Below are 115,343 nucleotides of genomic sequence, written 5' to 3'. Positions count from 1 at the left end.
TCTTTTTCCAGTACTTCAGCATATCCTTCTATCAAATGATCTACCCGGTAGCGCTTGTTGCTGTCCTTGTTGTCGATCATGGGATCGCTGAAATTGTCTACGTGGCCGCTGGCTTTCCAGGTAGTGGGGTGCATGAAGATGGCGGCATCAATACCTACAATGTTCTCATGCATCTGGGTCATGCTCTTCCACCAGTAGTCGCGGATATTTTTCTTTAATTCACTGCCCCATTGGCCGTAATCATATACTGCGCTCAATCCGTCATAGATCTCACTGGACTGGAAAATAAAGCCGTACTCTTTGCAATGCGAAATGATCGCCTGAAACTTATTGGTATCTGCTGCCATAGCGGGCAAAGATAAGGAGGGGCTATATTATCTGCCCCAGGGATTTAAAAAAATAGTGTACCTGCAATTTTTGCCCGTCCGGGCAGGGGATATGCCAGCAAATAGCTGATTTACAAAGCCTCCAAATTAAAAATATTCATCTATTGCCTAAACTGCGGCTGTCTATTATATTTATTGCCTAAATCCACCCCATGACAAACAATGAAACGCTCCGTCTCGAAATAGACAAACAAATAGCTGCAGGATTCACAGCCGACGAGATCAAGAAGAACCTGCTTTCCCAGCAATATACGTCCGACGAAATAATGGCGGCCATGAAGCAAACGAATGTGGCATCCCGGGCCAAATCGTCTTCAGGTATTGGCATTGCCTCAGTGCTGGTCTCCATCTATTTTATCTTCAGCGGTATTATGAAGCTGACCAAATACCCTTCCGGCTCTTTCGGGAATACCTTTGGTATTATTATGCTGGTAGCCGGTGTTGGCGGTCTTATCTTTAAATTAGTGGATATGTCCCGGCGCTAAGGGTCTCTCTTATTTCAGTTTATCGTTGTTGATATGCCGGTTGGCATCCCGGATATTCTTTTTCTCGAAGTTCTTTTGCAGGGCTTCGGTGAGGTTGACGCCGGTTTGATTGGCCAAGCAGATGAGCACCCATAGTACATCGGCCATTTCATCGGCCAGGTTTTTATTTTTATCACTTTCCTTAAAGGATTGTTCGCCATAGATGCGCACCATCAGGCGGCTCAACTCGCCCACCTCCTCTACGAGGATGCCCAGGTTGGTGAGCTCATTGAAATAGCGTACGCCAACAGTTTTGATCCATTGGTCTACCTGTTGCTGGGCTTCATTGAGTGTAAGTTCCATACAAGATGTTTTATTCTTTGTTCTTAGTATCTATGACAATGGTTACCGGGCCATCATTCAGCAGGGCCACTTTCATATCGGCCCCAAACTCGCCGGTACCAATGGATTTGCCCAGGTCCTTTTCCAGTTGGGCGATCATCTTTTCATAGAGAGGAATGGCCACCTCGGGTTTGCTGGCGCGGATATAGGAAGGACGGTTGCCTTTTTTCGTAGCGGCATGCAGGGTGAACTGACTTATGAGCAATATATCGCCGCCATTTTCTTTGACAGATATATTCATGACACCATTTGCATCGTTAAAAATACGCAGGTTTACGATCTTGCCGCTAAGCCATTCAATGTCTTCGGGGGTATCGGCATCTTCAATTCCTACCAATACCAACAAACCATTTCCGATGGCAGAACGTATTATATGTTGAATGGTGACACTGGCCTGGCTGACGCGCTGTATAACTGCCCGCATAATTATAGGTTAGTGTGTAAATTTATAGGAAGATCGGGCAACCGGCAAAATGCGTGTATATTATGAATAAGGTAGATATAACCAGGGAAATATTGTTTAAAACCGCCCGCAGCGGCGGTAAAGGCGGACAGAACGTGAATAAGGTAGAGACGATGGTGGAAGGATATTTTGATATTAATAATTCGTTGATACTGAGTGAAGAGCAAAAAGGAATACTGGTTAAAAAGTTAGGGTCAAAAATAAATTCGGAAGGGTTTTTGCAAGTAAAGAGCCAGGTTCACCGGTCGCAACTGGAGAACAAGCAGGAGGTAGTAAAAAAGATGCATGCTTTGATAGAGCAGGCACTAAAAAAGGAAAAAAAACGTATAGCTACCAGGCCTCCTGCTGTTGTCCGGGAAAAGCGGCTGGATTCAAAAAAGAAACAGTCGAGCCAGAAGCAGAACCGTCAGAAAATCCGACCTATTGATCACTAACCTAAACACGTAACCATGCAAAGAAACCTGCGTTATATTACGAGGTACGCCAGCATCCTTATTCTGTTCCTGCTTTTCATAGCCGTTGTTGTTTCCTGCCAGAAAGAAATCAAGTTTGCCCCGGAAGAACAAGCCGATCACAATGTGGTGCTCCGTTTTAAACCGGTGGTGCAATATGATTCGGTAGAGATGAAGTTTGATACGGTTACTTATAAGAATTTCTTCAAAGAGCCTTTTACGGTAAGCGCCTTTAAGTTCTATATCCATGGCATTGAGCTGATCAATACCGATTCTAATAAAACGTACCCCGTAGGATTCAAAAAGTATTTCCTCATTGATTTTGCCGATACCAATTCCCTGAAGCTGAAGCTGACTGTATTGCCCTATAAATACAACCGTATTGCTTTCATGCTGGGCGTCGATAGTTCGGATAATGTAAGCGGTGCGCAAACAGGCGCCCTTGATCCGGCCAAAGGCATGTTCTGGGAGTGGAAAACCGGCTATGTTATGGCCAAGCTGGAAGGGAAATCCCCTGTCTCCTCAGGCCCTGCCAACGTGTTTCAGTACCATATTGGCGGATTTACCCAGGCCGAGAGCGTGATAAAAAGAATAACTTTGTTGTTCCCGTTTGGCGAAAGTGTGGACATGCAGCCGGGTAGTACCACGGAGATCAATATTACGGCCGACGCGTATGACTGGTTCAATAGCCCGCACGATATCCGCATCACCACGCATTCCGGCATCATGAGTACGGGTGCATTGGCGCAACAGGTGGCGGAGAATTATTCAAAAATGTTTACGGTGGTAGAGATCATTAATGACTAACTGTGACCATAAGATGGACTATACGGATTGTACTTTTTCTGATACTGGGTACAGTATGCGTGCATGCGTGTAAGAAATCTGATCATGGCGGCGGCGCTCCTACCCCCCTCAGCTTTGTGATACCATCGGGGTTCCCCGATCCTGCCTATACTTTCGCTACCAATCCATTAACGGAGCAGGGATTTCAACTGGGCCGTAAACTGTTTTATGATGGCCGCCTGTCCAGGGACGGTAATTTCCCCTGCGCTTCCTGTCACCAGCAGTTTGCTGCTTTCGCTACTTTTGATCATAATTTTAGTCACGGGTTCAATAACCAGTTCACTACCCGTAATGCGCCCCCTTTATTCAATGTAGTATGGCAAAAACAAACGCATTGGGATGGCGGTATTCTCAATCTCGAAGTACAGCCTCTGGCGCCACTCACGGCACCCAATGAAATGGCAGAGGATATTAATAATGTGATCAATAAACTGAGCCAGGATGCCGGCTATAAGCAATTGTTTAAAGCAGCGTATGGGGATGAAACGATTAACAGCCAGCGCATGCTGCTGGCGCTGACGCAGTTTGTAGGGTCGCTGGTATCGGCTGATTCAAAGTATGACCGGGTGAAGAAAGGCATGGCCAGCTTTGCCCAGGACGAGCAAATGGGGTATACCATTTTTCAATCCAAATGTACCGGCTGCCATGCAGAACCTTTGTTTACCGATAACAGCTTCCGCAATACGGGCCTGGCAGCAGACCCTACCATCAATGATAAGGGCCGGATGCGTATTACGAATAATAAAGCTGATTCCCTCAAGTTTAAAGTGCCCAGCCTGCGCAACCTGTATGTTACTTTCCCGTATGGCCATGATGGCCGTTTCTCTTCTGTAAACCAGGCGCTGGAACATTATAACAGCGGGGTGCAGGTGAGCACTACGGTTGATCCACTGGTTAAAAATGGCATTCCTCTAAGTACGAATGATAAGATTTACCTGCAGGCGTTTTTGCGTACGTTAACAGACTCCACGTTTATTAAAAATCCCCGGTTTGCAGCGCCGGAATAGTGAGTAGTCACTCTTTCCGTTCCATGCACAACTCCACCAGCACGCCATTGGTGCCTTTGGGGTGTAAAAAGCATACGAGCTTGTTATCAGCACCAGGTTTGGGTGTGTCATTGAGCAGGGTGAAGCCTTCTGCCTGCAATCTTTTCATTTCGGCTTCTATATCGGTCACCTCAAAAGCGATATGGTGAATACCCTCCCCTTTCTTTTCTATGAAGCGGGCAATAACACCCTGTGGGTCGGTGCTTTCCAGCAGTTCTATCTTGGTGTCACCCTGCCGGAAAAAAGCGGTCGTCACCTTTTCACTTTCTACCGCTTCTGTTTTGTAGCAGGGGGTATTCAGCAGCTTTTCAAACAAGGGCATGGACTGCGCCAGGTTGTTTACGGCAATGCCGATATGTTCTACTTTCAGCATAAATAAAGTTGAGGTAGGCCAAAGATACCCGCTAAGCCGGTAACAGCCATACAACTAATTGGGGTAAATTTGTGTTAGATAAGTGATATGCCCAACCTGCCCATATACCTCGATTATAATGCTACTACGCCCTGCGATCCGCAGGTAGTGGAAACGATGTTGCCTTATTTCATCACCCAATTTGGCAATGCGGCCAGCAGGCAGCATGCTTTGGGCTGGCAGGCAGAGGAAGCGGTAGACCATGCGCGAAAACAGGTAGCTGCTCTCATAGGCGCCGATCCGGCAGAGATCGTTTTTACTTCCGGCGCCACAGAAAGCAATAACCTGGCGCTAAAGGGAGCGGTGGAGATGTATGCCGGGAAAGGCAACCATATTATTACCTTCGTTACCGAACACAAGGCCGTACTGGATACCTGTAAGCACCTGGAAAAACAGGGCGCCCTGATCACCTACCTGCCCGTGGATGCAAAGGGCATGATCAACCTGCAGGAGCTGGAAGCAGCCATCACGCCAGCCACCATCCTGATCGCCATCATGTATGCCAATAATGAAACAGGCGTTATACAACCGATGCAGGCCATCAGCCGTATTGCCAAACAGCATGGTGTACTATTTTTCAGCGATGCCACACAGGCCGTGGGTAAAGTGCCGGTAAATGTGATCGCAGATGGTATTGACCTGATGAGTTTTTCGGCCCATAAGATGTATGGCCCCAAGGGCGTGGGCGCTTTGTATATACGCCGCAAGAATCCCCGTGTAAAGCTGGCCGCACAGATTGATGGCGGCGGACATGAACGGGGCGTGCGCAGCGGTACCCTGAATGTGCCCGGCATTGCAGGCTTTGGTAAGGCGGCGGAATTGTGCCGGCTGCAATTACAAGCTGAAGGGACACGCATGCGTACCCTTCGCAACAAACTGGAAAAGGCTTTATTGCAATTGGAAGGCGTACAGGTGAATGGCGATACGGAACATCGCCTGCCCCATGTATCCAACCTTGCGTTTGCCCATGTTGATGGCAATGCGCTGATGCTGGGCTTCAATAAAAATATTGCGGTAGCTACCGGCTCAGCCTGTACTTCTGCTTCCATGGAACCCAGCTTTGTGCTGAAAGCACTGGGACTGGAGGATGAACTGGCCCGCAGTTCCCTTCGCTTCAGCATAGGTCGCTTTACTACTGAAGAAGAGATTGATTATACCATTCAAAAAGTTACTGATACGGTTAATACCCTGCGTTCGTTAAGTCCATTGGGTCATATATAAGGAAGGACTTACTATCTCATACCGCTCATTATCCAATACTTTCTTGCTGCTATTGCATAGTTGTAGTACAAGTTCTACAAATGGTATCTCTATTGTTTTACACGCAAAGCCATGGAACTCATTTATTTTTAAAGTGAAGATTATGATGAGTAATCCTGATCATCCTTATGAAACAGCCTTAATCCGTGCCCTATTTTTTTACGAACACGTGAACGTAACAGCCCATTACTCTGCTGCGCGTATATAAGCCAGCATGGCATCAATGTCTTTGTTGCTCAGGTTGGGGAAAACATTCATGGGTGCTTTGTCCCAGTCGTTATATACTTTTAGCGCTGTTGAATCGCCTTTTCCTAATAATTCAGCGTTATTGCGGATAAACCGGTAGAGCCATTCCCTGGTTCTCCGGTTTTCAATGCCAGCCAGCGCGGGACCAGTCAAATCCTTCTCAATAGTATGACAGGCTGCGCAATTGGCCAGGAATAATTCCTTCCCGGTCCTGATAACCAAATTATTATTGGCGATCGTTGCTGCTGTTACAGCGGCATGCCTTTGCGTTGGGCCTACATGCGTAGTCTTTTTGCTGCAATAAACAGACACGAACCCCAGGCAGGGAATGACCAGCAGGTAAAATATTTTTAAGGGGCTTTTTGATCTTTCTGTAAAAAGCATTTTTATTCTTTGGGCAATGCCTGATGAGCTGTACCCATTGATCAGTGGAGAAGTATAGCTGTGGCTTTGAATTTTCAACAGCATGTGGGCATAGGCTTTCTTATCGGTGGCCAGTGCTGTTTCCCTGTCTACTTCAAATTCGTGCGCTTGCTGCAATAATTTTTTATAATGATACAGGGCTGGATGGAACCACAGTAATATTTTGAAACATTCCATTAACAGGATATCGAGGGTATGGTACCGGCGGGCATGAACATCTTCATGCATTATTACGGTGAATGCTTCTTCCTCGCTGAGTGAAGGTTGCAGAAAGATGTAACCGAAGAAAGAAGCATTCGTGATCACATGGCTGTTTTTAATAATGCGGTAGCCATGTGTGCGTTCATGCCTGTTGGGGTTATTGTGTATTATGCGGATGATGCGAAACAGACTTGCCGAGAGACTGACGGCGGTTATGCACACGCCACCGGCATACATGATCATCAATAGCTGTGGCCAGTTTATCGTTGCCGGGGCGTTGGCAGACGATACAGATGAGAGTACAGGGGTTGATGCCGGCTGTGGAATGAAGGGCAGATGCTGTACCGGCAGGTATTGGTGTGTGCCCAATTGGAAACTAACCAGCGGGATCAGCGCACTGATGACAAGGGAGCCAAGGATGTACCAGCGATTCCAGGTAAAGAAAGTGAGGCGCCGGAAGCAGAGCAGGTACAGGAGGTAAAAAGGCAGCATGCTGAAGGAAACATTCAGCAGGTATTGCAGAAGGCTGTTCATACATAAGGTTTATTGTTGATCAATGAATTTTTTCAATTGCTCCAGGTCGGCCGGACTCAGGTGCTCTTCTTCTATCATAAACGACAGTACTTTTTCGGGCCTGCCGCCAAAATACTCCCTGAACATGCGTTTAAAGCTGAACTTGCCAAAGTCTTCCCGCGTTACAAGCGGAAAGTATTCATGGGTTTTGCCGTATGCCTTGTGGCCGACAAATCCCTTGGTTTCAAGGATGCGCACTACCGAGGAAATGGTGGTGTAAGGTGGTTTGGGGTCGTCATCCAGCTTATCTATAATATCCTTCACAAAGCATTTCTCCAGTTGCCAGATGACCTGCATGATGCGCTCTTCTGTTTTGGTGAGATCTTCCATGATGAGGCGTTAAACGTATTTATTAGTTGTGTAACGTAAAAATAAGTTAATCTACTGAAAAAGTAGTTAGAGGATTGAGATTTATTTTTAGGGAGCAAAGTCAGCCACTTAAAATGATTGTTGCCAGTACCTGGCCGGTGATCAGGGAAATAGCTCTCAAACTCCTGTTAACATGCTTTTTTTCAGTCTTTTATATTTAATGGTAAAAGTAGCCAAGTGGTAGTCTGATTGCCTGAAACAGCCTGCATACTTGCACTGGAATGGACACAACCTTGCACCGGAATAGCACTCCCAGTGCGCTTCACCTATACAGTTTGGTGCTATACGTGTGCGGAATGTACGCAGTATCAATAGCATAGGAACCCTATTAGCCTGCAAGGCCTGGAACCCCAGTGCTATTATTAGCCCTATTTACAGAAAAAGTGGCGGGGGAACTGGCAACCGGTCAGGTGCCTGTCAGGTGGGAGGTCAGATGCCTTTTAAGTAGGTGGGGTCACCAGCAAGGTAGGGGCAGGTAGGGAATTGGTGAGGAGCAACCTGGGAGGAAGGTCTCGGTAAAGTCTCGAAAAGGTCTCGACAAGGTCCCGGTAAGGTCTCGATAAGGGTATGACCCTGTAAAAAGCAAAAACTCTCCGGGCGGAGAGCTTTTGGTGCAGTAGGTTATGGTTATCTGTGTAAAATATATGTATGGCTAAACCGTTTATTATCACGATTAGGTTGAACAAGAGGAAATGGATTTTGTGTGAAGGGAGAAAGCGAATTTAGGGAAATCCTCTATTCATACATCACTATCTTTAGCATTTCTTTTTATATAGGTATAATCTCTTATTTTCGTACGCATGTGGCCTGTTTGTAAAAAAGAGTTTCGTCAGTTCTTCAGTAGTCTTACCGGGTATATAGCCATCGTAGCCTTCCTTCTGTTGAATGGATTGTTCCTTTTTGTATTCCCGGATACCAATATCCTTGATTTTGGCTATGCTACACTTGATAAATTTTTTGAATTAGCCCCCTGGATCCTCTTATTGCTGATACCTGCCATTACCATGCGCAGCTTTGCCGACGAGTTTAAGGGCGGCACTTTTGAACTGCTGCAAACCAAACCGCTCAGCCGCTGGCAGGTGGTGGGGGGTAAATACCTCGGGTCCCTGCTGGTAGTACTGATTGCCCTGCTGCCTACGCTCATTTATACCTTCACTATCCTGCGCTTGTCGGAAACAGGCGGTATTGATACCGGGGCCATTACCGGCTCCTATGTCGGTCTTATTTTCCTCGTGGGGGTGTTTGTAGCCATCGGCATCTGCTGCAGCAGCTTTACCAATAATGCGGTCGTGGCTTTTATTGTCAGCGCTTTTGTTTGCTTTCTCCTGTACAGCGGCTTTAATGCCATCAGCCGCATTCCGGCGCTGGAAGCAGGGGCTGACTATTATGTGGAAATGGCCGGTATTGATTTTCATTACCGCAGCGTGAGCCGCGGTGTAGTGGACAGCCGGGATATTATTTATTTCCTGAGCGTGATCGGCTTCTTTTTGGTATTTACAGGGAGGAATTTGTTGAAACGATAAAACTGTCAGGGCTTTCCCAGGGTGAGCCACCTTTAGAAGGTGACCCACCCTGAGGAAAGCCGATCATTAACTATGAAAAAGCTACTTGCCTCAAAATATTGGTGGTTGTTCCTGTTGATCGTACTGGTGGGCATTAATTACCTCGCCGCGCAGTTCCATTACCGGCTCGACCTGACACAGGAAAAACGGTATACCCTTTCTGCCCCTACCCAAAAATTGTTGTCGTCACTGAATGACCAGGTAATCGTTACTGTATTCCTGGATGGCGAAATGCCGGCAGGATTTAGAAGATTGTCCAATAATGCCCGGGAATTATTGCAGGAATTCAAGGAGGCAGGAAAAGCCAATATCCAGTTCAGGTTCCAGCGGCCGGGCGCCAGCGAGGCCGATTCCACCGGCGCCTTTTCTATGGATTCCCTGATGCGGATGGGCTTAACCCCCACCAATGTGCGGGTAAAGGCAAAAGAAGGAGAGGGCGAGGAACAGCGTTATCTTTTTCCCGGGGCGCTGGTGAGCTACCATGACCGGGTGATCCCTGTTGACTTTTTGCAGGGCACCAAGGCGACCGACGGCGATCCTTTCAGCACCCTCAATAATGCGGAAGCCCTGCTGGAATATAAGTTTGCCCACGCCATACAAAAAATAACGGCCGAAACAGTGCCCGCGGTAGGTTATCTCCTCGGTAATGGAGAGCCTATGACTTATAATGTGTACGACCTGATCGAAGGGGCTTTAAAGCCCAATTATGGTTTTGGCTTTATACCTATTGATAGTGTGCCCGTGATTCCGCAGGAGTTCAATGCCATCGTGATCATGAAGCCTACGGTAAAGTTTACCGAAGCGCAAAAGCTGAAAATAGACCAGTATATTATGCATGGCGGAAAAGTGATCTGGCTCATAGACAGGCTCGACGCCAGCCTGGACAGCCTGTTCCGTAAAAAAAGTGATTTTGTGGCCTTCGATTTTGGACTGAACCTCGATGATCAGTTGTTCCGGTATGGTGTACGTATTAATGCCGACCTGGTACAGGACCTGCAGTGCGACAGCCTGCCACTGGTAGTAGGTAATATAGGCGACAAACCCCAAATGAACTTTCAGCCCTGGCCTTATTTCCCTTTGCTGTCCTCTCACGCAGGGCATCCGATAGCCAAAAATATAGACCTTGTATTGTCTATGTTCCCCAATTCCATTGATACGGTGAAAACGACAGGGATACATAAAACGGTGTTGTTGGCTACTTCCTCTAATGCACGCGTGCTGAATACACCTGCCATAGTATCCCTCAATAGCGTGAAAACAGAAGAAGACCTGAAAACTTTTAACAGGGCCAATATACCGGTAGCGGTGCTGCTGGAAGGCCGTTTCTCTTCGCTGTATACCCATCGTCTTTCCCAGACGATGATGGATACCCTGGCGGGTATTTATAAGCAGCCCTTCCGCGCTGCGTCTGCAGAAGAGAATAAGATGATCGTGATTGCCGATGGGGATATTGCCTCCAATGTGTTTAGACAAGGTAAGGGGCCTATGCCCATGGGATTTAACCAGTTTACCAATTATCAATACGCTAATAAGGATTTTATACTCAATAGCATTGAATACCTCGTGAACCCTTCCGGTATTTTGGAAACCAGGGCCAAAGATTATACCCTCCGCCTTCTGGACCCCGAAAAGGTAGAAAATGAGAAAACCCAATGGCAGTTGATTAATATCGGGGTACCTGTTTTGCTGGTAGTTTTATTCGGGTTTATTTACCAGGCGTTAAGGAAAAGGAAATACCAATAGTTTATGGTTGGTGGCTCCCTATCTTTGCTGCCATCAACGAATAAGCATGACACGGGATCAAATCACTTACCTGGTTTTTGGAATTGTATTGGTTTTGGCTATTGTCATTGACCTGGGCCTTTTCAGTAAACGTGCCACGCATATATCGCTCAAAAAAGCTTTCTGGGTGAGTGTGTTCTGGGTAGCGCTGGGATTGAGCTTTGGCGTTTTTATCTGGTTCGAGCTGGGCAAGGAAATGGCCCTTGAATACATAAGCGCTTACCTGATGGAGAAAAGCCTGAGTATTGATAATATTTTTGTTTTTATTCTCCTGTTCAATTTCTTCTATGTTAAAGAGGATTATTATGCCCGGGTATTGCTGATCGGGATATTGATGGCCATCGTGTTCAGGGTATTGTTCATCACAGTGGGTGTGGAGTTGGTGAACCGTTTCCATTGGGTATTGTATATTTTCGGGGCCTTCCTTATCTGGACGGGTTATAAAATGTTTACCCACGATAATAAGACCGATTTTAATCCGGCTGATAGTCCTGTATATAAATGGTTGCGCAGGTTTTTACCCATTACTATGGAAGACTTTGGGGGCCGGTATATTGTGCGGGTAGATGGCAAGCGGATGTACACATCCCTGTTTGTGGTGGTGATCATGCTGGCCACTACCGATATTGTATTTGCGGTAGATTCCATTCCCGCAGTAATGGGTATCTCCACCCATATCCTGGTCATTTATACCAGTAATATCTTTGCTATCCTGGGTCTTCGTTCCCTGTTCTTTTTGCTCAAGGGAGCGGTGGATAAATTCAGTCATCTTCAGCAGGGGATTGCCTTTGTGCTCATTTTCATTGGCCTTAAGATGCTGGTGGAGATCTTCCATATAAAAGTGCCGATCTATGTATCCCTGCTGGTGATCCTGGTAAGCATTGCGGCTTCGATGGTTTATTCAGTAGCTCTTGCCAACAGGGCAAAGAATAACGGGAATGATGCAGGCCATGACAGGGACCTACACTAATAACATGAAATACCACTTAGAAGATATTGTTGCCATTGTGAAGGGGAAGCTGTTGCAGCAGCACGGGAATGCGTTGATTGAACAGTTGCTTACCGACAGCAGGAAGCTGATCTTTCCGGATACTTCCCTGTTCTTTGCGATCAAAGGTCCCCGGCGCGACGGGCATAGTTTCCTGGAACCCCTGTATGAAAAGGGCGTACGGAATTTTGTAGTGAGTGAACCGGCGGATACTGCCCTGTTGCCCGAAGCGAATATTATACAGGTAAAAGATGTATTGCAGGCCTTGCAGTTACTGGCGGCGCACCACCGCAAACAGTTTTCCATACCGGTGATCGGTATTACGGGCAGTAACGGTAAGACGATCGTGAAGGAATGGCTGAACCAGTTGCTGGAAGAACAGTATACCATTATCCGCAGCCCGCGCAGCTATAATTCACAGATCGGTGTGCCCCTGAGCGTATGGCCCATGAATGATACGCATGAGCTGGGCATTTTTGAAGCGGGCATATCACAGAGTGGCGAAATGGACCGGCTGCAAAAGATCATTCAGCCAACCATCGGCATATTTACCAATATCGGCGAGGCACATAGTGAAGGGTTTTTAAACCTGCGGCAAAAGGTGAATGAAAAGCTATGGTTGTTTACCCATGTCAAAACGCTGATCTATTGTAAGGATGCGCCGGAGATCAATGAAGGCGTGGCCACGCTGTGGCAGCAGTTCAATAAAGGCGGCAAAGGGAGTTTTGAGATATTCAACTGGAGCACGGTAACAGAAGCCACCGTGCAGGTGCTTACTGTTTTTAAGGATAACGGCGCTACCCTCATCACGGCCTTGTATAAAGAGCAAACGATTTCCATTACGATACCCTTTACCGATGATGCGTCGGTAGAGAATGCCATCCATTGCTGGTGTGTGTTGTTACACCTGGAAGTGATGCCGGCTGTTATTGCGCAAAAGATGCTGCAACTGGGGCCGGTGGCCATGCGGCTGGAAATGAAAAAGGGCATTAATAATTGTTCTGTTATTAATGACAGCTATAGTGCCGACCTTAGCTCTTTTAATATTGCATTGGATTTCCTGTCGCAGCAGCGGCAGCATGCGCGGAAAACGGTGATCCTGTCGGACATTTTGCAGAGTGGCCGCAATGAAAAGGAGTTGTACAAGGAAGTAGCGCAGGCCCTGCAACAACGGGGCGTGACCCGGTTGATCGGTATCGGTGATAAGATGATGCAGCACCAGGCCATCTTCCGGCTGGCCACCATACCCGAACTGGCCTTTTATCCGACAGCAGATGCATTGCGACATGATTTTAGCCATATCCCTTTCCGGGATGAGACGATCCTGCTGAAAGGGGCCCGGGTATTTGAACTGGAGCAGATTGACCGCCTGTTGGAACAGAAGGTACACCAAACGGTACTGGAAATAGACCTGAATGCACTGGCGCATAACCTGAAGCAATACCAGCAGTTATTAAAGCCGTCTACCAGGCTCATGGCCATGGTGAAGGCATTTTCCTATGGCAGCGGCAGCTATGAGATTGCCAACGCCCTGCAATTCCATAAGGTAGATTACCTCGCCGTGGCTTATGCCGATGAAGGGGTGGAGCTGCGCAAAGGAGGCATTAACCTGCCCATTATGGTGATGAATGCCGATGAGTCGGGTTTTGATGTGCTGGTGCAATATAATCTTGAGCCCGACCTGTATTCGCCGGGTCTGCTGCAGGCATTTGAGACCTTCCTGAAAAGAGAAGGCATCCGCCGCTTTCCCGTGCATATTGAACTGGAAACAGGCATGAACCGGCTGGGCTTTTCACCGGCAGAGCTGCCGGTACTGCTGGAAGCGCTGAAAGGCGATACATTTACAGTGAAGAGTGTATTCAGTCACCTGGCGGCCAGTGAAGAGAAGCAGCACGATGCTTTTACACAGCAGCAGGCGGCCATGTTCCATTCCATGGTGGAAGCCATCCAGGAAGTTTTAAGTTATCCTTTTTTGCGACATATAGCCAATACAGCCGGCATTGCCCGGCACCCCGATCTGCAACTGGATATGGTAAGGCTGGGTATCGGGCTCTATGGTATAGACAGTGGCGATACGCATAAGCTGGAATTGAAAGAAGTGTCTACACTGATTGCCACCATTGCACAGATCAAGCAATTGAAAGAGGGGGAAACAGTGAGTTATGGCCGCAAGGGCGTAGTAAACCGGGATACCAGGGTGGCTACGGTGCGCATTGGATATGCCGACGGTTATCCCCGCAACCTCAGCAATGGCGCAGGCAAAATGTGGGTGAAAGGAATGCTGGCGCCGGTGATCGGAACAGTGTGTATGGATATGGTCATGATAGATATTACAGGTATTCCGCATGTGCAGGAAGGTGATGAGGTTGTCTTGTTTGGCCGGGAGCTGCCGGTAAGCCAGGTGGCGCATTGGGCGCAAACGATTCCGTATGAGATGCTTACAGGTATTTCCCAGCGGGTAAAACGGGTGTATTTTGAAGAGTAAAAACCCCTGTTTTTAGCGGTAAACTCAAGGGTGAATGCCTTATCTTTGAAAACTAAACTTTTTGTACGGTGAAGATCAGAACGGTCGCTTTAATCATTATTGGTATCATAGCAGTGGACCAGGTGTTGAAGATCTGGGTGAAGACCTCCATGAATTATGGGGAGCAAATACCTTTGATTGGTAAATGGTTCCGCCTTTTCTTCATTGAGAATGAAGGGATGGCCTGGGGCTGGAAATTTGGCGGGGAATGGGGTAAGCTGGCGCTCACCTTATTCAGGCTGGTAGCTGTGATCTTCGGTGTTTTCTATATCCGTAGCATCGTACGTAAAAAATACCACCGGGGGTTCATTATCTGTGTGGCTATGATCTTTGCCGGTGCATTAGGCAACCTGATAGACAGCATGTTCTATGGTCTCATTTTCTCTCCCAGTGATGATGGCCTGCCCCTGGCGAAGTTGTTCCCGGCAGGTGGCGGATATGCCAGTTTTTTACATGGCAAGGTGGTAGATATGATCTATGTGCCCATTATTGAAAACAAAGTGCTTCCTTCCTGGATACCGTTCTGGGGCGGAGAACGCTTTACTTTCTTTTCTCCCATTTTTAATATTGCCGATGCATCTATTTCAGTAGGTGTTATTGTCATATTGTTGTTTCAGCGACGTTTCTTTAAAAAACATCCGCACGAGGACCCACGTACTACAGTCGAAACCAACTCTCCTGTCAACGATACCGTACAAGTATTGTAAAGGACTCCGGCAGAGGGTGGTTGACCGACTCATTTTTATTCCGGTTCAACGGGTTTATGGGGTGTAGCCTTGATTTACCAGGGCAAAATCCATCGTCCTATGCCGACCTATTAAACCCGTGGATATGAAACAAATACAAAACCTTGTCGTACTATTGGCCATGCTGGCTGGTGTACTGATTTCCTCCTGCCAGAAAGAAAAAAGCCTTGAAAATGGTGGCGGCGGTCTGTTAGGCCCTGCAGCCTGGGAGTTTAAGGAAGGCAATGCCCAGTTCAAGGGCAATATGGATACGGCCTATACTACCAGCAACGGGGGTGTTACCACCCTTACCCTGGAGGGCAGTACTGTAGATCAGAAAGGCCTTTTTTACATGGAGATCATATCTCCAAACATTACTACTGCTACTTATTTAAACCCCGCGATAGTATTTGAATACTACGTAGATGGAGCGCTGTTGTACAGTAACGATCCACAGTCGGCCAATCAATTCACAGTTGTTATTACTGCCATTGATAATGCAGGGGTTACCGGCACGTTTAGCGGCGAAGTAGAAGATGCTGCCGGCAACGTGAAGACCATTACCAATGGAAAGTTCACGGGAAAGTTTGCTACCACGCCCCCTCCGGCTGGCAATGGGCAATTGATGTTATGGGCCCAATCGGGATGTGCTACTGAATTGATCGTACTGGTAAACGGGCAGAAAGATACGATTACGACCTACCATCCTGCTGCACCATCCTGTGGCGCAGCCGGTACAGCTTTCTATACCCTGCCTGCCGGCGCCTATACCTGGAAAGCCGTTTGTGCAGGTTCTACCGATACGGTTTCGGGTAATGTAACTGTTACTGCCGGTAGTTGTACAGCGCAGGAAGTGAATATGACCGTGAATCCCAATCCTACCACCTGTAAGATCAGTGACCTGGCCAGCTATGACCTGCCTACCGGTGATAAGATCGGCTCCATCACCAGTACTTTTAATGCGCAGAACCAGGTATCCAAAACACAGTTGATTGACAGTACGGTGCAGCCTGCCAATGTGGAAGCGGAGTTTATCTTTGGCTATGCGGCGTCGCGCATTGATGTAGGAGGCGGTCAATATTTCGACCTGGAACCAGGCGGACGTATTAGCTCATTCCATGGTTATTCGGACCCTACCGACAATACCTCGGGTGAAGTGATCATCACGTATACGTATGATGCCGCCGGCTATATGTCAAAAGCTTCGCTGGCGTTCAAAGCTTTTCCTGCGATACCCATATATGAATATACCTATACATGGAGTGGCGGCAATCTTACCAAGGCAGTTATAACCCCGATGATAACAGGAATAGGCGGAAAGATAGAGGTGGAATATCAATATAACCTGGCCACACAGGCAAAAGGATTCCTGGCCTTCCATCCCAGCCCGGAGATCACTTTGTTCCAGAACGCGATCAATTTTGGTAAGAATTCAGCGAACCTTCCGACGAAATCAACCTGGAAATATTTTAAAGAAGATGGCACGCCGGATGGCGCCGATGATGTTGCTGACTTCAAGAACTATACTTATGATGGCAACAGCTATATCAGGAGCTTTGAGATCACAGGAAGCGGATCAGTGTACGGAGGAGATATTAAGCACGTACTTTCTTATAAATGCTTTTAGAATAGCCTGAAGTCTGTAAAGACAGAAAGTCCGGAAGAAAGACAGCTTGCATTACAAGCGCTTTCTTCCGGACTTTCCGGTTTATGACCTTTCAAACCTTATTACTGTTGCTCTAATTTGAGCACCTGTTTATTGATGATCTTATCTTTTAACTGCACCCGCAGGGTATACATCCCTTTACTAAAGCCTTCCAGCCCGTGCAGGGTTACCGGGTTTACGCCGCTTATAAAAGATTCCCGGCTGTGTTTTACCAACCTGCCCAGGGCATCAGTCAGGGTAATCATGGCGGTCCCTTTTTCGGTGCTCACTATTTCGAAACTGATCTTATTGGTGAACGGGTTTACCAGTGAGCGGATGCCCGGTTCCGGTTTATTGCTCACCATCACCAGCCGGCTGTAGGTATGGCTGCTTCTTTCGATTGTCTTAAGGCGATAAAGGACTGTGCCGGATACTGCAGTGGGATCAGTGAAATTGTAAGTGGCTCCCATACCGGCAGCCCGGGCATTGACCGTGCCTATTTTATGGAAGTGGGTGCCATCATCACTGCGTTCAACATCAAAAACAGCCCCTGCCTCTTCATTTTCTGTAGTCCACCAGAGGGCGGTATAACCGTTCCGGAGCTGCCCGCTGAATGATAATAATTTAGTGTTTAATACATAGCAGGTGCTGAACCGCACTACCACGATAGTATTGTTGCTGAAAGAGCAATCAGGATTGGTAAGGTTGGCAAGAGAGGAGGCCACCTTTATGCGGTACAGGGTTCCGCTATCAGCGAGTGTTCCCACGAATGAAGGATAGGTGGCCGTATATTCATAGGCGCTGCCATTATATACAGGCGTGCCTGTGCCGGATGTGCCGGTGCTGCTCCAGGTAGTACCTCCATTGGTACTTCTTTCCCATACCCAGTTTACATAACTATTAAAGTAAGAGCTGACCTCAGAGAAAATATCTATCTGCTGGCCTACGCAGGCGGCTACGCTGGGGCCTGGCAACATATTGAGGTCGGGGTTACAGGTTACCAGGGCGATATCGTCAATGGCCCAGTCATTACCGCCACCACCGGAAGCATTGTTGCGGATGGAAATGGTAATGGAAGTTTGCGCCGGGCCTGTGGTGAACATAAATCCTTTTTTCATCCAGCCTACAGTGTCTATTTCCCCGGAAGAGTACCGGTCGAGCCCGTCAATAACGAATGTTAAATTGGGATTTACACCTGGTCTCCAGGTTTGCACCCTATTCGAGTCGATACCGCAATTGGTACACACGTTGCGTACCCACAGCGAAAACTCGTAAGAGGTATTGGGGCAAAGACCTGTTAGAAATTGCCGGTAAGCCTCACTGGTGGGATAAGCGGCATTGACCACCAGCATATAACCACCCCGGGTGCCGGGCGCCACAGGTGGATTACCGGCTGGTGTGGTACTGCCGGTATGATCACCGATGATGTCCCAGTGGCCCTGCCACATCCTGTTTTCGCAGGCTGCGGGCGCTAAAGGCGGTGTTGCTGCGGCGGCACAGAATGGTTTTTTCGTGGCATCCTGGAAAGTGCTGGCCGAAGGGCTCAGGTTATTCACCACGATGTAGTTACCATCGCCTGTATTATTGGCATAGGTAAGCGGCGAATAATTATAGTTGGGGATCGCGAAGGTAGGTGCATAAGAACGGTTTTGGGTAGTACCGCTGTCAAAAGTACCACCGGCTTCGGCTACGAAGTTCCTGCCCACTGCATTCGGGCAAATAGGAATGTTATCAGAGATCAGGATCTTGTATTGAATGGCCTGTATAATGCTATCCGGGTCGCCGCTCACATTCCTGGCTTTAAACCGCAACTGGCCGGCGCCCAGGGTAATGGTATCTCCTATATTACCGGTTACCCGTACCCTGAATGCCGTGGTAACCAGCATACCGCCGCCAACATACGGTTTATCTTGTCCCGATCCTCCGGTCCTCAGGTAGCTGGCGCCTGTAGAACTGGTGGCCGTATTATTGGCAGGGTTGGTAGCCGTACGGCCGATGTTGATCCGCACATTGTATTGTCCTGCAGGCGGTGTTGCCAGGTAAGTGCCGGGGTCCGTATCTGCAGCATTTGTCCATCGCTTATACGTTAATCCTTCATTGGTAATCAGCCGCAGCGAATCGCCAATATAGGTAGTGTTGGTAGGTATGTTGTCAACATACCGCACGAAGTACACAATATTGGAGTTATAGTTCTGCGGGAAAAAGAAGTTGGCGCGTATCTCCAATGTATCTCCGTTCTGTACGGTGCCACCTGCTGTTTTTTTAGAAATGTTCACATAACTGTTCCCGAATCTAACCTGCGCTTGCAGGGAGGTTGCTGTGAACAGTATGACCAGCAGGAACATAGTGATCCTGCTGAGAAAAGGCGTAAGGTTTGGGTACATAACAACTATAGGTTTTCTGAAGGTTTAGGATTTTTAGGGTTTTTATTTAGGGTCCGGATTTTATTAATCGTTTGGTAATAACCTGTTCCTGCTGCTGTACCTGCATGATGTATACACCAGCCGGTAACTTATCCAGCTTTGTCAGTTCCAGCACATTGAATCCTTTTTGTACCTGGATGTTCATTTGCTTCACGGGTCTTCCGTAAGTGTCCATCAGTACTATAGTAGCAGGCCCGTCGCCGGGTGTTATCAATTCAAAATTGATCCGTTCCCGGAAAGGGTTCACCAATGATTTAATAGCAAAATTCATATCCCCGTTACTGAGCATAATGATCTTGCTGTAGCCGAAAGTCTTTTCATTCCTTATCCGGATGCGGTAATACCGGTCGCGGGTAAGAGGGGCAGGGTCGGTAAAATGATACGTATTCACGCCGCTTAAATCACTCTGCATGGTACCCACTTTGGTGAAATGGGTCCTGTTGTCACTGCTTTCTATTTCAAAAATGGTTCCCGGAATTTCATTATTGGTAGTCCACTGCAGGTTGGCCAGCCCATTGACCTGCTTTCCCGAGAAAGCCTGGATATCAGTAAGCGGCAGTACAGCACAGTCCTGGCTGGTCAATTGTATATGTGTACCGGCTACGAAGGAACAACTGTTATTGTCCAGGTTGGCCACCGTAGAGGCAATGCGGATACGGTATCGCACATTGTCAATGCTACTGTCGGCGAGGAAAGTAGGGTACTCGGCCCGGTATTCATATTCGCCGGCATTCAGTTGGGGATTGCCTGTTCCGCTGACGCCTGTATTGCTCCAGGTAGCGCCGCCATCTGTACTTCTTTCCCAACGCCAGTGAATGTAATTGGGAAAATAACAGCGGATGTTGGCAAACATATCAACGGCCTGCCGCATACATACCTGCATGGAAGGTGATGGTTGCAGGTCAAGGTTCGGTGTACAGGTGGCCAGCGTTACATCATCAATGGCCCAGTCGTTACCACCACCGCCGGCTGCATTGTTGCGGATGGTGATGGTAAAAGAAGTTTGTGCGGGGCCGGTAAGGTATACAAATCCTTTCTTCACCCACTGGCCGGTATATTTCAGGTTACCACTGGTATAATAGTCTACCCCGTCAATGACAAACGTGAGGTTGGGGTTTACGCCCGATGAATCGGGACCATTAAAACTGGTATTGGGAATTCCGTTGTTATAGGAAGGGTCGCCGGTTGAATCGCAACCACAATATTCGCACACATTTTTAAACCAGGCCGAAAACTCATAATAAGTATTGGGGCATAAGCCGCCAATCGTTTGTTGTATCGCGTTGCTGTTGGCGTAAGCAGCGTTAATCGCTACGAAATAACCGCCATTGGCGCCCGGCGCTACCGGCAGGTTACCGGTCAAAGGATCGGTGGCCCCGGTATGATCCCCCATGATATCCCACACCGAATGCACGCGGTTGGTGCCATTGGGGATGGGTGAGTTGGGGTCGGTATTGCCCGAAGGGCTGAGGTTGTTCACAATACAGTAGTAACCATCATTGGGCTGGCCGGTGGCTACATTCTGACGAATGAAGCCGGGCACGATTGCAGAGACTGCCCTGTTTTGTGTGAACCCGCTTCCAAATGTGCCGCCATAATCAATGACTGCATTGGCGCCGATGGCATTGGGACATAAGCCCGCATTCGCTTTCAGGGCAGCCTGGTAGGGGCTGCAGGGACGCGATTGATTGACAGTACTGTTGTTGCGGAAATAAAATGATCCGCCCCGTATATTGATCAGGGTACCGTAAGCCAACCCGGTATTAACCTGTACCCTGAAGGAAGCCGATAGGATACAGGTGTTGCCAAAGAAAGAAGGTCTTCCCCGGTTGGATTGAATGGTGCCGCCGTCGGGCGCTGCCCAGGGTGTGGTATTGGTGCAATTGCCGCCGGGGTTAACAGCTCCGCCATTGTTGTAGGTGCTGCCAAGGTTGATGCGCAGGTAACCTGCGGGGTTAAAGTAAGCAGGGTCATCCCCGGATGCATCTGAATAGGATTTAAAACTCAATCCTTCATTGGTCAGGATCTTTAAGGATCCTGGAATGTAGGTGGTATTGGCGGGTATGGTATCTACGTAGTGCACGCGTGTAATATTTCCGGCGCTTACGGCGATGGTGGCCCGTATTTCAAGCGTGTCTCCGGGTTCGATGGTGCCACCGTTAAGGCCTTTGGTGATGTTTACATAGCTTTTGCCAGTTTGAACAGTTGCCTGTGCCTCTGCTTTCCTTAGTAACGCTAATAAACATATGCACAGCAGTAATGGTTGTACTGGTAAATATGTTTTCATAAGTATGGATTTGTGCTAATACAAGCACTATGGTTAAACGTAAATGTATAATAATAGTGTCAACGCTACAATCGTAGATATACTAAGCCCAGAGCGGGTTTCAGCTATTGTTTTACCCGGCGGAAATTGCAATATTCGTGTGGTAAAGATCATAATCGCTTGTACCTAAACCTAAACCTGATCTATGAAACCCCATATCCTAAGGTTATTCTTTCTTGTTATATTTTTTCCTCATATTGCAAACGCTCAGGGAGAACCTTTTACAAAAACTGTATTGAATACAAAGCCCGCTACGGCTTATTATCTCGCCCACCCTTTTGATATCGTGTACGGGCCAGACAATTACTTATATATTACAGAAAAAGTTGGGCGTATCGTCCGGGTGGATACAGGAACGGGTCTGCAGCAGATCATCCTTGATATACGGAGTAGTGTAACTCTTAATATCTCCAGGAACGGGAGTGGTGCTGCTACCGGTATCGGGCAGAATGGAATGCTGGGGCTGGCGCTGCATCCTGGATTTGGGAAAGGCACCAACCAGGATTCCATCTTTGTTGCCTATAGCTATAATGCCACCAGTATCAGGATTGTTCGCTACAAATACAATGGCGGCGCTTCGCCTTCCCTCACAAATCCACTGACGCTTATACAAGGCATTCCTGCTGGTGGTGACCACAGCACCGGCCGTTTGATCGTGGGCGCCGATAATAAACTATATTATTCCTGTGGCGACCTGGGCAATAACCAGTTTGCTAACCGGTGCACGCAAATACGTTCACAGATGCTGCCTACCCAGGCCAATATTGATGCAGCGACCTATACATTATATTCCGGTAAGATATTACGACTCAATTTCGATGGTTCTATTCCCGGTGATAATCCTTTATGGAATGGCGTACGCAGCCATATTTATACCATCGGTCACAGAAATCCGCAGGGACTGGTATGGGAAAAAAATCCTTCCGGTGGTTATACTTTCCCGGTATTAACGCCGGGTGGCAAGCTCTTCAGCTCAGAACACGGACCCAATACCGATGATGAGGTAAATAGCATTGAAAGTGGCAGGAATTATGGCTGGCCTTATATAGCAGGAGATACAGATGAAGTAAACTACCAATATGTAAACTGGTCTTCGGCTACGAACTGCAGTAGTTACAGCTTTGTGGAAAGCCCTTTTTATATTCCTGGCAACGCTACCGTGATGCAGGAAAAAAGCGCCCCGGCCAGTGTAAAGGCTAATTTCAAAAAACCTCTGGTAAAAGCCTATACGGTTTGTACGCCTTTGCCGGCTACTCAATGTGAAATAGCCAATGGATGGCTGAAATATCCCACCATTGCGCCTTCCAGTGTTGAGTATTATCACCTGAACAGTGGCAGGGGTATTCCCAACTGGTATCCTTCCTTATTGGTGGCTACCCTGCGCACAGGAACAATATTCCGGTACCGGCTCAATGCCACTAAAGACGCTATTATCGGTGATTCTATCCGGTACTTTAAGTCAGTCAACCGGTATCGTGATATCGCCCTCAGCCCCGATGGAAAAATATTTGTTATAACCGATAGCATTGGCTCTACTTCAGGCCCCAGTGGTAATGACCTGACAAACCTGGAGAATAAAGGCTCTATCCTGGTATTTCAATACCAGGGTATTACCCTGCCCATCCGGGAACGCCCTGTCGTTGACCGCCCCCAATATGTGACCAATGTATATCCCAATCCTGCTACTACCCAGATAGTGGTGGAGACAGAGCCTGCGGTGCAGAAGCCTATCCGCTGCCGTTTAGTGGATATTACCGGCAGGCTGGTGATGGATGAAAAAACAACCAAAAGTAATTTCAGTATTGACGTAGCGCATTTTAAAAGAGGGGTGTATATACTGAAATTGTATAATGGGTACGGCGCCGAAGTAAGAATGGATAAGATTATTTTACAATAGATAGAAGCGGTCATCTTCTCTTTATACCGGTCCGGGTGAATATTCACCCGGACCGGTTCAAACAGTTACACATATCGTAAAACGATTTCCTGATTCCGTAAACAGAATCACTCCCCAGCCTTTTCCTTTGCACCCGGAAATTTCCTTCTCCTATTTAAATATGTATGCGTTTCGTTTCACCTGCCTCCAGGCAGGTATTGCTTTCCAATGAAGTTACATGAGATATCCTCCTGGTTATAGTTTTAATAAACCGATAAAAATGAATATTAAGCGACTCTTTGTGACGGTATGTTGTGTATTCCTGTGTACAGGCTCCTGGTTATATGCACAGGAAAGCGGCTCCCTGCGTGGTAAGATTGTTACTTCCGATGGCAAGCCTGCTGCAGGGGTAACTGTTATGCTGTCGGGAAAAACACGGGCTACCGCCACCAATGAAATGGGTGAATACAAAATGAATGGTATTAAGCCGGGCGATTATGTGATCATGATATCCTCCGTTGAATTGAAGCCGGCAGAAAAGAATATTACCATCAGGCAAGGTGAAACAACTGACTGTGATTTTGTGCTGACAGAGAATGAGGCCTACCTGGAGGAAGTGGTGATTGCAGCAGGGAAAAATAAGTTCAACGCAAAAGGGAGTCCTACAGTGGCCAAGATGCCGCTATCCAGGTTGGAAAACCCACAAGTATATACTACCATCACGAGGGCATTGTTGAGAGAGCAACTGACCACCGATTTTGGCAATGCACTTAGGAATACACCCGGCCTGTACAAGATACAGGGCAACCGGGGTATCAATACAGATGGCGCCTCTTATTATTCGCTCAGGGGCTTCCGCACAGAGGTATCTATGGTGGATGGCGTGCCGGGACAAACAAACGGAGAATATGATCCTGCCTCCATTGAAAGGATTGAAGTACTGAAAGGACCCTCTGCCACTTTATTCGGCGGTGCGCTTACTTCCTTCGGTGGTTTGGTGAATATTATTACCAAAAGACCACTGGACACGCTCGGTGGGGAAATCGCCTACAGCACCGGCAGCTTTAATCTCAACCGGGTGACGGCTGATATTTATGGCCCGCTTAATAAAGACAAGAATGTATTGTTCCGGCTGAATGCAGCTTACCACCACCAGCTCAGTTTCCAGGATGCCGGTTTCAGGAAGACAATGTTTATTGCACCCTCCCTGGAGTTGCGCGCCAGCGAAAGGTTGCGGATTAACCTGAATGCCGATTTCTATAACGGGGAAGCTACCAGTCCCGCTGTTATCTTCCTTAACCGTACCCGGCAGTTTGTGGCCCACACACCGGCTGAGTTAAACTTCGACTGGAGCCGCTCTTATACCAGTAATGACCTTACTATCAAAACACCTACCGTGAATGTACGGGCGGTGGGAACGTACAGGATATCTGATAACTGGACCTCACAAACTATTATTTCCAACAATACCCGCAAGACCGATGGGTATTACCAGTACCAGTTTATCCGCAAGGCAACGGATGATTCCCTGGAGCGCAATGTAAGCTATCAGAACACGGTTAACACAGCGCTGGATGTGCAGCAGAACTTCACGCATGATATTAAAATGGGTCAATTCAGGAGCCGGCTCCTGGTGGGGCTTGATTACCTGCGGCTGAAAGTGAACAATGACAACTCTCCCTATATTGTTTTTGATTTTGTAAACGGCTTGTTGAAAAACGATCCCAACTATACCAAAATATCCCGTGCCGCAGTAGATCAGAAGATAGCTGCGAGTACAGCGGCTGCTACCCGCAACCACAGTACTACCCAGATCTATAGCGCTTATGCAGCCGATGTGCTGACGTTCATGGATCAATTGTCGTTGCTATTAAGCCTGCGGGTAGACCGCTTTGACAGCAAGGGTACCCTTAACCATGCCACCAATACAGTAATAGCCAACAGCGATTATCAGCAAACGGCTGTATCGCCCAAGGTAGGACTGGTGTATGAGATCGTCAAAGACCAGGTGGCTGTATTTGGCAATTATATGAATGGCTTTAGCAACGTAGCGCCTGTTACCCAGCCCTTGCCTGATATTTCCGGCACCTTTAAGCCACAGCAGGCCAACCAGTTTGAAGGAGGTGTAAAAGCAGCACTCTTTGGCAACAGGCTGAATGTTACCGCCAGCTATTATGATATCAAGGTGGATAATATTACCCGGGTGGATGTGATAGAGCGGGAAGGCGTGAATTATAATGTAACCGTACAGGATGGCACCCAAACCAGCAAGGGTTATGAACTGGAAGTGATTGCCAATCCTGTTTCCGGATTGAATATTATAGCAGGTTATGCACATAACGACAGCAAGCTCACCAAGACAACGGCTGCCTTACAGGGCAGACGGCCTGCCGCTGCAGGGCCTGCCGATCTGGCCAATTGCTGGATCAGCTATTCTTTATTCAAAGGGAAGTTAAGAGGGCTGGGTATTGGCGTAGGCGGTAATTATAACGGTAAGCATTTAACTGCCAACTCTGCCGCTACAGGCGTATTCACTTTCCCATCCTATACGCTGCTGAATGCAACAGCCTTCTATGAAACAAAATGGTACCGCCTGGGCATTAAGTTCGACAACCTTACAGATGAACAATATTTTATTGGCCAGGGCGTGATGAGTGTACAAATGCCTGCCAATGTCATTGCCAATATTGCGATCAAGTTGTAACAATAATTGTTACTGGTTACTGTGTAAAAAAATGGGGCTGATCAATTGATCAGCCCCATTTTTTATCATCCAATTCGTGCAATTCGTGTTATATCTTGCCCACCATCTTCGCCGGTACCACCCATTCATCAAACTGCTCGGGGGTTACATAACCCAACTTCACGGCCATCTCTTTCAGGGTAGTGCCTTCTTTGTGTGCTTTCTGTGCAATCTCAGCCGCCTTGTAATAGCCGATCTTCGTATTGAGGGAAGTTACCAGCATCAGGCTGTTGTCTACGTGCTTCTTAATATTTTCCTCAATCGGGGCCAGTCCTTCAGCGCATTTATCATTAAAGCTTATACAACCTTCACCGATGAGACGGGCGCTGTGCAGGAAGTTAAAAATCATCACCGGCTTGAATACATTCAGCTCAAAGTGGCCGGTAGCGCCGCCTATATTAATGGCTACATCATTACCCAGCACCTGTGCTGCGATCATGGTGAGCGCCTCACATTGGGTAGGGTTTACCTTGCCGGGCATAATGGAGGAACCGGGTTCATTATCCGGAATAAACAGTTCGCCAATGCCGCTGCGCGGGCCTGAGCTCAGCATGCGTATATCATTGGCAATCTTCATCAGGCTCACCGCTACTGTTTTCAGGGCGCCGTGGGCTTCCACGATGGCATCATGTGCTGCCAGTGCTTCAAACTTATTCTCGGCCGTTACAAAAGGCAGACCGGTTAATGCGGCAATATGTTTGGCCACATTCACATCATAGCTTTCCGGTGTATTGATACCGGTACCTACGGCTGTACCGCCCAGGGCCAGCTCACTCAGGTGGGCCAATGAATGTTTGATCGCTTTTAAGCCATGGTTCAGTTGGGATACATACCCGCTGAACTCCTGCCCTACGGTCAAAGGCGTGGCATCCATAAAGTGCGTACGGCCAATTTTCACCACGTTCATGTATTGTTTGCTCTTGGCAGCCAGTGTATCGCGCAGCTTTTCAATGCCGGGAATGGTTACATCCACCAGCATCTTGTAAGCAGCAATGTGCATGGCAGTGGGGAAAGTATCGTTGGAGGATTGTGATTTATTTACATCATCATTGGGATGCAGGAACTTGTCTTTATCAGTGAGCTTGCCACCTTTGATCACATGACCGCGGTAGGCTACTACTTCATTCACATTCATATTGGATTGCGTACCGGAACCGGTTTGCCATACTACCAGCGGAAAATAAGCATCCAGTTTTCCGGCCAGTATCTCATCACATACCTGTCCTATCAGGTCAGCTTTTTCTTTGGGTAATACCCCCGCTTCAAAATTGGTAATGGCGGCAGCTTTTTTCAGGTAGGCAAACGCACGGATAATTTCTTTCGGCATCTTATTCGTATCCTGTGCAATCTTGAAATTCTCAATGCTGCGTTGGGTCTGTGCACCGTATAAGGCATCGGCAGGCACCTGCACCTCACCCATGGTATCTTTTTCAATGCGATAATCCATAAACAAAAAAATTTGTGGGCAAAGGTAGGCGGATTACGCTTTAGTGCACGATTAATTCGCTTTTTAATACCACGTTCTCATAAGGGATGTCTTCCTGGTTGGTTTTGGTATTCAATAGTTTGAATAACAGTTCGGTAGCCCTGGCGCCCTGGTCGTAAGGGAACTGCTCTACCGAAGCAATGGGCGGGTAGTCCAGGTACCTGGTAAGCGATACATTGGCATAGCTTACAAAGCTGATGTCTTTATCAATGCGCAGCTTTTGCTGCCGGGCATAATAGATGGCATCCATGGCCACATAATCATTAAATACCAATACGGCTGTAGGCTTTTTCTTTTTGCTCAGCAGTTTGTCCAATGCCTCCTGGGTGCTGGCTGTAGAAAGGTCTGTGCTCACGATCAGCGATTCATCTGCCGGTATCTTGTGTTTTTTCAGCGCTTCATAATAACCCGCCAGCCTTTCATTTTTAATACCCAGGGTAGAAGGGCCCTGCATATAGCCAATGGTCTTATGTCCTTTTTTGATGAGGAACTCTACCGCCTCAATGGAACTGTGGTACAGGTTGCAGCTTACAGAATGGACATCCGGTACATCCGGCACCCGGTCAAAAAATACCACCGGGATATCATAGCTCTTCATCTGTTCAAAATGGTCTATCTGCGTGGTGTTTTTGGAAATAGAGGCCAGTATGCCGTCTACCCGGTGTTTCTTCATCGTTTCCAGTATCCGCTTTTCATTTTCTATATCATCGTGCGACTGGCCGATCAGTACAATGTAATTGTTCTGCTGGGCAATGGCTTCAATACCATTGATCGTGGAAGAAAAGAACTCCTCGCGCAGGTTGGGCAATATCACGCCGATCGTGAAAGTTTTGCGCTGCTTGAAAAAGATAGCTGTCTGATTGGGTTCATAGTTCAGTTCTGCCGCCATCTTTTTTACCTCCATCCGTGTACGCAGACCAATGCTGGGATGATCATGCAGCGCCCGGGATACGGTGGAAATGGAAATGCTGAGCCGTTGCGCTATTTCTTTAATGGTTGGAAGTTTTTTCTCCATGGCGACGAAGATAAATTAGTAATATATTAAAAAAACAAGCAAACGATTGCATGCCTTTTCGAATATGTCGTACATAATCCGGATAATCATTAACTTTAAGCAGTCAGCCAAACAGTTTATAAAATGATTGCTCCTGCTGTAAGAAAAGCGTTGCTGGTTATTGCCTTATTACTTGCCGCGGTACTGATATTTACTTTCAGTACCCGCAGCCGTACGGTTGATTTCAACACGGAAGTTAAACCCATTATCAATAAGAAATGTATTTCCTGCCACGGTGGTGTTAAAAGGCAGGGCGGCTTTAGTTTGCTGTTCCGTTCCGAAGCCCTGGCCAATACCGAATCGGGCAAGCCGGCCATCATTCCCGGCAAACCTGATAAAAGTGAAATGATCCTGCGTCTTACCCACAAAGACCCGGAAGAGCGCATGCCCTACCACGAGGAACCCTTAACAGAAGAAGAGATCAAGACGTTGAGCACCTGGATAAAGCAAGGCGCTGTCTGGGGCGATCACTGGGCCTATGTACCGGTAAAAGAAGTGGCTGTTCCTGCCACCGATCATCCCGGCGCCCGCAATGCCATTGATCATTTCATTTATGAAAAACTGGAGGAAGCTTCCTTACAGCCATCGCCCGAAGCCGACAAGGCTACTTTACTGCGGCGCGTTAGTCTTGACCTTACCGGTATGCCCGCAAAAGACAACCTGGCGCAATGGTATTTAAACAGCAAAGCGCCTAATGCTTATGAACAACTGGTAGACTCCCTGCTGGCCTCTCCCCATTTTGGGGAAAAGTGGACGGGTGTTTGGCTCGACCTGGCGCGCTATTCCGATACCAAAGGGTATGAGCGTGATGCCGGCCGCAATATCTGGCGTTACCGCGATTGGCTCATCAAGGCATTTAATGCAGATAAACCGTATGATGTATTCCTCACAGAACAGATAGCCGGTGACCTGCTGCCCAATCCTACCGACGAACAATATATAGCCACCGCTTTTCACCGCAATACGATGACCAATGATGAAGGCGGTACCGATAATGAAGAGTTCCGCACGTCAGCCGTGCTCGACCGGGTGAATACCACCTGGGAAGGCCTGATGGGCACCACCTTTGGCTGTGTACAATGCCATAGTCATCCTTATGATCCCTTTACACATGAGGAATATTACAACTTCATGGCCTTCTTTAATGATACCCGCGATGCAGATAGTTATGAGGATTATCCGCTACTGCGGCATTTTACCGATTCCATGGAACAGGAGTTGACAACCCTGGGTCATTGGATGGAAAAGTATACCACAAAAGAAGAGGTATTCCAGTGGCTGCGCTTTACCAAAACATGGGAGCCTTCCATTTATTCATTGACAGCCGATGCACTAGCCAACAGTACACTGCAAGATACCAAGTGGTTGACCTGCCGCAATAATGCCATTGCACGCTTAAAGCAGGTAAACCTGCAAAACAAAACCCAGTTACTCATCCGGTATTCCAGCGCATTAAAAGATGGCATACTAAGTCTGCGGCTGGATAGCGCTACTGGTCCTGTTATCACAAAAATTACCTTACCCGCTACTAAAGAGGGCCGGGAGATCCATCGTTTCAGCTTGCCGGCTACCAATGGTACGCATACTATTTATTTAACGTATAGCAGCAAAAGTCTTACAGACCCCCTGGCGAGTGGCGTAACCTTCGACTGGTTCCATTTTTCAGCAGCATTCCCTGGCAAAGGACAACCAGGTTATGCAGAAAATGAAGCGCGCTGGTGGGGCCTGCTCAATAAAGGAGTGCCTGCCACGCCGATTATGCTGGATAATCCTGCCGACATGCACCGCCCCACACAGGTATTTGAACGGGGCAACTGGCTGGTAAAAGGTAAAACCGTTACCCCCGGTGTACCGCATGCACTCAATCCTTTTCCTGCCAAAGCGCCACGCAACCGGTTGGGACTGGCTATGTGGCTTACACAAACTGATAATCCGCTTACTGCCCGCACCATGGTAAACCGGGTATGGGAACAATTCTTTGGCGCCGGCCTGGCCGAAACACTGGAAGACCTGGGCACCCAGGGCATACAGCCCACACACCGCGAGCTGATGGATTACCTCGCTTACCGGTTCATGCACCAGGACAAGTGGAGCATGAAAAAGCTGATGCGGGAAATTGTTGTATCAGCTACCTACCGGCAGGATTCAAAAGTGAGTAAAGAACTTCTGGCCAAAGACCCTTACAATAAATTATATGCAAGAGGCGCCCGGGTAAGGTTATCGGCCGAGCAGGTGCGCGACCAGGCTTTGTGCATCAGCGGCCTGATAAGCTCCACCATGTTTGGACCGGCGGTATTTCCTTATCAGCCGGATGGCATCTGGCTATCACCCTGGAATGGGGCGCAATGGAAAAATGCAACCGGGGAGGAAGCACACCGCCGGGCATTGTATACCTATTGGAAACGTACCGCTCCTTATCCATCCATGATCACGTTTGATGGCGCCTTGCGCGAAGTATGTACTGCCAGGCGCATACGTACCAATACACCCCTGCAGGCGCTGGTAACATTGAATGATGAAGCCTACCTGGAAACGGCCCGGTTCCTGGCCTACCGCATGCAGCAACTGGCCGGTAACAATGTTCAGCAACAGATCAGCAAAGGATATGAACTGGCCATGTATAAACCGATCACACCGGCCAGGTTACAGGTGTTGAATAAACTATATGATCAGGCTTTACAAACCTACCGGCAGGATAAAGATAAAACCTGTGCGATGGTGGGCGTGATGGATGAGCACAACAAACCCGAAACAGCCGCATTGATCGTCACCGCCAATGCAATGCTTAACCTGGATGAATTGATCACTAAAAATTAGTACAATCCGTTATCAGCATGACACAAAAAGAATTGCATAACCAACGCCTTATTGATGAAGCTAATACCAGGGCGCTGCATTATTTCACCCGGCGGCACTTCCTCAAGGAAAGCGCCATGGGACTGGGCGCATTGGCATTGGGTTCCCTGTTTGGTTGTGGTGCCGGAAAAGAGGAAGCGGTTTCCAATAATTTATTTGATGCGGCCAATCCGCTGGCGCCCAAACTGCCTTTATTCCCCGGCAAGGCAAAATCGGTGATCTACCTGCACATGGCCGGCGCTCCTTCCCAACTGGAATTATTCGATTATAAACCTGCTTTAATGAAGCTGGACGGACAGGACTGTCCGCCTTCCTTACTCGAAGGAAAACGTTTTGCCTTCATCCGCGGCGTTCCCAAAATGATGGGGCCGCAGGCGGTGTTTAAACAAAGAGGGCAAAGCGGCGCCTGGGTATCGGACCATATGCCACACTTTGCTACCGTGGCCGATGAAGTGAGTTTCTTAAAAGCGGTCACTACCGATCAGTTCAATCATGGCCCGGCGCAATTGCTCATGCACACAGGAGCGCCACGCCTGGGAAGGCCCAGTATCGGTTCCTGGGCTACCTATGGACTGGGAACAGAGAACCAGAACCTGCCCGGCTTTGTAGTGCTTACCTCCGGTGGTAAGTTTCCCGATGCAGGCAAAAGCGTATGGGGCAGCGGCTTTCTGCCCAGCGTATACCAGGGTGTGCAGTGCCGTAGTGAAGGCGACCCGGTATTGTTCATCAAAGATCCCGAAGGCATGGACCGTGACCTGCGCAAAGCTTCTATTGATGCCATCAATGAAGTGAACAGGCAGCAGTATGAAGAATTCCACGATCCCGAAACTTTATCGCGCATTGCCCAATATGAAATGGCTTACCGTATGCAGATCTCTGTGCCGGAAGTCATGAACATCAATGATGAGCCGGCCTATATTCATGAAATGTATGGTACACAACCGGGTAAATCCTGCTATGCCAACAATGTATTGCTGGCCCGCAAGCTGGTGGAAAAAGGCGTTCGCTTTGTACAGCTCTTTGATTGGGGCTGGGACAGTCATGGCACCGATTCCAACCTGGCCATTGATGTGGGCTTCATCAACAAATGCCGGCAGGTAGACAAAGCCACCACGGCCCTGCTGCTGGACCTTAAACAACGGGGCCTGCTGGAAGATACGCTGGTGGTATGGGGTGGTGAATTTGGCAGAACACCCATGATGGAGAACCGCGATGGTAAGCAAAATCCTTTCAAAGGCAGGGACCACCACGTAGAAGCATTTACCATCTGGATGGCCGGAGGCGGTATTAAAAAAGCAACCAGCTATGGCGAAACCGATGAGATAGGCTATAGCGCCATCAGCGGAAAAACCACCGCTTTTGATATACAGGCTACCCTACTCAACCAGTTAGGGTTTGATCACGAGAAATTCACCTACCAGTTCCAGGGCAGGCCATTCCGCCTGACCGATGTACATGGACGGGTAATTGAAGAGATCATAGCATAATACTTAGCTCTTCGGAGCTTGCAGCTCCGAAGCTTTATTTTGTTGCCTTTGGCAACGGTATTGCTGAAAGCAATGCAATAATAATGCGAGGCTGCAAGCCTCGCATAGCGTTAAAAACAAAACAACCGCAATCATGGCTTTAACCCGCAGAAAGTTTTTTGGATTGGGCGCCTCCGCCGGAGCCGCCTGGATGTTATCATCACTGGATGCACTGGCAATAGATAAACCTGCCTTTAGTGACAACCCCGCCTTCTCGCTGAAAATATTGGCTACCAACTGGGGATTCAGGGGAACGGTGGATGAGTTTTGCGCCAGGGCAAAAAAAGAAGGATATGATGGCATTGAAATGTGGTGGCCGCAGGAAGCATCCGCCCGCAATGAATTGTTTGCAGCATTGAAAAAGCATGGGCTGGAAATAGGTTTCCTGTGTGGTGGTTCATCGGCTAAATTCCAGGAGCACCTGCCACAGTTCACCAACGCCATTGATGCGGCAGCACACAATACGGTACAACGACCGCTGTACATCAATTGCCATTCGGGCCGTGATTATTTTACGTTTGAACAGAACCAGGCTTTTATTGATCATACTACCCGGCTGGCCAAAGAAACCGGTATTAAGATATGTCACGAAACACACCGCTCAAGGATATTGTTTGCAGCTTCGGTGGCCAGGCAGTACATGGAAAAGCTGCCCGACCTGCGGCTCACCTTCGATGTATCGCACTGGTGCAATGTGCATGAAAGCCTGCTGGGTGATCAGCCGGAAACCGTGAGTATGGCGTTGGAGCGTACCGATCATATCCATGCCCGCATCGGGCATCCGGAAGGGCCGCAGGTCAATGATCCGCGGGCGCCGGAATGGGAGCCTGCTGTAAAAGCGCATATTGGCTGGTGGGACACCGTTATCGAAAGGAAAAAGAAAGCCGGCGAAACCATGACCATCCTCACAGAGTTTGGTCCGCCGGATTACATGCCTACATTGCCCTATACCCGTCAGCCCCTGGCCGATCAGTGGGCCATCAATGTGCATATGATGCAATTACTAAGAAAACGATATTCTTAAATAAGCGGCGAGCCTTGAGCTACGAGCTTCGAGCTAAAACCTAATACGGCTCAAAGCGGTTCAAAGGGCTCGCGGCTCAAAGCTCGCAGCTCGTAGCTATGTTTCCACTCATTGGTCATTTCCACCCTGTATTCGTTCACCTGCCGATAGGCATGCTCATCCTGGCATTTATACTCCAGTTCATAGAGAAGAGAAAGCCGGGAACAAATTTTGAACAGGCCATCACCCTCTCCCTGCTCATGGGCATGATCAGTGCTGTTATCTCCTGTATTACCGGCTATTTCCTGTCGCGCAGTGATGATTATGATCCGCAACTGGTGAATCAGCACCAATGGCTGGGCATAGGGGTAGCGGTTGTGGCCATTGTATTGTACTTCCTGCGAAAAAAGCATACTGCACCACGCTGGCATTGGCCATTAATGATCGTATTGATCGTGCTGGTGGCAGCCACAGGCCATATAGGCGGCTCGCTTACACACGGGTCCGATTACCTTACAAAGCCTTTCAGTGGTATCACAAATCGTGATACTACCGTGTTGCAACAGGTGTCCATACCGGATGTACAGGAGGCCGCAGCTTATGCGCAAATAATTCAGCCATTGCTGCAAAACAAATGCTATAGCTGCCATAATAAGAACAAACAAAAAGGCGGATTGCGGATGGATGAACAGGCTTTGTTGATGAAGGGGGGTAAGAACGGCGTGATCGTATTACCTGGTAAGGCCGGCGAAAGCGAATTAATAAAACGGCTGTTATTGCCCCGCGAACATGATGACCATATGCCGCCCAAAGAAAAGCCGCAATTGACCGACCATGAAATAGCGCTCCTGCATTGGTGGATCACCTCCGGCGCTCCCTTTGATAAGAAGGTTAAAGACCTGGAACAGCCTGCTGCTGTAAAGCCCGCACTGCTGGCCCTGCAAAATGCACCGGCAGAAAAGAAAGCGCCTGCCACCATTCCCGCCGATCCGGTAAGTAAGGCCGATGACAGCGCCGTGAAAAGAATAAAAGACCTGGGTGTGGTGATCTTGCCGGTATCGCAAAGCAGCCATTACCTTTCGGTCAACTTTATAACGGCCGCTGGTATTCAGAATAAAGACCTGCAATTACTGCTGCCGGTGAAAAAACAATTGGTATGGATAAAGCTGGGCAACCCGGTGATCAATGATTCTGCTTTAACAGTGATTGCACAATGTCCTAATATCACCCGCCTGCAACTGGAACATACCAATATCACAGATGCCGGACTGAAACAGTTAACAGCCCTTAAGCAACTGCAATACCTGAACCTGGTGGGAACAAAAATAAGTGCGCAGGGATTGTTACAACTGAAGGGGCTCGATAAGCTGCAATCTATCTATTGTTACCGGTCGGCCATCCGGAAAGAAGACTGGCCGCAGCTACGGCAGGCTTTTCCCAAAGCCATCATAGACTCGGGTGGTTACCAGGTACCGGCACTGCCAACAGATACCATGGAAGTAAAACCGGCTGCCCGTTAAATATTATTTCCCTTTAAATGAAGGCTTTCTTTTCTCCAGGAAAGCAGTAGCGCCTTCCTGCATATCTTCTGTGGCGAAGCATTCGCCAAACTTTTGTATCTCCCGGTCATAGCCTTTCTGGGTATGATCAAAATGATTAATGCAGTCAATAATATTGGCAAGGGCGATGGGCGCCTTTGACTGTATCGTTTGTAATAGCTCTTTTACTTTGGGCAATAGGTCCCTGGGCGGCACCACCTCGTTCACCATACCATAGCCCTGGGCTTCCTGGGCAGTGATCATCCTGCCGCTCATTAACAATTCCATAGCCCGGCCTTTGCCTGCCACCTGTACCAGTCTTTGTGTACCTCCATAACCAGGGATCAGTCCCAGGTTCACTTCCGGCTGACCAAACTTTGCACTATCGGCAGCGATCATAAAATGACAGGCCAGGGCCAGCTCGCAACCACCTCCCAGTGCAAATCCATTAACAGCCGCTACAATAGGTTTGGGCGCTCTTTCTATTTTCAGGAAAATATCATGTCCTCTTTTGGCCAGCGCCATACCTTGTTCTTTCGTCAATCCCTGGAACTCGCTGATATCTGCACCGGCTACAAATGCCTTGTTGCCCGAGCCGGTAATAATCGCCGATTTAATAGCTTCATTGTTATATACCCCGTCAATCGCCTTGTCCAGTTCACCCATCACCGTTTTATTCAGGGCATTTAACTTGTCAGGGCGATTGATCGTAATCGTGCAAATGCCTTCTTCGATATCAACAAGCAATGTTTCGTACATAACATAGATTTTTTCAAATCTAAGGAATGTCTTCTATATAGGTAGTTAACCGGTTCTCTAATTTTCCTTTGCCGTATTTATCCCAGAAAGTCACCACAATATCATATTCCTGCTGCCAGTCCATCGGTTTGCCGGTATTGATCGTGCATTTCAGCTCCCCGGCCTTGTCTTTGTCCAACACATCATTGTCTTTAAAAAGATCGTCCACCGCCAGTATCTTCTTACCGCTGCTGTCGGTGATCGTGAGGGAGCATCCCACAGAAACTTTACCGTCCTTCACTACCAGTCCGCTCACACCCCGGTTGATCACTGCAAAACTTTCACCCAGTACAACCTGGTTATGGGATACCGTTTCATTATTCATCACCCGCAATACTTCCTGTGGCTCCAGGTTTGTCCAGGTAGTGGTAATGCCATTACCCATATCTTTTTTAATACCATAACTTAATCCTGCTTCGCAGCCAATCAGCGTGAGCATTAGGAAAATAGGGGCGATCAACCTGCTTCTTGTAGGCATAATAAGGGTTTTAATAATAGTACAAAGATCAGGTGCCTGGCCCAATGACGGAAGTTTTAACCAGCGAATGGCCTTTACCAGTTAGTAAAGCGGGTATAACAGGCTATAAAATGCCGGCGAATAAGAAAACCTGCCTGTTATTGATCAAAAACGCCTGACTACCTGATAGTGCATCGCCGGGGCAGTACAGGCCCGTACATTTGCGGGCTGTTCGTGAGTATTGATTACATCCTGTACTGATTTCAGCACACTTCAGTAAAGAAATACCGGCGTTTGGCAACGTAAAATTTCTGGCAGGGCGCCGGCCGCAACAACTTTGCGCCATCAATAGCACATCAGTTATCATTAATCATTAAACCTCTATTATGAAATGGTTGGTCGTGGCCGGCTTTGCCGTGCTGTCATTCACCGGGTATGTGGCTTGCAGGCATATGAAAGTGCAGCACGGAACGCCGGTGATCAGGAAGAACCTGGTAAAGTGGGAAAGTAAGGGCGATGCAACGGCTTCTGCTCAATTAACAAAAGATGAGCAGGGACGTATTACCGGTATCGAGAATGATACCGAAATAAACACCTTCCGGTATTGGTCCGATAGCCTTATGTTGCTGGAGCATGCCAAACCGGAAACCCGGGTGGTATATGAATTTAAAGGGAAGCTGGACAATATGGGCAGGTTGCTGAGCGGGGTGGCTATTGCTGCTTATGCAGACTATAACCCTGATACCGTGTACCACCGGTTTGAATACAATGCCACCGGTGGCCTTGTCAAAGAGTTCCGGGATTATGGTAAGGACGGTATCTACATCATCACGTATGAGTATAAAAACGGGGATGTGGTAAAGATCTGTACCTGGTACAACAATGAGTTGTACAATACAAAGGAACTGGAGTATTATGCGGACAAGAAAAACCTGACCGGGCTGGAAGATTTTAAGTTCAGAAAGAATATCAATAACCTGGTAGGCAATACCAGCAGGCATCTGGTAAAAAAGATCACTTCTGTAGCTCGTGGCGGTAAGATTAACTACTCTTTTAATTATGAATATGAAACAGATATGGAAGGCCTGCCGGTAAAACTGATTACCAAAAAAGGCAAGAAAGTAAGTACTGTAACTACTTACTTCTATGAAGCCAAAACATAGCAGGCATCCTGTTTACTCATTAAAAAACGAAACAAGTGAAAGCATGGTGGAAAATAGGGCAATACAGGCGCAGCCGTAAACAGGTGCACGGGCAGTTGCAGCAGCAGCGGATATTGTTGCAACAGGGGATAGCGGCGCAGGCGCGGATCATTGAAATTGAGGAAAAGGCCGAACTGATAAAAGGTTATGTGCGATTGCGGGTATGGGTAATGATACGCTTACAGGAAAAACTGCTGTACCAGCAGGTAAATACCATGGTAACTATTGAAAGAGTGCCGGTGGCAGGAGAGGTCGTACGGATCCGCATCCTGCCGGAAAATACGGCCTCTATATTGATTATGCCTTAAAACTCCCGGTGTTCTTTTACCCAGTTGGTAATATACCCGGCGATATCATGGGTGGAAGTGCCGGGAGCAAACAGTTTGCCTACGCCCATGGCATTTAATTGCAGCATATCATCTTCGGGTATAATGCCACCGCCGGTGAGCAGCACATCATCCATTCCCTTTTCCTTCATCAGCTCAATTACCTTGGGGAAAATGGTCATGTGCGCGCCGGAGAGAATGCTGATGCCAATGGCATCCACATCTTCCTGCAGGGCGGCATTCACTACCATCTCGGGCGTCTGGCGCAATCCGGTATAGATCACTTCCATACCGGCATCACGCAAAGCAGTGGCAATTACCTTGGCGCCGCGGTCATGGCCATCAAGCCCTACCTTGGCCACCAATACCCGTACAGGCCTGTTTAATTTTTCATTCATATAGCTTTTTTAAAGCTACGAGCTCCCGCTTTGGCGGGACAAGCTGTGAGTTGCGAGCTGGTAGCGATTCGTTTACTTTTTACAATTTCTACAGCTTATCCAAAGCTGCCTGAATCCTCTTCACGGTTTCTTCCTTGCCGATCAATTCCGCAATATCAAATACGCCCGGGCCAAACTTACCACCCACCAGCATAATGCGCAGCGGCAGTAATACCTCGCCGGGTTTAATATTCTTTTGGGTAGCCAGCGCTTTAAATGAAGCCTCTAACTCAGCAGCCTTCCAAACACCTGCAGCTTGCAGCCCGCTGATCACTGCCTCAAAAAAAGCTTTCTTGTCATCATTCCATTTAGGTTTTACCGCATCCAGATCCAGTTGCGCCGGTGTTTCAAAAAGGAACTTTGATTGCTCATAAAAATCTGCCAGCAAAGTACAGCGGTCTTTCACCAGGTGAATGACTTTTTGCAAATAGTCATCACCGGGAATGATAATTCCTTTCTCTTCCAGGAAGGGTTTAACCGTTGATTGCAGACTGTCAGGGGATATTCTCTTGATCCACTCATGATTGAACCATTTGGCTTTCTCAAAGTCAAACTTGGCGCCGCCTTTATGTACCCGTTCGAGGGAGAATTTTTCGATCAGTTCTTCCAATGTGAAGATCTCCTGCTCTGTACCATCGTTCCAGCCCAGCATGGCCAGCAGGTTAATGAATGCTTCCGGCAAAAAGCCCAGTTCACGGAAACCCTTTGTCAGCTCTTTGGTTTTGGGATCGGTCCAGTTCATGGCAAACACCGGGAAGCCCATGCGGTCGCCATCCCGTTTGCTCAGCTTGCCGTTGCCATCGGGCTTCAGGATCAGGGGCAGGTGTGCCCATTGCGGCATATCCTGTTCCCAGCCCAGGTATTTCCATAATAAGATATGTACGGGTGCGCTGGGCAGCCATTCTTCACCCCGGAATGCATGGGTGATCTTCATCAGGTAATCATCCACTACTACGGCCAGGTGATAGGTGGGCATGCCATCTGCTTTCAGCAGTACCTTATCATCTACCAGGCCGGTATTAAAGCTTACCTCTCCCCGTATCATATCGGTAAAAGTGACCGTTTCATGCTCTGGCATCCGCAGGCGGATCACATACGGCACGCCATCCTCCAGCAGGGTTTCTGTTTCTTCCAGGGTAAGGGAGCAGGAATTGCGCATTTCCAGGCGAATGGTGTGGTCATATTGCGGAGAAGGATTGGAAGCTGTTTTAAAACGCTCCCGCATCGTTTCCAGTTCCTCCGGCCTGTCAAAAGCGTAATAAGCGTGGCCATTTTTCACCAGTTGCTCGGCATATTGACGGTAAATAGACTTGCGTTCACTTTGGCGGTAAGGGCCATAAGGTCCGCCTGCATGCGGACCTTCATCCGCTTCCAGGCCACACCATTTCAGGCAATTAATAATATATTCTTCCGCACCTTCCACATAGCGGTTTTGGTCCGTGTCTTCAATACGCAGCACAAAATCGCCCCCGTTCCGGCGGGCAAACAGGTAATTGTATAAAACAGTGCGCACACCACCCAGGTGTAAGCCTCCCGTGGGACTGGGTGCAAAACGAACCCGTACTTTTTTTGCCATAGTGGGCAAAGATAAGGAGTAGAAGGCTATAGGCTTCCAGCCCGGCGGAAAGTACTATTTTGGGCAGCGAAACGTTATTATAATAATATGCGCGGCCGCCTCTTACTTCTGATCCTTTTTTTTACAGTAAAATACACACAGGCACAGCTTACCTACCAAACGCTGGAGGTAGATTATGACAGCACCTTCGAATACAAAAACCTCAAAATAATACCCATCCGTCCCAAAGGGGGTGGTAATGGCCTTCCGCTCAGTTTCCCTCAACAAAACGGCAAGCCCATCATCTCGCTCAGCCAGGCCCTCAAGCTAGGGTATGTAAAAGTGAGTGAGCGTGGCTCGGCATCAACAGAAAATGTACATTACCTGCGCATCAACAACCGTTCGGATACGGCCATATTCATTGCTTCCGGTGAGATCATTTCAGGGGGGCGGCAGGACCGTATGGTAACCAAAGACACGGTGCTGGCGCCCAATGGCAAGGACCAATACATTGATGTGATGTGCGTGGAAGAGGGGCGCTGGAGTGAAAAGGAAAAAAAACTTGAGTATTATGGCTATGCCAATCCCGCCCTGCGCAAAGTGCTGGACCAGTCCCGCAACCAGGTACTGGTATGGAAAGAGATCTTTGGCCAGCTCGACGGGAGTGGTGTAAAAGCGCCTACATTGGCTTATACCGCCCGCAAACAGGACAAAAAGTACGTGTTGCAGGAAGAAGAATATTTCCGTTTCTTCTATGATAAGATCATAAAAGATAGCAGTATAACGGGGTTTGTATGCGTAAGTGGGAATAAGGTCATTGGTATGGATGTTTTTTCGGGCAATAACCTGTTCCGGGAAGAGCTGGAACCTTTGCTCCGCGGCTATATAGAAGAAGCCATCATACGCGGCAGCATCCCTGTTGTGCAGGACCCGGCCGTAAAAAAATACCTCGATAAAATACTCTCCAGCGAAAAGGGGCAGGAGGAATACCTGAAAAAAAATGGTAAGATATTCCGGTACGAGAAGAAGGTCTATCATATAACCGGCTACGCAGAATAATTTCAGCTACTTTTGTAGCAGCATGTTCTACTTTGTTAAAACACCCTGGTTGCTGAAAAAGCTCTACTCCCGCTGCACCTGGCATATACCTTCCCGGGAAAAAACTATTTACCTCACTTTCGACGATGGCCCGCATCCCACCGTCACTCCCTATGTATTGGATGTATTGCAGCAATACAAGGCCAAGGCCACCTTCTTCTGTATTGGCAAAAATGTGGTGGAGCATCCGGCTATCTATCGCCGTATACTGGATGAAGGGCACCGTACAGGCAACCATACCCACAATCACCTCAACGGATGGAAAGTAAAGAATGACCAGTATATTAATAACATCATTGAAGCTGCGAAGCATATAGATTCCAACCTATTCCGTCCACCTTACGGCAGGATCACTCAATTCCAGGTCAAAATACTGTCTGGCATAGCTGCCTATAAAGGTTCCGGCCGAAACCTTCAAATCATTATGTGGGATGTGCTAAGCGGTGATTTTGATCAAAGTTTGTCGGCAGAAACCTGCACGGTAAACGTCATTAACAAAACCCGGCCGGGCAGCATAGTCGTTTTTCATGATAGTGAGAAAGCATTTCCGCGCATGAAGGATGCATTGCCTCGTATGTTGAAATATTTCAGTGGGAAAGGGTTCCGGTTTGAAGTCATTCAATTATAAAAAAACTTACTGTAAGACTGAAAATTTGTCGTGTAATGGATTCCCAAAATTGGAGAGGGGCCTAAAAAAATTTGGGCCTGGGTAGACACCCTGGCCCGTTTTTAATCCGTACCCTATGAAAACTGACTTAAAGGTATAAACTTTTTTGATTCAACCAAAGATATTTCCGGCGCATCCTCCGGAAAGGGTAAAGGGCTTTGCGTCACATTGTCCGGTTTCACCCCAAAGCCTTGGCGAAGGCGGGCCGGGGATTCTACAGAGCCCGGGGTCCTTTTTTCTGCTGGCATTGATTGCCAGGGGCCATCTTTGGTGCAGGCGGTAGGGTAATCAGGGATAGTGGGTATTTTTGCCCGTTTCAAAACGCGGCCAACCTTTAAATCTTCGTAATCCTGGTTCGAACATTAATCATCCTGGTTTACTTTTGCCCTCTTTGAAACGAATACAGAAATGCAAATAGTTGATACTCACTGCCATCTCTATAGTAATGTCTTTAAGGCCGATATTGATGCAGTCATAGACCGTGCTGTACAGGAGGGGGTGGAACGTTTTTACCTGCCTGCTATTGATAGTGAATCGCACCAGGCCATGCTGGAACTGGAAGCCCGTTTTCCGGGTAAGTGCATCGCCATGATGGGATTGCATCCTGTTTCTGTAAAGGAGAATTATGAGGAGGAACTGGCGTTGATAGCCGAATGGCTGGGCAAAAGGGAGTTTGTTGCAGTGGGGGAGATTGGCCTGGATTACTATTGGGACCGGGCTTACGACAAGCAACAGGTAGATGCTTTCCACCGGCAGATCGAATGGGCTTTGCACTATAAATTGCCTATCGTCATCCATTCACGAGAGTCTATGGACGACTGTATCCGCATTGTACAGGAGCACCAGCGGGGGGCATTGGGAGGTATCTTTCACTGCTTTACCGGAACAGCGGAGCAGGCCCGTCAGGTCATTGATGCCGGTTTTTACCTGGGAATAGGCGGGGTGCTAACTTACAAAAAAACGACCCTGCCGGAAGTACTCGCGGACATCCCGCTGGAGCACATTGTATTGGAAACGGATGCGCCTTACCTGCCGCCGGTACCCTTCCGGGGGAAAAGGAATGAAAGTAGTTACCTGAAATACGTATTGGAAAAGCTGGCCGAGGTAAAAGGGCTGCCGCAGGAGGAAGTAGCAAAAATTACTACGGCCAATGCCCAAAAAATATTCGGTAGGTAGGCCGCGAAACTGTATTTTTGCCACCCATTTTTTAAGGAGACGTGTCCGAGTGGTTGAAGGAGTCCCGATGCATATCGGGAGAAAGTGTGATACCGAAAGGGCATCGTGAGTTTGAAAGTAGTTTTTAAAATAATGGAGACGTGTCCGAGTGGTTGAAGGAGCACGCCTGGAAAGTGTGTATACTCGAAAGGGTATCGCGAGTTCGAATCTCGCCGTCTCCGCAAAATTTCAGTTGTGTATGGAACACAATGGAAAATTTTATGTCTACGTCCTTCAGTCCTTGAAGGACTTTTCTTTTTATAACAGGGCAATGTCAAGACCTGTTTACCCTATCACCTGCATTTGCCTTTCATACCACCGGTCGAAGAATACTGTCATTTTGTAGTAGCTTTAAAGGTAAAGTGTAAGGGGGTGTGAAAAAGATTGGGTTCATATTCATTTTTCTTCTCTTTGCTTTTGTATCAAAAGCGCAGCCTGGTAACTGTACGTTTAAGTCACCCCAATTCACCATAAACTTCGGTACAGGTAATATACGTGAGATAAATACCGCAACTCTTTCTGATTACCGGCGGGTTTTCAGTTCATGCCCTACTGATGGACATTATTCTTTTGCCTCTTATACCAGTGGATGCTTTAGGGATGATTGGCATACGCTTTCCTCGGACCATACGGACGGCGATACCGGTGGCAATATGTTACTGGTTAATGCTGCACCGGTCGGAGGAATGTTTCTAAGCATACCAATTAGTGGATTGAAGAGTAATACCATGTATGAACTTGGCTTGTGGGTGATCAATTTATGCAAGCCCACCAAGAAATGCCCACTCTTATTACTGCCCAGTCTCCATATTCGATTGGAAACACCGGAAGGCAAGATAGTCGCAAATATAGTCACAAGGTATTTGCCAAGAGTCCAGGAGCCTCGTTGGAGTCAGCATCGGGCTTATTTTACAACACCTGCTTCAATATCAACATTACAGTTGATTATGTCCGACAATGCGCCGGGTGGTTGTGGAAACGATTTTGCATTAGATGATATCACATTCCGTGAATGTGTGAAGCAAAACCCGCAGCCAACGGTGACTCAAAAAACACAGCTAACGAAAAAACGAGTGGCTGATTCAAAACCGGGTACAAAAAAAAATACCACTACCGTACAAAGGAAAACTCCGGAACCTCAGACAATAAAACCGAAACCTGATACTACTTCAAAAGCAACTCCAGTTGTAAAACAGCCTCCCCAAATAATTCTTTCAACTCCATTGGTTTTAAAAACCAGGGAAAATGCGCTGGTCCGGAAAATTGATACCGAAGCTGGTGAAATCAAAGTTGATCTTTATGATAATGGTGAAATAGACGACGACACAGTTAGTATTTACCACAACAATAAATTAGTTAAATCGCATATGCGCCTTTCTCAAAAACCAATATCCATCACCATCACTGTAAATGCGTCTCAACCGCACCACGAACTGATTATGGTGGCTGAAAATTTAGGTTCAATTCCACCGAATACTTCGGTCATGATCATTACCACACCAGGCAAACGTTATGAAGTTTTTATTTCCTCCAGTGAGCAAAAGAATGCAAAAGTTACATTTGATTTAAAGTAAGGAATGGAATAAGCGATCAATAGCCTGTGAGAATTATGCTGTTATGATGCAGTTGGACAAAATACCTGCTCAGATGGTTGGTTGCAAATGCCTTCCACAAGCGGCCATCCGTAATTACGTCCCTTTTCAAGAATGTTGAGCCAGATGGTAAAAATTTCAGACCTTTACATAGATTAAGCCGCAGCACTTTTCAAAAACTCTCTCTATTAAGCCATCATAAAGTTTCAGGTTAAGATTTTGTCCTTAATAACTTAAAGTAGTTTTTATGGCTGAAATAAACTTAACTGGTACCCGCCACAGATTTGGCCATACCTACCGGAAGGATACCTGGTGGGTCCGCCCCATGATTATCTTTGTTTGTCTCACCACTTTTGTTGTTTACGTAACCTGGGCAGCATTCCAGGGCAGGTATTATACATTCGGTCCCTATCTCTCGCCGCTTTATTCGCCGGAACTTTTTGGTAATTCACCCCATAGCTGGTTTGGTGCTAAACCCGGTTGGTGGCCGGCAATAATACCCTGGTCCCCTGCACTCCTGGTATTATGGGCGCCGGGATTGTTTCGTTTAACCTGTTATTATTATCGTGGAACCTATTATAGATCATTTTGGGCAGATCCCCCTTCCTGTACAGTTACCGAACCACGTAAAAAGTATCGTGGTGAAAATTCTTTTCCATTGATCATACAAAATATACATCGTTACTTTCTTTATATCGCCTTGTTCTTTTTGCTTTTTCTTTCTTATGATGTTTGGAAGGCACTGTGGTTTATCCCGCCCGTGGGCGGGACTGATGCAGGTGAGGAATCATTTGGTATTGGTGTAGGCACAATTGTATTGGCCATCAATGTAGTGTTACTGGGCGGATACACTTTCGGTTGTCATTCATTGCGCCACCTGGTTGGCGGATTACGGGATCGACTTTCCGGAGCACCGATTCGTCGCAGAGCATACCAGTGCGTAAGCTGTTTCAACAGGAAACATATGTTGTGGGCATGGATGAGCTTATTTTGGGTGATGTTTTCAGATATCTATATCCGTTTATGTGCTATGGGCGTGTGGAATGATTGGAGAATAATATAATTTTTTCATGGCCACTTTCGATCAATACGATTACGATGTGCTTGTTATTGGCGCAGGCGGTGCGGGGCTTCGTGTTGCCATAGAAGCCGCTGCTCATGGCGTTTCTGTTGGTTTGATCTGCAAATCCTTACTGGGCAAGGCGCACACGGTAATGGCAGAAGGAGGTATTGCCGCCGCCTTATCAAACGTTGATGAGCGGGATAACTGGAAGGTACATTTTGCGGATACCATGCGGGGAGGACAATACCTGAACGATTGGCATATGGCGGAGTTGCATGCCAAAGAAGCTCCTGATCGTGTGCGGGAATTGGAAGCATGGGGCGCATTATTTGACAGAACAAAAGATGGCCGCATCTTACAGCGGAATTTCGGGGGGCACAAATATCCGCGCCTGGCGCATGTTGGCGACCGTACAGGGTTGGAAATGATCCGCACCTTACAGGATTATAGCATCCATCAGGGTATTGAAGTGCACATGGAATGCACCATTATATCCCTGCTGAAAAATGGTGAGCAGGTGGCAGGCGCTTTTGGATACGAACGTGAAAAAGGCCGGTTTAAATTATTTGGAGCCAAAGCAATTGTAATAGCTACAGGCGGCATTGGCAGAGCTTATAAAATTACCAGCAACAGTTGGGAGTACACCGGCGATGGCCATTCCCTGGCATACCATGCGGGGGCAGAACTCATGGATATGGAATTTGTTCAGTTTCACCCAACCGGTATGGTCTGGCCGCCGAGCGTTCGCGGCATTTTGGTGACTGAAGGAGTCCGTGGTGAAGGAGGTATTTTGCTGAACAGGGAGCATAAACGGTTCATGTTTGATGAAATCCCCGAATTGTATCGTCATCAAACTGCAGATAACGAAGAAGAAGGATGGAAATATACACAAGGCGACCGGTCTGCAAAACGGCCCCCGGAATTGCTCACCCGTGATCACGTGGCGCGTTGTATTGTTCGTGAAATCAAAGAAGGGAGAGGCAGCCCGCACAACGGCGTATTTCTTGATATTTCCTGGATCAAAACAAAAATTCCCAATGCGGCGGAGTACATCAGGAAAAAGTTGCCCAGCATGTACCACCAGTTTAAAAAGCTGGCAGATATTGATATTACCAAAGAAGCGATGGAAGTAGGCCCCACCACCCATTACATGATGGGCGGCATCAGGGTAAATGCCGAAACGCAAATGTCGACAGTGCCAGGTCTTTTTGCTGCCGGCGAAGCAGCCGCTGGTCTGCACGGTGCAAACCGGCTTGGAGGTAACTCCCTATCGGACCTGCTTGTCTTTGGCAAACGTGCCGGTGAATTTGCAGCAAAGTTTGCCAGAGAAAATAAGCAAGCCGGTATTGATCACCAGGCTGTCGAAGTAATTGCCAATAAAGCAGTAGAACCATTTGAACGAACGGATGGAGATAATCCTTTTCAGGTACAATACGACCTCCAGGAAATAATGCAGGACCTTGTAGGTATTGTTCGCAAAGAAGAAGAATTGTTGAAGGCGATATCAGCATTAGAAAAATTACAGGAGCGATCCCGCAAAGTGCGGGTGATTGGGAACAGGGAATATAATAACGGATGGCATACTGCATTAGATCTGCAACATTTATTGACTGTTTCGGAAGCCATCACGAGAGCGGCCATAGCACGAAAAGAAAGCCGTGGAGCACATTTCCGGGAAGATTACCCGGAAAAAGATGAACAAACAGGCAATTGTAATCTGCTCCTTGTTAAAGGACCAGATGGACAGATGCAGGTGAAGCGTGCCTCCCTTCGTGAGATGCGTGCTGATCTTAAGCAAATCATTGATGAAATGAAATAATGATGACAGTTACCTTTCAAATATGGCGTGGTAATGCTTCGGGTGGAAAATTTGAAAGTTATGCTATTGAAATTGCTGAAGGTATGGTGGTGCTCGATGCGGTGCATCAGATACAGGCTGAACAAGCCAACGACCTGGCGGTACGCTGGAATTGTAAGGCCGGCAAATGTGGCTCCTGCTCGGCCGAAGTCAACGGTATACCCAAACTGATGTGCATGACCCGTTTAAGTGACCTTCCCCTCCATAAACCGGTGCTGCTGCAACCCATGAAAGCATTTCCCCTGATCAGGGACCTTGTAACGGATGTTTCGTGGAATTTCAGCGTAAAGAAAAAAATTAAAAAGTTCAAACCCCGCCCTCCCGATGCAAAAGACGGTACCTGGCGAATGTTTCAACAGGATATTGACCGGGTACAGGAATTCCACAAATGCATAGAGTGTTTTTTGTGCCAGGATGTGTGTCATGTGCTTCGTGAGCATCAACTTCATGATGCATTCATTGGCCCACGGTTTTTAGTGCATGTTGCCGCACTGGAAATGCATCCCCTCGATATGGAAGACCGGCTGGAAGAGGTGAAGAAAGCGGGGGGGATTGGTTATTGTAATATTACCAAGTGCTGTACAACGGTTTGCCCTGAGGATATTACTATCACAGACAATGCTATTATTCCGCTAAAGGAAAGGGTGGCAGACAGGTTTTATGATCCTGTGAAAAAGTTCTTCCGGTTTTTATTTGCAAATCATTAAATAATCAGCCATGTTTGAACTTAAACCCATCTCCGGAGAGAGCATTCCCGGCGCCATTGAAAAGGCAGAACGTTACCGGCTACTTTGTGAACCGGTGCTTGCTGAAAGTATCTGCCTCGACATATTGGAAGCAGATCCGCAAAATACCAGGGCAATTATCATCTTGCTGCTGGCCATTACAGATCAGTTCTGTGCTTCCTCATCGGGGGATGTGAGCCGGGCGCGTCAACTGCTACCCAGGCTTCACAATGAATACGAAAGAAATTACTATGCCGGTATTATCAGTGAACGCGAGGGCATAGCCATTTTCAACCGGGGAATGGCTGGCAGTCATTTTGCGGTTTATGAATGGCTGAACGAAGCCATGACGTTTTTTGAGAAAGCTGAAGCCCTTCGTCCCCCTGGTAACGATGATGCCATACTGAGGTGGAACACCTGTGCCCGCCTGATCATGCGTCATCGCCTGCAACCAGCAAATGAAAGGTATGTTGAACCTCCATTAGAATGAAGCAGCAGGAATCTGCACCCTCCCAACCAAATTTCAGGTTTGGTATATCTATGTATTTAATACCTAAGGGTTGCCAGACAGCCAAGAGCTCATATTGAAAAAGTGTATCGCCGGCGATAGAATTGCCCAGGCAAAACTGTATAACTTATATGCCCGCAAAATGCTGGGAGTGTGCATGTGGTATGCCAAAAACAGGGAAGAAGCAGAAGAAATTCTGCATGATGGGTTTATGCGGGTGTTTACCTATTTAAAAAAATATAAAGGGAATGGCTCCCTGGAGGGATGGATACGGAAAATTATGGTGAATGCAGCACTTTTAAGGTACAGGAACCGTGCTTCTCACCTCCAACCTGTATTTGACCGGAATCAGGATGCCCAAAACATTGCAGAGAGTGCTTCCATTATAGCCAGCCTGGAAGCAAAGGAATTGGTACAACTGGTTCAAAAACTCACACCAGCCTACCGGATGGTGTTTACGTTGTATGTACTGGAAGGAATGAAACACCGGGAAATTGCCGCCATGTTGGGCATTTCCGAAGGAACCTCTAAATCCAATCTTGCAGATGCAAGATCTTTATTGCAAAAAGCCCTGAAGCCTCAGAAAAAGATATCTTCTATTTAGAATAACGGGAGCATGAATGAAAATTTACCAAATATAGATGATGCTTTTGCTGCAGCATACCGGTGCCTGGAGGAACAACCGTCGGACTATGTGTGGGAAAAGATCAATGCCAGCCTGGATAAAAGAGATGTTGAGATCTACAAAAGAAAATTTATTGGCTGGAAAAGAATGGGCATACTTCTTTTACTGCTTTTAACAGGTATTATTCTTTACGAATCGAGGGACATAAAGAAAAAACCTGGTCGACCTATTCAGCATTTGTCCAACAAAGCAGCTGCCAGGGCTCCTGCAAAAAATGAAGCCATTCATCAAAAGCCTTTTCAATCAGGTAATCCGGTTGCCTCTAAACGGTTAAAAAATACAATCAGTCAGGGAATGGACGAAAAACCGGGAAGCAATAGTTCAAACTTATTTAAAGAGCCCCCTTCTGCTATTGAACACCTGGTAAAGGGAAGACCCGTTATCGCCTCCCTACCGGGAAAACCTAATGTCCACGATGCTTTACCAGGAAAGATAAAAGAACCGCTTGATCTTCCGGTTACGGATCAGTCTGTTTCATTGGGCTACACAGGAAGGAAGAAATATCCTTTCAGCTCTTACTGGGCTTTCACCGGTCTTATATCCTACGACCAGGCCAGCTACCGGCTTGATAACGATAACCCGGCGGCAACAAAAATTAAACAGGGTGAAGAACGGGAATCTTCTTTTTCCTTAGGAATATTAATAGCCCGCCAGTTAAAAGAAAAATGGGCTTTACAATCCGGTCTTACCTTTTCTCATATTGTTATAGGCGTCGATCCCCAAAAAATACCGGCTTCAAAGCAACCTGATGGAACTATCTCTTATAAGTATACTACATCTTCCGGCTATGGTTATGTAAATCCCGGATCAGGCACCCCACCCCTTATTGGCGATAGCCTTTTTACAGAAGAGGGAACACACACGATTCAATACATCAGCGTGCCACTCTTATTGAGATACAGGGCTGGGAAGGGGAAACTTTTATTTACTCCTGCTGCAGGGATCTCTGCCAATTTTTTGACAAGTGCAAAACTGAAGACAGAGATTGAAAATGCTGCCGGCAGGGAAACAGTTACTATTACAAAGCTGCATGGAACAAGACCGCTTCATTGGGCATTGATGATAGATGCTGAATTGCAATATAGGGTTAGCAAAAAAATAGCTGTTAACCTTCGTCCCACTTTCCGGTATGCATTATCGCCTATTTCCAAACAGGCGGATATAGAAACCTTCCCTTATAGTGTTGGCATGGGTATAGGGATCACATATCGATTTTAACGCTGGCTCTACCCAACCTAATGCGTATTATCTGTTGTCTATTCAACTGACTTCACCACATTCATATTAAAAGAAATGAAAAACATACTCCTCATCTTCATTGCCATTAATGGCATCATCTTTCCTTTTTGCCGGATGGCAATTGGTCAGGTCCCGGATACACCGGCTTTTCTCAAAGACAGAGGAACAGGCATTCCTACTTCCATGTTCAGTACATACATCAATAAAGGAGAATTTATCATTTATCCTTTTTATGAGTATTACTATGATCACAATTTTGAATATAAGCCGGCAGAACTGGGCCATAGTCTGGAACAGGACCTCAGGGGTCGTTATAGAGCACATGAAGGGCTGATTTTTATTGGCTATGGCATCAGCAATAGATTGGCTGTTGAGCTGGAAGCAGCGGTTATCAGTGCCACGCTATACAAATCTAAGGCAGACAGTTCCAGCATGCCTGCTGAGCTGAAGGAGTCAGGGTTAGGGGATGTGGAAACTCAGATCAGGTACCGGTGGGCCAATGAATCCCTGAGCCGGCCGGAGATTTTCAGCTACCTTGAAATTGTGTTTCCTTTTCAGAAAAACAGGAAACTAATTGGTACGCGCGACTGGGAATTCAAATTAGGGTCGGGGCTCATCAAAGGTTATCGCTGGGGAACCGTTACATTGAGGGCTGGAATAGAATACGATGCCGAAGAAAAAAAGGCAGGCCTGGGAGAATTTGCGATCGAATACATGAAACGGATTTCCAAAACAATCAGGGTCAGCTTCATAGTGGAGGGTTCTGAGGATGAAGTAAGCCTTATTTCGGATTTGCAGTTTCATATCAATAAAAACATGTTTATCAGGATTAATAATGGCTTTGGAATTACGTCAAAAGCTACGGATTACACACCGGAAGCGGGAATATTGTTTCATTTCTGACATTTTATCTACACTGCTTCCTGTTGTCTCATCGCCATAGGAGAGCGGCCAAACCGCTGCCGGAAGGTTCGGCTGAAATGAGAGGCACTTTCAAAACCACTTTCAAAAGCTGCTTCTGTAACTGTTTTGCCCAGGTTAGTGAGCAGATGAAGAGCATGGTTCAACCTTTTTTCGATGAGCCATTTGCCAGGCGATGTTTGATAGATTCGTAAAAAATCGCGCTTGAAGGCCGACAGGCTGCGCGTACTCAATCGGGCAAATTCTTCCAGCCCCAGGTTAAAACAAAAATTATCTTCCATTACCCGTTGTAAGGTTATACGTTGCGGCTCCTGTAGCAGGGAACAGAAATAGGACAGCAATTCCCTGTTGGCTGGATTGTCGGCAATAGTAAGGATCAATTCCCTGAACTTAAGTTCCAGCAAAGCAGGATCGGGTTCCCGGTTCGTGTCGAAATACGATAGCATGGATTGGAAGAAAGTTTGCACTGCCTCATTGTTTTCAATGGGGATCACCGGATGGTGCTTGTCGGACGTTTTATAGATAGGTGCTGATTTAGACTTCAATACTTCACTGATAAATTCGTCGGGTATAAAAAACACTTCCACACAAAAGGTCGAATCCACAAAATGCTCCACAATGCAGGCGCCTTTTTGCACCAGTACACAACTGCCTTTCTTTAATTCATAGGAACCCTGGGCGGTGTGCCAGATCCGCCGGCCTTCTATGATATAAATAATGTAATTGTGATGACTCCAGAAATCTTCGTATTGTACCTTGTACGAACAATTGATGGTAGTGATAAGCGATTGCCGGCAGCTAAGTTGCCGGTAGAAGCTGGAATTGGCTGCTATCTTTGTGTATAAATTGTACACCCCGTGAAATTGTAGCATAAAGCTACAGGCCAGGATGTTGCCGGCCTCTCCCCAAAAGTGGTGGTAAGCTATACCTGAAAAAAGAGCCCGACTCCTCATTGGAGGGCAGGCTCTTATTGAGGGATGAACAGAAAGGTCATTTCAGAGAAGAATTGGACGATAGGCACTGGCCAAATATATTGGCGCCTGTTTTCCGGCCTTGTTGTAAACCCGCATCGATAGAAGGCTGGTAATGAATGCCTCCATACAACCTCGACTGGCCAGCCTCCTGGGCAATGGCAGTGAAGGATTTGTAAGAGCGGGGAGCAAATCCCATATAATCATACGTGTGGTCGGTGAAGGAATGGACATCACTGAAAAGTTCGTCGAATATATAGGCGGCTCCGGCCGAAAGGGCCGAATGGGCTGAAGGATACTCCGGGTGGGCGGGCGTACCCAGCAAGGAACCCCAGTTGGGGTATCCCATTGTTTCTCGTATATAGGTAATAGGTCGCACCAGGTTGTAAGTATATTTTACCTGGAAACAACCGATCAAACCATCATTAACACCTGCTCCTGTAAGGGCATAAGCCAAGGCTGCTTTGGCCAGCGAGGCATCGGTTTGCTGCACGGTTTGCAACAGAATGCTTAACCAATGGCCGGGGGAGGAAACGCCCGGTACATCACGCCAGTAAATGGCCATGTTGGTTTGATCGGTAGTAAGATTTAGAGAGGCGTCATATACCTTTTTAACCATCTTGTAAAAAGGAGAATGAATATCGGTGGAATAAGCCGGAGGCGGGCCGGGATGGGTATTCACCAGGCTGCCTTTTACTACCGGCCTGTTTTTACCCCAGTGAGGAGTAGCCGGTGGGGCGAAAGCCGGTGGAGTAGGCTTCCATAAACCGTCACCTACCGGTGGTGTATAGGGAGCATTGGCGTTTTTATAACCATCTGTTTCTGCCCAGGTATACACGGCTGTGGCAACGTCTTTACCAAATTGTACAGAAACTTTTAACTGGCCCTGATTGATTTTGGTAAGGAAGGTTTCGTTCAGGGCATTTTCCAGGGAGTCAATAGCAGCCTTATCAGTGGCGCTGGCGTTGGGAAATAACGACCGGTTAATAGAGGCTAGTGCGGCATTGACATTCGCCGGCCAATAATACTTTTTTTGATTGGAGGCCTGGGGAAGCCCCGTAAGCCCATTCCATGACCGTTTCCAGAAATTACCGGGTATGCCGGGTACGACCGACTCCCAGGCAGCAATACCGGCATACACGTAATGCCGGGAAAAACCATGATTGGGGATGCCTGTGGCATTTTTCATTAACCGTAATTGCAGGGCCATCCATTTTTCAATGACATCGGCAGAATACTCCGTGGGGCGGTCGTCCTTACCTGGATGATGATGCCAGAAATCGCCCCATTTGTTGCAGGAGCTGAAAAGAAGAAGAAAGAAAAAGAAGGGCAGCGTAAATACAAGGAACTGCCTGTTCATCCTGTGAAATGATGAAAGCATAATTAATGGTATTTGGTTGTTAAAAAATCAGGGTATGATCAGGGTATAATTGGAAGGACAGGCTTTTTCAGGGAATACATCCTGTATTATGACTGCAAATTGGGATGATCCCCGGAAGTTGACTTGCCTGTAGAGTCCATAAATATTGCAGGAAAGCTCAGGTTGTAAAAAGGGGCCAGTTTATCATTTTAATGGATAACGCTTTACAGCCTCCGGTAAAATCAATTAAATTAGATGGATCAACACTGTATGAAAAGAGAAAATGCTATAAAAATATTCAGGGCGGCCATTGCTGACGTGCAGCCTGCTCATTTGTTACAGCAACAGTTGACAGTGAAAGAGAATGCGCTTGTGATTGGCGGGCAGTTAATAGAAAGACATACATTCGATCATGTATATGTTATCGGATCGGGCAAGGCCGCTGCGGCTATGGCAGCAGCCACCGAAGCGATATTGGGCCACCTTTTGAAAGAGGGGGTGGTGGTTACCAAATACGGTCACTCCCTGCCCACCGGTAAAATACGGATATTGGAAGCCGCTCATCCGGTGCCGGATGAACAGGGCGTGGAAGCAGTTACCCAAACCTTACAGTTGTTGGAAAAAGTAACAAAGGATGATATCGTAATTTGTCTCATTAGTGGTGGTGCATCTGCTTTGTGGTGCGATGTGCTCCCCGGTACTACGCTGACCGAAGTGCAGGCTACTTTTGACCAGTTGATAAGATCAGGCGCTGCCATTCATGAAGTAAATACGGTGCGTAAGCATCTTTCGGGTATTAAAGGCGGGCAATTGGTGCGTCATTGTCATGGAGCCAGGGTTTTTTCCATGATCATCAGTGATGTGCCTGGTGATGACCTGGGGGCTATTGCAAGCGGTCCTACTGTAGCCGATTCATCTACTTTCCAGGAGGCATATGCTATTCTTTCCCATTACAACCTGCTACCGGTATTGCCGCAAAGCGTCCGGTTACATATAGAGCAAGGAAGAAAAGGAATAATCCCGGAAACACCCAAGCCAGGGGATGTACTTTTTAAGAATACTTTCAATAAGATCATTGGCAATAACCGCATGGCCGTAGAAGCGACGGCTAAAAAGGCTAAGGATATGGGCTATCATACCTACATCATTGATCCATTAATAATCGGTGATGCGGAGACCGAAGCCAGGAAACTGGTTGCATTGGCTTTAAATTACCAGGGGGAAAGACCGGTTTGCATTATACAAGGCGGTGAAACAACGGTGAAGGTTACGGGCCAGGGCAAAGGAGGCCGCAACCAGCATTTTGTATTGACTGCTTTAAGCGAACTCAATAAAAGGCAACATGAAACAGGTGCTGGTAATATTTGTATACTAAGCGGCGGTACCGATGGCACCGACGGGCCAACCGATGCCACAGGCGGGGTCATTGATAAAGAAACCCTGCACCTGGTGACTCAAAAGAAACTGGATATAGAAGCCTACCTCCGGGAACAGGATGCCTGGCATTTCCTGAAGCAGACAGACAGCTTACTGATAACCGGCCCCACGCAAACCAACGTAATGGATATCATGATGGCTATTGTACAGTAAACCATACCAATGACAAACACGTATTACCTTTTCCTGCTACTTTTTGCAAGCATTGTCTTTATCATATGGATTACCGCCTACAGGAAAGTCAACGCCTTTTTCGCCTTACTCCTGGCGGCATTAGGTGTGGGGTTACTAAGTGGGTTGCCCCTGGAAAATGTGGTTACTGTACTTAAGGCAGGATTCGGTCATACCATGGAAAAGATCGGTCTGCTCATCCTGTTCGGTACTACCCTGGGGGTAATATTGGAAAAAACAGGCGCCACCATCAGCATGGCCAATGCCATCTTACGGATAGTCAAAGAAAAAAATGCACCGGCAGCCATAGCGCTGACAGGCTTCATCATTGGCCTTCCCATATTTTGTGATAGTGGCTTCATCATCCTGAGCGGCCTGAATCACTCGCTGGTAAAAAAAGCGCATCATCGCATGCCGGTCATGGCTGCGATATTGGCTACTTCCCTCTATGCGGTCCATTGCCTGGTGCCGCCTCATCCGGGCATTACGGCTGCCACCGGCACTGCCGGGGGAGAACTGGGAATGGTGATGCTCTGGGGTATTGTGTTGGCCATACCGGCTGCACTTGTTGGTTATATATGGAGTGTGTGGCGGGGGAAAAGTATTACGCATGAATACATAGAGCCGGAAATTGAGGAAGTAGCAGTGAAGCGCCTGCCGCCACCCTTGCCCTCTTTCTTGCCTGTTGTACTGCCCATTGCTCTAATTGCTGTCAGATCAATTATGCTGCTTTTTACAACACCGCAGGAAACGACGCAAAGTGTGGCCTTGCAATTCATCTCCTTTGTGGGTGATCCCGTAATAGCCCTGGCCATTGGCATCCTCGTATCCTTTATCCTCATTCAGCAACAACATAAAAAGGAATTGACCCATTGGCTGACGAGTGGCGTGGAAAAAGCAGGCATCATCCTGGCCATCATTGCTGCAGGCGGTATGTTTGGCGAAATGTTGCAGGCTACCGGCATGGGCAAAAACTTAGGGGATATGCTTAGCGGACTCTCACTGGGTATCTTCTTCCCTTTCTTAATTGCCGCCATCATAAAAACAGCGCAGGGTTCTTCTACCGTGGCGGTCATTACGGCTGCATCACTTGTTACGCCTTTGCTGGGCAGCCTCGGGTTGCAGTCACCCATGGGAGTTACATTGACTATTTTAAGTATGGGTGCCGGCAGCATGATGGTAAGTCATGCCAACGATGCCTATTTCTGGGTCATTAGCCGCTTTTCCAACCTGCAAACGGCCGCTACACTGAAAGTGTACAGCGTGGCAACTTTGTGGATGGGCCTTACGGTACAGCTATTGATCTGGGTAATATGGGTATTGGGGAAATAAATTGCGTTTGTGCAAAAACTATATTACTTTCGGAAGCATACAACATCCCTTAACCCTGGCTAATGAAACTCCCTAAAAAGCGCTACCTCATAGTAGGTATTGTAATCTTACTAATTATACTGCGGGAGGTGGGCACACTGGATATTTCCTGGTACAAGAATAACATTACTGGCAATACAACCAGCAATTGGCAAAGCACTGCTACCATCGCTAAGCCTTCTATGAAAATCAACAGAGCCTGGGAGGAAACGATCAACAGTCCCTGCAACTTCAACGGACAGGCAAGCAATATACCGGTCAGGGTTTACTATAAGGGACGAACCGTTATAGGTGCGGATGTAAAATGCCAGGCCCTGAATGTGGAGATCAATTCGCTTTCTCCGGGAATGATCTGGACACCTTTGATCAAATCAGCTAACTTCCGCGCCAGTGCCACCTGTTACGCCTCCATTACGCTCACCGGGAACGAGAATGGCAAGCCGGTACAAACATCCTATAACGTTAGCGGGAACATAAACGTTACAGGTAGCATACAGGTATATGGGACCTGCTCCTACCGGAATGCAAAGCAAATGGTCCAGGACTTTGTGGTGCAGCAGGTTTACAACAAGGCCGCCGACTATATCCATAAATAATAACCTTCCTCAAAAATCCACCTCATACAAAAATTTCATCTGCCGTTCACTAACACTCCGGGGGATCCGCCGGAACAAAAAATTCCGGATCGCAACCAGGAACGGGTTATCCCATTGCGCCACCTTGCCCACCTTCCAGGAAGTATTCACCACATAATGAGTACGCTTTAGCCGCCGTTGCTCAAACGACCGGAAGGCTTTGGGCACATCCCTATTCTTTTTCAGCTCATCAGCCAGCACCACAGCATCTTCTATCGCCTGGCAGGCGCCTTGCCCCATATTGGGGGTAGTGGCATGGGCAGCGTCGCCAATTAGTACAATCCGGCCAAAAGCATAAAGAGACAGAGGAGGCAGATCAATGATATCACCCCAGATCAGGTTGGTATCCTTCGTTTGTTCAAGAATAGCAGGTATAGGGTCATGAAACAACCGGAAATGGTCCTGCAGATCTGCTACCTTATATTGTTGCAGGCGTTTATCATGCTGAGGAGCATTGATGCAGGCAAACCAGTAAATCTTGTCATTGGCCAGCGGACAGATACCAAAACGGCCGGACTTTCCCCAGGTTTCTGAAGTGGTAGCCAGGTTAAGCGACGAATTGTCAATCACCGCCCGCCAGCAGGTATAACCGGAATACCGTACCGGTACATCGGGCAGTAGTTTTTTGCGGATCACGGAATGAATGCCATCGGCTGCGATCAGGAAGTCGGTTTCATGAACGGTACCATCATGAAAACTGACCGTAACCTTATTGGCTTGTTGCACTACATCCGTTACCCGTTTATCAATATGTACACTGGTGGCGTTCACTTTGGAAAGCAATAACTGGTGTAAGGCTGCCCGGTGGATCGTAAAATTATCAACACCATACTTTTTACCGATGGCTTTGCTGTCTATCTGTGTGAGGGCTTTCCCTTTTTCATCATAAATAGTAAACGAATCCAACAGGCGTCCTTCGGCAATCACCTCCTGCATACAACCCAGCCGGTCGAATGCTTTCAGGGCATTCGCACTCAGGGCAAGCCCGGCGCCAATCGCTTTAATGTCCGGTGCTGCTTCAAAAATGGTTACCTTAAAACCTGCCTGCTGCAGTGCAATGGCTGTAGTGAGTCCGGCAATACCGGCGCCAATAATCGTAAATCCGGGATTCATGGTGCAAAAATATCAATCCATGATGGCTTGCGGGCTCTTTTTAGACAGGCTGCTACTTTTTCTGCTTCAGTAGCATAAACCGCGATCAAATGGGTGCGAATGGAGTCGGGTGTGGGACTTGTTTGTCCGTTGGCTAGCAGCGTGATCTTATTGGAAGGGAGGGCAGGCATGTGACAGTCAATACAATTGGTAACAAGGACCGGATACGGGACAGATCTCGTCTTGCAAAAATTATGACCGTTCGTGGAATGGCAATTCATACAGCCTTGGGAAAGTGCTGTCACATTCCTTTCTGTAGTATGGGGATCATGGCACGACGAGCAATTCATATCCTTGCTTTTCCGGAAGCACTGACTGGCCATGAACAACTGGTATTGATTGCCATGCACATCCAGTTCAGTGGCTTTTGTCGACTTCGTAAAATCAGGGTAATAATAATCCGACAGGGCATCACCGGGCTTAAAGGCAAAGGCGGACTTTTGGGGTGTCTTTAGCCCGGAATGACACAGCGCGCACATATCCAGTTTAGCATTGTTGGCCAGGGAACTGATCCGGGTAATATGCATCGGTTGTTTCTCCCGGGGATTTGCTGTATGGAATGTTACATGGTTGGCGGCCGGTCCATGGCAACGTTCACAGTCAATACCATAAATGATCTTGTTCTGCTCAAACATTTCAGTGGTGGTCACGCCCTGCAACTTTACCTCTTTAAGCGCTACCATGGAGCTATGGCAGCCAAAGCAGGTGCTGGGGATCACTCTGTCAAACTTGGGATGGGATGCCGGGAAACCGGGACTATTGGCCCAGCTATGTGCCGGTACAAAATAGGATACCGGCAATTGAAAATACTGGTCTGCCTTCCAGTAAAGATACGTTTGCGCTTTCCTCGATGAACCAATGGCAATATCAAAGGGATAGCTGCCCTGTAATAATCCGTTCACATAGGTCGATTGAAAAAGACCATTGGCCCGGTCTTCCATTACCACCCTGGAATTAGGGTTATAAGAGAACACATTATCCGGTGAAGCAAAGCTGCCTGTAACAGTTTCTTTCGTGGCCGGCCGGGAAGTATTGGCATGAGCCGTAGAAACATAGGAATCGTAAACAGCTTTATGGCAGCTTATACAGGTAGAAGACCCTGCAAATTGTTCACCCCTGATATCTGCTTCATCAGCCTTGCTATCCACGCACTGTGAAAAGATAATAATACAGGACACAATAAAGCAGCATACATACAGCAGGCGTTTATTCATACAAGGGGAATGATGCTTAAATATACTGATACCCCCGCTCTTCTACAACTGAAACACCCACACCACCAGTGCTGCAAACAGTGTATTCAAAAAATTGACCCCATCATTCTTAATAATCCCTTTACGTTCCAGGGAGGCGCCCAATACAGAATCCAGCAGGTTACCGGCTATACCGGCAACAACGATCAGCAGGCTTGCTTTACCCACACCAAAAGCCACCCCATAAATAGCCGCAATGACCATAGCGCCTGCGGCGCCCAATAAAGTGCCTTCCAGGCTGATCACGCCATCCAGTCCACGCTGATCTTTTTTAAAGGTCAGCACATTATAAAAATGACGGCCATACACCGTGCCCAGCTCAGAAGACAGTGTGTCGGCGGTAGCGGAAGCAAGGCTGGCAGCCAGCATCACCACATACAGGGAGGCGTGGGCAGGATCGGCCAGTGCTAAAATGCCCGATATAGCCGCCACGCCCCCATTGGCAAAAACCTGCCCGGCTGTTCTTTGCTGTTCATGAAGTCCATCTGCATGCATGGTTGCTTTCAGCTCCTTGCGGTGCGAAGTGGCCAGGGTGCCCAGGATAAAAAAACTGGCCAGCATCATCAGGCCGGCGAATCCCGCACCGGCAAATACCAGGTAGCCGATCAGTCCGCCTGCCAAAGAGGCCGGCACAGATAACTTACCCGTCTTCACACTGAGCAGCATACCCAGTAAAAGACCGCCGATAACAATAAAGTGTACAGGAAGAGAATGAAGCATACTCACCTCGCGAAACTATACAAATTTCTTTATCCTCATCCTGGCGCAAGTATGCAGCCTGGCCATGTGCGGGGGCGTACTTGTGCCTTTCGCTATTTTAACATTTTAGAAAAACAATAAAAACCGCTCGCTACCGTTTTTGCGCCTTCTCCCGCCTGTCTGTTAACTATTCTTAATAAATTCCTAAAGGCTGCACCGGGCTTGCGTTTTAGGTTTTCTTTATCATTCGGCTATATTAAAATCTTCTACATTTAATTAACAACTGATATACCCTGTATTTCTTTGAATATACAACCGGCGCATTATGAAAAAAAGATCGGGCGATTTCTTCGGGGCTATGAAAAACTGGCTCATTCCGGAAGGTACCAGGGACCAACCGGTACCCATCACCAACAATGATATATTAAAGGAACTGGTAGATTGTTTTGATGATTCCTGCAAAACGGAATCTGTTGGCGCCAGCCTCATGTTCAACATGCACTTCCTGGTCATATTACATCCCGATGTCTATGAACAACGCTTGCCTTCTTTTCCGGTATTGGTAAAAGAGGCCGTCAAAATGTTCTATAAAAAACTCCAGGTATACCGGAAAAATTATGAAGACCTATCTCCGGTATCTTCCCATTGGCAATTCAGGTTTGGTCCGGCGCTTGACTTCAACAATGAAAAAATAGGTCCTTATGACAGGAAAGTGGTAGGCATGCTCACGGGTATCAGGGCCGGCGGTATAAACGCAGAAAGGCGGCATACCGCCAAAGTGACCATGAAGTCAAAAGTTACCAACGTGTTTGACAAAATGGACATCAACCTCGAAGTGCTGCGGCATATCCACTTTGCCGAAAGCGGCAACTTTACCATCAAATTCAGCAATGACCTTTCCCTGGGCGGCGGATCAACCATCAGGCAGGCGCGCAATACGGAACATGGATTTGCAAGGATCGAATACTTCATGGGCGATAAGAACAAAGGCGATACCTACATCATGAAGGATACTGAAATAGTCATAGCCCGGAAAGAGCCGGAAAACCAGGGGTATAGCAACTACCTGTTGCTCGATTCCAGCTACGTATCCAACCCCCATGCGCGTATCCGGTTAAATGATGCGACCGGGAAATGCCAGATTGCTTCCTTCAGTTCCAATGAAACCAGGGTCAATGAGATCATCATTGCCAAAAGCGATGCGCATAGCCCGCGCTGGTTCGACCTCCAACCCCAAAGCCAGATATTACTAAACGGTATCATCACCCTTGAATTCAAACAGCAGCAATAACCATGGCTACAATAGTCAGTACCTGGGTGCTTTTTCTGTTCATCGTTCTTTTAGTAACGCGGCATTTTAAAAACCTGCCCCGGTAAACATGAAGAAAATACTTATCAGCGGAAATACTGATCCCGGCAAACGCCGGAAGGAAAACCAGGATGCCTGGATTGCACGGCAACTATGGTCGGCCGATAAGGCATTGCTGGCAGTCATAGATGGAGTAGGAGGATATACCGGCGGGGAAAAAGCCGCCGCTATTGCCAGGGATAGCATACAACAATACATGCAGGAGCCCAAGGGGGATACCCTTACCATGTTGCGCGAGGCCGTCATCTTTGCCAACAACCGCATCGTGGAAGAGAGAAAAAAAGACCAGCTCATCAGCGAAATGTGTTGCGTGCTCACAGCAGTAGTGGCCGACATCTCCGCGCAATGCATCTGGTTTGTACACATAGGCGATACCAGGCTCTATCGTTACAGGAATGGCAACCTGCAAAAACTCACCAGGGACCATTCCTTCGTAGGCATCCGGGAAGATGCGGGGGAAATGACTGAGCTGGAAGCCATGCGGCATCCGCACCGCAACCAGATACTGCGTGAAGTAGGCTCTGCCCAGCACAGGCTGGATGATGAAGACTTCATGGACTATGGCCGGGAAGACTTCCTGCCGGGTGATCTCTTACTGCTGTGCAGTGATGGCTTGACCGACATGATTACGGGGCAGCAGGTAGCTACTTTACTATCAACAGGCCAGCCTTTGAACCAAAAAGTAAATGGCCTCATTACATTGGCCAATGAAATGGGCGGGCACGACAACATAACCGTTGTCCTCCTGCAACGCCAGGTCGCTGCTGTGAAAAAACAAGAGAAAAAAGGACCTGCCCCATCCGCAGAAAGCAAAGCAACAGCAACGTCGTCAAAAGTTAACCACGAAGCTGCTCATGCATCCAACCAGATGGCCGGCCCGATTACCGATTCGCCATCATCCATTGCCGATTCCCGACTGCCGACTGCCGATTCCCAACCACAATCACCCTATTCCCCTCCCAAACTCCTCTGGGCCGCCCTCATACTATTACTGGTTGTCGGCGCTGGCTGGTATTTCTCTCCACCCAAAAAAGCAACCGCAACAGTACCGGAAACAAACCGTATAGATAGCAACCGTACAGCCCCGGTCATGCGCATCAGCCATCCCGCTGTGCCCGGCCCTGTTGTCGAAGAAAAAACTGATACGCTGCGCATCGCTTCGCCACTAAATTGGAAATACCTGGAACACTATGTCGATAGTACCGGCAAAACCCTCGTGCTGATGCCTGCTAAAAACAGTGCACGTGGGGTTGCTGTAAACATCAATGAACAGTCTGCACAGCCCGGTGATACCCTGCTCATCAAAAACATACGCATTAAAAACTTTGAAACGGGCATCAAAATACAGATCCCTGTACGCCTGAAAACAGAAAACCTCGTATTCGAAAACACCCGGTATCCATTCCATCATCTTGTGAAACCCGATAGTAACCATACCTCCCTATTGATCATGAACAACGACAAGCGATAAACCATGGCCACCTCGATCTTCAAAGAATACTTCAAGGGGTATGAAATCCTGGGTGAACTGGGAAGGGGTAATGCACGGGTACTAAAGGCAAGAAGCATCCACACCGGAGAGCTCGTTGCCATTAAGCACTTTGCTTTCAATACCGATCCCGATACACTCCGGCGTTTCCAGCGTGAATCGGAAATCATGAAATCCATTCAGCATGATTACATTGTTAAGATCATAGAAGTACACCTTGATGCAGAATTGCCTTACATTGTAATGCAACTGGTAGAAGGCGGCGACCTGCGCAGCCTGCTGAGGATGCACCGAACACTGGACGTTCCCACTGTCATCAGGCTGGCGCATCACATGGCAGAAGCCCTGGACGCCATTCACGCCAAAGCAGTCGTTCACCGGGATGTGAAGCCGGAAAACATTATGTACCGTAAACACCCTTCCGGGGAGATACAATTCTTACTGACCGATTTTGGCATTGCAAAACTGCGGGAGCAATCAGATTCCATCACTGTTACTGGGGCTTCCATGCTCACCTACGATTATGCGTCGCCGGAACAATTCAACCAGTCGAAAAATGTATCTACGCCCACCGATTTCTATTCATTGGGCGTAGTTATCTATGAATGCCTTACCGGCGTAGTGCCTTTTGAATACGAGCAGGACGACCTGCTCATGCACATCAACCGGGTAATCGCATCGCCCATTCCTGTTCCCCGTCTGCCGGATGGCCGCACATTGCCGCCCAGCCTCCTGCTATTGCTGGAGGGCCTGCTCACCAAGCAGGGTACACACCGCCTGGCTGATCCCGTACAGGTGAGGCATCTTTTAAAAATGGCTGCCATAGAAGACCTGCGTGGTATTACAACAATAACACCTCCTGCACCCAGGCACACCATCCCGTATGAGGCGCCGTCCGTACCGCCGCCGGCCAAAAAGAGCCCGGTTACATTCATAGCTGTTGTATTGCTGCTCATTAGTGGAGCTGTCTTCTTTTCCTGGACAACCCTTATCAAGTCGAGGGCAGATGCGGCAGAGCCCGAATCATCCAAGATCAACCCTTCCCGGGTGAAAGAAGTAAAATATACCGTGCCGGGAGAAAAAACAAAATACCAGGTAACGCCCACACGCCCCCCGGTAGGAGAAATACTCTCCATTGCTGCAGGTCCGCAGGAAGTGGTGGAAACGGAAAGGGCTGCCACTGCTGATCCCGGCATCACCTTAAACAATGGCATCTACTTCAATGATTTTAGCGATCCGGAGGATACTTCCTGGGATATAGGGGCAGATGACAACAGTGAGTTCAGCCTGGAAAACGGGAAATATGTAATGAAAGGGCTGGCCGATAGCCTGAGTTATTCCACCGCCATAAAGATCAATCTCGACATCCACAAAGACTTCACCATAACAGCCAATGCCACCCATTGGAGTGGCAGTACAGGTGATCCTTTCGGCATCAACTTCTGCGGTGACCAGGAACGGGATTCCTACTTCGTGTTTTACATCACGTCCAATGGGTACTATTCCATTGGCGCTTTAATAAAGGATCAGTGGAACGTGCTGGTAGATTGGACGGCATCTCCCAACATCCGGCCGGATGCCGGGATGAACATGCTTACCATTGAAAAGCAGGGTGGCTTATTGCGCTTCTTCATCAACGATCAGTTGGAGAAGATCATGGGCTTCCCCGGTGGGTTTGGCAATTACTTCGGTTTGCGTGTAGACGGCGCCCAGACCGTATCATTTGATCAGCTCATCGTAAAAGGATCACAATAGGCGCTGCCCCTTGGCGATGGCTTTGTCTCGAAACAAACGTCGCCCCATCGGGGCCACCGCTTTGTAGAAAACGTAAAAAAAATCGTAGAAAGGGATGCCCCGTAGGGGCTACCGCTTTGTAAAGACATGGCTGTTCGCGAAAAACATATCAAAAAGAACACAACAAAGGAAGGCTGGCTACTGCTGACCGGCACAGCATTAATACTGCTCCTCTTTTTCTTTAAGCTTTGGCAGGCGCTCAGCCCACAACTGGAAAAAACAACCACCGCTTTGGGGGAAGGCAGGGCCCTGAAACTTGAAAGCGTCATCAACAAAGACGCCCTGAAAAAGATCATTGCCGATGGTAACTACTATACTGATCAGCGTGACATAGACCTGCTGGCCGATTCCCTGGCGCATAAACTTTTTACCATTGGCCAGCCGGATAACCTTGGGGCGCTCAATAAAAGTGCCTATGCCATCACAGCGCCGGTATCCTGGCAGTCAAACATAGGTGGCATAGATTTTCGTGGCAGGCTGCGCGCATCGCGACAAAGGCTTGGGCTCGATTCTGCTTTATACGTACAGGAACTAACCGGCCCCGTCAGCTATCCTGCTGCACTTCATGTTGCCGCAGGCGACAGGCAAATGACGGGGCAGGTCCTGTACCAGGATCGTCCCATGGAAGGAGTGCTCATCCAGTTAAGACAGCACATTCCCTCCCTCGATGAAGATTCGCTCACCGGCGTTATCGGTTATGCGCGTACCAATGCAAAAGGTGAATTTGCATTTACCGGTTTATTCCGCGATTCGGGCTACAGCGTATTGCCCGTCAAACCCGGTTATGAATTTGGAAGCAGGAAAGGCACCAGCCGGCTGAACCAGCGGGCCGCTTACACCTTTACCGCCAGGCCTCATAAAATAAGGCTCATTGGTCCAATTGCCTATGGACAGATAAAAGAAGACAGCGTATTAATCGTCAGAACACCGGAAGAATTCAAAACCAGTTTTCAGATCATAGCAGGAGCCCTCATCCTGGCATTCTTCATCGTTCACCTCATCTTATCTGTAAGAAAAAAACAGCCCGATAGCTTCCTGCTGCCGGTGCTCTTGTTATTGTGCGGTATCTCCGTGCTTACCCTCTTTAGCATCCAGCACCCATTGACCGATTCATTGCATGCTTTCCAAACCCTGCAGGGCATCATTGCCGGGCTTGTAGCATATACTATTCTATGCAGTGTGAACATAGGTAAACTGCATACCCGCTGGTGGTTTGATGGCCTCTTCAACTTCAAAAACAGGAATATCTATCAGCTCAAAGGATGGACATGGCTGGCATTGGCCATACTGCTGGCTGTTATCACCGTCTTCATAGGAACAGGCCCCGAAGGGAGTGGTGTAAAAGTCAACCTCCAACTGGGCGGCTTCACCTTCCAACCCAGTGAGATCACTAAGTACCTGCTCTTATTCTTTCTCGCTGCCTTCTTTGCTGCCAACGGAGACAACATCCGTAACCTCTCCGACATACGCTGGCGCTTCTACATCAATTGGGGAGTACTGGCAGGCATTGGCGCCATCCTCGCACTCTATCTTTTCATGGGCGACATGGGACCGGCGCTGGTTGTTTGCTTCACCTTCCTTTTCTTTTACAGCATTGCACGCGGCAATCTCCTCTTCACCGTATTATCGGGCCTGGGCTATTGTGTGCTGTTATGGTTCCTGCCCGGATGGATGGCTACAGTGGCCGCTTTTCTGCTTGTCATCATCGTATTACTGGTGCAGGGGAACCTGCGCAGTATAAAATGGTATGGTTCTCTGGCAGCCATAGCCGATGCGCCGGTCATCATACTGATCGTCATTGCAGCTTTTGCTTTCGGTGATCGTATGCCCGGCATCGGAGAGCGGCTGGCCGACCGGAAGGCCATCTGGCAAAGCCAATGGAACAATGATGTATTTGGTGGCGATCACCTGGCCCATAGCTATTGGACACTCTCTTCCGGTGGTTTCTCCGGTCAAGGCATTGGCCGCGGGTTTCCCAACACCATGCCGGCCGCCCATACTGATATGATCCTGCCCAGCATCGGTGAAGAAATGGGGTGGCTGGGGCTCGTAGCGGTATTCCTCTTATTCGGTATCCTCATTCACCGTACCTTCCTGCATGCCCGCAGGTCGGGGCAACCTTTCACCTTTTACCTCTGTGCCGGTATTGCCATCACCATCGGTATACAACTATTAATAATTGCCGGAGGCTCCATTGGTCTCCTGCCGCTTACCGGTGTTGCTGTACCCTTTCTCAGTTATGGTAAAATATCACTCATCATCAACCTGGCCGCCATGGGTATCGTGGCAGGCATCTCCGCCCGGGCAGGACAGGAAGTACAGCAGGAATATACCCGTAAAAACTATGATCCGGTCCTGGCTACAGGCATCTCCTTCTTTTTGATCGGCATCATCGTGCTGGGCGCCAAACTATTCTTTGTGCAGGTTGTTGATCGCGATGAATATATTGTAAAGCAGGCGCGCGTGGTCATGCGCAACGGTGTGCCCATCTACAGCTACAATCCCCGCATAGATAAACTCATGCGACTGCTGGCTGCCGGTAACGTCTACGACCGTAATGGGCTCATACTGGCAACCAGCGATGCCGCAACTATCCAACAAAGCCTGGACACCTTACAAAAGGCAGGCATTACCAAATTGCAACTACAGGAGCTCTCGCAAAAAAGGGTACGGCGTTTTTATCCTTTTGCAGAAAACCTCTTCTTCTGGACCGGCGATTACAATACCCGTTTATTCTGGGGACAGGCGAATGGTTACTTTGCAGAAGCGCGCCACCTCACAGCCCTCCGTGGATTTGGTATTACCCGCGAAATACAGGATTCTGTACATACCTTATACCAGCCCGATCGTTTCACCAGGCCATTCTACAAAACAGTACCACTGGCGCGCTATGATTATACAGCCCTCACAGAAGGATTGAAGGCCGGCATTGACAGCAATGCAGCCCCCATCCGGAAAATAAGGGATAAGGAACGCAACCTCTACCTCAGTGTGGATGCTGCTTTACAAAAAGAGTTGCAGGATTCTTTGCACAACAGCCTCTTTAACAATAAGCGTATCTCTATAGTGGTATTGGATGCCACTTCCGGCGATGTGCTGGCATCGGCATTAAATCCCCTGCCTGACCTGCAATCGCCCGAGCTCATGCAATTGTCCGACAGGGAAAGAGGCCAACTGGAAATGCCCGTCACCGAAAGGGACCTGGGGATGACCTATGCCACAGCGCCCGGCTCTACAGCCAAAATATTGACTGCACTGGCCGGCCTGAATAAAATGGGCGCTGCCGCCGCTGAAGTGCGATACACCGACATCTACCGCAATGAGATATTCCGCGACAATAAAAGAGAACAGGAACCCTTCATTCCCAAAGTGCAATTTGTTGACATGCATGAAGCCATCGTCAATTCCAGCAATATCTTCTTCATCCGCCTGGCCAACGAAAATCACCTTGAGGAAGAAATGGCCGCCTTATACGAGGCAACAGGCATGAACCTTGAACAACGGGGCGGCTACAACTATACCTTATCAAACGACAGGCAAAAAATATCGGCCGACCTGGCCGTATGGAAAAGAGATGCCTTGAGTCACGACCGCAGGCAATACAACAATCCAAAATACATGGGTACCACCAAACGGTACCGCAGTGTATTCTCCGGGCTTGCCTGGGGACAAAGCGTATTGACAGCTACGCCCGCATCCATGGCGAGAATGGCAGGCGGTATTGCCAATCATGGCGTATTGCAGCCCTCCCGTTATCTTTTGCAGGCAGCCGGGGAAACACAGCCGGTACCGGAAGGTATCAAAATATCGAGAGACACGGCCTATACCTCCCTGCTCAGGCAATACATGATAGATCAGTCCAGTACACCGGGGCGGCAAAAAATAAAAGATAGTAAAGTGGCGGGCAAAACCGGTACGCCGGAGCGGATCGTCAAAGGAGAAAAGCAATCGGATGGCTGGTACGTCTTCTTTGCGCCCACACCAGACAATAACTCGTACACCGTTGCCTGTATCCGTATAGAAAGCGGGCAAAGCTCGGCCAATGCGGTCTTGCTGGCCAATACAGTCACTAAGATCTTGCAGCGAAGAGCATACATGGGTTCATTTTAAATCAGCGTACAATGAAGAGCTTAATCAACAAACTGAAGAAAAGTTTTGGACTGACAGATGACTCAACAGTAGTTGAACAGTCTGCATCGGCTCCCGAAGAAGCGCCGGCTTCTTTCATTCCAGCTACGCCGGTAAAACGGGATGCCATCATCAGGTTCATCATTCAAACATTAAAACCCTATGTGGATGAAAAAAGCATGTCGGTAGCCGGCCTTCGTTTTTACATCCTGTGTACCAGCCAGGAACAGGAAGAAGCGGCCGGCATCGCCTTATATACCGATAAGCCGGGCATGTTCAAAACGGAGCAACTGGAAAGGAAACTGCTCAACCACTTCATACAACTGGAACAGGATTGGTTCTTCGAATACCATATCGTAAAAGACCAATTGCCGGAAAACTGCATACAGCAGGACAGCTTTGGTTTAAAGGTCATTCGTGCCGGCGACCATATCGTAGAGAAATATTCAACAGCCTGTATACAGGTATTGGTAGGGCAGGCGGAACAATTTGAATACATCCTCAATCCGCATACACAGTTACGATTTAATATTGGCAGAAGTAAAACTCCGCAATTGTCATCCGGTAAAATTCAATTGAACGACATCGTATTTTTGGCAGCAGGGGAGCCTGGCTTTGATGAGTCGGTGGGCCGGGCCAACCTGCATGTCAGCCGCAACCATGCCTACATCACTTACGATCCCAAAACCGACAAATACTTCCTCTATCCGGATAAAGGCGGCCTTCCCGACAATGGCAACAAGATCAAAGTGCACACCGCAGATGATAAAATAAAATGGCTCAACATGTATGGCATAGCCCACCCCTTGCAGGAAGGCGACCAGATAGAACTGGGCGGCGAAGCTGTCTTGCGGTTTAAGAGAAACTAAAAACCACTACCCACTCAGCCACCCAATAATTAATAATCAGTAATCAATAATTCCTAATAGCTACAACACCAGCCGCTCATGCAGCTTCTCCAAAGTAGTCAGCGGATCAGTACAAAAGCCCGGATGTACCTTGGAGCTTTGTACAATCGTGCTGCGGGTGGCAGTGAGCCAGCGGAAGCGGGAGGCCATATCCAGTTTGGCAATGGGGCCACCGGCTGCATCGCCCAGGCAAATATGTTCAAAAGCGCAGAGATATTCCTTCACCTCTTCCACATCCAGTCCGGGACCAAAAGCGCCCAGCCTTTTCATGTCCAGTGTATACTTCGTTTGCAGGAACCGGAGCTGCTTGCAATACAGGATAACGCCCACATTCAGGAACTCTTCCCGTTCTACCCTTGGCACCACGCGGATCACCGCATACTCAAATAAGTGTTGTTCTTGCATACTGGGCTTCTTTTACAAAAATGTGAGATAGGGCGATACGGGTCAGCAGGAACTGCACATATACTTCCCGGCGTTCAGTGGCCGGGATCTCCGGCGATCCGCCGGTGAACCATTCATCGGGTACCAGGCCAACAATAGCACGGATGCGTTCCTCAGTTAATAGTGGTTTATACACCGCATCTACTGCTTCCAACTCACTGGCCTGCGGCAGCAGCACATGATCTTTTATGGGGGCAAAGGGGCGTTTGGCCTGTTCTTCCCAGTTGGTCCAGGAATGATGAAAATATAGGGCGGCGCCATGATCAATCAGCCACAATTCCTTATTCCATACCAGCATATTTGTATTGCGGGCTGTGCGGTCTACATTCGTCAGCAGGCAGTCCAGCCATACGATCTGCGAAGCCAGTAAGGAAGGAAGTTTAGTTACAGCAGGGTCGTACGTAATAGAGCCTGAAAGATAATGCAGGCCCAGGTTCAGTCCCACACTGGCTTTCAGCAGGTCCTGTATCTCTTCATCCGGTTCTGTGCGGCCAAAAGCGGTGTCGAGATGGGCAAAAACGATCTCCGGTATCTTCAGGCCAAGTGTGCGGGCTATCTCACCGCCGATCAGTTCAGCGATCAGTGATTTAACACCCTGGCCCGCTCCCCGGAACTTCAGCACATACAGGAACTCATCATCGGCCTCTGCAATAGCAGGCAGCGATCCGCCTTCCCGCAGGGGCGTCACATAGCGGGTCACATTTACCGTTCTGATCTTTGATTCATTCTTCATAAACAAAGCCTGAAATTAACGCCAAAAATTAACCTGTACAAAACCAGAACGGGCATCCACCTGGACGCCCGCTCTGAATACTATCAACTAAATCCTGTATTCTATTCTGAATACTGGATGCTGAATGCTGGATTCTCTTACTTAAAAGCAATATACTTCGACTCCGCCTTGATAATCTTATTAAAGAACACCTTCAGCGAGGCATAATCAGCCGGTAGTATATCGTCCCGCTTCAGGCTGGCCTTACGGATAATCTCAAGCTGGGTAGGTGACTTCTGCACAAATTGCAGGCTATACGTGCTGCCATTGAAACTGCAGGTTTCATTCTTGGGAACCTCTATAAACTTTTTCCCTGCAGGAGCCTGTACCGTAATAACAGTTTCATATTCGTCGGTGTCTTCATAAGTCCAGTACTCAATGGGGAACTTACGTTCATCTTCTGTCAGGTTATCAATAGAGGCCACAATCTCTCCAAATGGGATCTTGATCATACCCATATCACCTACCTCAGTAACCTCATTGCTTACCTTATACTTATATTCGACCAATACGGAGTCAGACAGGGTTTCCAGTCCTTTAAAACTAACGCTGCTCAGTTTAACCGGGTTCTTATACCAGCCGCTGACAGATTTCTCCATCTCTTCATGCTGCTTATCGCTGCTCAGCTTGGCATAATTGCTCCGCAGACCGGAAGTCAGGCTGCCTGTCTTGATAGACTTCACCGCCATCGTCACATCGCTGCCGGCAATGCCGACTGTTACATAACGCTTAATCTTGTCTTTTCCCCGGTTAGTGGTGTACAGGTACTTCAATTGGGCGCCGGCAGTATCACTGCTCTTTTCCGGGATCACCAGGTAAGCGGCCTTATACAGGTTGGAAGGCAGGCTGGCGAAAGGAAGGTCATTATCTGTCAGCTCCAGGAAATACTCCTTGCCATCCAATGTAGTCTTTACAATGCAATGATTAAACTCAACAGATGGCATCTCTGTGGCATGCAGGCCATTCTCCCGGGTATTCACCAGTACAAGATTGGCCTTAATGCCCGACAGTTTGGCCAGGCCAACAAACAGGCTCGACAGGTCTTTGCAATCACCCAGCCTGGTATTAATAGTGACAGAGGCTTTCTGCGGAACAAAAGCGCTTTGACGGAAGGATACCGAACTATAACGGATATTGCTGGTAATATACTGGTAGATCTGTCTGGCCCGCTCTGTTTCATTCATCGTTCCTTTTCCTTTGGGAAATATCTCCTCGTAGGCTTGTTTCAATTCAAACTCATCTTCTGTTTTGGAAGAAGAAAGATCGCTATACCAGGCGGCTATCTCACCCCAGGATGACAATGTAGAAAGATACAGGGCCGGGCCCACATCATTCAGAGGTGGCATAAACTTCTCAGGCTTTGCCGCTTCCGGGTCCTTCATCTCCCAGGTGTACAATACAAAGTCATCATAACTACCTACTGTAGGCTTCACTGTAGTATTCAGTGCCTTATGGTGCAGGGATACATTCTTGGCTACCAATAAAGAATAGCGGGCCATTTCTACCGGTACATAAGCATTGAAAGTGTACCGGTCCCAGAACTGTTTGGCAAGCCTTCCGTAATTATAATGTTGGATCTTATACTTAATATACAGGGCGTCGCCTGCTTCCAGGCCGGTAAACACCAGCTCATTGCCATTCTGTTCCGCCTTGATCTTATTGCCATTCTTCTTAACCGCTTCTGCCTTTTCCACCAGTAAATACTGTGAGTTCGAATTATAGGAGAGGCTGATCTCTTTCCAGTCGTCAATGCCTTTCTCATTAATAATCTTCACCACCATCGTAATATACTCTTCAGTGGCTCCTTCAGCATACACTACCGTAGTCTTTTCATCCAGCAGGTAAAAAGAATTATGGTTATACGTCTTGTTCGCTGCCTTTTTAATAAGCTCATAAGCATCTGTTTCGGGGAAGGCTTTCCAAACTGCCGGCTTCTTTTGCAACTCACGCAACTGCTCGCGGGCGGTATATTTATTGGCATCATAATACAATGCCTTGCGGTAGCAATCCATCGCCTCATTGTCCTTATGCTGTTGCTGCAGTTCCAGTCCCAGCGATTGCCAGTAGCCTGCTACATTGGGGGCCAGGGTAAGGGCCTTCCGTGTATAATCTTCTGCTTTGCTATACTGTTGCTTATCATAATAGAAATTCGCGAGCGTCATATACTGTTCGGGATCATAGGCAAACTTCTCCTTTACCTGCTCAAAAAGCTGCAGGGCTTTATCCGACGATCCTTGTTCATTATACTCCTGCGCCAGTGCCTGGATAAGCTGGTAACTATAATTATTCTTCAGATAACTCTCGTATACCTTAATGGCTCCTTTGGCATCCTTATAGCCATTCTTCTTCAACCGGAACATCATGCCTACGATCTCTGAATTATCAGGATAGCGGTTATAAGCGTCCTGTAAAGTCTTCACCAGCTCATCCATCTTATTTTGGGAGCCATACAATTGAATGCGGGTAACCAGTACATCTTCATCTTCCCCTGTTAATGCCACCACCTTGTTCAGCTCTTTCATCGCCTCCTCATACTTCTCATCATCCTTCAACTGCTCAATATTAATATTATACGTCAGTACGCAGTTGGGATCTGTTTCCTTGATCCTTTCCACTTCCTGCGACAGCAGCGTCCGGTTGCTCTCCTTCAGCAGGCATTGGATAAGCTGAAAGCGCAGCAGGGAATTGTCTTTCGAATGTTGCAGCGCGTCCACAAGCAACTTGCGCGCAGCAGCCGTCTTCTTATTGCGCAGGTAAACCTGGCTCAGTAAAATATAATTAACAACATTGCCCGGCTCTGCCTTGATCTTTTGCTCAAAAAAGACTTCGGCAAAATGGGGCAGGGAGCGGGGTTCTGCATTCGTTTTGGCAGCCTTGGGATAAGGTTGCAGGGTGGGGGTATACGTCAGCCCGGGGATTGCATTGTACTGCTCATCCGTAAAGCGGATAATGAAATTAGGGCTATTATTATCCGTATATCCGAGTTGTACCAGTAAGCGGTTATACCCTTTTTTAAGTTGTACATAATTCTTATAATAATCCAGTTCCGTCACAATCTCCTTCGACTCTGCCAGTACAGGCTCATCGTTCACCCATACCTTCAGCGAACCATTCACCCCTGCATTCAGCAACACCTTCATATCGGCAGGCGCCTGAACAAATACCTGGGCGTATACGATGGCCGTATTATAGCGGATATGTGTGTAAGGGAAAGTCCAGCCTTCCGTGGTCATAACAGGGGGCGAGAACCAACTGATCGTTGCATTATTCGCTGAAGTAAAGCTGGCGCCTGCTTCAGGATGTTCCAGCGGACCATAATTCTTATAAAATCCACTGCCCGATAAATTGTCAAAAGGGCCTGCCAGTTGCCACAGCGTTCCTGCCGATCCCATCTGTTTCCATTCCTTATTGGCGGATGCAAACTCATTGCCAAAAAGATAATGCATCGCCTTTACATAATGGGCAGCCGATTTCAGCGATCCATTAATGGCCGGGTCGTCCATCATCTTTTCCAGGAGTTGCGTCTGGTGTGCCTTCTTCTTACCATAATTTCCCAGCACACTTTCATTAAACCACATGGCATAAATATAGGGATTCACATCCTGGACTTTCTTATACACCTTGGCAAGAAAGTCCCGGTCTTCGCCTTCCTTGCCTTCAAAAGTTTGCAGGAAAACATACGTCAGGTAGGCATCCACGCTGGTGGAAGATTCCTGCATCGCTTTTTGCAGCAATGCCCGGGCAGTTTTACGGTCATTCTTATGCAAAGCCTTCCAGGCATCTTCATAATCATTGGCAAAAACGGAGCCCGCCAGGAACAGCAGTGCTGGTAGCAGGGAGAGGATACGATGTAGCATAAATTCGGTTAGGGGTTAAATAGGGATAATACGTACATAACGATCACACCCTAAAAATAATATGCAAAAACCACATTAAAAGCCAGGGAAAACACCCCGTTTACCGGAAAAGCTAAAATTCACCTAATTTCAACCCCTAAACCAGGCATTTCATGGCGGTAACACCTGTACTGGATATTGGGAAATCTGCGGCCAATGTACCTTTTGAGATCCATACCATGGAATGGATAGCCCAAAACAGGTTTCAGCAAAATGAAGTTCCCCACCGCCATAACTACTTTGTCATCATCTGGGTCAGGAAGGGATCGGGGGTTCACTTCATCGATGTAGACAAATATGACCTGGAGAACAATACCGTATACTGCCTTACCCCCGGGCAGATACACCTGCTGAAAGTCAATCCGCCGGTAGACGGATTTGTCATCTCCTTTACGGCCGGATTCCTCAGCCTCAACGACGACAACTTCAACCTGCTTTTCAATACCGGCCTCTTCTATACCTTTTCCCATTCCCCGGTCATCAGGGTATCGGAAGAAATGGCAGGCGACATGGGGGAGATTGCAGCAAAAATGATCAGGGAATATGACAACTTCTTCCTGCTGCGGTCGGAAATACTGCGGGGATTCCTGAAAATATTCCTCATCTACCTCACCCGCCAGTTTGAAGGGGTCGATACCCAGGCGCAACAGCCCAGGAACATAGAGCTGGCTAAAAAATTCCTTTCCCTCCTCGAACAGCAATATGCCACCAAAAAAATGGTAGCCGATTATGCCGGTCAACTGGCAGTAACGCCCAACTACCTCAATGAGGTCATCAAAAAAGTATCCGGGTTCCCGGCCAGCCACCACATTCAGCAAAGGATCATCCTCGAAGCCAAGCGGCAGGCGGCTTACTCGGATGTCAGCATGAAAGAAATAGCCTGGAACCTCGGCTTCGACGACGTAGCCCATTTCAGCAAATTCTTCAAAAACGCCTCCGGCGCCAGCTTCTCCGACTTCCGCAAAAGTCTCGTTGTTCAGTCGCCAGCCTCTGGCTGGTGACGGCTATTGGCGAGCCTCCGGCTCGCAGCTTGTAGCTATAAAATATACAACTCTTCCCTTACTTTAGCTATTGGTGTTCTTAACCAGTAATAATAGCTTTGGGATATGAATACAGCCGGTTTTTTCAGCAGGGATATCAGTTGGCTTTCTTTCAATGAACGGGTACTAATGGAGGCCGGCAACGCAAAAGTGCCATTGGCCGAACGGATCAAATTCCTGGCGATCTACTCTTCCAACCTCGATGAATTTTACCGTGTCCGCATGCCTGCCCTCATGGCTTTACAAAAAATTAATAAATCCAAACCCGGTAAGGAGGGCATCTATACCGGCACCCTGGAAGAAGCAAAAACCATCATTCACCGGCAGCAGGAACTCTTTGGTAAAACCATTACCGGCATCCTGCCTGTATTGGAAAGCCAGGGCATCAGGCTCCTGTACAACCAGCCAATACCCGATGAGATACTGCCCGCTATCACCGAATACTTCTTTACCCAGGTGCTGGCATTCCTGCAACCGGTATACCTCTCCGGCATCAGGCCCGACTTCTTTCCCGGCAATAACAAACTATACATTGCTGCCGTGCTGCAATATCCCGGCAGGGAAACAGAATATGCCATCGTCAACATTCCCTCCGATACCCTGCCCCGTTTCAAAGCCTGGACCGTAAACAATACAACCTACATCGTTTTTATAGATGACATCATCAAATACCACCTGCGCTACATCTTCCGGCACTCGGTAGTGGCAGGTGCTTACAGCTTCAAGATCACCCGCGATGCAGAGCTCAGTCTGGAAGACGATTTTGAAGAAGACATGGCAGAGAAAATAGAAAAGCAGATCAGCAAACGCGATTTCGGCTTTGCCACCCGTTTCCTCTATCAGCCCGGTATACCGCAGGCTGGCCTGGATGCCATCATAACACACTTCAACCTGGCCAGGGCCAGCATCGTGGCAGGAGGTACCTACCATAACCTCAAAGACCTGGCTTCATTACCGGTAACCGGCAAAGTAGCACAATATGAGCCCTGGCCTGCGGTGGTACACCCTGCAACCGGTAAACCCCGCTCCATCTTTGAGGCCATTGCAGCGAAGGACATCATCATCCATCCGCCGTATCAATCCTATAACACCGTATTGCGCTTCTTCAATGAGGCGGCCATTGATCCGGCCGTATCGGAAATATATGTAACCCTCTACCGGGTGGCCGATGATTCAAAAATCGTGCATGCCCTTATCAGTGCTGCCCGCAATGGTAAGCAGGTAACTGTACTGGTAGAACTAAAAGCCCGGTTTGATGAGGCCAACAACATCCGGTGGGCGCGGCAAATGAAAGTCGCCGGCGTAAAAATCATCTACTCCGAATCTACCCTGAAAGTGCATGCCAAAATTGCGCTCGTAAAACGGAAAGATAAAATTGGCACATACTATGCTGGATTACTGGCTACGGGTAACCTGAATGAAAGTACCGCCCGGTTCTATACCGACCATATCCTGCTCACTTCGGATTATGCCCTGTTGCGCGAAATGGAAGACCTCTTCCTCTTTCTCAGTCAGCGTAAAAAATCCGGTGGGACCAACATAAAATTCAATCACCTGTTGGTAGCGCAGTTCAACCTGCAGCAGGTGTTTATGGAAAGGATAGACCGGGAAATAGCCTGGGCCAGGCAAGGAAGGGCGGCAAAGATCACCATCAAGCTCAACAACCTCGAAGAAAAAAAGCTCATCAGTAAACTCTACGAGGCTTCCCAGGCAGGCGTTACCATTCAGCTCTTCGTCAGAAGCATCTGTTGTCTCATGCCCGGTGTAGTAGGATTAAGTGAGAACATTACGGTCAGGCGCATTGTGGACCGTTACCTGGAACATGGGCGTATATTCATTTTTCACAACGGTGGGGAAGAAGAGATCTATCTTGGCTCTGCCGACTGGATGGATAGGAACATCTACCGGCGCATAGAAGTATGCTTCCCGGTCTATGATAAAGACATACAAAACGAAATAAAGGACATCATCAGCTTCCAGTGGCAGGACAGTGAACAGGCCGTGCAGTTAGACAGTCGCCTGCAGAACCAGCCCATAGCGGGCAGTGAAGAACCTACCCGTTCCCAGGAAAACATATACAATTACATAAGGAATAAAGCAGAAAAACAGGCATAAGCAGTCTTTTATAACTGTAAGCATCTGTATCCTAACTTTACACAGCTAATAGCTAACCGCTAACAGCTTGTCTTTCCGCTCACAGCTCGCAGCTCGTAGCTCGTAGCTTGCATTTTAAACTAACTGACATGAAAAAATACCTATACGCCCTTATTGTATCGTGCGCTGCCTTTGTGACGCAGGCGCAGGACAGCATTGTACACCGGGTCATCCTCATTGGCGATGCCGGAGAGATCAGCAAAGAACAACAGCGGATCATTCCCCTGGCGGCTGAAATGGTCATCAAAAACAAGACCTCCGTGCTCTACCTGGGCGATAACATCTATCCCTCCGGTATGGCGTTGCCCGGTAATAAAAAGGAACAGGCCACGCAGGACATCCTGCGCTCACAATACTCGCCCATGCGCAGCAATGGCGCCGCCGTCTACTTCGTGCCCGGTAACCACGACTGGGACCGCATGGGACCCGATGGACTGGCTAAGATCAAAAACCAGTGGAGTTACCTCAACCAGCAAAATGATCCCTTATTAAAAATGGTGCCGGCCGACGGCTGTCCCGATCCCGTGGAGATCAACGTGGCCGATAACCTCACCATCATAGCGTTCGATAGTGAATGGTGGTTATTCCCCTATGACAAAGACAACAAAGAAGCAGATTGTAATTGCCGTACCAAAGAAGACATAACAGCGCGTTTACAGGAACTGCTCTACAAGAACCGGTACAAAATGGTCATGCTGGCTTCCCACCACCCGTTTCAGTCCTATGGCCATCATGGCGGTTACTATTCCCTTAAGGACCATATCTTCCCCCTCACGGCCATCAACAAAGATCTCTACATACCATTACCCGTTATAGGCTCCCTCTATCCTGTACTAAGAAAGGCGATCGTAAACCCCGAAGACATGGGCCACCCCCTTTACAAAACTATGATCAAAAACATGGATGAAGTGGCGCAACATTTTCCCAACCTCATACATGTGGCAGGTCATGAACATGGACTGCAGTTCATCAAAAGCAGCCAGGTGCAGGTAGTCAGTGGGGCCGGTGCCAAAAAGGCCTATGCCAGAAAAGGAAAACATTCATTATTTGCTTCCACAAGGGCTGGTTTTATCACGGCCGACCTCCTCACCAATAACCACCTCCGCTTTACTTACTATACACAAATTACCGACGGCGTTAAAGCCTCCTTTACCTATACACAGGAATACGTGAAAGTGCAGGAGCAGGAACAACTGGCCATCAAGGCCACGCCGCAGGACAGCATCACCATCGTGCCCCTGGCGCGCTTCGATAGTGTGAACCGCTTTCACCGTTGGCTCTTTGGCGAAAACTACCGGAAGGACTACGCGACCCCTACCACATTCCCTGTCATCAGGATCTCTCAGGTAAAAGGCGGGTTAACGCCCAGCCGTCTCGGTGGCGGCCACCAGTCCAAATCACTCAGGCTGCTCGATAAAAATGGAAAAGAATGGGCCCTGCGAAGCGTGGAAAAATACCCCGATGTACTACTGCCCGAAGCCCTGCGCGAAACCTTTGTGAAAGACCTCCTGTCAGACAACATGTCTTCCAACTATCCCTATGGTGCATTAATAGTACCGCCCATCGCCAGCCGGCTGGGTATCCCCCATGCCACACCCATCATTGGTTGGGTTGCACCCGATACAGCGCTGGGCATCTATGGCAATACATTTGCCAACACCTTATGCCTGCTGGAAGAACGCGAACCCCTGGGTGAATCAGACAACACGCTCAAGATGCGCCGCAAAATGGATGAAGACAACGACAACAGTTTCGACAGCACGGCATACCTGCGCGCCCGCCTGCTCGATCTCCTCATTGGTGATTGGGACAGGCATGAAGACCAGTGGCGCTGGTTGCCGGAAAAGGACGGCAAAGGGAAAAAATACAAAGCCATCCCCCGCGACCGTGACCAGGTATTCTATACCAATCAAGGGGTCATCCCCCATGCAGCCAGGTGGCGCTGGATATTACCCTTCCTGCAAGGCTTTAACAGCAACTACCGTAACATTGAAGGTGAACTATGGGAAAGCAGGCAGCTCAACGGCCGCTTCCTCACCCAGTTCAGCTATGACGACTGGATGCGGATCACCAGGGAGTTTGTGGCCACAGTGACCGACCCGGTATTGGAAGAAGGGCTCCGGCAATTGCCGGCCGCTGCTTACCAGCTTCGCCATGATAAATTCCTGAAAATACTGAAAGACAGAAGGGATAACCTGCCGGCAGCCATGGACCATTACTACCGTTTCATCAACAAAATTGTAGACATCAAAGTAACGGATAAGCATGAATTGGTAGAGATCACAGACGCACCCGACAATGGCATTACAGTGGCAATTCATAAACTGTCCAAAAGCAGGAAGTTGGAAGACCTGCTCTTCAAAAAGACCTTCTCCCCTGGTATGACCAAAGAAGTAAGGCTCTACCTGTCCAAAGGAGATGACAGCGTGCGCATCAACAACACCAACAACGGTGTTAAACTGCGCATCATCGGTGGAGAAGGTAACAAGACCTACGATGTAGCCGAAGGAAAGGGTGGTATAAAACTATATGAAGGGGAGAACAATGCGACTATAAACGGAGACGCGGGCCGGCTTCGTAAACGGCTGTCGAACGACAGTGCGCATACAGCTTTTAACCCTGTAGATCTTTACAACATCACCCAACCACTTGCCTCCATCGGGCTCAACGTGGATGATGGATTCCTGCTTGGTGCGGGTTTTAAGCATGTGCGCAAACAGGGCTTCCGTAAAAAGCCTTATACCAAAATAGCCCAGTATTCAGGCTTGCAGCAACTGCTCGTATCCCATTCCTTCTCCACCAATGCATACAAAATAGACTACAAAGGCGAATGGATCCATGCCATCGGCAAAGCCGATATCATTACCCAGGCGCTCATCAAAGCGCCCAACAATACCATTAACTTCTTCGGCCGGGGCAACGAAACCGAATTTCATAAAATAGACAACTTCAAAAAATTCTACCGCACCCGGTTCAATACCTACCAGGCATGGGCAGCGCTGCGTTGGGGCAATGCCAAAGGCAGCAGCATCAGTGTAGGGCCGGCTGCACAGATCTACCGTTTCGATGATGATGGCAACAAAGGCCGGTTCATTGAAAACACCTCCCTCATTGGTTCCTATGACAGTGCCACCATTGCCGACGATAAGGCGCATGCGGGGTTGATCGTAAACTACATCAGGGATAAAAGGAATAACCCGATACTTACCTCCTGGGGTTCTTACATCAATGTGCGCCTGCAGGGATTCGGCGGGTTAAATGACTATTCAAAATCATTTGCACAGCTCATACCCGAAATAGCCTTCTATACACCGCTCAATGCGAAAAGCTCTATCGTATTGGCCAACCGCCTGGGTGGTGGCATCACCGTAGGTAAAACAGCCTTTTACCAGTCGCTCTTCCTGGGTGGCCATGAGAACCTGCTGGGTTACCGCCAATACCGTTTTGCCGGTCAGCATAGCCTCTACAACAACCTCGAAATGCGCATCAAGCTCACGCAGATCGGCGGTTACGTATTGCCCGGCTTATTCGGTATGATTGGCTTTTACGACGTGGGAAGGGTATGGGAGAAAGGCGAACATTCAGACAAATGGCACAACGGCGTAGGTGGAGGCTTCTTCTTTGCGCCGGCGCAAATGATCGTCATCAGGGCATTGGCAGGTTATTCCAGCGAAGGCTGGCTGCCGTTTGTAGTAGTGGGGATGAGGTTCTGATGTGCATCTATAAAACAATAACAACCAAAACATGCTCAGGGTATGGCTCATCGCATCTGTATTGGTAATAGTAGCCCGGGCTGCTAAGGGCCAGGAAGCGTCCGGCAATTCGTATGCTACGCTGATGAACCGGTTACAGCGCAGCCTGCCCGATACCAATCGCATTAAAATACTGCTGGAAATAGCCTGGTACTATGATGTTAAACCAGGCGTACATACCAACGTGTCCGACAGCGGCATCGCTTATGCAACAAAAGCAAAACAACTCAGCGATCAGCTCCGGGCTGTTGCCTGGCAACACAAGTCTTTATTCATGTTGGGTGAAATGTACTTTGAACAGCGGGATTATGACCAGGGCCGGTCGTGCTTCTTGCAGGTGATCGACCATTTTCAAAAAACCGGCGATAAAGAACAGGAAGCTGCTGTCTGGACCAGGCTGGCCAATACCATTCCTGATCAAAAACTAGCGTCCAATATGGACAGTGCTTTTGCAGAACACCTGCGTTACTTTAAACTGGCGCGTGAGCTTTACCGGCAAACGGGCAACAGAGAAAAAGAAATTGCAGCCTTGAAAGATGTGGCAGATGTTTACATGCACCAGGGAAAGCTGGACAGTGCAGAGCAAGGGTTTCTCCGTGTTTTGAAAATGTACCAGGATATCGGGTATGCCAATTTGCATTATACTTATGACCTGCTCTCGGCTGTTGCCACGGCGAAAGGCAACTACGAGAAAGCACTATTTTATGCGCTGGAAACGGTCAGGAGCATGCAGGCTACTGCCGATAGTGTGTCGGGTGGCTATTTCTATGGCAGACTGGGAAGTGTGTACAGGGAATTAGGGCATTTTGATAAATGTGCCGAATGGTACGGAAGGGCAGTCATATTCTTTCAGCAAAACCTTGAACTGGCTTTACACGGTCCCATGCACAGATTCAACGGACACCAGGTGCGTGCATTAATACGGCAAAAGAAAGAAAAGGAGGCGTTGAAGTTAGTGTTAAGCACCCGGGATAAATTCCCTCCGGTCCGCCTGGCAGATAAACAGGCAGTGGCCACCTCATTGGGCGACTGTTACACTGCCTTAAAACAATATGCCCTGGCAGAACAACATTACCTGGAAATGATAGCCTGGGAAGAAAAAATGGACCAGGGTAACGTCTTCACCTTTGAAGTATACTTTACCATGGGCGAGTTCTACCTCAACAGGCATCGCTATGACCATGCCCGCCGGTACCTCGAAAAAGCAATGGCCATGCCGCCGGGTATAGCATTAACATCCAGGATCAGGGACCTTCATTTTTTTCTTTTTAAAGTGGATTCTGCCACGGGCAGTTACCTTGCTGCAATAGACCATTTCAACAGCTATAAAACACTAAATGATTCACTTTTCAATGAAAGCAAAAGCCGCCAGATAGAGGAACTGCAGGTAGCCTATGAAACCGGCAAAAAAGAACAGAACATCAGTGCCCTCGAACGGGAGAATCAGCTACAGCAAAGCCGGTTAAAGCAGGCAAAACTTACCGGCAACCTTACCATTGGCGCTGTCGTGCTGCTGCTGATAATAGTAGGGTTATTGTACAACCGTTATCTCATCAGGCAGCGCAGCAACCGGCGGCTGGAAGCCAAGCAGGAAGAGATCAACAGGCAAAATCAATCCCTGCAACAACTCGTAACGGAAAAAGACAGGTTGCTCGAAGAAAAAGAATGGCTGCTTAAGGAAATTCATCACCGGGTAAAAAATAACCTGCAGATCGTCATCAGCCTGCTCAATACTCAATCTGCCTATCTCGACAATGATGCCGCTCTCATGGCCATCCGCGATAGCCAGCACCGCATGCGCGCCATGTCACTCATTCACCAGCGTTTATACCAGTCTGAAACGGAATCGGCTATTGACATGCAGGCTTACATCCGCGAATTGGTGGAATACCTGAGCGATAACTTCAACCTCAGCCATAAGATCGGGTTCAGTTTGCAGGTAGAAAAAATAGCCATGGATGTTGCACAGGCTGTGCCCGTGGGCCTCATACTCAATGAATCCATCACCAATGCCTTCAAATATGCTTTTCCGGATAACAGCGAGGGTACCATAAACATATTAATGAAACAGGACCAGGATAGCCATGTACTGCTTGTCATTGCAGACAATGGCCGGGGATTGCCGGCGGGCTTTGATACAGCCGCTGTCCGTTCACTGGGCATGAACCTGATGCAGGGGCTTACCAAACAGTTGAATGGCGTCTTCATCATACAAAGTGATAAAGGAGTTTCTATCATGATCAGATTCCCGCACGGGCGAATGGCCGTCTATGAAAATTGAACAAAGCAAATTTAATTTCCCCGCAGAGTCTCCCGAAGGGGACTCTGCGGAATCAGAAACACATGACCGAACAGATCCTCATAGTAGAAGATGAATTCATCGTGGCCAATGATCTCCGGCTCACGCTGGAAAAAGCCGGATACCGGGTATGTGGCATTGCTGCTTCGGTGGAAGAAGCGCGGAAACTCATCAGTCAGCACAAACCACAACTTGTATTGCTCGACATCTATCTCAGGGGCAACGGGACAGGTATTGACCTGGCCTGGCAATTAAAGGAACAAAACATTGCTTTCGTTTACCTCTCTGCCAATTCCAACCAACGTGTACTGGAAGCGGCAAAGCTCACAGAGCCTTATGGCTTCCTGGTGAAACCTTTCCGGGCAAAAGATGTGCTCATCACACTCGATATAGCACGCTATCGTCATCAGCACAACCTTGAATGGAGACAACGCCGGGAAGTGCTGCAGGAACAACTAACCGCTCAGCAAAAAAATAGTACCGCAGAACAGGGAAGAGCCAATGCCGGGTTTGAAGGCATCATTGGCAACAGCCAACAATTATTATCCGTATTGGATCACATCGCACAGGTAGCAACGTTCGACACCTCTGTGCTCATCATGGGTGAAAGCGGCACCGGTAAAGAGCGTATTGCCCATTGCATCCATCACCTTTCTCACCGCAGGACAAAACCTTTCATCAAAGTCAACTGTGCTGCATTGCCTGCTTCACTCATAGAATCTGAACTATTCGGACACGAGAAAGGGGCTTTTACCGGTGCTACCGACAGGAGGATCGGAAAATTTGAGCAGGCTGCTGATGGCACCATCTTCCTGGATGAAATTGGCGAAATGCCCCTGGAACTGCAGGTCAAACTATTGCGGGTGCTCCAGGAAAAAGAAATAGAACGTATAGGGGGGAAAGCGCCTTTTAAGGTCAATGTGCGTATCGTGGCTGCTACCAACCGTAACCTTGAAAAAGAAGTAGCGGAAGGCCGTTTCCGCCTGGATCTCTACTACCGCCTCAACATATTTCCGGTAGTGTTGCCTCCCCTGCGTGAACGTAAGGAAGACATCAGCCTGCTGGCGAATCATTTTGCAGTAGCCTGCAGTAACCGCAACAACAGGTCTTTTCAGGGCATTGCCCCCAAAATGATGGCCGAACTGGAAGCCTGGCACTGGCCGGGTAACATCCGGGAACTGGAAAATGTAATAGAGCAATCTGTCATACTCTGTGACAATGGATCACCTCTGGAATTAAAACGCCCGCTCAGTAACGGCGCACTTATTAATACGGCCACTGTAACCACGCCGCAACACCACACGACAGCCAAATCACTCACCGATATCCGGAAAATACAGGAAGACACCGAACGGGAATACATCATGGCCATACTCCGCAAAACCAATGGCCGCATCAGGGGCGAAGGCGGCGCCGCCCAACTCCTCAACCTCAAGCCCACCACCCTCGAATCTAAAATGCATAAACTCGGCATCAAAAAAGAAGACCTCTGATCTGTTAGATGGTGGGTCGCCTTCCAAAGGCGGCTCACCATCGTCGCTATACAATAATCCAATCAATCTCTCAAATCCCCCGAATCCAGGTTCAGGCACCTCCATTTATTTCGGAGCCTCTCCCAAAAAACTCCGAAAAAAATGGAGTTACTCATCTCTGCTTCTATCGCATACAATAAAATAATGCAGCACAATAGCCTGCTATTCATAAGGCTGTAATCAACCTGCCCATTCATGACAACATCACCGGTTTGTGGCACATAAATAGACTTGTTATAGGGCGGGTCGCCTGCCAAAGCCGGCTCACCTTTTAACATTGATCAAATAATACGATCGCTTGCCGGAGATCATACCAAAATTAACCATTATGCCACAAGCCAAACAACGTCCGGCAGAGCCGGTTACAAACCTTACAGAGCGTATGCCTTTTCAGCCCAACAGCATGCCGTTTGAGATCCATACCATTGAATGGATGGAGCACAACCGCCGGCACAACCACCAACCACACCGGCACAGTTACCATGAAATAACCTGGCTAACGCAGGGCATCGGTACCTGGTTGGTAGACCTGGAAAAGCACGAAGTAACAGGCAATACCATCTGTTATGCAGCACCCGGTCAGGTACATCAGTTAAACGCGGATAAACAGGCCGGCGGGTATATCATTGCTTTTAATGCCGACTTCCTCTTCATGGCTGGCCATCAGTCAGATGCCTTTACACAACTGAATGTGACCAGGCTCAGTGAGGAAACAAAAAACGAAGTAGGGGAAATCGTACAGAAAATGATAAAAGAATTTGAGAACTTCTTCCTCTTACGGTCCGAGCTCTTAATGGGCCTCTTCAAAATATTCCTCATCTACCTGGCCCGTCAGTCAAATAACATCGGAAAACCGATGGCGCAAACCAGGAATACCGACCTGGTAAAAAAATTCTTCTCCATTGTTGACAAAAAATACAGTACCCATAAAAAAGTGACCGAATATGCGGAGCACCTGGCAGTGACGCCCAACTACCTCAATGAGATCGTAAAAAAAGTATCCGGCTTTCCGGCCAGCTACCACATTCAGCAGCGTATCGTGTTGGAAGCAAAACGCCATGCCACCTATTCAGATTCAAGCATGAAAGAAATTGCTTACCACCTGGGCTTTGATGACATAGCGCACTTCAGTAAATTCTTTAAGAACGTTTCCGGGCAAAGCTTTACCGACTTTAAAAAACAGACTTCCTGGCAATTCGGTAATGCATAATGGCTGTCGGCAGCAAAAAGAAAAGGCCACAGGTAAATCATCTGTAGCCTTTCTTACTCCCGAACTGCCAACGCTAATTATTAACTGCCAATGCTAATACAACAACCAATTGCTAACCGCTAATACCTTATTTCTTCCCCTTCGCCGCTGCCTCAATTACATCAGCCACGGCCTGAGGTTTGGATATAAACACCACATGACTCCCTTTTATCTCCGTAACAATAGACCCGGAACGTTTATACATAGTGCGTTGAATATCGGGTACGATCGCCTTGTCTTCGGTGGCTACCACTGCCCAGGATGGTTTCGTTTTCCAGGCAACTTGTGTAAGGGGAGTAGTGGGACCTTTGGCCGACCAGGCGCCTTGTGAAGCCGACATAAAAGCGGCCTTCTCTTTACTCAGGTCTGCTGCAAAACCTGCATGATACTTGGCAGGATCAAAATAAATAAACCCTTTGGCATCAGGAGGAAGGATACCACTTTCAGGAGCCGGTGGCAGGGAAGTTGCCCATTGCAGCACTGTTTCTCCGGCATCCGGTTGAAAAGCGGCCACATATACCAGTCCGGCTACCTTAGGCGATACGCCTGCCTGTGTAATAACAGCACCGCCCCAGGAATGACCCACCAGTATGGCCTGACCTTCCAGCTTGTCCAATACCCGGTTAACAGATTCCACATCCTCTTCCAGTGATAAGAGTGGGTTTTGAACAATCACCACATTATAACCACGGGCGCTTAATAGCTTATACACGCCTTCCCATCCCGATCCATCAGCAAAAGCGCCATGCACCAATACAATATTCTTCACAGGTGCCGGATTTTGTGCTGAACCGGTAATGCTTACTAACAGGAACATCGTAGCTAAAAGCAAACCGGCGGTTTTCTTCAATAACAATTGCTGTTTCATGATTGGTATTATTTAATGCACCACAAATTTCGCCTGCCGGCAGCGTACAGGCAATGTATCCTTTCAGTCTTTTGTTGTACAAATGCTGGTATCCTGTTGTAAACCGCAATTACAGTAATATGTACAACGCTTTCCCCTGTTTTGTCAAGCTGGTTTAAGGAGGCTTATTGTAAATTTGGTCATTCATTCAAAGCAAGCTTACCTTAAAATATATGAAAAAGAAGATTGAGCACATCCTCTATGGACGTGAAAAGAAGATCACAGAAGAAGAAACCGTACGCCAGGCGCTGCCGCATAAAGATTTCCGTTTTGCCAATCCCTTCATTGTATTGCACCATGCAGGCCCTACTGTAGTGGAGGCAGGGCAGCAGGTGCGCATCCATCCACATCCGCACCGGGGTTTCTCCCCCTATACCTTCCTATTGCAGGGAGAAGGTTTTCACCGCGACAATGCCGGGAATGATGAAACAATAAAAGCAGGCGGTGTGCAGTGGATGTTTGCAGGTAAGGGTATCCTGCACAGTGAAGGGCCTACAAAGGAAATGCAGCAGCAGGGAGGCGTGCAGGAGCTCATCCAGCTTTGGATCAATGCACCGAAGGCCAACAAATGGGACAAGCCCTTTTACCAGGCAGCCACCCGCGAACAACTGCCGCAGGTGCTACAACAGGAAGGTGTACACCTCCGGTTGGCCAGTGGTGATTATGATGGTCAGACCGGTCCCATACAGAACTTTACCCCCATCATATCAGTGGTAGGTGAAATAAATGCCGGACGGCAGGTATTATTTCCCGCTACACCCGGCTACTGGACCCTGCTCTACATAATAAAAGGAAGCGTGGTGATCAATGAGCAGGACACCATTGAGCTGCATAACCTCGTTGTGTTCAATAAAGAGGGAAATGAATTCACGGTCAAGGCTACCGAAGATGCACAGGTCTTATTCCTCTCTGCCGAACCCCTCGATGAACCGGTAGCCGCCAAAGACAACTATGTCATGAATACCCCGGAAGAAATAGAACAGGCCATCGAAGACTATAAAAACGGCCGCTTCGGCGAACTGGATTACTAAGTTATTGGTGTTTTCCGCCTTCCCGCCTTTCCGGCTAATCAGGAGCCTCGATAAAATATACATCTCTTCCCTTCATTTGTCAATTGATTGCCAGGCCGCCCGCGCATAGCTTTGTGTCATTAATCAACAACAACAATACTTATATATGACACCCGCGATCGGCATCAGTCAAAACAACCTGACGGAAGTAGCGCACACGCTCACCAAAGTCCTGGCAGATGAATTTGTACTCTATACCAAAACACGCAATGCGCACTGGAATGTGGAAGGCCCGGACTTCTACGCCAAGCACACCTTCTTCGAAAGCCAGTACGAAATGCTGGATGAAACCATGGACAACGTGGCGGAACGCATCCGGACATTAGGCCATTATGCGCCCGCAACGCTGAAGCAATTCCTGCAGCTTACTCACCTGACCGAATTATCAAGGGAAGCGAATGACAGTACCGGCTTCATAAAAGAATTGCTGGCCGATCATGAAAGCATCATCGTCTTCCTGCGGGAAAACATCAACCGTTTTGCCAATGACCTGCAGGACCTCGGTAGCAGCGACTTCATCACCGGCCTGATGGAAACCCATGAAAAAATGGCCTGGATGCTGCGGGCACACTTAAAATAAACATATTTATTTGGCCGCAGTGATTCGCCATACTATATTCACAGATCAGGCAGGGCAGTAACATAGGGGTAATTTATCCTAAGCACTAAAGGTTCCGGTTTATGGAAGAAACTAAAAAGGAGGCAGTTTGGGTCATCGATCCCGTTCACACGCGGATACGGTTCGATACAAAATACCTGTTACTCACGCCCGTGTCCGGCTGGTTCACCCAGTTTGAAGGATCAGTCATAACGCCGGAGGAAAACTTCAACGGCAGCCAGGTACAGCTCACCATCTATACCAACTCCGTATATACCGGTAATGAAGAGCGGGACGCACACCTTCGGTCACCCGATTTCTTTGACGTTCGCAAATACCCAGTCATCACCTACAAGTCAGGTTCGGTTACCGTGCAGGGCAACCAGATACAGGCCACCGGGATCTTGTCTATCAAAGACACGGTGCAGGAAATAACCTGGCACGCTACACAGGTAGGCACCTCGCTCGACGCCATGGGAAATACAAAGGCAGGTTTCATGCTCGATGCCACCTTCAACCGTAAGGACTTCAACATCACCTGGAACCAGTTCATAGATAAGCACGGGCTATTGCTGTCCGATGAAGTAACGCTCCATTGCGACGTCCAACTGCTCAGACTACCCTGAGGCATTCCTTAGTGCCTTGCTGCCTTTACCTTCTCGTTGCTTCTATGCCTTGTTGCCTTCTATTTTAATGTCTACCCTACTAAGTACTTGATAATCAGCATTTTTAGCCCAATCCCTCATTAAACTCCACCTCCAACCTTAAAATGTACAACTCTTTCCGTTGTATAGCTATTCTCCCTGACTAATTAATGTTGCAACTTTGTATAGTCAATATGACAATAAACAAATTTGATAATCAATAAATTAACGCAACATGGCAAAGACAAAATGGGTATTGGATCCCGCACACAGTGAAATTCAGTTTAAAGTAAAACACCTTATGATCACTACTGTAACCGGTTACTTCAAAAAGTTCAACCTGGTAGCGGAAACAGAAGGTGACGACTTTACCAATGCATCACACATTGAATTTACAGCCGATGTAAACTCCGTAGATACCAACAATGAGCAAAGGGATAACCACCTCCGCTCAGCCGATTTCTTTAATGCTTCCGAGCATAATGAGATTAAATTTGTAGGTACAAAATATACAGGTAATAAAGAAGAAGGTAAGCTGCTGGGTGCCTTAACATTAAGGGGCGTTGCCGGTAATGTAACTGCCAATGTAGAATTTGGTGGCATCACAGTTGACCCCTATGGACAAACAAAAGCAGGTTTCACCGTCACTGGTAAATTAAATCGTAAGGAATTTGGCCTCAACTGGGGTGCCGTAACAGAAGCCGGTAACATAGTAGTGAGTGATGAAGTTAAATTTGCCGGTGAGTTCCAGTTAATCAAACAAGCTTAAAAGAGCCGAAAGCTCAAAAGGAGTTTTTATGACCAATAGGATATTGGGTTTGCACCACATTACTGCCATAGCAGGCAATGCCCAACGTAACTTCGATTTCTATACCCGGGTGCTGGGTTTAAGAATGGTAAAGAAGACAGTCAACTTTGATGATCCGGGTACCTATCACTTCTACTATGGTAACGAGGTAGGTACACCCGGTACCATCCTCACCTTTTTCCCCTGGGAAGGAGTAACTCCGGGTTATGCAGGAACAGGCATGGCCACAGAAATTGGCTATGCAGTACCGGAAGGAAGCCTGGAATTCTGGAAAGAAAGATTCAGTCAATACAAAGTACAACTGGGCGAAACAGGGGAAAGATTTGGTGAATTATACCTGCCTTTCCAGGATCCTGATGGTTTACAACTCAGCCTTACTGTACCCAAAGCAGGGGACAACAGGAAAGCATGGACTACAACAGCCGTTACAGAACAGGCTGCTACCAAAGGATTCCACAGCATCACCCTTACCCTGAAAAGCATCAAGGGCACAGTAGCGGTATTGACCGAAATATTTGGCTACAAACTATTGGAGCAGGAGGGCAACCGTTACCGCTTTGTCACCGATGCGGTCAGCAACGCCGCCATCGTAGACATCATTGAGGATCCCGCTGGAAAAATAGGGCAGGTGGCCGGTGGTACCAATCACCACGTGGCCTTCCGCGTCGCAGATGACAACATCCTCATGGAGTTCCGGGAAAAAATAGCAAAGCGTGGATTCAACATTACGCCTAAAATAGACCGTAACTACTTCTTCTCTTTGTACTTCCGCGAACCCGGTGGCGTGCTCTTCGAAATAGCGTCCGATAATCCTGGTTTTGCTGCCGATGAACCGGTGGCGGAATTAGGTACCCACCTCAAATTGCCTCCGCAATATGAGTCTATGCGGGAAGACATCGAGAAACAATTACCGGTATTACAGTAAATGTCACCGTGAGCTTGTCGAAGGGTGGGTCGCCCTCCAAGGGCGGCTCACCCTGGTCTAAGGGAGCTTGACAACATTAACAATAGAAACTATGGGAAAGTTAATCACTGGTATTCATCATGTAACTGCCATAGCCGGCGATGCACAGAAGAACCTTGAATTTTACAGCGGCGTCCTCGGTATCAGAATGGTCAAGAAAACAGTCAACTTTGATGCGCCGGAAGTCTACCACTTCTATTACGGCGATCAAACAGGTCAGCCAGGCAGCATCCTTACCTTCTTCCCCTACCAGGGATTGGTAAGAGGCCGGCATGGCAAGGGCATGTTGAATACCACTACTTTCTCTGTTCCCGCTGCTTCACTGGATTATTGGTTAAACCGCCTCCAACAATACCGCATCCCGTACAAAGAGCCGGAAGAGCGTTTTGACAAGGAAACAGTCGTTTACTTTGAAGACACCGACGGACTGGGATTAGAACTCGTGTTCAACAACAAAGACACAAGACCGCAACATGGCCAGGGGCCCGTGCCGCCCGAACACGCCATCAAAGGATTCTACAACGTGGAAATATGGGAAGAAGGATATGAACGTACGGCAGGCTTATTGACAGAGCAATTGGACCATGTATTAATCGCGGAGAAAGGAAACCGCTTCCGCTTTGCAGCCAATGATTCGCCGGGCAACTATGTAGACATCATTTGCTCTCCGGATAGCTTACGCGGATTGGGTGGCAGTGGTACTGTACACCACATCGCGTTCAGTACACCCGGTAAAGTGGAGCAGGACCAACTGAGGGAAAAGATCGTGAAGCGTATGTTGAATCCAACGCCTGTATTAGACAGGAACTACTTTACTTCCATCTACTTTCGGGAGCCAGGCGGCGTACTCTTTGAAGTGGCTACTGCCGGGCCGGGCTTTGCTGTTGATGAAACAGTGGACCACCTTGGCGAAGCATTAAAGCTGCCGCCGCAGTTCGAGAAAAACCGGGCCCGCCTCGAACAAACCCTGCCACCGGTATCCATCAACCTGGACAACTACAAATAATCCTCTTTGTCGCCCTGAGCAATGTCACCCTGAGCTTGTCGAAGGGCGTTAAAGAAGAACTTACTAAATCATGCACAAGAAAGACATCATAACAGCCGGAAAGAAACTGACTGAAGCCAAAAAAGTATTGATCATGGTCCATGGCCGGGGCGGGTCAGCAGAAGACATTCTCTCACTGGCAGAACACCTCGATGTAAAAGACTATGCACTCGTAGCTCCGCAGGCTACGGGCAACACCTGGTATCCATATTCCTTCATGACGCCGATACAGCAAAATGAACCCTGGCTTTCATCGGCCTTATCTATATTGGGTGATGTCGTCAATGATATAGTGACCCAGGGCATTCTTAAAGAAAACATCTACTTCCTCGGTTTCTCCCAGGGCGCTTGTCTTACCCTCGAATTTGTGGCGCGCAATGCGGCCCGCTATGGCGGCGTGGTAGCCTTTACAGGAGGATTGATCGGCGATAAGATCTATAACGACCATTACAAAGGAGATTTTGCCGGCACGCCCATTTTCATCGGCACCAGTGATCCCGACATGCACGTGCCCGTACAAAGGGTATATGCTACCACCAACATCTTAAAGGACATGCAGGCCGATGTCACTGAAAAAATATATCCCAACATGGGCCACACCATCTCGCATGACGAGATTACCAAAGCCAATACTTTAATCTTTAATAAATAGCCCCCATAGGGTGAAATGTAACACCCATTTGTCATTTCTTCAGTCGCCAGCCTCTGGCTGGTGACGGCTATTTCAAAGCCTCTGGCTTTGTTGGTTCAGACAAGTACCGGTTAACCGCCTTCAGCAAATAAAGCTTCGGGTCCGATGAATACTCCCAGAACATAACGCCGCCCAGCTTATGTTTCTTTACATAACGGCACTTATACTTAACGGAGCGTTCATTATCAAAAGAGGCAAACTGTTTCTTCTCCGCATTAAACAGGTAAGGTGCTTTGGCCTTCCTGTCCCAGTACAAACGGAACCCTTCCTTTTGCAGCAGGCTGTCCTTAATATACGTATAACCCCCTGCCCGGAAAGGGGAAACAATCTTTTGGTTCCGGCCATGGTCGGCAGTACTTTCCACCACACCACCGCGACTATAAAAAGCCAGGCCTACTACCAGCTTATGCGCCGGCACACCAGCCGCCATATAAGTGGTCACCGCTTTGTGGGCAGAGTTTTCCTTCTCATAATTTTTGGAAGCAAACAGGTTCGTATGATGGCCCGTTTGGCCAAAACTGTAATCATACGTCATCAGGTTCACATAATCCAGGTATTCCTGTGCCTTACCCATCTCTGTATGGTCCAGGTAGGCGGGAAAGCCGCCGGTGGCGGTCGTTAGCAAATAATAACGTCCGGTCTCCTGTTGCAGCTTTGTCAGTTCCTCCCGGATTGCCTGGAACATTAGTGTATAATTTTGTTTATCCTCCGGTCGGAATACATTACCATCACCAACCATGCCGGGATACTCCCAGTCAATATCAACGCCGTCCAGGTTATACTGGCGCACAATAGCTACAGAAGTAATGGCAAAAGCGCGACGGCTGGTATCAGTCAGTACGGCATCGGAGAAATTTTTGCTCCAGGTCCAGCCCCCGATGGAGATCAGGATCTTCAGGGAAGGGTTTTGCTGCTTCAGGCTATTCAGTAACCTGAAATTAGTGGTATCGGTCACCTCATTATGGAGCCATGCCCGGTTATCTTTCACATCCACAAAAGCATAATTAATATGCGTAAGCCGCCTGGCGTCAATAGAAGAAATATTCACCAGCCCCCTGAAACCGCCCACGTAACCGATCACAACCGGTGGGGCAGCAGGGCTATTTTGACTATATACAAATGGAGTAAAGAGCAACACAGCAAAAAGGATAATAAAGGTTTTCATCATAACAGTAAAGTTTTAGCAGACTGGTACTGGCTCAGATAAGTACCATGAAAATACGGGTTGTAACCACGGTATTCAATAAATATATGGAGAGGAGGTTATTAACGTAGTATTAAAATCGTTGATAGTCAATACTTAATTTTTAATCTGTAGTAGTTTTGACGTAGTCTTAAATTTGGAATCAACAGTTGGAAATCAGCACTTTTGATCTTCAATAAAATACAGATGAGACGTAAGTCCCATCTGGCTAAAAAGAAATAATAAATCACAGATGAAATGTAAATTCCATCTGGCCAAAATAAAATAATAAATCACAGATGAAACGACTCATTGCCATATTGATCCTGCCCGCCTGTCTGTACGTTCAGGCCCAGAAGAAAGTCACCGTTTATACCACGGCCGCTCAGTCCGGCCTCCGGTTATCACAAAATGAACAGCTCACTTTCAAAGAGTTTAAACAACCGCTCGAAACACAACCCTGCGTATTCATTGACCCGGCCAGTACCTTTCAATCCTTCATAGGCATCGGGGCCGCCTTTACTGATGCCGCGGCAGAAACATTTGCCAAAATCCCCAAAAGGGAACAACAGGAATTGCTCAGGGCCTATTTTGATAAAGACAAAGGCATCGGGTACACACTGGCCCGTACCACCATCCATAGCTGCGATTTCTCCAGCGGCAGCTATACCTACGTTAATGATAACGATACAGCCCTCAAAACCTTCAGTGTGGCCCATGATGAGCAATACCGTATCCCGTTCATCAAGCAAGCCATAGCCGCTGCCGGTGGAAAGCTCACCCTCTATGTAAGTCCCTGGAGTCCGCCTGCCTGGATGAAAGACAACAACAGCATGCTGCAGGGCGGTAAACTAAAACCCGGATCAAGGCAGCAATGGGCCAACTACTACGTGAAATTCATAAAGACCTATGAGGCCAAAGGCATACCCATTTGGGGGTTATCAGTGCAAAATGAACCCATGGCCAAACAAAGATGGGAATCCTGCATCTTTACGGCTGAGGAGGAACGTGATTTCATAAAACAATACCTCGGTCCAACGCTGCACAGGGAAGGGCTGGGAAGTAAAAAGCTCATCGCCTGGGACCACAACCGCGACCTCCTATTTCAGCGGGCCAGTGTTATCCTGGGCGATAAGGAAGCGGCTAAATACGTATGGGGCGTGGGCTTCCATTGGTACGAGACCTGGACAGGCGGTCCTATGCAATTTGATAACCTCCGGCTCGTCAACCAGGCCTTCCCTGGTAAGAACCTCATCTTCACAGAAGGTTGTAAAGAAAAATTCGACATAGACAGCGTGAACAACTGGGCATTGGGAGAGAAATATGGCTACTCAATGATCAACGACTTCAACAATGGTACCGTGGCCTGGACCGATTGGAACATCCTGCTCGATGAAAAAGGAGGCCCGAACCATGTAGGGAACTTTTGCTTTGCGCCGGTCCATGCCGATACCAAAACAGGCAAGCTCATCTATACCAATGCTTACTACTACATAGGGCACTTCTCTAAATTCATCCGCCCGGGTGCCAAACGTATTGCTGCTTCAGCCAGCAGGGCACAGCTCCAAACAACTGCCTTCCTCAATACAGATGGGAGTGTCGTAGTCGTGGTCATGAACACTACCGATCAAAAACTTTCCTGGCACCTGTGGATAGAGGGCCAGGGCGCCGCTGCTGAAAGTTTACCACATTCTATCAGTACGTTTGTAATTCAATAATTCATCACCGCCAACCATTCAGTAATGACTACCGTGTACAAAGCCGTTGGATTAAGCTTATTGCTGGCCGCAGGATTAAACAACTATGCGCAGAAAGGCGCCGTAAAAGTGTGGCTGACCGATCCGGCCAGCAACATATTATTTCAGCAACAAACACAACAACCGGCCTTTGCTAAAAAAGCAGCAGGGCAAACTACCATAACCGTAGATGATACCCAAAAATTCCAGGCCATAGATGGTTTCGGATGGGCCTTAACAGGTGGCAGTGCAGGCCACCTGCAGCAAATGAGCCCTGCAGCCCGCACAGCCTTATTGAAGGAACTCTTTACGCCTGTTGGTAATGGCATTGGCGGTAGCTACATACGCCTCAGTATCGGTGCTTCCGACCTCGATGAAAAAGTATTTTCTTACAATGACCTGCCGGAAGGACAAACCGATACTGCCATGGAGCATTTCGACCTTGGCCATGATCGCATAGCAGTAATACCGACGGTAAAAGAAATACTGGCCATTAATCCCAACATCAAAATAATGGGCTCTCCCTGGTCGCCGCCGTTATGGATGAAAACCCACTATGATGCAAGAGGGGGCAGCCTCAAACCCGAATACTACAGTGCCTATGCCAAATACTTTGTAAAATACATCCAGGCCATGAAGGCAGAAGGCATCAGGATAGATGCTATCACCGTGCAGAATGAGCCCCTGCATCCCGGCAATACCCCCAGCCTCTTAATGCTGGCGCCCGATCAGGCTATCTTCGTTAAGAACCACCTGGGCCCCGCTTTCAGGAAAGCAGGTATTGATACAAAGATCATCATCTATGACCACAATGCCGATAAACCCGAATACCCTATCTCCATCCTCGATGACCCACAAGCCAAACAGTACATTGATGGCTCCGCCTTTCACCTCTATGGCGGAAAAATAGAAGCCTTGTCCAAAGTGCATGAAGCGCATCCCGATAAAAACCTCTACTTCACAGAGCAATGGGTAGGCGCACCGGGCAATCTTAAAAAGGACATTGCAGAACACGTGCGTAACCTCATCATAGGCGCTTCGCGCAACTGGAGTAAAACTGTCATTGAATGGAACCTTTCTTCCAATCCACAACTAAAGCCGCATACCGACAGGGGAGGCTGTAATCGTTGTCTCGGTGCAGTGACCATTGACAAGGACAGTGTACAGCGCAACCCCGCTTACTATAGCATTGCCCATGCTGCCAAACAGGTACGCCCCGGTTCAGTGCGTATTGCTTCCAATAGCACCGATAGCCTGCCCAATGTGGCTTTCAGAACACCACAGGGAAAAACAGTGCTTATTGTGCTCAATGATGGTAAAGAGACAGCGGCCTTCAATGTACAACTCAAAAACAAGACATTCTCCGCCACCCTCAATGCCGGCGCCATGGCCACCTACGTGTGGTAGGGTGAGCCACCGTCTGCTTTTGGTTCAAAGCTAAAAGCTAATACCTAACAGCTAACACCTTTTCTTACTTCGCATGAAAAGCGATCATAAAACTAAAATCAGTACGTATAGTGTCCTTGTTATAAATAATAGAAGCACCTGAATGACAACTAAGGCAACTGGAACTGATCAACCGGTACGTTTCCATCGTGCTGTTGCCAAGGACGGCCGGCACATTGGGGGTATTGTTAATGCCGGCATCTCCGATTGTCCATTGACTGCCGATCAACTTATAATTAGCCCATACAGTACCCTGCAACTTATTCTGCCAGGCTTTATTTACCTGCTGGGTCCTGTAATAAATGGGATACAGGCGTTGTGCTTGTGTACCATACACCTTCCTGCTGCCATGCTCTCCGGCAACGGAATCGGCATACCGTTTCGCGTAAGGTTTCACAGAGTCAAACCGGTAATAAGTGCTGTCATCACCCTTTTGAAAAGCTGGCGCCTTGTTGGGCGTTAACCCAATCGTGGCGGCACTATAATAAGACCAGGGGATAGCAGGTTTGGGATGCATCTGAGCCTCCTGTATATTATCTGGTGTATTATCAACATGTTCAAATGTGCTCCAGATCCATGTTTGGAACTTGCTGGTCTTCCTTACTATGTGCATGCCGGTAAGACCTACAATTGCCTTGATCGTAAATGGTTTCCCACTTACACTATGTAGGGAATCAACATAAATCAGGGCTTCGCGGGTATAATACCGGGAAGGGATATCGCCTTTTGCGGTATCCAGGATGCGCCAGGAAGTTTTGAGCTCCATCGAACCTGGCGATGCAGGCCGGTCACCGCCGGGTAATACGCTGGCAGGCAATTTAAAAGCAGTGTCGCCATGTTTCCGGTACAGTGAATCAATACCTTTCCTTGTATTCAGATGATGACTGATAATAAAATCAGCTTCTACCGGGTTTGTCCTTACCTCAAATACAGCAAAATTCAGGTTGCGGTCAATCAAAGGCTTATCATCCGGATCAAAAATATCATCAAAAGCATCGCCCCGTTTGGGCATCTTGCTCAGCATATAAAAGAACTTTTGCTTATGCTGCGCTGCATTTTTGACTTGCAACAGCAGGGGCGACTGTCTGTCAAATACCTCCGCAATATCCGGGTAATATTCCCACACGCGGGGTGCGTCGGGGTGGTCCGCAATACTGTTGCCGATAGGGTTACCGGCGGAGTCGGCCGGCCAGTTCAGGGCTACGAAACTTTGCCAACTGAAAATATCAAAGGCAGGCTGGATATCCGGATCAAGAATGGCTGTATAGCCAGGATTAAAAGCATGGACTACATCATAGGGAAGTTGTGGGCAAGGATTGGTCTTCGTGGTATCCGGACAAAAATGTATCACAATAGGATTGTCCGGCCCATCGTTGCCATCACCAGGTGTCTCGATTTGGTTACAGGCAAATACGACTGCTGCCAGCAGTAATAGGGTGATAAGAAAACTTTTCATATTAGGTTGGTTTATTGGTTAGCGGTAAAAAAGCACATTGCCCGGTTTTTAGTTCCCGGGAAAATCAACTGATCTGCACAATACGGATAAAAAAAGGAGTAGGATTGCTATCTTATTTGGAGAGGGTCTGCTAATCAATAAGGCTTCCTGTATTCACTAGCCGAATATACTTATTTCCGGATTTTTGGAACCAACTATTTAGTAACCGGGGTCTGCTGCATTGTTATTCCCGAAAGCTCGCCAGGGCTTTACTGAACTCCCCTTTTAAAACAGGAAGATCATTTTGAGCTATCTCCCAAACCAGGTGAAAGTTGACTGCAAAATATTCATGGATAGAAATATTCCTGAAACCTCTGATTGGCTTCCAGGCTATTTCTGTATCGCCGGCAAGGTATTTTTCTATTTCTTCAATAGCTTCAAGGATATGAATGATTCTCGTTTTGTCAGTGATCGGTCCTCTCATAAATTAATATCTTATCCTTGTCTATGAAAGGTTGTATATGGCGGGAGATGCCTTCTGTGCTAATAAGATCGACCTTTTTATACAGTAATTCTTCAAGATCCGACTGGTAAGTGAAAAACTTCATGCCTATCGGTGTTGAGTGATCCAGTTCTACCAATAAGTCTATATCACTTTGGGAATCGGCTTCATTACGTGCTCTTGAACCAAACAGAAAGGCTTTCTTTACCGGAATACCGGCAAAGAATTGCTGAAGTAGTAACTGTTCTGTAGGTGACAGGTTCATGCGATAAAGTTAATTGTTTTATGCCTTATTGCCAACCTATACCCATACTATGGGGTTGTAATTGGTTGATATTTAATATGCTATCTGTAACTCCTTAATCCTGTTCTATGTTATAATAATAACTTCTCCCCTATTTTTTCAACGATATGATCAACCCCGCTCCCACACTCAGGCCCAGCAGGTCTTGCTTATACCTGGTTGTTTCCTGTACACTTTGCCGGGAGATCACGTCCAGGGTAGTCTTGGTATAGGTGAAATTCGCTTTATACCAGGAGGCCATCACATCGAGATTCAGATAAAGCCACTTATTCAATTTATAGCCTACTGCCGTAGAGGCGGCGATCGTAAAATGGTCCTTAGCTGGTCTATCCCCGGCTGAATAATAAAGATCCATCCTGTTATTGGTCGCTTTTTCTTTCAGACGAATAGTTTCAAGATCCGTGTAAAATGAAAGAACGCCCAATGATAATTGCGGATAAATAAAAAAACGGTTGGACTCAATCCGGTAAATCACGCCCAGGTAGCCACGGTCAAAATGGCCAGTTACAATATTAAACTTGTTGAGATCGTCAATTGAAGAATGCGTAATATAATAGTCACTTCCGTATTCAGTTTGCATCTGTTGCTGGAACCTTTCATCCCTGGAAGATATCTTGCCGGAAGCATTTGCCTGGAAATGAAACGCCACACCCCAATGCTTGTGAAAAAATAAGGTCAGCGATAAAACCTGCCAGTAAAAGGATTGATCATCATACTTAATCAACTGATCAGTCGCATCCCCCTTGAAAAGCCTGGTCAGGGGAATATTATAACCAGCCGCTGGCTTTAACTGCCATTCTAATACGCGTGTGGAGGGTTTTGTTGAAGGTTTTTGCTGGCCACACAGGTACGAGGCGGGTACACACACCAGGAAAATGAGGATAAATTGGTTGCGCATTAATGTAATTCTATGGTGGAGGTTTCGGTTTCCAGGGTCCGGCCATCCGATAGGGTCAGTTGAACCTTAAATTGATGTTGGCCAGTAAGGACGGGGGCTGTCATGAGCAACAGATCAATCCTGGTGTCCAATTGACTTTCAGCATACAAGGTCACATCCATATACTTTAAATAATCTTCTATAGTCATAAAGTTGTAAACACTGTACACCTTAAAATAGCCGGAGAGATCGGAGCCTGCCGGATGTGTGCCATCAAAATCGTTCAGGGTATACACCTTAATGGAGGTAATACTGTCTTTGGCTAAAAATTGAAGGGCGGGCTCACAGCCGCAGCTATAGGCATAGGCTGATTGAATAAACAAGGACTTCCTTTGCTGGATGCAGGCCAGTTGCTCGCGGATCAACCGGAGCCGGATACCATAGGCTTTTTTAGTAACGGATCCCGACGTGGATACCACTGCCTCAGACCCACTGTTGTCAAGGTGCTCAACAGAAATCGTCTTATTGGTATAACGCCGGATCACCGGCTCCATGCAGTTACAACAGGAAATAACCACTTCAGCAATCAAAGGGAATAATAGGAGAAATATGACTTTTTTCATATGTATGCTTGGGGCTTCTTGCTTATACCATGACTCCAATTGCCCACCTGCTGTTGCTTTTTTGGCTAAACAATTTTATTGCCGCAGCAAAATAAGACCTATTTACGAGGTCGCCACCACTTTCATGGCTGCCATGCTTTGCAAATCAATCGGCTTTCCTTTCATAATCGCCTCCACGCTTACCAAAACAAGATAGGCTGCTTTTGCCGAAGGCACCGGTACCTGTACATTCACCGGTTTCAATGGATGCTTCAGACTGGTCACCGGACCGGTTGCTACCTCTTTCTGGTAACTATGATTGTCAAAATCCGGGAATACTACCACTACCCGCAAGCGATAATCTCCCGGAAAAGGGTCCTGCGGAACAACCGGGTGCGACTTCAGTTGGATAGCGATTGTTAACTTTTTTTTCTCCTGTTTTAATTGTAACTTATTATGATGTTGAAAGCTGCCGGCTATTGGTTCCAGCGGGTGCTTCACGTCGCATTCCAGGTTCCGGAATAAACGTACATCAGGAACCTTTCCGGATGCCGCCGCATGGAAAAAAGTCTTTACCAGCCTCGACCATAAACTGCCATCATGGGGTTCATCACGCAACGCATCAAACAACAGTTTGGCTTGCTTATTGCACGATAATAACAACTGCCTGCTCGCTTCCATTTTCTCATTCAGTACCGCAGGTTTGATAGTACCCCTCTTTAAGCGAACATGGGGTTTATAAGTACGGCTCTTGACAAAAGTTAGTTCACCAATAGTTCCCTTGAACTTGAAGAGAATAGATGTTGACCTGGCCATAATTTTTCAATGAATTGGTTATCAATTATGTTTTACAAATGGAAATACTTCCTCTTATATATACGTGTCCAATACCCGGACAGATTTATACGGATAATATAAAGTCCTTACACAGGCCTTATACAGACTTTATACGGATACTATACAGATATTATACGGACCCTTCTATATCCCTCAAAAAGGGGGCATAAATACCACACGTAACCCTCACAACACCCCACCAGGCACAACGCACCATCCCATCAAAGCAAACGATCAATACTTACCGCTTTTCCGCCTTCCACTGCTGGCGCAAGTATGCGGCCTGGCCACGCGCGCAAGGGTACTTGTGCCCACATTTAACAACTCCTGCTCACCCTTCCCTTGCTTTTCCTCTCAAACAATATTATCTTCACAGTGCAAATCATCACTGCATTCAATTACATTATTCCTAATTCACTCATCCCGATCAACTTCTACATTATTTAATTTATAACTTGTTTCCTGCGCGGTCCCCCACACCGGCCTGAAATTTGTTTTATCTTACTTTCATCCCGATATATGAGTGAAACCATACTGAATAAACTCGAAGCTTCCCGTAAAGAATTGCTGGACCTCGGGCTACGCAATCCATTATTGAATTATAAAATGTCCGCCGGCCGTGGACTGCAGATCGTAAACGAAAGATCACTCGCCGTCTATGATATCCTGGTGCGGCAGGGAAAGTCGATGACCTTCCTCGCCAAAGCATCCGAAGAAGATAATAAGCCCGTCAAAGAAAATGTTAAGAACGGGACACTCAAAGCAATGGCGCTGACTGAGCAGGAAGACCGCAAAAATGGAACGCCTGTAGCAGCAAACACCTTGCTCCAACAGGAAGAAGATATTTCACTTGCTCTTGATGAGAGCATCTTTCCCGACGAAGGTGTTACGCCTGTTCCGGAAGAAAACACGTTGTTTGTCCCCGAAGAAAACAAGGCGCCAGCTCCTGAAGCAGAGGAAACTTTGCCACTGCCCGCTCAGGAAGGGACCTTTACAGATACAAAACTACAGACCAATGAAATGGAGCTCACCCTCCAACACAGGTTATTAAATACCTATTACGATGCCAGAACAAGCATAGAAGAACAAGGTGTAAACATCCTCTATCTTTCACTCGGCATGTTACATTGGTACGAGGCTGGCAATAGCCGGGAACTACACAAAGCGCCGCTCGTACTAATACCCGTGAGCCTTGACCGCTCCAGCGCCCGCGAGCGTTTCCGCTTGCGTTATACCCTGGAGGAAATGGGCGCTAACATCTCCCTCCAGGCAAAAATGAAAGCAGATTTTGGCATCATCATTCCCGATATGCCCGAGCCGGATGACTTTGACATCAATACCTATTTCGATGCAATAGAAACGGCCATTGATAAAGTGCCGCGATGGAAGGTAGAGCCCAATGAGGTAGAACTTGGTTTCTTCTCCTTTGGAAAATTCATGATCTACAATGACCTCGACAACAACAAATGGCCTGCTGATAAAAAGCCTGTTCTGCATCCCATCGTTATTAGCCTTTTTGATAAGGGCTTTGGCCATGAAGGAATAGGTATACCGGAGCATGCACACATTGATGAAGACACCAATGCCCACCAGTTATTCCAGGTAGTAGATGCCGACAGCTCGCAGCTATTGGCCATGCTGGCCGTTAATGAAGGAAAAAACCTGGTCATACAGGGGCCTCCCGGTACGGGCAAATCACAAACCATTACCAACATCATCGCCAATGCCATCGGCCAGGGAAAGAAAGTACTGTTTGTAGCTGAAAAACTGGCGGCCCTGGAAGTAGTAAAGCGGCGACTGGATAACATCAACCTGGGCGAAGCCTGCCTGGAATTGCATAGCCACAAAGCCAATAAAAAAGAACTGCACCAGGAATTACGCCGGGTGCTGGAACTGGGCCGGCCTACCCTGCAGCAATTACAGCAACACGTGTCCCTGCTGGAAAACCATAAAGAAGAGCTCAATGCATACTGCTATGCCATGAATACACCGGTTGGCAACAGCGGGCTTACAGCTCACCAGGTCATCGGCTACCTGTTGAAGATATACGACGATACAAAAGAGGAAGCAGTAGAAAAAATACCGCTGCCGGAGATAGAAAATTGGGATGCCGCCCGTATGACAAGGGCAGAGGCCTTTACAAACCGGGTGCAGGCACGGTTAAAAGAAATTGGGATGCCGGTTAACCTGCTCTTCTGGGGCAGTCGTTTAATGGTATTATTGCCGCATGAACAGGAGCCGCTCCTGCAATCATTTCAGCAGGGGGAAACCGCCGCCAAAGAAATAGAAGAAGCAGGCGCACAGGCTGCCGGCCACATCAATACCACCATCCCGGTCAATCAGGAAGAAACAACCAACCTGGCATCCGTCTTCAAATTACTGTCGCTTAAACCTGCGTTGGAGGGATTGACTATAAAACATGCAGGCTGGTTCCTGAACCAGGTTGATATAGAAGAACTGCTGGAAACAGGCAAACGGCTTACCAGTCTTCGTGAGCAGTACAAAGACATCTTTATCCCCGAAGCCTGGCAGCAGGAAGTGATGGAGATAAGACAAAACCTGCTGGCGCATGGACATAAATGGCACAAATTCCTCATAGGCGCTTACAATAAAAGCAACCAGCAATTGGCGGCATTGTGCAAAACCGCCTTGCCAAAAGACAACAACAGCAAACTGGAATACATTGATGCCATACTCGAAAGCAGGCGACTGGAAACAACCTTACAGGAACACGATGCATTGGCCGCCGAACTGTTTGGCAGGCGTTGGCAAAAACTAAGGTCCGACTGGCCCGCGCTCGAAGCCGTCAACCGTTACCTGCTCATCGTCCACAAACAAATAGCAACGGGTATCTGCCCCAAAGTAGTACTTGATTACCTGGAAAAACACGAAGAACCCGCCGTCGCTAAAAAGTACCATGACCAGCTTATCGCAAAACTGGACCAGCATAAGAACGCCATTCAACAGGTAGTCAAAAAACTGGATCTCGATGAAGCCCGCCGGTTTGGCAACAAAACATTGCTGGAACAATTATTTGCACAACAAATAACCTTGCTGCAGGATTGGCAAAAAGGCATTGTGCAGATACACCAGGCCATCCTGTGGAATAGCCTCGCAGAAACAGGCGCCGCAGAAAACCTGCAACCACTCATCAATACCGCCACACAGTGGCCGCAGGCAAAAGACCTGCTCATGACAGCCATGCAGAAAGCGTGGTATGAATACCTGTTGGAGCAGGTCATCATCGCCAATCCATCCCTTAGAAAATTTGAGCGCGCCAGTCATGAAGAAGTAGTGCGGCAATTCAGGCAAACAGACCGGCTCAACCTCCAATACAATCGTGCCCGTGCAGCCGCCGAACATTGGGAAAACATGCCGCGCCTCGAGGCCGGCGGACAGGTAAATACCTTGCGTACAGAATTCAATAAAAAAGCCCGTCATAAACCTATCCGTAAATTGGTAGAGGAAGCCGGGCTGGCCATACAGGCCATCAAGCCAGTATTCATGATGAGCCCGCTGTCCATTGCCAACTTCCTCGCACCCGGTTCAGTTGAATTTGATATGGTCATATTTGATGAGGCCAGCCAGGTACGGCCGGTGGAAGCGTTGGGCGCTATTCTGCGTGGTAAGCAACTAATAGTAGTGGGTGATACCAAACAATTACCGCCCACCAGCTTCTTCGATTCATTGACCAGCGACATAGATGATGAAGACAACATAACAGCCGATTTGCCAAGCATACTCGGCATGTGCGATGCACAGGGCGCTCCCCAGCGAATGTTGAGGTGGCACTACCGCAGTCGCCATGAATCACTCATCATGCTCTCCAACCATGAGTTTTATGAGAACAAACTCGTCATCTTCCCCAGCCCGGGTTCAAAACACCGGATGGGCCTGGTATTCCATCACCTGAAAGACACGGTCTATGACAGGGGCAAAACAAGGACCAACCCCAAAGAGGCGGAAATAGTAGCAGAGGCAGTATTGGAACATGCCCGTAAATCACCCAAATTGAGTTTAGGCGTAGCCGCTTTCAGCACGGCCCAGCGACAGGCTATTCAGGATGCGCTGGAAGCCAGGAGAAGAAAACATCCCGAACTGGAACCTTTCTTCAATGCACACGCCGATGAGCCCTTCTTTGTAAAGAACCTTGAAAACGTACAGGGTGATGAACGCGATGTGATCTTTATCAGTATAGGATATGGCCGTTCTGCAGATGGCACGGTTAACATGTCATTCGGCCCCCTCAACAATGAAGGGGGCGAGCGCCGGTTGAACGTACTCATCACCCGCGCCAAATTGCGCTGTGAAGTATTCACCAACATCACGGCCGATGATATTGATCTCAACCGCACCCAGGGATACAGCATCCGGGCGCTCAAAAGTTTCCTCCACTTTGCGCAGCATGGAAAACTACACTTGCCGGAAAATATCGACGGCCTGCCGGCCGATAGCCCTTTTGAAGAAATGGTGGCGCATAAATTAGCAGCGCTTGGATATACGGTCAGAAGGCAGGTAGGCTCACGGGGCTATTACCTCGATATGGCCATTGTAGACGAAACCAATCCCGGCAGGTACCTGCTGGGCATTGAGTGTGATGGCGCCGCTTATCATTCCGCCCGTTCAGCACGCGACAGGGACCGGTTGCGTCAACAGGTACTGGAAGCCATCGGATGGCGCATCTACCGCGTGTGGAGTACCGATTGGTTCAGAAATCCCGAACGTGAACTCAACAGGCTGGTAGCCGCCATTGAAAAAGCAAAAGAAGGACAGCACATAGAGGATGATACTTACCAGGAAGAAGAACCCATAGAACCTACAGCTATTGAACGGGAGACCATGACAGAAGAGAATCCCGGCATTCCCGGCTATGAATTGGCAAAAGTTCCCGCCGACATAACTTCCCAGGAAATACACCAGCACTCAGTAGGCAAACTGGCCGTTTGGATCGAAGAGATCGTGAAAGTGGAAAGCCCGGTACACTTCGATGAAGTGGCCCGCAGGATGATCGAGGCAGCCGGTGTAGCCAGGGTAGGAACGCGTATCCGCGATTCCCTCCTCCAGGCCATAAAATATGCGGAAGCCAACAAATGGATCAGGGTCAGTGAAGACTTTCTCTGGCACCGGGAAATGCAGGCGCCCACACTGCGCGACCGGAGTAGCCTGCCTGCTGCTGTTAAAAAGCTGAAATATATTGCTCCCGAAGAGCAGATCATGGCCATTGAAAAAGTAGTGCGGGAATCTATTGCCATTCAGCCCGAAGCCGTTGTGCCTTTTGTAGCCCGCATCTTTGGTTTTGCCCGGGTTACCGAAGAAATGAAGGCCGATATGCTGGGCATGATCGGCAGATGCCTGCAACAGCAAAACATCTACCAGGATGGCGACCTTTTAAAAGCAGCTAATTAAAGTTGGATTAAAGCAAACGTTTGCAAGGCGATTTTAATGGTTGCTAATAGGGTTTAGCACACCAATTGCCCGTTTTTTTAGTTAACTTACGATCATACACTTAAGAGGAAATAGGGATTCCTGACCTCAATCCTGATGTATGATCATAAACGATTGCTTCCGCCGGTTTAAATGGCTGTGGGTAGCCGGTAGCCTCTGTACTGCTATCATCATAGCTGCTATAGCCTGTAACCGTACGCCCGCTGCTGGTGGTGCAACCGGGGCCATCAGCTACAACTTTCACATTCGCCCCATTCTTTCCGATAAATGTTTTGTATGCCATGGCCCCGATGCCAATAAACGGGCCGCCCACCTGCGCCTGGACAATCCCGAATCGGCCTTTGCGCCATTGAAAGAAACAAAAGGCGCCTTTGCCATCATACCCGGCAAACCCGATGAAAGTGAAATGTACAAAAGGATTACTTCTACCGATCCCGCTTACCAGATGCCGTCGTCCGAATCACACCTCGGGTTGTTAAATGAGCAGGAGATCAAACTCATCAGGAAATGGATACAGCAAGGCGCTAAATATGAAAAACATTGGGCCTTCATCCCTCCTGAAAAATCATCCTTACCTGTTATGGACGATAAGGAATGGGTAAAAAATGAACTGGATTACTTCATCCTCTCGGCCATGCAGGCAAAAGGCCTCCGCCCCAACGGAGAAGCCGATAAAGAACGCCTGTTGAAACGCGTAGCCTTTGACCTTACCGGCCTGCCACCCACCCTGCAAATGATGGATGACTTCTTACAGGATCAGAGCGCAAACGCGTATGAAAAAATGGTAGACCGTTTACTGGCAAATGCCGCCTATGGAGAAAAAATGGCCCTGCATTGGCTCGATGTGGCCCGCTATGCAGATTCCTACGGTTACCAGGATGATAACATCCGCACACAATGGGCCTGGCGCGATTGGGTCATACATGCTTTCAATAAGAACCTGCCGTACGATCAGTTCCTCACCTGGCAAATTGCCGGCGATATGTTGCCCAATGCCACCAAAGAGCAGATACTGGCCACCGGCTTCTTCCGCAACCACAAATACACAGAAGAAGGAGGCGTCATTCCCGAAGAATACCGCATTGAATACAACCTCGATAAAACAAAAACCTACGGCAAAGGCATCATGGGCATTACCATAGAATGTGCGCAATGCCATGATCATAAATACGATCCCTTTAGCCAGAAAGATTATTACCAGCTCTTTGCCTTCTTCAACAACAGCCGGGAACTGGGATTTGAGGGTGACATCAGGGAGTCGAAACTTGCTAAGAAACCTGTCCTGCAAATATCACCCGAAGAAAGAGCGCAACTGCTCAACTTCATCAATCACAAAGATACCGGCAGCCTCTACGTATCGGTGATGGGAGAGAGGGATACCCTGCGCAAGACATACATCTTGAAAAGAGGTGTGTACGATGCACCTTCCACAGAAGTACGTGCCGCTGCTGTTACTGCCATCATGCCCTATGATACGCTGCAATACCAGCGCAACAGGCTGGGACTGGCCGCCTGGACGGTGAACAGGAACAACCCGCTCACCGCCCGTGTATTTGTAAACCAGTTATGGCAGGAGTTCTTTGGAAAGGGCATTGTAAAAACTACCGGCGATTTCGGCATGCAGGGTGAACTGCCTTCCCATCCGGCCCTGCTCGATTGGCTGTCTGTTGATTTCATGGAGCACAACTGGGATATCAAACGATTGGTAAAGCAAATGGTCATGAGTGCCACCTACAGACAATCCACCAAAGTAACGAAGGACAAACTCAGCATAGATCCGGAGAATATCTACTATGCCCGTGGACCCCGTAACAGGCTGCCCGCAGAATTTATAAGAGACATGGTACTGGCCAGCAGCGGCCTGCTGGTGAAAACCATCGGAGGGCCCAGCGTAAAACCTTACCAGCCCAAAGGGTTGTGGGAAGCAGCTACTTCCGGCCGGGGAGTACTGGCTACTTACCAGCAGGACCACGGACAACTACTATACCGCCGCGGTATGTACACCTTTATCAAACTAACGGTGCCGCCTCCCTCCATGTTAATGTTTGATGCCAGTAACCGGGATCAGTGCGAAGTAAAAAGATTAAAGACCAATACCCCCTTGCAGGCACTCATCATGATGAACGATCCCACTACCCTCGAAGCTTCCCGGGTATTGGCGCAGGAACTGGAAGCACAATCAAGCACCGTAAAAGATAAAATAGCAATAGCCTTCCGCCGGATCATTTGCAGGAAAGCATCCGATAAAGAACTGCAGGTATTGCAATCCTATTATGAGGAACAGGTGAAACTGTTCACCCAAAAACAACTGGATGCTGCCAAAACATTAAAGGCAGGTGAATATCCCGGCAATGATAAATTGGATGTTAATACATGGGCTGCACTCATGAAAACGGTGAATACCATTTATAACCTGGAGGAAGCGATCTCCAAATCATAGGAGAAAGACTGGTAAGTCGCCTCCTGTATAAATAATGCTGTATGAAAAAAGAAATGCTGGAACATGGACTCACCTACAACCGTCGCAGGTTCCTGTCCAGGTTGAGCCTGGGTGTAGGTAGTGTGGCATTGGGTTCCTTACTAATACCCGACCTTTTCAGTAAAGATCCGGAAGAAGCCATCATAGCCGGTCTTCCGCGTTTTGCTCCCAAAGCAAAACGTATTATCTACCTTTTTCAGAATGGCGCGCCGTCGCAATTAGACCTCTTTGATTACAAGCCCCTGCTGCAGAAAATGCATGGGCAGGACCTCCCGGCAAGCATACGCATGGGACAACGCCTCACGGGCATGACAAGCGAGCAGGCACACTTTCCGCTGGCGGGTACCTTATTTAAGTTTGGCGAGTATGGTCGGGCAAGAGCGCAGATCAGTGAACTATTACCGTATACCGCAGGCGTGGTGGATGATCTCTGTATCATCAAAACATTATATACAGAAGCCATCAATCACGACCCCGCACTCACCTTTTTCCAAACAGGCGCGCAGGTAGGTAACAGGCCCAGCATGGGCGCCTGGTTAAGCTATGGACTGGGCAGTGAGAACAAAAACCTGCCGGCCTTCTGTGTGCTCTTATCCAAAGGAAAAGGGAATGGGCAGGGCGTCTATGGAAAACTATGGACCAATGGTTTCCTCGATTCTGTGCACCAGGGTGTACAATTCAGCAGCGGGGAAAACCCGGTACTATACCTCAACAATCCCGATGCGATTGATAAAACCGACCGGCGCCGGATGCTGGATAAAGTAGCGGAGCTGAATGAATCATCCTATGAAGAATTTGGCGATCCTGAAATAAAGACCAAGATACAGCAGTATGAAATGGCCTACCGCATGCAGACGGCCGTGCCGGAGATCACCGACATGAGCAAGGAGCCCGAGTCCATCATCAAACTATATGGTCCCGATTGCCTGGTGCCCGGCACCTATGCAGCCAACTGCCTGCTGGCCCGCAAGCTCAGTGAAAGTGGTGTCCGGTTTGTACAACTATACCACCAGGGATGGGATGCACACGATAACCTGCCCGGGCAGATAAAAGGCCAATGCCAGGATGTAGACCAGGCCAGTGCTGCGCTGATTACCGATCTCAAACAACGTGGACTATTGGAGGAGACCCTCATCATCTGGGGTGGTGAATTTGGCCGCACCAACTATTGCCAGGGCGCGCTCACCAGAGACAACTATGGAAGGGATCACCATCCCCGTTGCTTCACCGTATGGATGGCAGGTGGTGGTGTCAAGCCCGGTGTATATGGCGAAACAGATGAGTTTGGCTACAACATTGCCAAAAATCCAGTGCACGTGCATGATTTCCATGCCACCCTGCTGCACCTCATGGGCTTAGACCATGAGCAGCTTATTTTCAAACACCTGGGCCGCCGTTACCGCCTCACCGATGTCGCCGGCAACGTGGTCAAAGATCTTATCGCATAAGAAGACACCCTTAATTCTCCGCAGTAGCATGAAACTAAAAAAAGCAATCGCCGTATCCCTCTTACCACTAAACGTACTGCTGTTATTCTTTCTATGCTTCAGTAGTAAAATAGTGGTGCCGGCCTGGTTGCAGGTATCCGGGCGAATGCATCCCCTGCTGCTGCATTTTCCCATCGTATTGATCCTGTTATATGCCGGGTGGGTCTTGCTTGCGGCCCGCGAAATAAAAAGTGCTCCCTGGTACACAAATATTGCAGAAGGGTTACTCATTGCAGCTTCTTTTACAGCCGCTATTACTGCTTTAACAGGATTCCTGTTATCCAAAGAACAGGGTTATGAAGAAGGAACGGTAGATTGGCATAAGTGGCTGGGCGCTGCGCTTTCTTTCGGACTGTTTGCACTATACACGGTCCGGGAAAAAATACGTTCCCCTTTCCTCTTCAACACTTCCATACTGGTAATAATAGGTGTGCTGCTGCTGGCTGCTCACCTGGGGGCCACCATTACCCATGGCGAAAACTTTGTGCTGGCGCCCGTTACTCCCGATAAACAAAAAGAGCTGCCGCCACTGGAAGAAGCAGTCGTATATGCACACCTCATCGAGCCCATTCTGGAAGCCAAATGCATGAACTGTCACAACAGCAGCAAATCCAAAGGTGAGCTCATCATGACCACCAAAGAAAGCCTGCTGAAAGGAGGAAAAAACGGGAAGCTCTGGGATACCACACAGGCGGAGGGGCTGTTGTTACAACGCATCCATTTACCCGAAGAAGCCAAAAAGCACATGCCCCCGATAGGAAAACCCCAGCTTACTCCTTTTGAAATGAAACTCCTGGAAATATGGATCAGGGGAGGCGCTGTATTCGACAAAAGGGTCATAGAACTGCCCGATGGCGATACCCTGAAAACGCTGGCCGCCACCATGCTCAAAACGGCCGAAGAAGAGACCTATGATTTTGAGGCGCCGGAGGATCGTCAGGTGCAACAATTAAGCAACAACAACCGTGTCATTACGCCACTGGCGATAGGTTCGCCTGCATTGGCGGTGAGCTTTTACAACCGTGCTTTCTACCATGCAAAAGAGCTCGAAGCATTGCGTCCGCTGGAAACACAGATCGTATCCCTGAACCTCGACAACATGCCGGTGAAAGATGAAGACCTGGCCATCATAGCCCGGTTTAAGAACCTCAGGAAGCTCAACCTCAACTTTACGGCCATCACCGGCAATACATTGGCCGGGTTAAAAAAACTGCAGCAACTAAAAAGCCTGTCTCTGTCGGGTACACCCGTAAAAGCAGAACAATTAAAGTCCTTACAGTCCCTTCCAAACCTGAAAACGGTATACGTATGGAATACGGCTATTACCGATCAGCAGGCAAGTCAGTTGCGGCAGGCGCATGCGGCTATCTACTATCATACCGGCTTTAAAGATACCGTCACCTTAAAGATCTCACCCCCGGTCATTGAAAACGAAGAACAGGTAATCACCAAACCTGTTCCCTTAAAACTGAAACATTACATCAGGGGAGCTGAAATACGGTATACACTGGATGGAAAAGATCCCGACAGTCTTAGCTCTCCGGTATACAACCAGGAACTACTGCTGCAGGAAACAGGTGTGGTAAAAGCCAAAGCATTCAAGCCCGGCTGGATAGGGAGCGAGGTGGTGCAACAGCATTTTTACCGGTCTACCTGGAAGGCCGACAGTGCCATCCTCTTGCCCGACCCCGATCCTAAATACAAGGCCAGCGGCGGCAATACCCTCATTGACCTGGTAAAGAGCAATCCTGATTATGGCAATGGAAAATGGATCGGCTTTCACGGCCAGCAGGTAACGGCCACCATGCTGTTTAACAATCCTGCCCATGTAAGCAGCATCACCATCAGCATGATCAAATCGGTGAATGAGCACATCTTTCCGCCGGCCTCCATCCAGGTGTGGGGTGGCCGGGACAAGGATCATCTGTCATTGCTGCAAACCATCCATCCGCCTCCACCGGCTAATGATGACCGTGCCAGGGAAAATGTTACGTTCGACAGCCGCTTTGCAGTGCAGGAAATAGGCTGTATCAAACTTGTGCTCAAACCTATTCCCAACGTTTTCCCCTGGCTCAAAGACAAGAACGCCAAAAGCTGGCTGTTCATAGATGAAGTCTTCATAAACTAAAAAGCAGGCCATAAGTGGCCCGCCTTTCATGCTATATTCTAACGATCGAAGCAGAAGGAAATCGAAGCAAACGGCTCATAGCTCGCAGCTCAAAGCTCGCTGCTACCTCGACGCTGTCTTCCCACTTCCATCCACCACAATGGCAGCCAGTACCTGACCCTTGGGAAGTTCTTTGGAAGAATAATACAGTTGCAGCTTACCTCCCTTATTCTTTTGCAGGTCCAGGATATCCCCTACTTTACAATTCATGCTGGATTTCTTATTGCTGGCATCGCCGAAATGCCATTCTTTCAGGGTCTTATTATTTTCATCTTTAATGGCTATACTTCTCCCT

At 48.1% G+C, this 115,343-nt stretch carries 88 protein-coding genes and 1 tRNA gene (2 of these 89 running past the window's edge); 58 read left to right on the top strand and 31 right to left on the bottom strand.

All coding sequences use genetic code 11. The annotated features are described in order from the left end of the window. Positions 1–347, bottom strand: partial view of a glycine--tRNA ligase gene (locus HB364_RS02210; protein WP_167286264.1) — the 5' portion only. It extends 1,093 nt beyond the left edge of the window; only the first 347 of its 1,440 coding nucleotides appear in the window; it begins with the start codon at positions 345–347; its stop codon lies beyond the left edge, outside the window. A gap of 191 nt (positions 348–538) precedes the next feature. On the opposite strand from HB364_RS02210, the gene HB364_RS02205 reads away from it, so the two are divergent. Beyond that, a complete protein-coding gene (locus HB364_RS02205) occupies positions 539–871 on the top strand; it encodes a hypothetical protein (protein WP_167286263.1) in 333 nt (110 codons plus the stop codon). 9 nt (positions 872–880) lie between these two features. Here HB364_RS02205 and HB364_RS02200 read toward each other — a convergent pair whose 3' ends face one another. Beyond that, positions 881–1,213, bottom strand: a complete 333-nt coding sequence (locus tag HB364_RS02200) for a nucleotide pyrophosphohydrolase (RefSeq protein ID WP_167286262.1) — start codon at positions 1,211–1,213, stop codon at positions 881–883. A gap of 10 nt (positions 1,214–1,223) precedes the next feature. After that, positions 1,224–1,676 (bottom strand): D-aminoacyl-tRNA deacylase, encoded by a 453-nt coding sequence (dtd, locus tag HB364_RS02195; protein WP_167286261.1) that lies wholly within the window; start codon positions 1,674–1,676, stop codon positions 1,224–1,226. Between the two features lie 62 nt (positions 1,677–1,738). Here dtd and arfB point away from each other — a divergent pair, with 62 nt between their 5' ends. The 3 genes from arfB to HB364_RS02180 are packed head-to-tail and all read left to right on the top strand — an operon-like array spanning position 1,739 to position 4,020. Further along, the gene (arfB, locus tag HB364_RS02190; RefSeq protein WP_167286260.1) at positions 1,739–2,149 is read left to right on the top strand and encodes an alternative ribosome rescue aminoacyl-tRNA hydrolase ArfB; all 411 of its coding nucleotides are present in this window, start codon (positions 1,739–1,741) and stop codon (positions 2,147–2,149) included. Between the two features lie 15 nt (positions 2,150–2,164). After that, positions 2,165–2,974, top strand: coding sequence for an MbnP family protein (locus HB364_RS02185; protein ID WP_167286259.1), 810 nt, complete (start codon positions 2,165–2,167; stop codon positions 2,972–2,974). Positions 2,975–2,976: 2 nt separating this feature from the next. Beyond that, positions 2,977–4,020 (top strand): cytochrome-c peroxidase, encoded by a 1,044-nt coding sequence (locus HB364_RS02180; protein WP_167286258.1) that lies wholly within the window; start codon positions 2,977–2,979, stop codon positions 4,018–4,020. Between the two features lie 7 nt (positions 4,021–4,027). On the opposite strand, the gene mce is transcribed toward HB364_RS02180, so the two are convergent. Then, positions 4,028–4,432 carry a methylmalonyl-CoA epimerase gene (mce, locus tag HB364_RS02175; protein ID WP_167286257.1) on the bottom strand — a complete coding sequence of 135 codons (405 nt, stop codon included), beginning with the start codon at positions 4,430–4,432 and terminating at the stop codon, positions 4,028–4,030. Between the two features lie 87 nt (positions 4,433–4,519). Here mce and HB364_RS02170 point away from each other — a divergent pair, with 87 nt between their 5' ends. After that, positions 4,520–5,692 carry an IscS subfamily cysteine desulfurase gene (locus HB364_RS02170; protein ID WP_167286256.1) on the top strand — a complete coding sequence of 391 codons (1,173 nt, stop codon included), beginning with the start codon at positions 4,520–4,522 and terminating at the stop codon, positions 5,690–5,692. A gap of 225 nt (positions 5,693–5,917) precedes the next feature. On the opposite strand, the gene HB364_RS02165 is transcribed toward HB364_RS02170, so the two are convergent. Together HB364_RS02165 and HB364_RS02160 are read right to left on the bottom strand one after the other, a co-directional pair. Then, a complete protein-coding gene (locus HB364_RS02165; protein WP_167286255.1) occupies positions 5,918–7,135 on the bottom strand; it encodes a M56 family metallopeptidase in 1,218 nt (405 codons plus the stop codon). A gap of 9 nt (positions 7,136–7,144) precedes the next feature. Then, positions 7,145–7,504 carry a BlaI/MecI/CopY family transcriptional regulator gene (locus HB364_RS02160; protein WP_167286254.1) on the bottom strand — a complete coding sequence of 120 codons (360 nt, stop codon included), beginning with the start codon at positions 7,502–7,504 and terminating at the stop codon, positions 7,145–7,147. An 839-nt stretch (positions 7,505–8,343) separates the two neighbouring features. Between HB364_RS02160 and gldF the strand changes: the two genes are divergently transcribed. The 6 genes from gldF to HB364_RS02130 all read left to right on the top strand — a co-directional run bounded on the left by gldF (position 8,344) and on the right by HB364_RS02130 (position 16,751). Further along, positions 8,344–9,066: a gliding motility-associated ABC transporter permease subunit GldF gene (gldF, locus tag HB364_RS02155; protein WP_167286253.1), complete on the top strand. Its 723-nt coding sequence runs from the start codon at positions 8,344–8,346 to the stop codon at positions 9,064–9,066. A gap of 72 nt (positions 9,067–9,138) precedes the next feature. Then, positions 9,139–10,848, top strand: a complete 1,710-nt coding sequence (gldG, locus tag HB364_RS02150; protein ID WP_167286252.1) for a gliding motility-associated ABC transporter substrate-binding protein GldG — start codon at positions 9,139–9,141, stop codon at positions 10,846–10,848. A gap of 46 nt (positions 10,849–10,894) precedes the next feature. Next, positions 10,895–11,857, top strand: a complete 963-nt coding sequence (locus HB364_RS02145) for a TerC/Alx family metal homeostasis membrane protein (protein ID WP_167286251.1) — start codon at positions 10,895–10,897, stop codon at positions 11,855–11,857. Positions 11,858–11,861: 4 nt separating this feature from the next. Then, a complete protein-coding gene (locus HB364_RS02140) occupies positions 11,862–14,360 on the top strand; it encodes a bifunctional UDP-N-acetylmuramoyl-tripeptide:D-alanyl-D-alanine ligase/alanine racemase (protein ID WP_246228283.1) in 2,499 nt (832 codons plus the stop codon). Positions 14,361–14,428: 68 nt separating this feature from the next. Continuing rightward, on the top strand, positions 14,429–15,106 hold the full coding sequence (locus tag HB364_RS02135; protein ID WP_167286250.1) for a lipoprotein signal peptidase: 678 nt from the start codon (positions 14,429–14,431) through the stop codon (positions 15,104–15,106). A gap of 124 nt (positions 15,107–15,230) precedes the next feature. Then, positions 15,231–16,751 carry a hypothetical protein gene (locus HB364_RS02130; protein ID WP_167286249.1) on the top strand — a complete coding sequence of 507 codons (1,521 nt, stop codon included), beginning with the start codon at positions 15,231–15,233 and terminating at the stop codon, positions 16,749–16,751. A 101-nt stretch (positions 16,752–16,852) separates the two neighbouring features. Here the strand turns inward: HB364_RS02130 and HB364_RS02125 are convergent, their stop codons facing one another. Together HB364_RS02125 and HB364_RS02120 are read right to left on the bottom strand one after the other, a co-directional pair. After that, positions 16,853–19,153, bottom strand: a complete 2,301-nt coding sequence (locus HB364_RS02125; protein WP_167286248.1) for a T9SS type A sorting domain-containing protein — start codon at positions 19,151–19,153, stop codon at positions 16,853–16,855. A 46-nt stretch (positions 19,154–19,199) separates the two neighbouring features. After that, a complete protein-coding gene (locus HB364_RS02120) occupies positions 19,200–21,479 on the bottom strand; it encodes a T9SS type A sorting domain-containing protein (RefSeq protein ID WP_167286247.1) in 2,280 nt (759 codons plus the stop codon). Positions 21,480–21,753: 274 nt separating this feature from the next. On the opposite strand from HB364_RS02120, the gene HB364_RS02115 reads away from it, so the two are divergent. Together HB364_RS02115 and HB364_RS02110 are read left to right on the top strand one after the other, a co-directional pair. After that, positions 21,754–23,415, top strand: coding sequence for a PQQ-dependent sugar dehydrogenase (locus HB364_RS02115; protein WP_167286246.1), 1,662 nt, complete (start codon positions 21,754–21,756; stop codon positions 23,413–23,415). Positions 23,416–23,674: 259 nt separating this feature from the next. Beyond that, complete coding sequence (locus HB364_RS02110) at positions 23,675–26,098, top strand: TonB-dependent receptor (protein WP_167286245.1); 2,424 nt, start codon at positions 23,675–23,677, stop codon at positions 26,096–26,098. 88 nt (positions 26,099–26,186) lie between these two features. On the opposite strand, the gene fumC is transcribed toward HB364_RS02110, so the two are convergent. Then, entirely contained in the window at positions 26,187–27,584 is a 1,398-nt protein-coding gene (fumC, locus tag HB364_RS02105) for a class II fumarate hydratase (RefSeq protein WP_167286244.1), read from the bottom strand. A 40-nt stretch (positions 27,585–27,624) separates the two neighbouring features. Continuing rightward, a complete protein-coding gene (locus tag HB364_RS02100; RefSeq protein ID WP_167286243.1) occupies positions 27,625–28,638 on the bottom strand; it encodes a LacI family DNA-binding transcriptional regulator in 1,014 nt (337 codons plus the stop codon). 123 nt (positions 28,639–28,761) lie between these two features. Here HB364_RS02100 and HB364_RS02095 point away from each other — a divergent pair, with 123 nt between their 5' ends. The 4 genes from HB364_RS02095 (at position 28,762) to HB364_RS02080 (ending at position 35,582) form a co-directional block, all read left to right on the top strand. Next, the gene (locus HB364_RS02095) at positions 28,762–31,494 is read left to right on the top strand and encodes a DUF1553 domain-containing protein (protein WP_167286242.1); all 2,733 of its coding nucleotides are present in this window, start codon (positions 28,762–28,764) and stop codon (positions 31,492–31,494) included. A gap of 17 nt (positions 31,495–31,511) precedes the next feature. Then, complete coding sequence (locus tag HB364_RS02090; RefSeq protein ID WP_167286241.1) at positions 31,512–33,020, top strand: DUF1501 domain-containing protein; 1,509 nt, start codon at positions 31,512–31,514, stop codon at positions 33,018–33,020. 133 nt (positions 33,021–33,153) lie between these two features. Next, positions 33,154–34,083, top strand: coding sequence for a sugar phosphate isomerase/epimerase family protein (locus HB364_RS02085; protein ID WP_167286240.1), 930 nt, complete (start codon positions 33,154–33,156; stop codon positions 34,081–34,083). Positions 34,084–34,181: 98 nt separating this feature from the next. Beyond that, complete coding sequence (locus HB364_RS02080; RefSeq protein ID WP_167286239.1) at positions 34,182–35,582, top strand: c-type cytochrome domain-containing protein; 1,401 nt, start codon at positions 34,182–34,184, stop codon at positions 35,580–35,582. Positions 35,583–35,585: 3 nt separating this feature from the next. Here HB364_RS02080 and HB364_RS02075 read toward each other — a convergent pair whose 3' ends face one another. Together HB364_RS02075 and HB364_RS02070 are read right to left on the bottom strand one after the other, a co-directional pair. Next, entirely contained in the window at positions 35,586–36,359 is a 774-nt protein-coding gene (locus HB364_RS02075) for an enoyl-CoA hydratase/isomerase family protein (protein WP_167286238.1), read from the bottom strand. A gap of 19 nt (positions 36,360–36,378) precedes the next feature. Continuing rightward, entirely contained in the window at positions 36,379–36,876 is a 498-nt protein-coding gene (locus tag HB364_RS02070) for a hypothetical protein (RefSeq protein WP_167286237.1), read from the bottom strand. A 365-nt stretch (positions 36,877–37,241) separates the two neighbouring features. On the opposite strand from HB364_RS02070, the gene HB364_RS02065 reads away from it, so the two are divergent. Together HB364_RS02065 and HB364_RS02060 are read left to right on the top strand one after the other, a co-directional pair. Next, positions 37,242–38,018 (top strand): hypothetical protein, encoded by a 777-nt coding sequence (locus tag HB364_RS02065; protein ID WP_167286236.1) that lies wholly within the window; start codon positions 37,242–37,244, stop codon positions 38,016–38,018. Between the two features lie 35 nt (positions 38,019–38,053). Then, positions 38,054–38,365, top strand: a complete 312-nt coding sequence (locus HB364_RS02060) for a hypothetical protein (RefSeq protein ID WP_167286235.1) — start codon at positions 38,054–38,056, stop codon at positions 38,363–38,365. On the opposite strand, the gene HB364_RS02055 is transcribed toward HB364_RS02060, so the two are convergent. Together HB364_RS02055 and gltX are read right to left on the bottom strand one after the other, a co-directional pair. Then, positions 38,362–38,781, bottom strand: a complete 420-nt coding sequence (locus HB364_RS02055; protein ID WP_167286234.1) for a cobalamin B12-binding domain-containing protein — start codon at positions 38,779–38,781, stop codon at positions 38,362–38,364. The two genes, HB364_RS02060 and HB364_RS02055, sit on opposite strands and share 4 nt — an antisense overlap. A gap of 88 nt (positions 38,782–38,869) precedes the next feature. Continuing rightward, the gene (gltX, locus tag HB364_RS02050; protein ID WP_167286233.1) at positions 38,870–40,396 is read right to left on the bottom strand and encodes a glutamate--tRNA ligase; all 1,527 of its coding nucleotides are present in this window, start codon (positions 40,394–40,396) and stop codon (positions 38,870–38,872) included. Positions 40,397–40,483: 87 nt separating this feature from the next. Between gltX and HB364_RS02045 the strand changes: the two genes are divergently transcribed. From HB364_RS02045 to HB364_RS01990, 12 genes are all read left to right on the top strand, one after another. Further along, positions 40,484–41,434, top strand: a complete 951-nt coding sequence (locus HB364_RS02045) for an ARPP-1 family domain-containing protein (RefSeq protein ID WP_167286232.1) — start codon at positions 40,484–40,486, stop codon at positions 41,432–41,434. A 22-nt stretch (positions 41,435–41,456) separates the two neighbouring features. Next, positions 41,457–42,101 carry a polysaccharide deacetylase family protein gene (locus tag HB364_RS02040; protein ID WP_167286231.1) on the top strand — a complete coding sequence of 215 codons (645 nt, stop codon included), beginning with the start codon at positions 41,457–41,459 and terminating at the stop codon, positions 42,099–42,101. Between the two features lie 447 nt (positions 42,102–42,548). Then, a complete protein-coding gene (locus HB364_RS02035; protein WP_167286230.1) occupies positions 42,549–43,316 on the top strand; it encodes a TatD family hydrolase in 768 nt (255 codons plus the stop codon). Positions 43,317–43,450: 134 nt separating this feature from the next. After that, positions 43,451–43,537: transfer RNA gene (locus HB364_RS02030), tRNA-Ser, on the top strand. Between the two features lie 192 nt (positions 43,538–43,729). Next, entirely contained in the window at positions 43,730–44,929 is a 1,200-nt protein-coding gene (locus HB364_RS02025) for a hypothetical protein (protein ID WP_167286229.1), read from the top strand. Between the two features lie 343 nt (positions 44,930–45,272). Continuing rightward, entirely contained in the window at positions 45,273–46,010 is a 738-nt protein-coding gene (locus HB364_RS02020; protein ID WP_208419835.1) for a hypothetical protein, read from the top strand. Positions 46,011–46,017: 7 nt separating this feature from the next. Beyond that, positions 46,018–47,829, top strand: coding sequence for a fumarate reductase/succinate dehydrogenase flavoprotein subunit (locus tag HB364_RS02015; protein WP_167286227.1), 1,812 nt, complete (start codon positions 46,018–46,020; stop codon positions 47,827–47,829). Between the two features lie 2 nt (positions 47,830–47,831). Next, entirely contained in the window at positions 47,832–48,575 is a 744-nt protein-coding gene (locus HB364_RS02010) for a succinate dehydrogenase/fumarate reductase iron-sulfur subunit (RefSeq protein ID WP_208419834.1), read from the top strand. A gap of 10 nt (positions 48,576–48,585) precedes the next feature. Beyond that, positions 48,586–49,083: a hypothetical protein gene (locus HB364_RS02005; protein ID WP_167286225.1), complete on the top strand. Its 498-nt coding sequence runs from the start codon at positions 48,586–48,588 to the stop codon at positions 49,081–49,083. Between the two features lie 94 nt (positions 49,084–49,177). Then, a complete protein-coding gene (locus tag HB364_RS02000; protein ID WP_208419833.1) occupies positions 49,178–49,705 on the top strand; it encodes an RNA polymerase sigma factor in 528 nt (175 codons plus the stop codon). A 12-nt stretch (positions 49,706–49,717) separates the two neighbouring features. After that, positions 49,718–51,004 (top strand): outer membrane beta-barrel protein, encoded by a 1,287-nt coding sequence (locus HB364_RS01995; RefSeq protein ID WP_167286223.1) that lies wholly within the window; start codon positions 49,718–49,720, stop codon positions 51,002–51,004. Between the two features lie 75 nt (positions 51,005–51,079). Beyond that, positions 51,080–51,928 carry a hypothetical protein gene (locus HB364_RS01990; RefSeq protein ID WP_167286222.1) on the top strand — a complete coding sequence of 283 codons (849 nt, stop codon included), beginning with the start codon at positions 51,080–51,082 and terminating at the stop codon, positions 51,926–51,928. Positions 51,929–51,936: 8 nt separating this feature from the next. Here the strand turns inward: HB364_RS01990 and HB364_RS01985 are convergent, their stop codons facing one another. Both HB364_RS01985 and HB364_RS01980 read right to left on the bottom strand, forming a co-directional pair. Next, on the bottom strand, positions 51,937–52,818 hold the full coding sequence (locus HB364_RS01985; protein WP_167286221.1) for a helix-turn-helix domain-containing protein: 882 nt from the start codon (positions 52,816–52,818) through the stop codon (positions 51,937–51,939). 118 nt (positions 52,819–52,936) lie between these two features. Then, on the bottom strand, positions 52,937–54,298 hold the full coding sequence (locus HB364_RS01980; RefSeq protein ID WP_167286220.1) for a vanadium-dependent haloperoxidase: 1,362 nt from the start codon (positions 54,296–54,298) through the stop codon (positions 52,937–52,939). A gap of 249 nt (positions 54,299–54,547) precedes the next feature. Between HB364_RS01980 and HB364_RS01975 the strand changes: the two genes are divergently transcribed. The 3 genes from HB364_RS01975 (at position 54,548) to HB364_RS01965 (ending at position 57,852) form a co-directional block, all read left to right on the top strand. Beyond that, the gene (locus HB364_RS01975; protein ID WP_167286219.1) at positions 54,548–55,867 is read left to right on the top strand and encodes a glycerate kinase type-2 family protein; all 1,320 of its coding nucleotides are present in this window, start codon (positions 54,548–54,550) and stop codon (positions 55,865–55,867) included. Between the two features lie 9 nt (positions 55,868–55,876). Then, a complete protein-coding gene (locus HB364_RS01970; RefSeq protein ID WP_167286218.1) occupies positions 55,877–57,217 on the top strand; it encodes a GntP family permease in 1,341 nt (446 codons plus the stop codon). A 62-nt stretch (positions 57,218–57,279) separates the two neighbouring features. Next, positions 57,280–57,852, top strand: coding sequence for a hypothetical protein (locus HB364_RS01965; RefSeq protein WP_167286217.1), 573 nt, complete (start codon positions 57,280–57,282; stop codon positions 57,850–57,852). 9 nt (positions 57,853–57,861) lie between these two features. On the opposite strand, the gene HB364_RS01960 is transcribed toward HB364_RS01965, so the two are convergent. From HB364_RS01960 to HB364_RS01950, 3 genes are read right to left on the bottom strand one after another with little or no spacing between them, the layout of a single operon-like run. Further along, positions 57,862–59,004 (bottom strand): FAD-dependent oxidoreductase, encoded by a 1,143-nt coding sequence (locus HB364_RS01960; protein WP_167286216.1) that lies wholly within the window; start codon positions 59,002–59,004, stop codon positions 57,862–57,864. Continuing rightward, the gene (locus HB364_RS01955; RefSeq protein ID WP_167286215.1) at positions 59,001–60,257 is read right to left on the bottom strand and encodes a multiheme c-type cytochrome; all 1,257 of its coding nucleotides are present in this window, start codon (positions 60,255–60,257) and stop codon (positions 59,001–59,003) included. Before HB364_RS01955 ends, HB364_RS01960 begins: the two co-directional genes overlap by 4 nt. 42 nt (positions 60,258–60,299) lie before the next feature. Continuing rightward, positions 60,300–61,016, bottom strand: coding sequence for a DUF92 domain-containing protein (locus HB364_RS01950; RefSeq protein WP_167286214.1), 717 nt, complete (start codon positions 61,014–61,016; stop codon positions 60,300–60,302). Positions 61,017–61,320: 304 nt separating this feature from the next. Between HB364_RS01950 and HB364_RS01945 the strand changes: the two genes are divergently transcribed. The 5 genes from HB364_RS01945 to HB364_RS01925 all read left to right on the top strand — a co-directional run bounded on the left by HB364_RS01945 (position 61,321) and on the right by HB364_RS01925 (position 70,644). After that, complete coding sequence (locus tag HB364_RS01945; protein WP_167286213.1) at positions 61,321–62,286, top strand: FHA domain-containing protein; 966 nt, start codon at positions 61,321–61,323, stop codon at positions 62,284–62,286. An 88-nt stretch (positions 62,287–62,374) separates the two neighbouring features. After that, complete coding sequence (locus tag HB364_RS01940; protein ID WP_167286212.1) at positions 62,375–63,835, top strand: PP2C family protein-serine/threonine phosphatase; 1,461 nt, start codon at positions 62,375–62,377, stop codon at positions 63,833–63,835. 3 nt (positions 63,836–63,838) lie between these two features. Then, complete coding sequence (locus tag HB364_RS01935) at positions 63,839–65,608, top strand: serine/threonine-protein kinase (protein ID WP_167286211.1); 1,770 nt, start codon at positions 63,839–63,841, stop codon at positions 65,606–65,608. 126 nt (positions 65,609–65,734) lie between these two features. Then, a complete protein-coding gene (locus HB364_RS01930) occupies positions 65,735–69,757 on the top strand; it encodes an FtsW/RodA/SpoVE family cell cycle protein (protein WP_167286210.1) in 4,023 nt (1,340 codons plus the stop codon). Positions 69,758–69,768: 11 nt separating this feature from the next. Next, positions 69,769–70,644 carry an FHA domain-containing protein gene (locus HB364_RS01925; RefSeq protein WP_167286209.1) on the top strand — a complete coding sequence of 292 codons (876 nt, stop codon included), beginning with the start codon at positions 69,769–69,771 and terminating at the stop codon, positions 70,642–70,644. A gap of 60 nt (positions 70,645–70,704) precedes the next feature. On the opposite strand, the gene HB364_RS01920 is transcribed toward HB364_RS01925, so the two are convergent. The 3 genes from HB364_RS01920 to HB364_RS01910 form a co-directional block, all read right to left on the bottom strand. Continuing rightward, complete coding sequence (locus tag HB364_RS01920; RefSeq protein WP_167286208.1) at positions 70,705–71,088, bottom strand: DUF3037 domain-containing protein; 384 nt, start codon at positions 71,086–71,088, stop codon at positions 70,705–70,707. After that, positions 71,066–71,860 carry a HipA family kinase gene (locus HB364_RS01915; protein WP_167286207.1) on the bottom strand — a complete coding sequence of 265 codons (795 nt, stop codon included), beginning with the start codon at positions 71,858–71,860 and terminating at the stop codon, positions 71,066–71,068. The genes HB364_RS01920 and HB364_RS01915 overlap by 23 nt, the downstream gene beginning before the upstream one ends. Before the next feature lie 137 nt (positions 71,861–71,997). Further along, positions 71,998–75,756, bottom strand: coding sequence for a DUF3857 domain-containing protein (locus HB364_RS01910; protein ID WP_167286206.1), 3,759 nt, complete (start codon positions 75,754–75,756; stop codon positions 71,998–72,000). A 152-nt stretch (positions 75,757–75,908) separates the two neighbouring features. Between HB364_RS01910 and HB364_RS01905 the strand changes: the two genes are divergently transcribed. The 6 genes from HB364_RS01905 (at position 75,909) to HB364_RS01880 (ending at position 87,782) form a co-directional block, all read left to right on the top strand. After that, the gene (locus HB364_RS01905) at positions 75,909–76,796 is read left to right on the top strand and encodes an AraC family transcriptional regulator (protein WP_167286205.1); all 888 of its coding nucleotides are present in this window, start codon (positions 75,909–75,911) and stop codon (positions 76,794–76,796) included. Between the two features lie 105 nt (positions 76,797–76,901). Further along, positions 76,902–78,950, top strand: coding sequence for a polyphosphate kinase 1 (gene ppk1, locus HB364_RS01900; protein ID WP_167286204.1), 2,049 nt, complete (start codon positions 76,902–76,904; stop codon positions 78,948–78,950). Positions 78,951–79,078: 128 nt separating this feature from the next. Continuing rightward, entirely contained in the window at positions 79,079–82,702 is a 3,624-nt protein-coding gene (locus HB364_RS01895; protein ID WP_167286203.1) for a BamA/TamA family outer membrane protein, read from the top strand. A gap of 31 nt (positions 82,703–82,733) precedes the next feature. Further along, a complete protein-coding gene (locus tag HB364_RS01890) occupies positions 82,734–85,022 on the top strand; it encodes a tetratricopeptide repeat-containing sensor histidine kinase (protein WP_167286202.1) in 2,289 nt (762 codons plus the stop codon). A 62-nt stretch (positions 85,023–85,084) separates the two neighbouring features. After that, positions 85,085–86,533, top strand: a complete 1,449-nt coding sequence (locus HB364_RS01885; RefSeq protein ID WP_167286201.1) for a sigma-54-dependent transcriptional regulator — start codon at positions 85,085–85,087, stop codon at positions 86,531–86,533. 367 nt (positions 86,534–86,900) lie between these two features. Beyond that, a complete protein-coding gene (locus tag HB364_RS01880) occupies positions 86,901–87,782 on the top strand; it encodes an AraC family transcriptional regulator (protein WP_246228282.1) in 882 nt (293 codons plus the stop codon). Between the two features lie 127 nt (positions 87,783–87,909). Here the strand turns inward: HB364_RS01880 and HB364_RS01875 are convergent, their stop codons facing one another. Next, positions 87,910–88,689 carry an alpha/beta fold hydrolase gene (locus HB364_RS01875; RefSeq protein WP_167286200.1) on the bottom strand — a complete coding sequence of 260 codons (780 nt, stop codon included), beginning with the start codon at positions 88,687–88,689 and terminating at the stop codon, positions 87,910–87,912. Between the two features lie 212 nt (positions 88,690–88,901). Between HB364_RS01875 and HB364_RS01870 the strand changes: the two genes are divergently transcribed. The 7 genes from HB364_RS01870 (at position 88,902) to HB364_RS01840 (ending at position 94,509) form a co-directional block, all read left to right on the top strand. Continuing rightward, a complete protein-coding gene (locus tag HB364_RS01870) occupies positions 88,902–89,759 on the top strand; it encodes a pirin family protein (protein ID WP_167286199.1) in 858 nt (285 codons plus the stop codon). A gap of 145 nt (positions 89,760–89,904) precedes the next feature. Further along, the gene (locus HB364_RS01865) at positions 89,905–90,378 is read left to right on the top strand and encodes a Dps family protein (protein ID WP_167286198.1); all 474 of its coding nucleotides are present in this window, start codon (positions 89,905–89,907) and stop codon (positions 90,376–90,378) included. A gap of 101 nt (positions 90,379–90,479) precedes the next feature. After that, on the top strand, positions 90,480–91,022 hold the full coding sequence (locus tag HB364_RS01860; protein WP_167286197.1) for a YceI family protein: 543 nt from the start codon (positions 90,480–90,482) through the stop codon (positions 91,020–91,022). 253 nt (positions 91,023–91,275) lie between these two features. Next, positions 91,276–91,809 carry a YceI family protein gene (locus HB364_RS01855; RefSeq protein ID WP_167286196.1) on the top strand — a complete coding sequence of 178 codons (534 nt, stop codon included), beginning with the start codon at positions 91,276–91,278 and terminating at the stop codon, positions 91,807–91,809. Between the two features lie 28 nt (positions 91,810–91,837). Further along, the gene (locus tag HB364_RS01850) at positions 91,838–92,773 is read left to right on the top strand and encodes a ring-cleaving dioxygenase (protein ID WP_167286195.1); all 936 of its coding nucleotides are present in this window, start codon (positions 91,838–91,840) and stop codon (positions 92,771–92,773) included. A gap of 91 nt (positions 92,774–92,864) precedes the next feature. Continuing rightward, entirely contained in the window at positions 92,865–93,818 is a 954-nt protein-coding gene (locus tag HB364_RS01845; protein ID WP_167286194.1) for a ring-cleaving dioxygenase, read from the top strand. 70 nt (positions 93,819–93,888) lie between these two features. After that, a complete protein-coding gene (locus tag HB364_RS01840) occupies positions 93,889–94,509 on the top strand; it encodes an alpha/beta hydrolase (RefSeq protein ID WP_167286193.1) in 621 nt (206 codons plus the stop codon). A 67-nt stretch (positions 94,510–94,576) separates the two neighbouring features. Here HB364_RS01840 and HB364_RS01835 read toward each other — a convergent pair whose 3' ends face one another. Further along, on the bottom strand, positions 94,577–95,716 hold the full coding sequence (locus HB364_RS01835; protein ID WP_208419832.1) for a glycoside hydrolase family 18 protein: 1,140 nt from the start codon (positions 95,714–95,716) through the stop codon (positions 94,577–94,579). 314 nt (positions 95,717–96,030) lie between these two features. Here HB364_RS01835 and HB364_RS01830 point away from each other — a divergent pair, with 314 nt between their 5' ends. Continuing rightward, complete coding sequence (locus tag HB364_RS01830) at positions 96,031–97,449, top strand: glycoside hydrolase family 30 protein (protein WP_167286192.1); 1,419 nt, start codon at positions 96,031–96,033, stop codon at positions 97,447–97,449. 24 nt (positions 97,450–97,473) lie between these two features. Further along, a complete protein-coding gene (locus HB364_RS01825) occupies positions 97,474–98,874 on the top strand; it encodes a glycoside hydrolase family 30 protein (RefSeq protein ID WP_167286191.1) in 1,401 nt (466 codons plus the stop codon). A 64-nt stretch (positions 98,875–98,938) separates the two neighbouring features. Here HB364_RS01825 and HB364_RS01820 read toward each other — a convergent pair whose 3' ends face one another. The 6 genes from HB364_RS01820 to HB364_RS01795 form a co-directional block, all read right to left on the bottom strand. After that, positions 98,939–100,369 (bottom strand): hypothetical protein, encoded by a 1,431-nt coding sequence (locus HB364_RS01820; RefSeq protein ID WP_167286190.1) that lies wholly within the window; start codon positions 100,367–100,369, stop codon positions 98,939–98,941. Positions 100,370–100,592: 223 nt separating this feature from the next. Continuing rightward, positions 100,593–100,832: a HepT-like ribonuclease domain-containing protein gene (locus tag HB364_RS01815; protein WP_167286189.1), complete on the bottom strand. Its 240-nt coding sequence runs from the start codon at positions 100,830–100,832 to the stop codon at positions 100,593–100,595. Next, on the bottom strand, positions 100,813–101,115 hold the full coding sequence (locus tag HB364_RS01810) for a nucleotidyltransferase family protein (RefSeq protein WP_167286188.1): 303 nt from the start codon (positions 101,113–101,115) through the stop codon (positions 100,813–100,815). Before HB364_RS01810 ends, HB364_RS01815 begins: the two co-directional genes overlap by 20 nt. Positions 101,116–101,245: 130 nt before the next feature. Next, positions 101,246–102,052, bottom strand: coding sequence for a hypothetical protein (locus HB364_RS01805; RefSeq protein ID WP_167286187.1), 807 nt, complete (start codon positions 102,050–102,052; stop codon positions 101,246–101,248). Further along, positions 102,052–102,654, bottom strand: coding sequence for a DUF5034 domain-containing protein (locus HB364_RS01800; protein ID WP_167286186.1), 603 nt, complete (start codon positions 102,652–102,654; stop codon positions 102,052–102,054). The genes HB364_RS01805 and HB364_RS01800 overlap by 1 nt, the downstream gene beginning before the upstream one ends. Before the next feature lie 102 nt (positions 102,655–102,756). Beyond that, entirely contained in the window at positions 102,757–103,449 is a 693-nt protein-coding gene (locus tag HB364_RS01795) for a hypothetical protein (protein ID WP_167286185.1), read from the bottom strand. A gap of 540 nt (positions 103,450–103,989) precedes the next feature. Between HB364_RS01795 and HB364_RS01790 the strand changes: the two genes are divergently transcribed. From HB364_RS01790 to HB364_RS01775, 4 genes are all read left to right on the top strand, one after another. Beyond that, complete coding sequence (locus tag HB364_RS01790) at positions 103,990–108,876, top strand: DUF3320 domain-containing protein (protein ID WP_167286184.1); 4,887 nt, start codon at positions 103,990–103,992, stop codon at positions 108,874–108,876. 139 nt (positions 108,877–109,015) lie between these two features. Beyond that, complete coding sequence (locus HB364_RS01785; RefSeq protein WP_167286183.1) at positions 109,016–111,355, top strand: PSD1 and planctomycete cytochrome C domain-containing protein; 2,340 nt, start codon at positions 109,016–109,018, stop codon at positions 111,353–111,355. A gap of 41 nt (positions 111,356–111,396) precedes the next feature. Next, positions 111,397–112,842 (top strand): DUF1501 domain-containing protein, encoded by a 1,446-nt coding sequence (locus HB364_RS01780; protein ID WP_167286182.1) that lies wholly within the window; start codon positions 111,397–111,399, stop codon positions 112,840–112,842. A 28-nt stretch (positions 112,843–112,870) separates the two neighbouring features. Further along, positions 112,871–115,009, top strand: coding sequence for an FN3 associated domain-containing protein (locus HB364_RS01775; RefSeq protein WP_167286181.1), 2,139 nt, complete (start codon positions 112,871–112,873; stop codon positions 115,007–115,009). A 102-nt stretch (positions 115,010–115,111) separates the two neighbouring features. Here HB364_RS01775 and HB364_RS01770 read toward each other — a convergent pair whose 3' ends face one another. After that, positions 115,112–115,343, bottom strand: partial view of a hypothetical protein gene (locus HB364_RS01770; RefSeq protein WP_167286180.1) — the final stretch only. Its footprint extends 242 nt past the window's final position; 232 of the gene's 474 nt are visible here — the last part of the coding sequence; its start codon lies off the right edge, out of view; its stop codon occupies positions 115,112–115,114.

The organism is Paraflavitalea devenefica, assembly GCF_011759375.1.
Classification (GTDB): domain Bacteria; phylum Bacteroidota; class Bacteroidia; order Chitinophagales; family Chitinophagaceae; genus Paraflavitalea; species Paraflavitalea devenefica.
This window is presented reverse-complemented; position numbering and strand designations above follow the sequence as displayed.

What these genes read in the sequence shown, in the direction of transcription:
- HB364_RS02205 (WP_167286263.1), top strand. Translation starts at nt 539, where the DNA reads ATGACAAACAATGAAACGCTCCGTCTCGAAATAGACAAACAAATAGCT.
- HB364_RS02200 (WP_167286262.1), bottom strand. Translation starts at nt 1,213, where the DNA reads ATGGAACTTACACTCAATGAAGCCCAGCAACAGGTAGACCAATGGATC.
- dtd (WP_167286261.1), bottom strand. Translation starts at nt 1,676, where the DNA reads ATGCGGGCAGTTATACAGCGCGTCAGCCAGGCCAGTGTCACCATTCAA.
- arfB (WP_167286260.1), top strand. Translation starts at nt 1,739, where the DNA reads ATGAATAAGGTAGATATAACCAGGGAAATATTGTTTAAAACCGCCCGC.
- HB364_RS02185 (WP_167286259.1), top strand. Translation starts at nt 2,165, where the DNA reads ATGCAAAGAAACCTGCGTTATATTACGAGGTACGCCAGCATCCTTATT.
- mce (WP_167286257.1), bottom strand. Translation starts at nt 4,432, where the DNA reads ATGCTGAAAGTAGAACATATCGGCATTGCCGTAAACAACCTGGCGCAG.
- HB364_RS02170 (WP_167286256.1), top strand. Translation starts at nt 4,520, where the DNA reads ATGCCCAACCTGCCCATATACCTCGATTATAATGCTACTACGCCCTGC.
- HB364_RS02165 (WP_167286255.1), bottom strand. Translation starts at nt 7,135, where the DNA reads ATGAACAGCCTTCTGCAATACCTGCTGAATGTTTCCTTCAGCATGCTG.
- HB364_RS02160 (WP_167286254.1), bottom strand. Translation starts at nt 7,504, where the DNA reads ATGGAAGATCTCACCAAAACAGAAGAGCGCATCATGCAGGTCATCTGG.
- gldF (WP_167286253.1), top strand. Translation starts at nt 8,344, where the DNA reads ATGTGGCCTGTTTGTAAAAAAGAGTTTCGTCAGTTCTTCAGTAGTCTT.
- gldG (WP_167286252.1), top strand. Translation starts at nt 9,139, where the DNA reads ATGAAAAAGCTACTTGCCTCAAAATATTGGTGGTTGTTCCTGTTGATC.
- HB364_RS02145 (WP_167286251.1), top strand. Translation starts at nt 10,895, where the DNA reads ATGACACGGGATCAAATCACTTACCTGGTTTTTGGAATTGTATTGGTT.
- HB364_RS02140 (WP_246228283.1), top strand. Translation starts at nt 11,862, where the DNA reads ATGAAATACCACTTAGAAGATATTGTTGCCATTGTGAAGGGGAAGCTG.
- HB364_RS02130 (WP_167286249.1), top strand. Translation starts at nt 15,231, where the DNA reads ATGAAACAAATACAAAACCTTGTCGTACTATTGGCCATGCTGGCTGGT.
- HB364_RS02125 (WP_167286248.1), bottom strand. Translation starts at nt 19,153, where the DNA reads ATGTACCCAAACCTTACGCCTTTTCTCAGCAGGATCACTATGTTCCTG.
- HB364_RS02120 (WP_167286247.1), bottom strand. Translation starts at nt 21,479, where the DNA reads ATGAAAACATATTTACCAGTACAACCATTACTGCTGTGCATATGTTTA.
- HB364_RS02110 (WP_167286245.1), top strand. Translation starts at nt 23,675, where the DNA reads ATGAATATTAAGCGACTCTTTGTGACGGTATGTTGTGTATTCCTGTGT.
- fumC (WP_167286244.1), bottom strand. Translation starts at nt 27,584, where the DNA reads ATGGATTATCGCATTGAAAAAGATACCATGGGTGAGGTGCAGGTGCCT.
- HB364_RS02100 (WP_167286243.1), bottom strand. Translation starts at nt 28,638, where the DNA reads ATGGAGAAAAAACTTCCAACCATTAAAGAAATAGCGCAACGGCTCAGC.
- HB364_RS02095 (WP_167286242.1), top strand. Translation starts at nt 28,762, where the DNA reads ATGATTGCTCCTGCTGTAAGAAAAGCGTTGCTGGTTATTGCCTTATTA.
- HB364_RS02090 (WP_167286241.1), top strand. Translation starts at nt 31,512, where the DNA reads ATGACACAAAAAGAATTGCATAACCAACGCCTTATTGATGAAGCTAAT.
- HB364_RS02085 (WP_167286240.1), top strand. Translation starts at nt 33,154, where the DNA reads ATGGCTTTAACCCGCAGAAAGTTTTTTGGATTGGGCGCCTCCGCCGGA.
- HB364_RS02080 (WP_167286239.1), top strand. Translation starts at nt 34,182, where the DNA reads ATGTTTCCACTCATTGGTCATTTCCACCCTGTATTCGTTCACCTGCCG.
- HB364_RS02075 (WP_167286238.1), bottom strand. Translation starts at nt 36,359, where the DNA reads ATGTACGAAACATTGCTTGTTGATATCGAAGAAGGCATTTGCACGATT.
- HB364_RS02070 (WP_167286237.1), bottom strand. Translation starts at nt 36,876, where the DNA reads ATGCCTACAAGAAGCAGGTTGATCGCCCCTATTTTCCTAATGCTCACG.
- HB364_RS02065 (WP_167286236.1), top strand. Translation starts at nt 37,242, where the DNA reads ATGAAATGGTTGGTCGTGGCCGGCTTTGCCGTGCTGTCATTCACCGGG.
- HB364_RS02055 (WP_167286234.1), bottom strand. Translation starts at nt 38,781, where the DNA reads ATGAATGAAAAATTAAACAGGCCTGTACGGGTATTGGTGGCCAAGGTA.
- gltX (WP_167286233.1), bottom strand. Translation starts at nt 40,396, where the DNA reads ATGGCAAAAAAAGTACGGGTTCGTTTTGCACCCAGTCCCACGGGAGGC.
- HB364_RS02045 (WP_167286232.1), top strand. Translation starts at nt 40,484, where the DNA reads ATGCGCGGCCGCCTCTTACTTCTGATCCTTTTTTTTACAGTAAAATAC.
- HB364_RS02040 (WP_167286231.1), top strand. Translation starts at nt 41,457, where the DNA reads ATGTTCTACTTTGTTAAAACACCCTGGTTGCTGAAAAAGCTCTACTCC.
- HB364_RS02035 (WP_167286230.1), top strand. Translation starts at nt 42,549, where the DNA reads ATGCAAATAGTTGATACTCACTGCCATCTCTATAGTAATGTCTTTAAG.
- HB364_RS02020 (WP_208419835.1), top strand. Translation starts at nt 45,273, where the DNA reads ATGATTATCTTTGTTTGTCTCACCACTTTTGTTGTTTACGTAACCTGG.
- HB364_RS02015 (WP_167286227.1), top strand. Translation starts at nt 46,018, where the DNA reads ATGGCCACTTTCGATCAATACGATTACGATGTGCTTGTTATTGGCGCA.
- HB364_RS02010 (WP_208419834.1), top strand. Translation starts at nt 47,832, where the DNA reads ATGACAGTTACCTTTCAAATATGGCGTGGTAATGCTTCGGGTGGAAAA.
- HB364_RS02005 (WP_167286225.1), top strand. Translation starts at nt 48,586, where the DNA reads ATGTTTGAACTTAAACCCATCTCCGGAGAGAGCATTCCCGGCGCCATT.
- HB364_RS01995 (WP_167286223.1), top strand. Translation starts at nt 49,718, where the DNA reads ATGAATGAAAATTTACCAAATATAGATGATGCTTTTGCTGCAGCATAC.
- HB364_RS01990 (WP_167286222.1), top strand. Translation starts at nt 51,080, where the DNA reads ATGAAAAACATACTCCTCATCTTCATTGCCATTAATGGCATCATCTTT.
- HB364_RS01985 (WP_167286221.1), bottom strand. Translation starts at nt 52,818, where the DNA reads ATGCTACAATTTCACGGGGTGTACAATTTATACACAAAGATAGCAGCC.
- HB364_RS01980 (WP_167286220.1), bottom strand. Translation starts at nt 54,298, where the DNA reads ATGCTTTCATCATTTCACAGGATGAACAGGCAGTTCCTTGTATTTACG.
- HB364_RS01975 (WP_167286219.1), top strand. Translation starts at nt 54,548, where the DNA reads ATGAAAAGAGAAAATGCTATAAAAATATTCAGGGCGGCCATTGCTGAC.
- HB364_RS01970 (WP_167286218.1), top strand. Translation starts at nt 55,877, where the DNA reads ATGACAAACACGTATTACCTTTTCCTGCTACTTTTTGCAAGCATTGTC.
- HB364_RS01965 (WP_167286217.1), top strand. Translation starts at nt 57,280, where the DNA reads ATGAAACTCCCTAAAAAGCGCTACCTCATAGTAGGTATTGTAATCTTA.
- HB364_RS01960 (WP_167286216.1), bottom strand. Translation starts at nt 59,004, where the DNA reads ATGAATCCCGGATTTACGATTATTGGCGCCGGTATTGCCGGACTCACT.
- HB364_RS01955 (WP_167286215.1), bottom strand. Translation starts at nt 60,257, where the DNA reads ATGAATAAACGCCTGCTGTATGTATGCTGCTTTATTGTGTCCTGTATT.
- HB364_RS01950 (WP_167286214.1), bottom strand. Translation starts at nt 61,016, where the DNA reads ATGCTTCATTCTCTTCCTGTACACTTTATTGTTATCGGCGGTCTTTTA.
- HB364_RS01945 (WP_167286213.1), top strand. Translation starts at nt 61,321, where the DNA reads ATGAAAAAAAGATCGGGCGATTTCTTCGGGGCTATGAAAAACTGGCTC.
- HB364_RS01940 (WP_167286212.1), top strand. Translation starts at nt 62,375, where the DNA reads ATGAAGAAAATACTTATCAGCGGAAATACTGATCCCGGCAAACGCCGG.
- HB364_RS01935 (WP_167286211.1), top strand. Translation starts at nt 63,839, where the DNA reads ATGGCCACCTCGATCTTCAAAGAATACTTCAAGGGGTATGAAATCCTG.
- HB364_RS01930 (WP_167286210.1), top strand. Translation starts at nt 65,735, where the DNA reads ATGGCTGTTCGCGAAAAACATATCAAAAAGAACACAACAAAGGAAGGC.
- HB364_RS01925 (WP_167286209.1), top strand. Translation starts at nt 69,769, where the DNA reads ATGAAGAGCTTAATCAACAAACTGAAGAAAAGTTTTGGACTGACAGAT.
- HB364_RS01920 (WP_167286208.1), bottom strand. Translation starts at nt 71,088, where the DNA reads ATGCAAGAACAACACTTATTTGAGTATGCGGTGATCCGCGTGGTGCCA.
- HB364_RS01915 (WP_167286207.1), bottom strand. Translation starts at nt 71,860, where the DNA reads ATGAAGAATGAATCAAAGATCAGAACGGTAAATGTGACCCGCTATGTG.
- HB364_RS01910 (WP_167286206.1), bottom strand. Translation starts at nt 75,756, where the DNA reads ATGCTACATCGTATCCTCTCCCTGCTACCAGCACTGCTGTTCCTGGCG.
- HB364_RS01905 (WP_167286205.1), top strand. Translation starts at nt 75,909, where the DNA reads ATGGCGGTAACACCTGTACTGGATATTGGGAAATCTGCGGCCAATGTA.
- ppk1 (WP_167286204.1), top strand. Translation starts at nt 76,902, where the DNA reads ATGAATACAGCCGGTTTTTTCAGCAGGGATATCAGTTGGCTTTCTTTC.
- HB364_RS01895 (WP_167286203.1), top strand. Translation starts at nt 79,079, where the DNA reads ATGAAAAAATACCTATACGCCCTTATTGTATCGTGCGCTGCCTTTGTG.
- HB364_RS01890 (WP_167286202.1), top strand. Translation starts at nt 82,734, where the DNA reads ATGCTCAGGGTATGGCTCATCGCATCTGTATTGGTAATAGTAGCCCGG.
- HB364_RS01885 (WP_167286201.1), top strand. Translation starts at nt 85,085, where the DNA reads ATGACCGAACAGATCCTCATAGTAGAAGATGAATTCATCGTGGCCAAT.
- HB364_RS01880 (WP_246228282.1), top strand. Translation starts at nt 86,901, where the DNA reads ATGCCACAAGCCAAACAACGTCCGGCAGAGCCGGTTACAAACCTTACA.
- HB364_RS01875 (WP_167286200.1), bottom strand. Translation starts at nt 88,689, where the DNA reads ATGAAACAGCAATTGTTATTGAAGAAAACCGCCGGTTTGCTTTTAGCT.
- HB364_RS01870 (WP_167286199.1), top strand. Translation starts at nt 88,902, where the DNA reads ATGAAAAAGAAGATTGAGCACATCCTCTATGGACGTGAAAAGAAGATC.
- HB364_RS01865 (WP_167286198.1), top strand. Translation starts at nt 89,905, where the DNA reads ATGACACCCGCGATCGGCATCAGTCAAAACAACCTGACGGAAGTAGCG.
- HB364_RS01860 (WP_167286197.1), top strand. Translation starts at nt 90,480, where the DNA reads ATGGAAGAAACTAAAAAGGAGGCAGTTTGGGTCATCGATCCCGTTCAC.
- HB364_RS01855 (WP_167286196.1), top strand. Translation starts at nt 91,276, where the DNA reads ATGGCAAAGACAAAATGGGTATTGGATCCCGCACACAGTGAAATTCAG.
- HB364_RS01850 (WP_167286195.1), top strand. Translation starts at nt 91,838, where the DNA reads ATGACCAATAGGATATTGGGTTTGCACCACATTACTGCCATAGCAGGC.
- HB364_RS01845 (WP_167286194.1), top strand. Translation starts at nt 92,865, where the DNA reads ATGGGAAAGTTAATCACTGGTATTCATCATGTAACTGCCATAGCCGGC.
- HB364_RS01840 (WP_167286193.1), top strand. Translation starts at nt 93,889, where the DNA reads ATGCACAAGAAAGACATCATAACAGCCGGAAAGAAACTGACTGAAGCC.
- HB364_RS01835 (WP_208419832.1), bottom strand. Translation starts at nt 95,716, where the DNA reads ATGATGAAAACCTTTATTATCCTTTTTGCTGTGTTGCTCTTTACTCCA.
- HB364_RS01830 (WP_167286192.1), top strand. Translation starts at nt 96,031, where the DNA reads ATGAAACGACTCATTGCCATATTGATCCTGCCCGCCTGTCTGTACGTT.
- HB364_RS01825 (WP_167286191.1), top strand. Translation starts at nt 97,474, where the DNA reads ATGACTACCGTGTACAAAGCCGTTGGATTAAGCTTATTGCTGGCCGCA.
- HB364_RS01820 (WP_167286190.1), bottom strand. Translation starts at nt 100,369, where the DNA reads ATGAAAAGTTTTCTTATCACCCTATTACTGCTGGCAGCAGTCGTATTT.
- HB364_RS01815 (WP_167286189.1), bottom strand. Translation starts at nt 100,832, where the DNA reads ATGAGAGGACCGATCACTGACAAAACGAGAATCATTCATATCCTTGAA.
- HB364_RS01810 (WP_167286188.1), bottom strand. Translation starts at nt 101,115, where the DNA reads ATGAACCTGTCACCTACAGAACAGTTACTACTTCAGCAATTCTTTGCC.
- HB364_RS01805 (WP_167286187.1), bottom strand. Translation starts at nt 102,052, where the DNA reads ATGCGCAACCAATTTATCCTCATTTTCCTGGTGTGTGTACCCGCCTCG.
- HB364_RS01800 (WP_167286186.1), bottom strand. Translation starts at nt 102,654, where the DNA reads ATGAAAAAAGTCATATTTCTCCTATTATTCCCTTTGATTGCTGAAGTG.
- HB364_RS01795 (WP_167286185.1), bottom strand. Translation starts at nt 103,449, where the DNA reads ATGGCCAGGTCAACATCTATTCTCTTCAAGTTCAAGGGAACTATTGGT.
- HB364_RS01790 (WP_167286184.1), top strand. Translation starts at nt 103,990, where the DNA reads ATGAGTGAAACCATACTGAATAAACTCGAAGCTTCCCGTAAAGAATTG.
- HB364_RS01785 (WP_167286183.1), top strand. Translation starts at nt 109,016, where the DNA reads ATGATCATAAACGATTGCTTCCGCCGGTTTAAATGGCTGTGGGTAGCC.
- HB364_RS01780 (WP_167286182.1), top strand. Translation starts at nt 111,397, where the DNA reads ATGAAAAAAGAAATGCTGGAACATGGACTCACCTACAACCGTCGCAGG.
- HB364_RS01775 (WP_167286181.1), top strand. Translation starts at nt 112,871, where the DNA reads ATGAAACTAAAAAAAGCAATCGCCGTATCCCTCTTACCACTAAACGTA.